117 protein-coding genes and 1 pseudogene (2 of these 118 cut by a window edge) are annotated in these 110,721 nt (G+C 57.0%); 52 read left to right on the plus strand and 66 right to left on the minus strand.

The genetic code is table 11. The annotated features are described in order from the left end of the window. The 3 genes in view from bhcB to bhcD are tightly spaced (at most 11 nt apart) and all read left to right on the plus strand, a layout consistent with a single transcriptional unit that may run on beyond the window. A protein-coding gene (gene bhcB, locus AC2FFP_RS01960; protein WP_496769008.1) for a beta-hydroxyaspartate dehydratase BhcB crosses the window boundary here: on the plus strand, positions 1-642 show its 3' portion. It extends 330 nt beyond the left edge of the window; the window shows 642 of its 972 coding nt (coding positions 331-972); its start codon lies off the left edge, out of view; it ends in the stop codon at positions 640-642. Between the two features lie 11 nt (positions 643-653). Continuing rightward, the gene (bhcC, locus tag AC2FFP_RS01965) at positions 654-1,817 is read left to right on the plus strand and encodes a 3-hydroxy-D-aspartate aldolase BhcC (protein WP_496880657.1); all 1,164 of its coding nucleotides are present in this window, start codon (positions 654-656) and stop codon (positions 1,815-1,817) included. A gap of 11 nt (positions 1,818-1,828) precedes the next feature. After that, entirely contained in the window at positions 1,829-2,812 is a 984-nt protein-coding gene (gene bhcD, locus AC2FFP_RS01970) for an iminosuccinate reductase BhcD (RefSeq protein WP_109313351.1), read from the plus strand. A 56-nt stretch (positions 2,813-2,868) separates the two neighbouring features. On the opposite strand, the gene AC2FFP_RS01975 is transcribed toward bhcD, so the two are convergent. Both AC2FFP_RS01975 and AC2FFP_RS01980 read right to left on the minus strand, forming a co-directional pair. Further along, entirely contained in the window at positions 2,869-3,654 is a 786-nt protein-coding gene (locus tag AC2FFP_RS01975) for an inositol monophosphatase family protein (RefSeq protein WP_058275936.1), read from the minus strand. Positions 3,655-3,750: 96 nt separating this feature from the next. After that, positions 3,751-4,656, minus strand: a complete 906-nt coding sequence (locus tag AC2FFP_RS01980) for a LysR family transcriptional regulator (RefSeq protein WP_496880730.1) — start codon at positions 4,654-4,656, stop codon at positions 3,751-3,753. Positions 4,657-4,750: 94 nt separating this feature from the next. On the opposite strand from AC2FFP_RS01980, the gene metF reads away from it, so the two are divergent. Together metF and AC2FFP_RS01990 are read left to right on the plus strand one after the other, a co-directional pair. Continuing rightward, positions 4,751-5,617, plus strand: coding sequence for a methylenetetrahydrofolate reductase [NAD(P)H] (gene metF / locus AC2FFP_RS01985; RefSeq protein WP_496724099.1), 867 nt, complete (start codon positions 4,751-4,753; stop codon positions 5,615-5,617). Positions 5,618-5,787: 170 nt separating this feature from the next. Beyond that, complete coding sequence (locus AC2FFP_RS01990) at positions 5,788-6,438, plus strand: J domain-containing protein (protein WP_496769013.1); 651 nt, start codon at positions 5,788-5,790, stop codon at positions 6,436-6,438. 50 nt (positions 6,439-6,488) lie between these two features. Here AC2FFP_RS01990 and AC2FFP_RS01995 read toward each other — a convergent pair whose 3' ends face one another. Then, positions 6,489-7,007 carry a YHS domain-containing (seleno)protein gene (locus tag AC2FFP_RS01995; protein WP_058275938.1) on the minus strand — a complete coding sequence of 173 codons (519 nt, stop codon included), beginning with the start codon at positions 7,005-7,007 and terminating at the stop codon, positions 6,489-6,491. Positions 7,008-7,257: 250 nt separating this feature from the next. Here AC2FFP_RS01995 and yghU point away from each other — a divergent pair, with 250 nt between their 5' ends. Then, the gene (gene yghU / locus AC2FFP_RS02000; RefSeq protein ID WP_496738167.1) at positions 7,258-8,136 is read left to right on the plus strand and encodes a glutathione-dependent disulfide-bond oxidoreductase; all 879 of its coding nucleotides are present in this window, start codon (positions 7,258-7,260) and stop codon (positions 8,134-8,136) included. A 42-nt stretch (positions 8,137-8,178) separates the two neighbouring features. On the opposite strand, the gene AC2FFP_RS02005 is transcribed toward yghU, so the two are convergent. After that, entirely contained in the window at positions 8,179-8,967 is a 789-nt protein-coding gene (locus AC2FFP_RS02005) for an SseB family protein (RefSeq protein ID WP_496769017.1), read from the minus strand. Then, positions 8,960-9,547 carry a uracil-DNA glycosylase family protein gene (locus tag AC2FFP_RS02010; RefSeq protein WP_496781606.1) on the minus strand — a complete coding sequence of 196 codons (588 nt, stop codon included), beginning with the start codon at positions 9,545-9,547 and terminating at the stop codon, positions 8,960-8,962. Before AC2FFP_RS02010 ends, AC2FFP_RS02005 begins: the two co-directional genes overlap by 8 nt. Positions 9,548-9,777: 230 nt before the next feature. Here AC2FFP_RS02010 and AC2FFP_RS02015 point away from each other — a divergent pair, with 230 nt between their 5' ends. From AC2FFP_RS02015 to AC2FFP_RS02030, 4 genes are read left to right on the plus strand one after another with little or no spacing between them, the layout of a single operon-like run. Next, positions 9,778-10,437, plus strand: a complete 660-nt coding sequence (locus tag AC2FFP_RS02015; RefSeq protein WP_282151737.1) for an ABC transporter ATP-binding protein — start codon at positions 9,778-9,780, stop codon at positions 10,435-10,437. Next, complete coding sequence (locus tag AC2FFP_RS02020; protein ID WP_496769020.1) at positions 10,415-11,989, plus strand: KpsE/RkpR family capsule polysaccharide export protein; 1,575 nt, start codon at positions 10,415-10,417, stop codon at positions 11,987-11,989. Before AC2FFP_RS02015 ends, AC2FFP_RS02020 begins: the two co-directional genes overlap by 23 nt. 5 nt (positions 11,990-11,994) lie before the next feature. Next, positions 11,995-12,828, plus strand: a complete 834-nt coding sequence (gene kdsA, locus AC2FFP_RS02025) for a 3-deoxy-8-phosphooctulonate synthase (RefSeq protein WP_496843621.1) — start codon at positions 11,995-11,997, stop codon at positions 12,826-12,828. A 14-nt stretch (positions 12,829-12,842) separates the two neighbouring features. Beyond that, positions 12,843-14,339 (plus strand): phosphomannomutase/phosphoglucomutase, encoded by a 1,497-nt coding sequence (locus AC2FFP_RS02030; RefSeq protein ID WP_496843622.1) that lies wholly within the window; start codon positions 12,843-12,845, stop codon positions 14,337-14,339. 56 nt (positions 14,340-14,395) lie between these two features. Here AC2FFP_RS02030 and AC2FFP_RS02035 read toward each other — a convergent pair whose 3' ends face one another. After that, positions 14,396-16,345 (minus strand): AsmA family protein, encoded by a 1,950-nt coding sequence (locus AC2FFP_RS02035; protein ID WP_496843623.1) that lies wholly within the window; start codon positions 16,343-16,345, stop codon positions 14,396-14,398. 94 nt (positions 16,346-16,439) lie between these two features. Here AC2FFP_RS02035 and rimO point away from each other — a divergent pair, with 94 nt between their 5' ends. Continuing rightward, positions 16,440-17,828, plus strand: a complete 1,389-nt coding sequence (rimO, locus tag AC2FFP_RS02040) for a 30S ribosomal protein S12 methylthiotransferase RimO (protein ID WP_496769027.1) — start codon at positions 16,440-16,442, stop codon at positions 17,826-17,828. A gap of 609 nt (positions 17,829-18,437) precedes the next feature. On the opposite strand, the gene AC2FFP_RS02045 is transcribed toward rimO, so the two are convergent. Next, positions 18,438-18,626, minus strand: a complete 189-nt coding sequence (locus AC2FFP_RS02045) for a hypothetical protein (protein WP_058275732.1) — start codon at positions 18,624-18,626, stop codon at positions 18,438-18,440. A gap of 214 nt (positions 18,627-18,840) precedes the next feature. Between AC2FFP_RS02045 and AC2FFP_RS02050 the strand changes: the two genes are divergently transcribed. Next, on the plus strand, positions 18,841-19,083 hold the full coding sequence (locus tag AC2FFP_RS02050; protein ID WP_496724077.1) for a CDGSH iron-sulfur domain-containing protein: 243 nt from the start codon (positions 18,841-18,843) through the stop codon (positions 19,081-19,083). Here the strand turns inward: AC2FFP_RS02050 and AC2FFP_RS02055 are convergent, their stop codons facing one another. From AC2FFP_RS02055 to AC2FFP_RS02070, 4 genes are all read right to left on the minus strand, one after another. Further along, positions 19,084-19,344: a DUF6455 family protein gene (locus AC2FFP_RS02055; RefSeq protein WP_496843624.1), complete on the minus strand. Its 261-nt coding sequence runs from the start codon at positions 19,342-19,344 to the stop codon at positions 19,084-19,086. Positions 19,345-19,410: 66 nt separating this feature from the next. Next, positions 19,411-19,686 carry a DUF6455 family protein gene (locus AC2FFP_RS02060; protein ID WP_496843625.1) on the minus strand — a complete coding sequence of 92 codons (276 nt, stop codon included), beginning with the start codon at positions 19,684-19,686 and terminating at the stop codon, positions 19,411-19,413. A gap of 68 nt (positions 19,687-19,754) precedes the next feature. Continuing rightward, positions 19,755-20,123: a YigZ family protein gene (locus tag AC2FFP_RS02065; RefSeq protein ID WP_496843626.1), complete on the minus strand. Its 369-nt coding sequence runs from the start codon at positions 20,121-20,123 to the stop codon at positions 19,755-19,757. After that, a complete protein-coding gene (locus AC2FFP_RS02070; protein WP_496843627.1) occupies positions 20,120-20,827 on the minus strand; it encodes a M48 family metallopeptidase in 708 nt (235 codons plus the stop codon). The genes AC2FFP_RS02065 and AC2FFP_RS02070 overlap by 4 nt, the downstream gene beginning before the upstream one ends. Before the next feature lie 122 nt (positions 20,828-20,949). Here AC2FFP_RS02070 and AC2FFP_RS02075 point away from each other — a divergent pair, with 122 nt between their 5' ends. Beyond that, a complete protein-coding gene (locus AC2FFP_RS02075; RefSeq protein WP_496738177.1) occupies positions 20,950-21,198 on the plus strand; it encodes a DUF8831 family protein in 249 nt (82 codons plus the stop codon). Here AC2FFP_RS02075 and AC2FFP_RS02080 read toward each other — a convergent pair. After that, positions 21,186-21,460, minus strand: a pseudogene (locus tag AC2FFP_RS02080) (DUF167 domain-containing protein). The gene AC2FFP_RS02075 and the pseudogene AC2FFP_RS02080 overlap by 13 nt on opposite strands. A gap of 138 nt (positions 21,461-21,598) precedes the next feature. On the opposite strand from AC2FFP_RS02080, the gene AC2FFP_RS02085 reads away from it, so the two are divergent. After that, positions 21,599-22,177 (plus strand): nitroreductase family protein, encoded by a 579-nt coding sequence (locus AC2FFP_RS02085; RefSeq protein ID WP_496769034.1) that lies wholly within the window; start codon positions 21,599-21,601, stop codon positions 22,175-22,177. Then, entirely contained in the window at positions 22,174-22,872 is a 699-nt protein-coding gene (locus AC2FFP_RS02090) for an EI24 domain-containing protein (protein ID WP_496769036.1), read from the plus strand. The genes AC2FFP_RS02085 and AC2FFP_RS02090 overlap by 4 nt, the downstream gene beginning before the upstream one ends. A gap of 3 nt (positions 22,873-22,875) precedes the next feature. Here AC2FFP_RS02090 and AC2FFP_RS02095 read toward each other — a convergent pair whose 3' ends face one another. Then, positions 22,876-23,151 (minus strand): DUF1467 family protein, encoded by a 276-nt coding sequence (locus AC2FFP_RS02095; protein WP_496769039.1) that lies wholly within the window; start codon positions 23,149-23,151, stop codon positions 22,876-22,878. A 21-nt stretch (positions 23,152-23,172) separates the two neighbouring features. Further along, a complete protein-coding gene (gene mce, locus AC2FFP_RS02100; protein WP_058275955.1) occupies positions 23,173-23,577 on the minus strand; it encodes a methylmalonyl-CoA epimerase in 405 nt (134 codons plus the stop codon). Between the two features lie 134 nt (positions 23,578-23,711). Here mce and AC2FFP_RS02105 point away from each other — a divergent pair, with 134 nt between their 5' ends. Continuing rightward, complete coding sequence (locus AC2FFP_RS02105; protein WP_496724060.1) at positions 23,712-24,428, plus strand: response regulator; 717 nt, start codon at positions 23,712-23,714, stop codon at positions 24,426-24,428. Positions 24,429-24,675: 247 nt separating this feature from the next. Here AC2FFP_RS02105 and aspS read toward each other — a convergent pair whose 3' ends face one another. The 4 genes from aspS to AC2FFP_RS02125 form a co-directional block, all read right to left on the minus strand. Beyond that, the gene (gene aspS, locus AC2FFP_RS02110; protein ID WP_496769043.1) at positions 24,676-26,451 is read right to left on the minus strand and encodes an aspartate--tRNA ligase; all 1,776 of its coding nucleotides are present in this window, start codon (positions 26,449-26,451) and stop codon (positions 24,676-24,678) included. 78 nt (positions 26,452-26,529) lie between these two features. Then, entirely contained in the window at positions 26,530-27,201 is a 672-nt protein-coding gene (locus tag AC2FFP_RS02115) for a CPBP family intramembrane glutamic endopeptidase (RefSeq protein WP_496769044.1), read from the minus strand. Next, positions 27,198-27,845: an aminotransferase class IV family protein gene (locus tag AC2FFP_RS02120; protein ID WP_496769046.1), complete on the minus strand. Its 648-nt coding sequence runs from the start codon at positions 27,843-27,845 to the stop codon at positions 27,198-27,200. Before AC2FFP_RS02120 ends, AC2FFP_RS02115 begins: the two co-directional genes overlap by 4 nt. Then, on the minus strand, positions 27,800-28,927 hold the full coding sequence (locus AC2FFP_RS02125) for an aminodeoxychorismate synthase component I (RefSeq protein ID WP_496769154.1): 1,128 nt from the start codon (positions 28,925-28,927) through the stop codon (positions 27,800-27,802). Before AC2FFP_RS02125 ends, AC2FFP_RS02120 begins: the two co-directional genes overlap by 46 nt. 176 nt (positions 28,928-29,103) lie before the next feature. Here AC2FFP_RS02125 and carB point away from each other — a divergent pair, with 176 nt between their 5' ends. The 3 genes from carB (at position 29,104) to AC2FFP_RS02140 (ending at position 34,338) form a co-directional block, all read left to right on the plus strand. Further along, positions 29,104-32,448 (plus strand): carbamoyl-phosphate synthase large subunit, encoded by a 3,345-nt coding sequence (gene carB, locus AC2FFP_RS02130; protein ID WP_496843631.1) that lies wholly within the window; start codon positions 29,104-29,106, stop codon positions 32,446-32,448. A gap of 254 nt (positions 32,449-32,702) precedes the next feature. After that, positions 32,703-33,113 (plus strand): VOC family protein, encoded by a 411-nt coding sequence (locus tag AC2FFP_RS02135; RefSeq protein ID WP_496843632.1) that lies wholly within the window; start codon positions 32,703-32,705, stop codon positions 33,111-33,113. 94 nt (positions 33,114-33,207) lie between these two features. Next, the gene (locus AC2FFP_RS02140) at positions 33,208-34,338 is read left to right on the plus strand and encodes a hypothetical protein (protein WP_496843633.1); all 1,131 of its coding nucleotides are present in this window, start codon (positions 33,208-33,210) and stop codon (positions 34,336-34,338) included. Positions 34,339-34,380: 42 nt separating this feature from the next. Here AC2FFP_RS02140 and AC2FFP_RS02145 read toward each other — a convergent pair whose 3' ends face one another. The 3 genes from AC2FFP_RS02145 to AC2FFP_RS02155 are packed head-to-tail and all read right to left on the minus strand — an operon-like array spanning position 34,381 to position 38,941. After that, positions 34,381-37,428, minus strand: coding sequence for an efflux RND transporter permease subunit (locus AC2FFP_RS02145; RefSeq protein WP_496880658.1), 3,048 nt, complete (start codon positions 37,426-37,428; stop codon positions 34,381-34,383). A gap of 11 nt (positions 37,429-37,439) precedes the next feature. Next, the gene (locus tag AC2FFP_RS02150) at positions 37,440-38,477 is read right to left on the minus strand and encodes an efflux RND transporter periplasmic adaptor subunit (RefSeq protein ID WP_496880659.1); all 1,038 of its coding nucleotides are present in this window, start codon (positions 38,475-38,477) and stop codon (positions 37,440-37,442) included. Next, positions 38,474-38,941, minus strand: a complete 468-nt coding sequence (locus AC2FFP_RS02155) for a MarR family winged helix-turn-helix transcriptional regulator (protein ID WP_282151756.1) — start codon at positions 38,939-38,941, stop codon at positions 38,474-38,476. Before AC2FFP_RS02155 ends, AC2FFP_RS02150 begins: the two co-directional genes overlap by 4 nt. Before the next feature lie 168 nt (positions 38,942-39,109). Between AC2FFP_RS02155 and AC2FFP_RS02160 the strand changes: the two genes are divergently transcribed. Further along, the gene (locus AC2FFP_RS02160; RefSeq protein ID WP_496880660.1) at positions 39,110-40,234 is read left to right on the plus strand and encodes a beta-ketoacyl-ACP synthase III; all 1,125 of its coding nucleotides are present in this window, start codon (positions 39,110-39,112) and stop codon (positions 40,232-40,234) included. Between the two features lie 107 nt (positions 40,235-40,341). Here AC2FFP_RS02160 and AC2FFP_RS02165 read toward each other — a convergent pair whose 3' ends face one another. Both AC2FFP_RS02165 and AC2FFP_RS02170 read right to left on the minus strand, forming a co-directional pair. Beyond that, on the minus strand, positions 40,342-40,935 hold the full coding sequence (locus AC2FFP_RS02165; RefSeq protein ID WP_496755234.1) for an HAD-IA family hydrolase: 594 nt from the start codon (positions 40,933-40,935) through the stop codon (positions 40,342-40,344). Positions 40,936-41,116: 181 nt separating this feature from the next. After that, positions 41,117-41,578: a hypothetical protein gene (locus AC2FFP_RS02170; RefSeq protein WP_058275729.1), complete on the minus strand. Its 462-nt coding sequence runs from the start codon at positions 41,576-41,578 to the stop codon at positions 41,117-41,119. 354 nt (positions 41,579-41,932) lie between these two features. Here AC2FFP_RS02170 and AC2FFP_RS02175 point away from each other — a divergent pair, with 354 nt between their 5' ends. Then, positions 41,933-42,511, plus strand: coding sequence for a thymidine kinase (locus tag AC2FFP_RS02175; RefSeq protein WP_496769063.1), 579 nt, complete (start codon positions 41,933-41,935; stop codon positions 42,509-42,511). Here the strand turns inward: AC2FFP_RS02175 and AC2FFP_RS02180 are convergent. The 5 genes from AC2FFP_RS02180 to AC2FFP_RS02200 all read right to left on the minus strand — a co-directional run bounded on the left by AC2FFP_RS02180 (position 42,508) and on the right by AC2FFP_RS02200 (position 45,704). Beyond that, positions 42,508-43,458, minus strand: a complete 951-nt coding sequence (locus AC2FFP_RS02180; RefSeq protein WP_496769065.1) for a 2-hydroxyacid dehydrogenase — start codon at positions 43,456-43,458, stop codon at positions 42,508-42,510. The two genes, AC2FFP_RS02175 and AC2FFP_RS02180, sit on opposite strands and share 4 nt — an antisense overlap. Further along, positions 43,458-43,796 (minus strand): tRNA-binding protein, encoded by a 339-nt coding sequence (locus AC2FFP_RS02185; protein ID WP_058275547.1) that lies wholly within the window; start codon positions 43,794-43,796, stop codon positions 43,458-43,460. Before AC2FFP_RS02185 ends, AC2FFP_RS02180 begins: the two co-directional genes overlap by 1 nt. Beyond that, entirely contained in the window at positions 43,789-44,604 is an 816-nt protein-coding gene (gene proC / locus AC2FFP_RS02190) for a pyrroline-5-carboxylate reductase (RefSeq protein WP_496769067.1), read from the minus strand. The genes AC2FFP_RS02185 and proC overlap by 8 nt, the downstream gene beginning before the upstream one ends. Before the next feature lie 36 nt (positions 44,605-44,640). After that, complete coding sequence (locus AC2FFP_RS02195; protein ID WP_496724030.1) at positions 44,641-45,141, minus strand: type III secretion system chaperone family protein; 501 nt, start codon at positions 45,139-45,141, stop codon at positions 44,641-44,643. Between the two features lie 314 nt (positions 45,142-45,455). After that, the gene (locus AC2FFP_RS02200; protein WP_496880661.1) at positions 45,456-45,704 is read right to left on the minus strand and encodes an accessory factor UbiK family protein; all 249 of its coding nucleotides are present in this window, start codon (positions 45,702-45,704) and stop codon (positions 45,456-45,458) included. A 97-nt stretch (positions 45,705-45,801) separates the two neighbouring features. Here AC2FFP_RS02200 and lgt point away from each other — a divergent pair, with 97 nt between their 5' ends. From lgt to AC2FFP_RS02225, 5 genes are all read left to right on the plus strand, one after another. Then, positions 45,802-46,689: a prolipoprotein diacylglyceryl transferase gene (gene lgt / locus AC2FFP_RS02205; RefSeq protein ID WP_496880662.1), complete on the plus strand. Its 888-nt coding sequence runs from the start codon at positions 45,802-45,804 to the stop codon at positions 46,687-46,689. Next, positions 46,686-47,753 (plus strand): class I SAM-dependent methyltransferase, encoded by a 1,068-nt coding sequence (locus tag AC2FFP_RS02210; protein WP_496880663.1) that lies wholly within the window; start codon positions 46,686-46,688, stop codon positions 47,751-47,753. The genes lgt and AC2FFP_RS02210 overlap by 4 nt, the downstream gene beginning before the upstream one ends. After that, complete coding sequence (pgeF, locus tag AC2FFP_RS02215; protein ID WP_496724024.1) at positions 47,750-48,508, plus strand: peptidoglycan editing factor PgeF; 759 nt, start codon at positions 47,750-47,752, stop codon at positions 48,506-48,508. The genes AC2FFP_RS02210 and pgeF overlap by 4 nt, the downstream gene beginning before the upstream one ends. 269 nt (positions 48,509-48,777) lie before the next feature. Then, positions 48,778-48,906 carry a hypothetical protein gene (locus tag AC2FFP_RS02220; protein ID WP_496738197.1) on the plus strand — a complete coding sequence of 43 codons (129 nt, stop codon included), beginning with the start codon at positions 48,778-48,780 and terminating at the stop codon, positions 48,904-48,906. Positions 48,907-49,238: 332 nt separating this feature from the next. Then, positions 49,239-50,021, plus strand: a complete 783-nt coding sequence (locus tag AC2FFP_RS02225) for a Hint domain-containing protein (RefSeq protein ID WP_496769076.1) — start codon at positions 49,239-49,241, stop codon at positions 50,019-50,021. A 116-nt stretch (positions 50,022-50,137) separates the two neighbouring features. Here the strand turns inward: AC2FFP_RS02225 and AC2FFP_RS02230 are convergent, their stop codons facing one another. After that, positions 50,138-50,638 carry an Lrp/AsnC family transcriptional regulator gene (locus AC2FFP_RS02230; RefSeq protein WP_108859290.1) on the minus strand — a complete coding sequence of 167 codons (501 nt, stop codon included), beginning with the start codon at positions 50,636-50,638 and terminating at the stop codon, positions 50,138-50,140. 226 nt (positions 50,639-50,864) lie between these two features. On the opposite strand from AC2FFP_RS02230, the gene trxB reads away from it, so the two are divergent. The 5 genes from trxB to AC2FFP_RS02255 all read left to right on the plus strand — a co-directional run bounded on the left by trxB (position 50,865) and on the right by AC2FFP_RS02255 (position 56,903). After that, positions 50,865-51,806: a thioredoxin-disulfide reductase gene (trxB, locus tag AC2FFP_RS02235; RefSeq protein ID WP_496738199.1), complete on the plus strand. Its 942-nt coding sequence runs from the start codon at positions 50,865-50,867 to the stop codon at positions 51,804-51,806. Positions 51,807-51,810: 4 nt separating this feature from the next. Next, positions 51,811-52,287 (plus strand): RES family NAD+ phosphorylase, encoded by a 477-nt coding sequence (locus AC2FFP_RS02240; RefSeq protein WP_496696152.1) that lies wholly within the window; start codon positions 51,811-51,813, stop codon positions 52,285-52,287. Positions 52,288-52,338: 51 nt separating this feature from the next. After that, positions 52,339-54,009, plus strand: coding sequence for an adenylate/guanylate cyclase domain-containing protein (locus AC2FFP_RS02245; protein ID WP_496880664.1), 1,671 nt, complete (start codon positions 52,339-52,341; stop codon positions 54,007-54,009). Positions 54,010-54,215: 206 nt separating this feature from the next. Further along, positions 54,216-55,934 (plus strand): bifunctional sulfate adenylyltransferase/adenylylsulfate kinase, encoded by a 1,719-nt coding sequence (locus AC2FFP_RS02250; protein ID WP_496724013.1) that lies wholly within the window; start codon positions 54,216-54,218, stop codon positions 55,932-55,934. Between the two features lie 111 nt (positions 55,935-56,045). Then, complete coding sequence (locus AC2FFP_RS02255; protein ID WP_496880665.1) at positions 56,046-56,903, plus strand: hypothetical protein; 858 nt, start codon at positions 56,046-56,048, stop codon at positions 56,901-56,903. Here AC2FFP_RS02255 and AC2FFP_RS02260 read toward each other — a convergent pair. The 4 genes from AC2FFP_RS02260 to AC2FFP_RS02275 all read right to left on the minus strand — a co-directional run bounded on the left by AC2FFP_RS02260 (position 56,900) and on the right by AC2FFP_RS02275 (position 59,393). Continuing rightward, positions 56,900-57,769 (minus strand): hypothetical protein, encoded by an 870-nt coding sequence (locus AC2FFP_RS02260; protein WP_496880666.1) that lies wholly within the window; start codon positions 57,767-57,769, stop codon positions 56,900-56,902. The two genes, AC2FFP_RS02255 and AC2FFP_RS02260, sit on opposite strands and share 4 nt — an antisense overlap. Beyond that, positions 57,769-58,653 carry a PhzF family phenazine biosynthesis protein gene (locus tag AC2FFP_RS02265; RefSeq protein ID WP_496769085.1) on the minus strand — a complete coding sequence of 295 codons (885 nt, stop codon included), beginning with the start codon at positions 58,651-58,653 and terminating at the stop codon, positions 57,769-57,771. Before AC2FFP_RS02265 ends, AC2FFP_RS02260 begins: the two co-directional genes overlap by 1 nt. 96 nt (positions 58,654-58,749) lie before the next feature. After that, positions 58,750-58,974 (minus strand): DUF1150 family protein, encoded by a 225-nt coding sequence (locus AC2FFP_RS02270; RefSeq protein WP_496880667.1) that lies wholly within the window; start codon positions 58,972-58,974, stop codon positions 58,750-58,752. Between the two features lie 5 nt (positions 58,975-58,979). Further along, a complete protein-coding gene (locus tag AC2FFP_RS02275) occupies positions 58,980-59,393 on the minus strand; it encodes an Hsp20 family protein (RefSeq protein ID WP_058280036.1) in 414 nt (137 codons plus the stop codon). A gap of 164 nt (positions 59,394-59,557) precedes the next feature. Here AC2FFP_RS02275 and AC2FFP_RS02280 point away from each other — a divergent pair, with 164 nt between their 5' ends. The 4 genes from AC2FFP_RS02280 to AC2FFP_RS02295 all read left to right on the plus strand — a co-directional run bounded on the left by AC2FFP_RS02280 (position 59,558) and on the right by AC2FFP_RS02295 (position 62,167). Next, the gene (locus tag AC2FFP_RS02280) at positions 59,558-59,782 is read left to right on the plus strand and encodes a YdcH family protein (RefSeq protein ID WP_058275529.1); all 225 of its coding nucleotides are present in this window, start codon (positions 59,558-59,560) and stop codon (positions 59,780-59,782) included. A gap of 77 nt (positions 59,783-59,859) precedes the next feature. After that, a complete protein-coding gene (purE, locus tag AC2FFP_RS02285; RefSeq protein WP_496769086.1) occupies positions 59,860-60,345 on the plus strand; it encodes a 5-(carboxyamino)imidazole ribonucleotide mutase in 486 nt (161 codons plus the stop codon). After that, positions 60,342-61,100, plus strand: coding sequence for an NAD(P)-binding domain-containing protein (locus AC2FFP_RS02290; protein ID WP_496769088.1), 759 nt, complete (start codon positions 60,342-60,344; stop codon positions 61,098-61,100). The genes purE and AC2FFP_RS02290 overlap by 4 nt, the downstream gene beginning before the upstream one ends. Next, the gene (locus AC2FFP_RS02295; RefSeq protein ID WP_496769090.1) at positions 61,100-62,167 is read left to right on the plus strand and encodes a 5-(carboxyamino)imidazole ribonucleotide synthase; all 1,068 of its coding nucleotides are present in this window, start codon (positions 61,100-61,102) and stop codon (positions 62,165-62,167) included. The genes AC2FFP_RS02290 and AC2FFP_RS02295 overlap by 1 nt, the downstream gene beginning before the upstream one ends. A 1-nt stretch (position 62,168) precedes the next feature. On the opposite strand, the gene AC2FFP_RS02300 is transcribed toward AC2FFP_RS02295, so the two are convergent. The 6 genes from AC2FFP_RS02300 to AC2FFP_RS02325 form a co-directional block, all read right to left on the minus strand. After that, positions 62,169-63,320 carry an alpha-D-ribose 1-methylphosphonate 5-triphosphate diphosphatase gene (locus AC2FFP_RS02300; RefSeq protein WP_496724000.1) on the minus strand — a complete coding sequence of 384 codons (1,152 nt, stop codon included), beginning with the start codon at positions 63,318-63,320 and terminating at the stop codon, positions 62,169-62,171. Continuing rightward, entirely contained in the window at positions 63,317-64,090 is a 774-nt protein-coding gene (locus AC2FFP_RS02305; protein WP_496880668.1) for an alpha/beta fold hydrolase, read from the minus strand. The genes AC2FFP_RS02300 and AC2FFP_RS02305 overlap by 4 nt, the downstream gene beginning before the upstream one ends. Before the next feature lie 38 nt (positions 64,091-64,128). After that, positions 64,129-64,971, minus strand: a complete 843-nt coding sequence (locus tag AC2FFP_RS02310; RefSeq protein WP_496738208.1) for a DMT family transporter — start codon at positions 64,969-64,971, stop codon at positions 64,129-64,131. A gap of 187 nt (positions 64,972-65,158) precedes the next feature. Then, positions 65,159-66,802, minus strand: coding sequence for a chaperonin GroEL (gene groL, locus AC2FFP_RS02315; protein ID WP_496723994.1), 1,644 nt, complete (start codon positions 66,800-66,802; stop codon positions 65,159-65,161). 54 nt (positions 66,803-66,856) lie between these two features. Beyond that, entirely contained in the window at positions 66,857-67,144 is a 288-nt protein-coding gene (locus AC2FFP_RS02320) for a co-chaperone GroES (RefSeq protein ID WP_496723992.1), read from the minus strand. A gap of 151 nt (positions 67,145-67,295) precedes the next feature. Continuing rightward, positions 67,296-67,970 (minus strand): DUF2161 domain-containing phosphodiesterase, encoded by a 675-nt coding sequence (locus AC2FFP_RS02325; protein WP_496880669.1) that lies wholly within the window; start codon positions 67,968-67,970, stop codon positions 67,296-67,298. Between the two features lie 106 nt (positions 67,971-68,076). Here AC2FFP_RS02325 and AC2FFP_RS02330 point away from each other — a divergent pair, with 106 nt between their 5' ends. The 8 genes from AC2FFP_RS02330 to AC2FFP_RS02365 all read left to right on the plus strand — a co-directional run bounded on the left by AC2FFP_RS02330 (position 68,077) and on the right by AC2FFP_RS02365 (position 75,380). Next, the gene (locus AC2FFP_RS02330) at positions 68,077-69,066 is read left to right on the plus strand and encodes a TraB/GumN family protein (RefSeq protein WP_496769095.1); all 990 of its coding nucleotides are present in this window, start codon (positions 68,077-68,079) and stop codon (positions 69,064-69,066) included. 106 nt (positions 69,067-69,172) lie between these two features. Then, on the plus strand, positions 69,173-70,093 hold the full coding sequence (locus AC2FFP_RS02335; RefSeq protein ID WP_496769097.1) for a manganese-dependent inorganic pyrophosphatase: 921 nt from the start codon (positions 69,173-69,175) through the stop codon (positions 70,091-70,093). A 134-nt stretch (positions 70,094-70,227) separates the two neighbouring features. Next, the gene (locus AC2FFP_RS02340) at positions 70,228-71,298 is read left to right on the plus strand and encodes a DUF389 domain-containing protein (protein WP_108859273.1); all 1,071 of its coding nucleotides are present in this window, start codon (positions 70,228-70,230) and stop codon (positions 71,296-71,298) included. Between the two features lie 109 nt (positions 71,299-71,407). Further along, positions 71,408-72,283, plus strand: coding sequence for a TIGR01459 family HAD-type hydrolase (locus tag AC2FFP_RS02345; protein WP_496880670.1), 876 nt, complete (start codon positions 71,408-71,410; stop codon positions 72,281-72,283). A gap of 100 nt (positions 72,284-72,383) precedes the next feature. Next, on the plus strand, positions 72,384-72,827 hold the full coding sequence (locus AC2FFP_RS02350; protein WP_058275996.1) for a MaoC family dehydratase: 444 nt from the start codon (positions 72,384-72,386) through the stop codon (positions 72,825-72,827). Between the two features lie 116 nt (positions 72,828-72,943). Further along, on the plus strand, positions 72,944-73,876 hold the full coding sequence (locus AC2FFP_RS02355) for a bifunctional riboflavin kinase/FAD synthetase (protein WP_496880671.1): 933 nt from the start codon (positions 72,944-72,946) through the stop codon (positions 73,874-73,876). Beyond that, a complete protein-coding gene (locus tag AC2FFP_RS02360) occupies positions 73,873-74,346 on the plus strand; it encodes a YcgN family cysteine cluster protein (RefSeq protein WP_282118967.1) in 474 nt (157 codons plus the stop codon). The genes AC2FFP_RS02355 and AC2FFP_RS02360 overlap by 4 nt, the downstream gene beginning before the upstream one ends. Continuing rightward, positions 74,346-75,380, plus strand: coding sequence for a threonine aldolase family protein (locus tag AC2FFP_RS02365; protein ID WP_496843648.1), 1,035 nt, complete (start codon positions 74,346-74,348; stop codon positions 75,378-75,380). The genes AC2FFP_RS02360 and AC2FFP_RS02365 overlap by 1 nt, the downstream gene beginning before the upstream one ends. 39 nt (positions 75,381-75,419) lie before the next feature. On the opposite strand, the gene AC2FFP_RS02370 is transcribed toward AC2FFP_RS02365, so the two are convergent. Together AC2FFP_RS02370 and AC2FFP_RS02375 are read right to left on the minus strand one after the other, a co-directional pair. Beyond that, complete coding sequence (locus AC2FFP_RS02370) at positions 75,420-76,232, minus strand: alpha/beta fold hydrolase (protein WP_496769103.1); 813 nt, start codon at positions 76,230-76,232, stop codon at positions 75,420-75,422. After that, complete coding sequence (locus AC2FFP_RS02375) at positions 76,229-76,831, minus strand: 2-hydroxychromene-2-carboxylate isomerase (RefSeq protein WP_496769105.1); 603 nt, start codon at positions 76,829-76,831, stop codon at positions 76,229-76,231. Before AC2FFP_RS02375 ends, AC2FFP_RS02370 begins: the two co-directional genes overlap by 4 nt. A gap of 107 nt (positions 76,832-76,938) precedes the next feature. Here AC2FFP_RS02375 and AC2FFP_RS02380 point away from each other — a divergent pair, with 107 nt between their 5' ends. The 3 genes from AC2FFP_RS02380 to AC2FFP_RS02390 all read left to right on the plus strand — a co-directional run bounded on the left by AC2FFP_RS02380 (position 76,939) and on the right by AC2FFP_RS02390 (position 79,427). Beyond that, on the plus strand, positions 76,939-77,958 hold the full coding sequence (locus AC2FFP_RS02380; protein ID WP_058275513.1) for a ribose-phosphate pyrophosphokinase: 1,020 nt from the start codon (positions 76,939-76,941) through the stop codon (positions 77,956-77,958). Between the two features lie 60 nt (positions 77,959-78,018). After that, a complete protein-coding gene (gene rpiB, locus AC2FFP_RS02385) occupies positions 78,019-78,465 on the plus strand; it encodes a ribose 5-phosphate isomerase B (protein ID WP_496769107.1) in 447 nt (148 codons plus the stop codon). Positions 78,466-78,734: 269 nt separating this feature from the next. Then, positions 78,735-79,427 (plus strand): hypothetical protein, encoded by a 693-nt coding sequence (locus AC2FFP_RS02390; RefSeq protein WP_496769108.1) that lies wholly within the window; start codon positions 78,735-78,737, stop codon positions 79,425-79,427. 49 nt (positions 79,428-79,476) lie between these two features. Here the strand turns inward: AC2FFP_RS02390 and AC2FFP_RS02395 are convergent, their stop codons facing one another. The 7 genes from AC2FFP_RS02395 to AC2FFP_RS02425 form a co-directional block, all read right to left on the minus strand. Then, a complete protein-coding gene (locus tag AC2FFP_RS02395; protein ID WP_282151793.1) occupies positions 79,477-79,827 on the minus strand; it encodes an H-type lectin domain-containing protein in 351 nt (116 codons plus the stop codon). Between the two features lie 116 nt (positions 79,828-79,943). Beyond that, positions 79,944-80,354: a F0F1 ATP synthase subunit epsilon gene (locus tag AC2FFP_RS02400; protein WP_058276005.1), complete on the minus strand. Its 411-nt coding sequence runs from the start codon at positions 80,352-80,354 to the stop codon at positions 79,944-79,946. A gap of 12 nt (positions 80,355-80,366) precedes the next feature. Beyond that, entirely contained in the window at positions 80,367-81,791 is a 1,425-nt protein-coding gene (gene atpD, locus AC2FFP_RS02405) for a F0F1 ATP synthase subunit beta (RefSeq protein ID WP_108859264.1), read from the minus strand. A 20-nt stretch (positions 81,792-81,811) separates the two neighbouring features. Beyond that, complete coding sequence (locus tag AC2FFP_RS02410) at positions 81,812-82,687, minus strand: F0F1 ATP synthase subunit gamma (RefSeq protein ID WP_496723962.1); 876 nt, start codon at positions 82,685-82,687, stop codon at positions 81,812-81,814. A gap of 15 nt (positions 82,688-82,702) precedes the next feature. Continuing rightward, positions 82,703-84,241, minus strand: a complete 1,539-nt coding sequence (atpA, locus tag AC2FFP_RS02415) for a F0F1 ATP synthase subunit alpha (protein WP_058275507.1) — start codon at positions 84,239-84,241, stop codon at positions 82,703-82,705. Next, entirely contained in the window at positions 84,242-84,802 is a 561-nt protein-coding gene (locus AC2FFP_RS02420) for a F0F1 ATP synthase subunit delta (RefSeq protein WP_108859262.1), read from the minus strand. Between the two features lie 311 nt (positions 84,803-85,113). Next, positions 85,114-85,848: a class I SAM-dependent methyltransferase gene (locus AC2FFP_RS02425; protein ID WP_058275506.1), complete on the minus strand. Its 735-nt coding sequence runs from the start codon at positions 85,846-85,848 to the stop codon at positions 85,114-85,116. A 61-nt stretch (positions 85,849-85,909) separates the two neighbouring features. Here AC2FFP_RS02425 and gloB point away from each other — a divergent pair, with 61 nt between their 5' ends. The 3 genes from gloB (at position 85,910) to AC2FFP_RS02440 (ending at position 90,200) form a co-directional block, all read left to right on the plus strand. After that, positions 85,910-86,677 carry a hydroxyacylglutathione hydrolase gene (gene gloB, locus AC2FFP_RS02430; RefSeq protein WP_496769110.1) on the plus strand — a complete coding sequence of 256 codons (768 nt, stop codon included), beginning with the start codon at positions 85,910-85,912 and terminating at the stop codon, positions 86,675-86,677. Between the two features lie 172 nt (positions 86,678-86,849). Continuing rightward, on the plus strand, positions 86,850-89,174 hold the full coding sequence (clpA, locus tag AC2FFP_RS02435; RefSeq protein WP_496880672.1) for an ATP-dependent Clp protease ATP-binding subunit ClpA: 2,325 nt from the start codon (positions 86,850-86,852) through the stop codon (positions 89,172-89,174). Positions 89,175-89,312: 138 nt separating this feature from the next. Continuing rightward, positions 89,313-90,200, plus strand: coding sequence for a YHYH protein (locus AC2FFP_RS02440; protein ID WP_496769112.1), 888 nt, complete (start codon positions 89,313-89,315; stop codon positions 90,198-90,200). 26 nt (positions 90,201-90,226) lie between these two features. Here the strand turns inward: AC2FFP_RS02440 and AC2FFP_RS02445 are convergent, their stop codons facing one another. From AC2FFP_RS02445 to AC2FFP_RS02455, 3 genes are all read right to left on the minus strand, one after another. Beyond that, positions 90,227-91,927, minus strand: coding sequence for a peptidoglycan -binding protein (locus AC2FFP_RS02445; protein WP_496769114.1), 1,701 nt, complete (start codon positions 91,925-91,927; stop codon positions 90,227-90,229). Between the two features lie 3 nt (positions 91,928-91,930). Beyond that, positions 91,931-93,109: a biopolymer transporter ExbB gene (locus AC2FFP_RS02450; RefSeq protein ID WP_496880673.1), complete on the minus strand. Its 1,179-nt coding sequence runs from the start codon at positions 93,107-93,109 to the stop codon at positions 91,931-91,933. Between the two features lie 69 nt (positions 93,110-93,178). After that, the gene (locus AC2FFP_RS02455; RefSeq protein WP_496769118.1) at positions 93,179-93,709 is read right to left on the minus strand and encodes a gamma-glutamylcyclotransferase; all 531 of its coding nucleotides are present in this window, start codon (positions 93,707-93,709) and stop codon (positions 93,179-93,181) included. A 67-nt stretch (positions 93,710-93,776) separates the two neighbouring features. Between AC2FFP_RS02455 and AC2FFP_RS02460 the strand changes: the two genes are divergently transcribed. Then, a complete protein-coding gene (locus AC2FFP_RS02460) occupies positions 93,777-94,778 on the plus strand; it encodes a DUF2125 domain-containing protein (protein ID WP_496769120.1) in 1,002 nt (333 codons plus the stop codon). Here the strand turns inward: AC2FFP_RS02460 and AC2FFP_RS02465 are convergent. The 4 genes from AC2FFP_RS02465 to AC2FFP_RS02480 all read right to left on the minus strand — a co-directional run bounded on the left by AC2FFP_RS02465 (position 94,775) and on the right by AC2FFP_RS02480 (position 99,105). Then, positions 94,775-95,626, minus strand: a complete 852-nt coding sequence (locus AC2FFP_RS02465; RefSeq protein ID WP_496769122.1) for an extensin-like domain-containing protein — start codon at positions 95,624-95,626, stop codon at positions 94,775-94,777. The genes AC2FFP_RS02460 and AC2FFP_RS02465 overlap by 4 nt on opposite strands. Beyond that, positions 95,623-96,543, minus strand: a complete 921-nt coding sequence (locus AC2FFP_RS02470) for a prephenate/arogenate dehydrogenase family protein (RefSeq protein WP_496769124.1) — start codon at positions 96,541-96,543, stop codon at positions 95,623-95,625. The genes AC2FFP_RS02465 and AC2FFP_RS02470 overlap by 4 nt, the downstream gene beginning before the upstream one ends. Beyond that, positions 96,540-97,625 carry a histidinol-phosphate transaminase gene (gene hisC, locus AC2FFP_RS02475; protein WP_496769126.1) on the minus strand — a complete coding sequence of 362 codons (1,086 nt, stop codon included), beginning with the start codon at positions 97,623-97,625 and terminating at the stop codon, positions 96,540-96,542. Before hisC ends, AC2FFP_RS02470 begins: the two co-directional genes overlap by 4 nt. Before the next feature lie 64 nt (positions 97,626-97,689). Further along, positions 97,690-99,105: an aminotransferase class V-fold PLP-dependent enzyme gene (locus AC2FFP_RS02480; RefSeq protein WP_496769128.1), complete on the minus strand. Its 1,416-nt coding sequence runs from the start codon at positions 99,103-99,105 to the stop codon at positions 97,690-97,692. Between the two features lie 103 nt (positions 99,106-99,208). On the opposite strand from AC2FFP_RS02480, the gene AC2FFP_RS02485 reads away from it, so the two are divergent. After that, on the plus strand, positions 99,209-99,670 hold the full coding sequence (locus AC2FFP_RS02485) for an Lrp/AsnC family transcriptional regulator (RefSeq protein WP_108859492.1): 462 nt from the start codon (positions 99,209-99,211) through the stop codon (positions 99,668-99,670). Positions 99,671-99,947: 277 nt separating this feature from the next. On the opposite strand, the gene rpsD is transcribed toward AC2FFP_RS02485, so the two are convergent. The 11 genes from rpsD to AC2FFP_RS02540 form a co-directional block, all read right to left on the minus strand. After that, on the minus strand, positions 99,948-100,568 hold the full coding sequence (gene rpsD / locus AC2FFP_RS02490) for a 30S ribosomal protein S4 (protein WP_058275494.1): 621 nt from the start codon (positions 100,566-100,568) through the stop codon (positions 99,948-99,950). Between the two features lie 200 nt (positions 100,569-100,768). Continuing rightward, complete coding sequence (locus AC2FFP_RS02495) at positions 100,769-101,269, minus strand: hypothetical protein (RefSeq protein WP_496769130.1); 501 nt, start codon at positions 101,267-101,269, stop codon at positions 100,769-100,771. 196 nt (positions 101,270-101,465) lie between these two features. Further along, entirely contained in the window at positions 101,466-101,699 is a 234-nt protein-coding gene (locus tag AC2FFP_RS02500) for a hypothetical protein (RefSeq protein WP_496880674.1), read from the minus strand. Next, the gene (locus AC2FFP_RS02505; RefSeq protein WP_496769132.1) at positions 101,683-102,426 is read right to left on the minus strand and encodes a hypothetical protein; all 744 of its coding nucleotides are present in this window, start codon (positions 102,424-102,426) and stop codon (positions 101,683-101,685) included. Before AC2FFP_RS02505 ends, AC2FFP_RS02500 begins: the two co-directional genes overlap by 17 nt. A 371-nt stretch (positions 102,427-102,797) precedes the next feature. Beyond that, positions 102,798-103,415 (minus strand): 3'-5' exonuclease, encoded by a 618-nt coding sequence (locus tag AC2FFP_RS02510; protein WP_496769156.1) that lies wholly within the window; start codon positions 103,413-103,415, stop codon positions 102,798-102,800. Between the two features lie 509 nt (positions 103,416-103,924). Further along, positions 103,925-104,578 carry a DUF3299 domain-containing protein gene (locus AC2FFP_RS02515; RefSeq protein WP_496778712.1) on the minus strand — a complete coding sequence of 218 codons (654 nt, stop codon included), beginning with the start codon at positions 104,576-104,578 and terminating at the stop codon, positions 103,925-103,927. A gap of 18 nt (positions 104,579-104,596) precedes the next feature. Beyond that, a complete protein-coding gene (locus tag AC2FFP_RS02520) occupies positions 104,597-106,000 on the minus strand; it encodes an ABC transporter permease (protein ID WP_496880675.1) in 1,404 nt (467 codons plus the stop codon). Further along, complete coding sequence (locus AC2FFP_RS02525) at positions 106,000-106,686, minus strand: ATP-binding cassette domain-containing protein (RefSeq protein WP_496880676.1); 687 nt, start codon at positions 106,684-106,686, stop codon at positions 106,000-106,002. The genes AC2FFP_RS02520 and AC2FFP_RS02525 overlap by 1 nt, the downstream gene beginning before the upstream one ends. A gap of 29 nt (positions 106,687-106,715) precedes the next feature. After that, positions 106,716-107,825 carry an HlyD family secretion protein gene (locus AC2FFP_RS02530; RefSeq protein WP_496724564.1) on the minus strand — a complete coding sequence of 370 codons (1,110 nt, stop codon included), beginning with the start codon at positions 107,823-107,825 and terminating at the stop codon, positions 106,716-106,718. Positions 107,826-107,907: 82 nt separating this feature from the next. After that, entirely contained in the window at positions 107,908-109,362 is a 1,455-nt protein-coding gene (gntH, locus tag AC2FFP_RS02535; RefSeq protein WP_496724566.1) for a guanitoxin biosynthesis MBL fold metallo-hydrolase GntH, read from the minus strand. Between the two features lie 4 nt (positions 109,363-109,366). Continuing rightward, positions 109,367-109,675, minus strand: coding sequence for a hypothetical protein (locus AC2FFP_RS02540; protein WP_496769140.1), 309 nt, complete (start codon positions 109,673-109,675; stop codon positions 109,367-109,369). An 81-nt stretch (positions 109,676-109,756) separates the two neighbouring features. On the opposite strand from AC2FFP_RS02540, the gene AC2FFP_RS02545 reads away from it, so the two are divergent. Next, positions 109,757-110,721, plus strand: the 5' portion of a protein-coding gene (locus tag AC2FFP_RS02545; protein ID WP_496769142.1) for a tetratricopeptide repeat protein. The gene runs 424 nt beyond the window's last position; the window shows 965 of its 1,389 coding nt (coding positions 1-965); the start codon lies at positions 109,757-109,759; its stop codon lies beyond the right edge, outside the window.

Raw genomic sequence — 110,721 nt, forward strand, 5'->3', positions numbered from 1 at the left:
CCGCAAGCCAAGAAGGACGCCGTGCGCCGTTATGGCGGGACGATCACAGAGTGCGAGCCGTCAACCTCATCCCGCGAGGCGACCTTTGCCGAAGTTCAGGCCAGAACGGGCGGAGAGTTCGTGCACCCTTATAATGATCCGCGCGTCATTGCGGGTCAGGCCACTTGCTCGGCCGAAATGTTGGAACAGACAGACGGAATGGATGCAGTCGTCGCCCCGATCGGAGGCGGGGGCATGGTCTCGGGCACGTGCCTGACGGTTTCGAACCTGGCACCCGACACCGCAATCTATGCCGCCGAGCCAGAACAGGCGGACGACGCATACCGGTCCTTCAAAGCAGGTCACATCATCGCCGATGATGCGCCAAAAACCATCGCCGACGGGCTACTCGTGCCGCTGAAAGAGAACACGTGGCACTTCGTGTCCCGAAATGTGACCGACATTTTCACCGCCTCTGACGACGAGATCATTGAAGCGATGAAGCTGACGTGGAAATACCTGCGCGTCGTGATGGAGCCGTCATCGGCCGTGCCTCTGGCAACCATACTCAAGAACCCGGACGTATTCCGCGGCAAGCGCGTCGGTGTGATCATCACCGGCGGCAACGTGGATCTGGACAAACTGCCCTGGCTGAAAGGGTAAGGAGGAACGACATGAACAAACCTGTGAACATCAAAGAACTGGAAGTCGGGTTCGACATCCCCGCTGCAATCGGCATGGATGAAAGCGAAATCCAGACCCCTTGCCTGATCCTGGACCTTGATGCGCTGGAGCGGAACATCAAGAAGATGGGCGATTATGCCAAGGCTCATGGTATGCGCCACCGCGTGCACGGCAAGATGCACAAGTCCGTCGACGTCGCCAAGCTACAGGAACAGCTCGGCGGTGCGGTTGGCGTCTGCTGTCAAAAGGTATCTGAGGCTGAGGTTTTCGCGCGGGGCGGCATCAAGGACGTTCTCGTGTCGAACCAAGTCCGTGATCCGGCCAAGATCGACCGGTTGGCGCAACTGCCCAAATTGGGCGCGCGCATTATTGTGTGCGTAGACGACATCGACAATGTCGCCGACCTGTCCAAAGCCGCTGTCGATCACGGCACGGAACTTGAAGTCTTTGTCGAAATTGACTGCGGTGCAGGTCGGTGCGGCGTGACCACGACCCAAGCTGTTGTCGATATCGCAAAGGCAGTCAACGCAGCACCCAACCTGAGATTTACCGGCATTCAGGCCTATCAGGGCGCGATGCAGCACCTCGACACCTATGAGGCGCGCAAAGAGAAGCTGGATACAGCCATCGCCATGGTCAAAGACGCGGTTGACGGTTTGAAAGCCGAAGGCATCGACTGCGAGCTGGTTTCGGGCGGTGGAACAGGATCATACTACTTCGAGAGCAATTCAGGCGTTTACAACGAGTTGCAGTGCGGATCCTACGCTTTCATGGATGCGGATTATGGGCGCATTCTGGACGAGAACGGCAAACGGATCGATCAGGGCGAATGGGAAAACGCGCTGTTCATTCTGACCAGCGTTATGAGCCATGCCAAGACTGACAAGGCCATCTGCGACGCCGGCCTCAAGGCGCAATCGGTCGATAGCGGCCTGCCTTTCATCTTTGGGCGCGACGATGTGCAATACCTCAAATGTTCGGACGAGCACGGTGTCATCGGCGACCCCGACGGCGTTTTGAAGGTGAACGACAAGCTGCGGCTTGTGCCCGGACATTGTGATCCCACCTGCAACGTCCACGATTGGTATGTCGGCGTGCGCGACGGCAAGGTCGAGGCTCTGTGGCCCGTGTCGGCCCGCGGAAAGGCTTATTGATGAGGGATGCTATGACCACGCAAGATGGCCTGCTGATTGTGGGCGAAGACTTGTGCGAACAGCTGGTGGGCCGCCAACAGGCCTTTGACGCGGTCCAATCCGTGTTTGGTGCGATGGCCAACGGCGGGGCACGGAACTTTCCTGTCGTTCGCGAGGCACTTGGCTATGCTGATGCGCTGTATGGTTTCAAATCCGGTTTTGATCGGGATGGACAGGTGTTGGGCGTTAAGTCCGGCGGCTATTGGCCGGGCAATGCCGAACAAGGATTGACCAATCACCAATCCACGGTGTTTCTGTTCGATCCCGACACGGGGAGGCTTTCGGCATTGGTGGGTGGCAACTACCTAACGGCCGTGCGAACAGCAGCTTCATCAGCGGTTTCCATCGCACAACTTGCCCGAAAAGACGCCAAAGTGCTGGGCATGGTTGGCGCCGGACATCAGTCGGCCTTCCAGCTACGCGCCGCCGCTGAACAGCGGGACTTTGAAAAAGTTGTCGCCTGGAACCCGCACCCCGACATGCTGCCCCGTTTGGCGGCTGTCGCCGAGGAAATCGGACTGGAATTCGAAGCCGTCAGTCAACAAGAGCTGGGTGCCCAATCGGATGTCATCATCACCATCACCTCGGCGTTCGAGCCGCTATTGATGAAAGACTGGATCAAACCCGGCACGCATCTGGCCTGTATGGGCACAGACACGAAAGGCAAGATGGAGGTCGATCCGGCGCTGGTCGCCTCGGCCACCGTTTTCACCGACGAGGTCGCGCAATCCGCGACGATTGGCGAGGCACAGCACGCCATGGGAAGCGGCACTTTGACCGAAACACAGATCACCCCAATTGGTGCGGTCATCAACGGCGATCACCCCGGGCGGAGCAGTGCTGACGAGATCACCCTGTTCGACGGAACTGGCGTGGGTCTGCAGGACCTCGCTGTTGCATCCGTCGCCGCGCGGCTGGCGGACGAAGCAGGTCTGGCACAACGCGCGACCCTTTGAAAACAAAAAAAGCGCGCCTCAATCGGGGCGCGCTTACGGAATTGCTATATGGCCGGTCAGCCTCGGATCACCTTGGAAAACTGATCGAAAATCGGCTCGTTCGAACAGATCACTTCACCGTCTTCCAAAACGTTGCCTTCAGGGTTTAGCGCCTGAACAAATCCGCCCGCTTCTTGGACGATGATGATCCCTGCGGCCACATCCCAGGAATTCAGGCGACGCTCCCAAAAGCCTTCGTAACGCCCCGCTGCCACATAAGCCATGTCCAGCGCGGCGGCACCCCAGCGGCGCACACCGGCACAAGCAGGCATTAGACGCGCCAGATCCTGCAGGGTCGCAGGCAGGTCCGAACGGCCACCAAAAGGCAGGCCCGTCGAGAAAATCGACTCGATCATCCGATGACGGCCCGACACGCGGATACGCATGTCGTTCATCCAAGCGCCTTCGCCTTTTTCGGCAAAGAACATCTCATCCTTGGCGGCGTCATAGATAACACCGGCGACGATCTTGCCCTTATGTTCCAGCGCGATTGAGATCGCCCAGTGCGGCAGGCCGTGCAAGAAGTTCGTGGTGCCGTCCAGCGGGTCGACGATCCAGCGGCGGGTCGGGTCTTCGCCCTCAATCACGCCACCCTCTTCGGCCAGCCACCCGTAGGTCGGGCGCGCGCCCAGCAGTTCCTCTTTCAGGATCGCCTCGGCAGCAATGTCAGCTTTGGACACAAAGTCGCCTGCGCCTTTCATCGAAACCTGAAGGTTCTCGACTTCACGGAAATCCTTGACCAAAGAACGCCCCGCCTTACGCGCGGCTTTGATCATGATGTTGAGGTTTGCACTGCCAACCATTGTCCAAAGGCTCCTGTCCGGTCAAACCGCGCGTATACTGATGCAAAGCGCCCTTGCCAAGAGGAATGATGCGCATAACAGACCCGCGTTTTATGCCTATTGCTCTTGCAGCTTGCGCGCCTCGGTTTCGGCCAGCTTGATCAGCTCTTGTACGAAAGGTTTTTCTAGGTCCTCGCTGCGCACTGCCGCGTAAAGCCTGCGGGTGATGCCGCCCTTGGTCAGGGGGCGAGTGACGTAGTCGGAATTGTACTTCACTTCGCGCACAACCCAGTCAGGCAGCACCGAAATACCGCGGTTCGACGCGACGAGCAAAAGGATCACTGCAGTCAATTCGACCTGCCGGATTGCGGCCGGCTCGACCCGCGCGGGTATCAGCAACTGGCTGAACACATCCAGCCGGGTGCGCTCGACCGGATAGGTAATCAGGGTTTGCCCACGGAAATCCTCGGCTTCGATGAACTCTTTCTGCGCCAGCGGGTGGGATGAGGCAGCAACAAAAACAGCGTCATAGTCAAACAGTTCAATGAACTCGATGCCGGGCAGGTCTTCTGGATCGGACGAAACGACCAAATCGACTTCTTCTTTTTGCAGCGCAGGCAGGGCGTCAAATGCCAAACCCGGGCGGATATCGACGTCCACGTCACCCCAGGATTTCCGGAAAGATTCAAGCACCGGGAATAGCCATTCGAAACACGCGTGGCATTCGATCGCGATATGCATCCGGCCCGTACGCCCATCCCGAAGTGACGTGAATTCCTGTTGTGTGGCCTGGACTTGCGGCAATATTTGTTCGGCCAACCGCAGCAGCCGCAGCCCTGCCGCCGACAGTTTCATCGGCTTGGACCGGCGCAGGAACAGTTCAACCCCCGCCTGATCCTCTAGCCCCTTGATCTGATGGCTTAGCGCGGATTGGGTGATGTTCAGTTGATCCGCCGCACGGGCAAGCCCACCGCATTCGTGGATCGCCTTGATCGTACGCAGGTGGCGGAATTCAATGTGCATTACAGTGATACTCATGTTGTTCTTGAATAATATGAGTTTGTCTCACATTGCCCAAACTGGCACAAGGTCCTTGTACCAATCAAATGAGGCCGTGATGACCAAGCCAGAAATTTCATTCGAGTTCTTTCCGCCCAAGACGCTCGAAGCCTCGTTTCGTCTTTGGGACACGGTTCAGACTCTGGCCCCGTTAGAGCCGCGATTTGTCTCGGTCACCTATGGTGCGGGTGGCACAACGCGGGAACTGACCCGCGATGCGGTGGCGACCCTGCACAAATCCTCGGGGCTGCCTGTTGCTGCGCATTTGACATGTGTTGATGCCTCGCGGCAGGAAACGCTGGAAATCGCGGATACTTTCGCGCGGGCGGGCGTACAGGATATCGTAGCCCTGCGCGGTGATCCGCCAAGCGGTCAGGATCGTTTTGAGCCACACCCCGAAGGTTTTGCAAATTCGGTTGAACTGATTTCGGCCCTGGCTGAGACCGAGATGTTCAACATTCGAGTCGGCGCCTACCCCGACATTCACCCCGAGGCACAAAATGCCCGCACCGATATTGAGTGGCTCAAGGCCAAACTCGATGCAGGCGCAGATGAGGCCCTGACCCAGTTCTTTTTTGAGGCCGAGACGTTTTTCCGGTTCCGGGACGCCTGCGAAAAAGCCGGCATCGACAAGCCTATCGTGCCCGGCATCCTGCCGATCGAGAACTGGAAAGGTGCACGCAATTTCGCCAAACGATGCGGCACGCGCATTCCCCAATGGGTCGAACAGGCGTTTGAAAAGGCCGTGCGCGACGATCGTGAGGATTTGCTGGCTACAGCATTGTGCACCGAGCTGTGCTCGGACCTGATCGACGGGGGCGTGGACAAACTGCATTTCTACACGCTGAACCGGCCGGAATTGACGCGTGATGTGTGTTTTGCCCTTGGCATAACGCCGAAAACTGATCTGCAAAACGTGGCCTGAATGGGGCTCGGGAAAAGGGCGCCTTCACCGGCAGGAATAAAACTGAGAACAATTGCTGCGCACTGCCGCAATTGTTCCTGCAGGCACTTCAATTTTATGTGAAATTTGACAAGTTCGCAGTCCTGTTCAAACTGGGACAGTAACATTTTTTGTAATGAGTATTTTGGGTTATGGAACCTGCTGACAAGATCAATGCCCGCACAGAGGCACTGTATGCGCTAGGGTTAAATCAAAGCGCTACCTCTGATGAAATCAGAAACGCCTGGCGAAACATTGCGTTTCATGGGCACCCTGACCAAGCCGAAGGCGATAGTTCTGGATTTACACGCGCCAAAGAAGCCTATGACCTTCTGCGCAAGGAAGGGCTGGCCGGGAAAGGCACCGGGCTGAGGAAACCGCTGCGTCCAAAGCTGCGGCGACGCGTTGTTACGTTGGAAGCAGCTGATATTAACGCATGCCGCGCTTTATTGAATACTGCATTGCCAGACCGATCAGAAGAGATCGAAACACCCGAATCCGAGCTTGCGTGCAAATCAGACCATGTTCCGGATGCGGTCGGGTTTTTCGGACGCCATTTGACGTTCTTTGTCTCGACGCCAGTCTACGAAGGGGCAAATCGTGTTGCTCTGCCAACGTCAGTTCTGGCCGGGTCGCGCCGAACGGAAACAGAGGTTTTGAATTTCCAGTCGAACGATTCCGGCGGCGGCGAGGTTGTTGTCCCCGACGCGATCATTGCCCGGACGTTCCCCGGTGCCAAAAGCGTTCGCATTCGGTTCGATGCCGATCAGCAGATGCGGGACGAATTCTCGTTTGCGCATTGACGAAAAAGCCCGGCTGGAATGAGCCGGGCTTTGGTTTGGCGAGTGGCCACCTAGTTTGAAATCGGGCCTTCCGAAGTGAATTTCGGGATCACGCTGGAGGATGCGCCATCGGGTTCGATCCCCGGCCAGTTGCCTTCGGCGAGGTTGATATTGCCGGGCACGTCTTCTTCCCAGAAACCGACGACGACATCGGTGATGTTCAGATAAAGCTTGTCATCGACGATCCGCCACAGGTTCGGGTTCGCAGGGACTTTGCCGCCCTTCGAAACACCGTATGCGCAATGTCCGTCATATTGCGGTGCGTAGAAGGCTGGATTCTCCTGAAATTTGTCGCGGTTCTCTTCAGACGAAAATGCCCAGGTGGCACCATTGTATTCCGCAGTGATGTCTGCACGGCCGCGTACAGGTGCTGGCTGAGATTGGCCAACCGCAACCTGATCTAGGCCACGGTAGGCGACGACATCGTAGCCGGACACGGCGAACCCGGTGCCGTCAATATACTGGTCACCAGCAAAGGCCGGAGCGGCAAGGGTCAGTGCCGCGGCTACAGTCAGGGCAAAACGTTTCATGGTGGTAAGTCCTTTTGTCCTCGGGGTTGTTGATTTGCCCGAACTTGCGGGTCTGAATATACAATAGGCAATTCAGATCGCTTGCGAAGTCCCCCTCGCGTCGCTGTGACGTTGAATGAGAATTCGTGAGATGTCGGGTGAGGATTGTTACAAAAACGCTGCGCTCTGGGGGGTTGGACTCGGTGCTTTGCAACATTAGCTGTTGTGATGGACGGACAATTCACGTGCACTTTGCGAAGAAAGGCAAGAAATGAGCGAGCAACCGACCTATACGCCCCCAAAGGTCTGGACATGGGACAGCCAGAATGGCGGCCAATTTGCCAACATCAATCGCCCAATCGCTGGCGCCACTCACGACAAGGATCTGCCGGTTGGACGGCACCCGCTGCAACTATATTCGCTGGCCACCCCCAATGGCGTCAAAGTGACCGTGATGCTGGAGGAACTGCTGGCGCTGGGTCACGAAGGTGCCGAATACAACGCATGGCTGGTCAATATCGGCGAAGGCGATCAGTTCAGCTCGGGCTTTGTCGGGGCCAACCCTAATTCGAAAATCCCCGCTCTTTGGGATCGCTCAGGCGACAAGCCGACACGCGTGTTCGAAAGCGCGTCGATCCTGTTTCATCTGGCCGAAAAGTTTGGTGCGTTTTTGCCAGAGTCCGGACCGGAACGTGCGGAAGTCATGAACTGGGTCTTCTGGCAAATGGGCAGTGCACCCTATTTGGGCGGCGGATTTGGCCATTTCTACGCCTACGCGCCGGAAAAGTTCGAATACCCGATTAACCGCTTCACGATGGAAACCAAGCGTCAGTTGGACGTTCTGGATCGTGAACTGGCCGACAAGACGTATATCGCAGGCGAGGATTACACCATCGCGGACATGGCGATCTGGCCCTGGTATGGTCAACTGGTTCTGGGCCGCCTGTACAGCGCCGCAGAATTCCTGGATGTCGACTCGTACAAAAACGTCATGCGGTGGGCCAAGGCCATCGACGCACGCCCCGCGGTTCAGCGTGGCCGGATGGTCAACCGCCCATTCGGCGAGCCGAACACCCAGCTGCACGAACGCCACGAGGCCAGCGATTTCGAAACCCGCACCCAGGACAAACTGGAAGCTGCTGCGGAATAATCCCAAAAGCCCCGCAGATCCTTCGTGCGCGGGGCTTTTTTCCTATTTTAGAATGGGTGGCTTATCCGGGTTGCTGCCGGGTATCGTCTGCGCGACAACACGCGCCTCCGGCTGCGGCAGATCGAACCGCAAACCAACCCGTGCCAATGAGGCAGCTGCCTGATCGTGCGCACCGAAGAACCCGACATCCATTGCCCCTGCCTCAATCCCGGAAAACGTCAACGCCTCGGACGTGGCTTTAGCGAGTGCGGGCTCGGCGCCTTCGACAGCACCTATGAACCCAAGCAGGTGCCCGGAACCGCCGCCTTCGGACTTCGTTCCCACCAGATATGCGGCTTCAGCCAATCCAACGGCCGTGGCAAGTTTCGCATCCAGTGCGGTCAACAAATCGTCGGGCAGACCCGCAGGGGGCAAGAACTCTGCCAACCGTTGCTGAACCTCCTCTGGTCCATGCTGCAGAGTTTCCGCCAGCCAACCCAGCGCCTCGGACGGGATCAGCATAGAGGACGGCGCAACTTCGAGGTTGAGGCCCAGCCCGATCCCCTGCCCCGCCAGCATGGAGGACAACACCCGGCCCGACAACGCCACATAAGGAACAGGACGTTCGGCAAACCGCGCTAACCGGTCCTCTCGGTCAAAGGCCAGCACGAAGCGTCCATCAGCGACGTCAAACAACTCGGGCGAGATATTTTCGCCCTTCGCCTCTTCCGTCAGCATCAGAAACAGCTCGCTGTCGGCAAGCCGTTCGAAGAAACGCAATCGCGCTGAATCATCGTTTGGGGCGGCAGCCATTGCGGTGTGGGCAGTGTCCAAAGCGGTGGTTTCAGTCATTCAGAACCTCTTGCACCCGCGCACGCAGAACCGGCAGAAGGTCGGTCTGGAACCACGGGTTTTTCTTCATCCATGCCGTATTCCGCCACGAGGGATGAGGCAAGGCAAAGACGCGCGGCGCATGGTCCCGCCAGTTGCGAACCGTTTCCGTCACCGAGCTGCGCACATTCAGGTGGTATTTATGAGCATGCCCACCCACCAAAATAGTCAGGGGCATCTCCCCCAGCGTTTGCATGACTTTGTTGTGCCAGGTTTTGCCGCACACAGGGGGGGGCGGCAAATCCGCCTTGCGCGCATCATAACCCGGAAAACAAAAAGCCATCGGCACGATTGAAACCCGTGACCGGTCGTAGAACACGGCTTCATCCACCCCAAGCCAATCCCGCAAGCGATCTCCGGACGGATCGGTAAACGGCCGACCCGATTCATGCACCCGTGCACCCGGAGCCTGACCGGCGACCAAAATCGGCGTTCCCGGCTGAAACCAGACCACCGGGCGGGGCTGATGGGCGGTCTCTGTCGCGGCAAATCTATCCGCGCAGATTCGGCAGGCCGAGATTTCTTTCTGTAGCGAATTCATCAGATGGCAAGGTTTCCTGCATCAAATTGGTTGACGGTCATCTTGAAAGATAGTCAACGCAATGCGTGGGTCCAACCGATGGAAAAGTCACAATACTAACAGCACACGTGCCAGTGGATTGATCATTGCCACCAAAACTCGACATAATATGGCCCACATAAAACGTAGGATAACAACCCGATTACCGACACATCCGGTAAGCTTAACAAGGTGCAAGCAGCAGGCCCTCAATGCTTGAGTTTGAGAATGTTAGTAAGTCCTTCTGGACCGGGACACGCCGCAAGGTGATCCTGGACAGTGTCTCGTTTCGGGTCCAACTGGGCCGTTCGATTGGCATTCTTGCACCTAACGGAACCGGCAAGACCACCTTGATCAACATGATGGCAGGTCTGGAAAAGCCCGATGAAGGCGTGATTCGAAAGTCCTGCCGGGTATCTTTTCCTATGGGTTTCACCGGAGGTGTCGCAAACAAACTGTCCGCCCTGGAAAACGCGCGCTACGTCGCCAACATCTACGGGATGGACCCCGATTATGTCGAAGCCTACTGCAAATGGCTATGCGGATTGGGGGAGTATTTCGACCAACCCCTGGCCACTTATTCCAGCGGTATGAAGGGGCGCTTTACGTTTGCTTTGATGTTAGCTCTGGATTTCGACATGTACCTGATTGACGAAGGCATGCCGGCGTCGACTGATGTCGAATTCAACAGGAAGGCCGGCGACATCCTTCGGGAAAAACTACGCACGACAACATTGGTGATCGTGTCACACAGTCCCGCCGTGCTGGAGAAATTTGCGCAAGAGGCTGCCGTTTTGATGGATGGCCAGCTTTATATGTTCGACACCTTGGAAGAGGCAAAGCAGCTATATGACTACCAAACCCAAGGCTAGCATCTACAACTGGCGCCGCAAACGCCGCAATGCGGGAACGGAAGAAGACCGCGCTGACGCCATTTCGCGCATTCGCAACGCGACGCGGCCACCCGCTGCGGCCAATGACTCAGAGTCCAATACCGAGATTGACGCCATCAAAAACGAAGGGCTGACCGGGCGTCAATTGCGGATGGCACGCAGACTGGCGCAGAAGAACGGGCTGGAGGCGACTTCGGACTATGATGCGGTGCGTTTGCTGCGCCAAAAGGGCATCGATCCGTTTCATCGCGCCAATTTGCTGGGGATGGCGGGTGAAACGGCACAGACCGAGGATCAGACCAAGGACAAGGTCACGATTCATTTGCCGCAAACGGTCAGCGAAGGTGGAAGGACCCTGCCCGGACCGGAGATGTCCCCTACGCAACGGCGCGAGTTTGAAATTGGCGAGATACAGAAAGACATCGCCCGCCGCCGCCGTCGCAAACTGCTTGCCCTGTTTGCCCGCCTTGCGGTTTTCGTCTTCCTGCCCACCTTTATTGTCGGGTTCTATTTCTACCGAGTGGCGACGCCCATGTATGCCAGCGACTCGGCCTTCTCGATCCTTCAGGCGGACGGCGGCGGGGCATCGTTTGGCGGGTTTTTGGCGGGCACACAATATGCCACCGCGCAGGATTCTGTCGCCACACAGGAATTTCTGGAGTCCAAGGATGCCTTGCTGAGGCTTGAACGTGACATGGGCTTTGAAGAAATTTTCAAGCAGGAGTGGATCGATCCTATTCAACGGCTTTCGCCGGACGCCACGCTGGAAGAGGCCTACAAGCTCTTCCGACGCATGATCACCATCGGGTACGACCCGAGCGACGGCATTATCCGGATGGAAGTCGCGGCCCCTGATCCGCAGATTTCGGTGGCCATCTCTGACCGTCTTCTGTCCTACGCCGAAGAAACCATAAACGGGCTTACAGAACTTAAGCGCGAAGACCAGATGCGCGATGCGCTGGATGGTTTTGAAATGGCCCAGCAGGAACGCAGAAAAGCGCAGGAAGATCTGATCGAACTTCAGATTCAAGGCGCGTTGCTGGACCCTCAGAACGTCATCGCCAGCTTGCGTGGCCGCATAGACGCCATGGAAACGCAGATTCAGGACAAAGAACTACAATTGGCCGCATTGCTGGACAATCGTCGTCCGAACCAGGCCAAGGTGGATGGTGCCCGTGCGGACATCGCGCGATTTGAGGCTGTGTTGGCAGAACTCAACGCGGAAATGCTGGATGTGTCTGCAGGCGAAAATTCGCTTGCCCGGCTCAGTGTACGAATTCAAATGGCGCAGGCCGATCTTGTTGCCAGGGACATGATACTGCAGACAGCTATGCAGCAAATGGAAACCACACGGACTGAAGCAAACCGCAAAGTGCGCTATCTGACGGTGTCCGTAAGGCCGGTGCCAAGTCAGGAACCCACCTATCCGCGCAAGTTCGAAAATACGATTTTGGCTTTTCTGTTGTTTGCTGGTATCTACCTGTTGATCTCGCTTACCGCGTCGGTCCTTCGTGAACAGGTATCCTCGTAAGACACATGAAACATGTAAAAATCTCCGACCTCACGGTCGGCAATGATCTGCCTCTGACGGTCATTGCCGGCCCCTGTCAGCTTGAAAGCGCGGATCATGCGCAGATGATCGCAGGCAAAATGAAAGAAGCCTGTGATGCCGCCGGTGCGCAGTACGTTTTTAAGGCCTCGTATGACAAGGCGAACCGCACCTCAATTTCAGGTGTCCGTGGACCCGGAATTGCCAAAGGTCTGTACATTCTGGATGATGTGAAAAAACAAACTGGGGTGCCTGTCCTGACTGACGTACATACGCCAGAGCAATGCGCGGACGCTGCCAATGTTTGTGATGTTTTGCAGATTCCCGCGTTATTGTGCCGTCAAACCGACTTGGTGTTGGCCGCAGCCCAAACAGGCGCGGCGATCAATGTTAAAAAAGGGCAATTTCTGGCACCATGGGATATGGCGAACATTGTCACCAAGATAGAGAGTGTTGGTAACTCGAATATTCTGCTGACAGAACGTGGCACCTCGTTTGGGTACAACACCTTGGTGACAGATATGCGCTCGCTCCCGCAGATGGCGGCGACAGGCTATCCGGTTGTGATGGACGCAACCCACTCGGTTCAGCAGCCTGCAGGGCTTGGAGGTTCGACCGGTGGTCAGCGTGAATTTGCTCCGGTGATGGCGCGCGCAGCTGCCGCCATAGGCGTCGGTGCTGTGTTTATTGAAACACACGAAGACCCGGACAAGTCTCCGTCAGACGGTCCGAACATGATCTATCTGGACCAAATGCCTCAATTGATTGACACTTTGATGCGCTTTGATGCATTGGCCAAAGCCAATCCTATACAGATTTGAGTAAGAGCAATAGCATGACCAAACCCATCCCCGAGGTGACCCCGAACACCTGGAGTTTTCTGCGCGATCCGATGATCAAGCCAACCGGCTTTCGCGAATATGACGCGCGCTGGAAATACCCGGAAGAGATCAACCTGCCCGGCATGACCGCGCTTGGCTTGGGTCTGGGCACACAGATGCGCAAGCGTGGGATCGAACCGGTGATCGCGGTGGGCAACGACTATCGCGACTACTCGCTGGCGATCAAGAATGCGCTGATCCTGGGGCTGATGCAGGCTGGCATTCAGGTCAAAGATATTGGCCCTGCGCTTAGCCCGATGGCCTATTTCGCGCAATTCCATCTGGATGTGCCCGCCGTAGCCATGGTCACAGCCAGCCACAATCCGAACGGCTGGACCGGGGTGAAGATGGGCTTTGACCGCCCGCTGACCCACGGCCCCGATGAGATGTCAGAATTGCGTGACATTGTCCTGAACGGCGAAGGCGTCACCCACGACGGTGGGTCCTACGAATTCGTCGAGGGCGTAAAAGAAGCCTATATCGACGATCTGGTCGGTGATTTCAAAATGTCCCGTCCCCTGAAAGTCGTATGCGCAACCGGAAACGGAACAGCTGCGGCCTTTGCGCCTGAGATTTTCGAGCGCATTGGCGTCGAAATGGTGCCCAGCCACACCCAATTGGATTACACTTTCCCCCACTATAACCCCAACCCCGAGGCTATGGAGATGTTGCACGACATGTCCGCCTCTGTGAAAGCCAGCGGTGCTGATCTGGCTCTGGGCTTTGACGGCGACGGCGACCGCTGCGGTGTTGTGGATGATGAGGGGGAAGAGATCTTCGCCGACAAGGTCGGTGTGATCATGGCCCGTGATCTGGCCAAATTGTATCCGAACTCGACCTTTGTGGCAGATGTGAAATCCACTGGTCTGTTTGCCAGTGACCCCGAATTGCAGGCCCTTGGTGTCAAAGCGGATTACTGGAAAACCGGCCACAGCCACATGAAGCGTCGGGTCAAAGAGATCAACGCGCTCGCCGGTTTTGAAAAGTCTGGTCACTACTTTCTGGCTGAACCGATCGGGCGCGGCTACGACTGCGGGATGCGGGTTGCCGTTGAAATCTGCAAGCTGATGGATCGCAATCCTGACCAAAGCATGTCGGACCTGCGTAAAGCGCTGCCGAAAACCTGGTCGACGCCGACCATGTCGCCCTATGCCGCCGATACCGAGAAGTATGACATTCTTCAGCGGTTGGTCGACAAGCTGGTTGCCAAGGCAGATGCCGGAGATACCTTTGCCGGTCGCGCGATCAAAGAGGTCGTCACTGTCAATGGCGCTCGTGTCATTCTGGACAATGGCAGCTGGGGTCTGGTGCGCGCATCCTCGAACACTCCGAACCTTGTTGTGGTCTGCGAAAGCAGCCAGAGCGAGGACGAAATGCGCGCAATCTTTGCCGATATCGACGCGGTCATTCGCACCGAACCCGGCGTGGGCGACTACGATCAGACCATCTAAGCACTACTGCGTTTCGGGGCATCTTCTGCCCCGAAACCTTTGCGTATTGGCGCTGATTAGTTACCGCCAAATAGCTTCAGCAGCCCCTTGTTCACTTCGTCTTCCAGTTTGTTCTTGATCGCATCTTCGATCTGATCACTGTCCGTAATCGTCGTGTTCAGCTCGTCCCCGACTTTGTCTAAGACTTTCTGCTTGGCCTCATCTTCAAGCTCTTTGGCTTTTCCTTCAGCAACAGCTTCAATGACTTTGGTCAGATCCGGCTTGATCGACGGGTTGCTCCACGGCCCGACGATTTTCACTGGTACCGCGATGCCGTTTCCCGAATTCGCGCGCAGCGCAACAGGTGTGAAAAGATAGTCGATATCGCGGTTGCCGATTCCGACCCGACCGGAACCGTCGGCTCGGAAGTTATCCAGCGCCATCAATAGGTCGTTGTTCCACAATACCCCTTGATCCATGGTGAAGCTGGCGGACAGGCTGTTGAATACGGTTGTGCCGCCCTCACCCCCGCTGCGGCCCATCAGGCGGTCCAGATCAAACCCCGAGATCACGCCCTTGCCCACGTCCACACGACCCTTGCCGCTGAGTGAGCGCATGATCTGATCCTCGGTCTGTCCAACTCCCAGAAACTCAAACGATCCTGATCCGGTGCCGGACAACCGCTCGATCCCGCCAAGGGCGGACAGAGCTTGCTGTACGTCCATACCATCCGCGGTCAGATTGCCGCCGACCGATAAACCGTTCCGGTTGTTGGCAACCACTTGCCCGTTCAGATGCCCTGAAAACAATGTGGCAGGATTCATCTGAAGAACCGCCCTGGATCGATCAAGGTTAAGCGTCAGATCGCTGGGTCCCAGCGTCAGGCCCGGTACGGCAATGGAATTGGCTTTGAGGCGGATTTTGCCATTCGCCAAGGCCAGCGCAGACGCATCAATCGGGGTGGTCGACCACCCTTGGTCAGGCGACGGCGCCGACCCTCCGCCAGCGCCACCAGGCGTATAATTGAATTGAGTAAGATCCAGGTCACCGCCTTCCAGCCGCGCGGTAATCTGCGGCGGGTCCGAGATAACGATATCTGCCTCGCCGGTCAGGCGATTATTATCCAGCAACGCCACCAAATTGCGCAGTGAAATCCGACCATCGCTGGTATAGGTCATTTGCCCGGCCACGTCAGCCTCGCGCCCAAGACCCAATGGCTCCCCAACACCGGCCTGACCAAAAGCAGCCAGCATACGTTCCGTGTTCGTCGTTTTGGCCAGCAATCTGCCATCCATTTCACCAGCCAGATTGACCCGGCCTGCAAAACCGAACTCTCCTCCGGGCGCGGTCATGGTCAAATCCAGCGGCGTTACCGCGCCGGACGCGTAAGCTGGCAGATCTTGAATCTTGAGGTCGACATCGACCGCCCCCCCGGGCACTGCCATCTGAGCCTGAACCTGCAGAGGCGCCGAAACGTCCGGCCAACTGGCCGCCAGATTGACATTGGCAAAATCGAATTTAGTTGCGCCGTTTTCGATATAGACCAAACGTGCATTCGTCAGCTTCAGATGATCCAGCGTCACCTCGCCCTGCTGCCCTTGCGGTGCCGCGCCGCTTGCAGCCCCCGCCGAGGTTGTGTTTGCGGGTGCCGAAAGTTCCCAATTCCCACGCCCATCCGAAAGTTCCAACCGCAGAACCGGATTGTCGGCAATCACCCGTTTGATGCGTAGGTCTCCGGAGATCAGCGCTGCAGCATCAACCCCCACGGCCAGGCTTTCGGCGCTCAGCATTGGTTCAGGACCGGCCCATTGTGCATTTCCAAAAGTCACCGGACCGGTTTCCAGCCCCAGCACGGGCCAGAAAGACAGGTTCACATCACCCGTAAGCTTCAGGTCACGCCCGGTTTGGGTGCGGACCTGCTCGGCCAATATGGTGGCCAGCTTGTCGCCGGGCATCAGCAGCAAGGCCCCGATGACCAATCCAAAAACCGCCACCAACAGGAAAACTATGCGCAACAGCCACTTCATATTCTGCTCTCCGCCTTTTTTCATGCGTTAAAAAGATCATCCAAAGCCTGCGCCGCATTTGCAAGGGGAAGCGTTCCCCACTATATGCCGCGCAATGACAACGAACCCGCCAAACCTCCGCCCCGACCTGGCGCCTACCGCCCGGATGCCCGAGACGCCACGTTCGAACCAGCCGACCATCGGTATGGTATCCTTGGGCTGCCCCAAGGCCCTGGTCGATAGTGAGCGCATTCTGACGCGCCTGCGTGCCGAAGGATACGGCATCTCGCCCGACTATTCAGGCGCGGATGCCGTGATCGTGAATACCTGCGGGTTTCTCGACAGTGCCAAGGCCGAGTCGCTGGACGCGATCGGCGAGGCGCTGGTCGAGAATGGCAAGGTCATCGTGACCGGCTGTCTGGGCGCGGAACCGGATTACATCCGCGAACATCACCCGCGCATCATGGCTGTTACCGGCCCGCATCAATACGAGCAGGTACTGGATGCGGTGCATTCGGCAGTGCCGCCCGATCCTGATCCGTTTGTGGACCTGCTGCCTGCTGCAAGCGTACAGTTGACCCCCCGACATTACAGCTATCTCAAGATTTCCGAGGGCTGTAACCACAAATGCAAGTTCTGCATCATCCCTGACATGCGCGGCAAGCTCGCCAGCCGCCCGGCCCACGCGGTGCTGCGCGAAGCCGAAAAGCTGGTCGACAATGGCGTGCGTGAATTGCTGGTGATCTCGCAGGACACATCCGCCTATGGGTTGGACCGGAAGTATGACTTAAACCCGTGGAAGGACCGCGAGGTGCGCAGCCACATCACCGATCTGGCGCGTGAGCTGGGGCAGTTGGATGCATGGGTTCGGCTCCACTATGTCTACCCCTACCCGCATGTGCGCGAGTTGATCCCCCTGATGGCCGACGCCGGATGCAACATCCTGCCCTATCTGGACATCCCGTTCCAGCATGCCCATCCGGACGTTCTGAAACGCATGGCACGCCCGGCAGCGGGAGCCAAGACTTTGGATGAGATCGCCGCATGGCGCGCAACCTGCCCGGACATCACGCTGCGGTCGACCTTTATCGTCGGTTATCCGGGCGAGACCGAGGCCGAGTTCCAGACCCTTCTGGATTGGATGGACGAGGCGCAACTGGATCGTGTTGGCTGCTTCCAATACGAAAACGTCGATGGCGCGCGATCAAACGACCTGCCAGATCACGTTCCAGCCGAGGTCAAACAAGAGCGTTGGGAACGCTTCATGGAAAAAGCGCAGGCCATCTCCGAGGCTAAGCTGGCCGCCAAGGTCGGCCAGACCATCGACGTGATCGTGGACGAGGTTGATGACGAAGCCGCCACGTGCCGCACCAAGGCGGACGCGCCCGAGATCGACGGGAACCTGTTCATCGATGAGGGTTTCGATGATCTGAAGCCTGGTGACATCGTATCGGTCGAGATCGATGAGGCCGGCGAATACGATTTATGGGGCAAACGCACCTGACCCTAATATGCCCGTTCACCCCAGATGGGCAGAGCGTGATTTAAGTTTATTGGCTTGAGCCGGGATTTTCCCGGACCATGAATGAAAACCTCAACTTGCTGGAAGGAGGGTTTTCATGGCGTACTTTCGTGCAATCTCATTCAATTGCTTGGCCGCGATACTTGCGTCCCAACTTTTTTCTGGCCCGGCAACTGCAGGCAGCATCACCGTTGGAACGAGCGGCCAAGTTGTTGTTGGGTCAAAATCGCAACATGTTCATAACAGCAATAAAATCCGCATTCACCGGCACTATTACTCTCCGAAAGTCTACACACCAAAAGTCTACCACGCAAAACCGGCCCCTAAGAACGCGCCCTACGTTCAGCAAAAGCAAAAAAAGAAATCCTATCGCTACCTTTATGCACCACGGTACGAGTCAAGGCGTCAACACTATCACCGCAAGTCGTTTGGGCACGGATATTGACGGCTGGCGAGGCGATGATTGCCCATTTTCGACGCATTCTGATCTGACCCGCGCCGGCCTAAAGCGGGCACAAAAAAACCGCCCAACAAGGGCGGTCGGATGCGTTGAGTAAGCGGGCGGCCAAAACAAGACCGCCCGCAGAATTCTTACTGAGCGACCGGGTTACAGATGGTCTGTCCCGCTTCAGTCGTGGCCAGCTCGGTTCCAGCCGGGCAGCTCGGTGTGCCGAACTTGTCGTATTCAGGCGTGATGTAAACCGGCGTCGGCTCTTCCTGCTGCGAGCATGCAGCCAGAACCAGGGCAATTGCACTAACGGCAGCAAATTTAAGTTTCATGTCCGTCATTCCTCTAAAAATTTTCTCATATTGCCCTATTATCTGGGGCCAGTCTCAAAATACGACCTCGTTGATATTATTGCAACAAAATCAATCACAGTTTTGTGAGAACGGCAAAACCATGCTGCTTGCATAAAGAAACATAAGCGCTCTACACGCCCCCGCGATGGCCTTATAGTTGTTTCACGACATTAGCCAAAAGCGGAGCAGCCACATGTCAGATGAGCCGAAACCTGCCCAAAAAGCCCCCTACCCGGTCGAAGTGACCGAAGGGAAAACCTATTTCTGGTGTGCCTGTGGCAAGTCAGAGCGTCAGCCCTTCTGCGATGGTTCACACAAGGGAACCCAGTTTGAACCAGTGAAGTTTACTGCCGAAACCAGCAAGAAAGTATTCTTTTGCGGGTGCAAACAAACGGCCAATCCGCCGCTGTGCGACGGTTCGCATTCCAAGCTCTGACTAAGTCTTCAAAGCGTTCAGCGTTTCTGCATTCACGCAGAATTCAGGGGCCGAATCGGCTTTGACCTGTTGTTTCGACAACCACAATTCGCATTGGTCGCTGCATTCAGAGGCACGACAGCGTGTCACGATCTCCGCATAACCATTGGTGGTCAACCGCCCCTCGGCCATCGCTTCGGTCAACGAAACATCCATACATCTGGCTACCGACCGGGTTAGCCAAAAGTGTTTCTCCACGTCGCCCAGAGTATCTCGGGTCATTGGCAGATCTGCCTTTTGTTTACACAAAGCGCCGTCAAACACAGCAATGGCGCGGCATGATTTTTCTTATCCGTCGCGCTTGCTTTCCGACAGCGAAGTGAGGCGGTCAAACAGGGACGTATTCCTGCAGTATTCCGGGGTTTTCTGGCCTTGGGTAGATTGTGCCAGAAATTGCGCACAATGATCTGGGTTCGAACAATTACTGCAACGCAGGACCGCATCAGAGATCTGGTCAATCGAGACGTCACCGCCTATGGCCGCATCTTCCAGATCGACCCCGACGTGGGTTGCCATCTGGTCGACCAGTTCCGCATGTCGTTTCAGAGTATTTTTGCCAAGCATTGCGCTGTCTCCCTGTCGCACGGTTCTGACAGGATAGCGCAGCGGCCCGAACAGGCATTTGACTCAGGTCAAGACCCGGCACCGATATGGTCCAGATAGGCGCGGGTCGCATCCTGCACCCTGCGAAACCGGTCACCGCCCAGTTTTTTGCCCCCGTACCAGCGGGTGACAATGATGACGTGGCCCTCCAGTCCGGCCCTTTCGAGCATGCGCAGGATGACCATTCCGGCACCGCTTTCTCCATCGTCCGCCTTGAGAGCCCCTGTCGGCAAGATCGCCGCCCAGGTATTGTGCGTTGCCTTGGCATAGGCTTTGTCGGACTTGAGGTCTTGCAGAACGGCATCCACGCCCTCGCGCGTTTGCACCGCAGCTCCCGACACCGCGTATTTTGACCCACGATCCGTCAGGATTACACCCAGCCTTGTTATTTGGGTCATTGCGTCAGCCCAAGTTTTCGGGCCGTGTTCTGAACCATCTGCACACGCTGCGCATTCGGCGGGTGTGACGCCAGAAAACTGTCCTCCGGGTCCGGGATGCGGTCGAAGTACTTTGCACCGATCAACGGGTTATATCCGGCATTGTGGGTAATAATTGTGCCCAACTGGTCAGCCTCAAGCTCGAAGGCCTTGACGTTCAATTGAACACCCACTTCCGCCCCAATTTTTTGTGTGCGCTCCAGGTCTTCGCCCTCTTCTCCAAAGAGCTTGCCCAGATTGTTGAATATTGCAGCGCTTTCTTGCGCGTTTTCCGACTGACGAGGGATATGGCGCAGAAGGTGATGGGCCGCTTCATGCCCAAGGACAAAAGCCAGTTCATTTGGGTTTTGTGCTGACTGAATCATGGAACGGGTCATAATGATCACCGGCTGACCCCGGTTATCCAAGGTCTGAAACGCATTCGCTTCCGCTTGTGGATTGAGATCAACAAGAACCGTGAAATCGCAATTTTTGACTTTGGCCCGCTTCAGACACTCAGCCCGGGCTTCTTTGCCGATAGAGCGGCTGACATCTCGAACTGCGGCCGCCTCTACCTGATACTCGCCCAAGGTCCCCGACCATTGGGTCGCGGGTTGCAATCGCATCTCGCCAGCACTACAGGCCGCCAGAAAAAGAGGAAGAAACAAACAGATCAGACGATACATTCATAATCCTTTGAAACGGTCGGCCCGTTTTCACGACCATAGCGCGGAGCTGCGCCAATCACCACAGCCCGATTGGTAAGGTACGGGTTGCATTGCACTCGGCTGACCTGCACTCTGCTTTCATGTTTTCGATTGAGCATGAATTCGACTCGACAGTCATTACTCTGGTGGACGAAGGCCCAAAGCCTTTGCAAGAGGATGTCGTCATCAACAGCTTCGCCGAATGTGTGACGCTTGAACAATTGGACCCGCGCACGGATCAGATTCAGAGGATCACGTTGTCCCCTGAACAGGTGCGCGATCTGGCGGCGGCTTTGGACTTGCCGGAAGGCGTGTACCAAGTCCGGGAAACACCGGATCAGGGTGAATAGACAAACACCTCGTCGCGCGACGTCTGCCCCGCTTTAGGATCAGAGTGGACGGTGCCACCCCCATGGCCACGGCCAAAATGTTGCGCACCGCCTCGTTTGCCTTGCCATTTTCGGGCGGCGCGGTGACGGTGATGCGAATGTTTCCCTGATCGGTTAAAATCCCATCCTTCGCAGCTTTCGGCGTGACCCGGACCTCGATCCCTTCATCGGGTACGGCGTGCGCGCTCAGATCCGGTACATTTCGCAGCTTTGGTTTGGCCATCTTCCCTCTCTTCTTCTTGAACATCCTTGCACGAACGCTCAGGGAGTGAAATTGATCTCCTGCATCCAGCCACTTGCCCTTGAAACCCGCCAGATGTTCAACCACATACACAACCGCCTATGTAAAGAAAGTTAACATATGTCCTTGAAGAATCCGGCCGCCCTGGAGTTTCTGCAATCGCGCCGGTCGCGCCCTGCAAAAACGCTGGTTGAACCCGCACCGACGCGGGAACAGCTGTTGCCCCTGCTGACAGCCGCCGCACGCAGCCCGGATCATGGCAAGCTGGAACCCTGGCGTTTCATCGTGCTTGAGAAAGGTGCCATGCCGCGTCTGGCGCAGCTGACCGAAGATTGTGGCGCGGCCCTGGGCAAGTCTGCTGAGGATATCGCCAAAGCCCGCAGTCAGTTCGACATGGGCCATCTGGCGGTCGCCGTGATCGAGGTTCAAAAACCCTCCGCGAAAATCCCTGCAATCGAACAGACCTATTCCGCTGGCGCAGTGTGCCTGGCTTTGCTGAACGCGGCGCTTGCTGCGGGTTGGGGCGCGAACTGGCTGTCCGGTTGGCAGACCCACAACCGGGACTTTTGCAAAAAGGCGTTCGGGCTACAAGATAATGAACGCGTCGCGGGTCTGGTCCATATCGCGACCGAGGGCAAAGCACCGCCCGAAAGACCCCGCCCTGACGTGGATGGGTTGACGCAGTGGGTTTCGGAATGACCATTCTCAACGCCTTTTTTGCAGCGCTGGGACAGATCGGCGACCCAAAGTTCCGGGCTGTCCTGTTGCGCGGCGTTGGTCTGACGATTGTTTTGCTGATCGCCGCATGTGCTTTGGCGATCTGGCTGATAAACAGGCTGTCGGGGAACGAGATCTCTCTGCCCTTTATCGGTGCCGTGCCGTGGTTGAACGACGTGCTGAATTATTCCGGCATCTTTGTCGTCCTGATCCTGCCCGTATTTCTGATGGTCCCGGTGGCCTCGGCGATTACGTCGATGTTTCTGGAAGACGTCGCGCAAGCGGTCGAAGACAAGCATTACCCGTCTTTGCCTGCTGTACCAGCCATTCCATTCAGCGAAAGCCTGCGCGACGGGCTGAGCTTCATGGGAGTTCTGATCGTTGCCAACCTGCTGGCCCTGATTCTCTATGCAATCTTTACCCCACTCGCTCCCTTCATCTTCTGGGGCATGAACGGTTTCTTGTTGGGGCGGGAATACTTTACGCTGGCGGCCATGCGCAGGTTGGGTCGCGAAGGTGCACGTAAGCTGCGCGCCAAACACGCAACGACCATCTGGATGGCAGGCATTTTGATGGCGATCCCGCTATCCGTGCCCCTGGTGAACCTTGTGATCCCAATCCTTGGGGTCGCAACGTTCACCCATATCTACCACAAGCTATCAGGGTCTATGGCTTAAAGATCAGCGCTGCGGCTCCAGCTGGTTCAGCCAGTCGAAGTCTCGCACGGAAATCATGCCGGACAGGATGATGCCTGCGATAATGGCCCAGATCACCACCGTGATACCGGTGGTGATCCACATCTTTTTCTTCAGGTGATGCTCTTCAGGTGCGCCCGCGTGGGTGCCCGGAACGATATCACCCAGATCGCCCTGTGTCTTGATGCGAATTGGCAGCACCACCAGCAAGGTCATGAACCAGATCACAGCGAACAGAACGGCCGCACCAGTAATCGACATCTTATCCCCTCCGCGGTTAGGTTACACCTGTTCCAGCTCGACCAGGCAGCCGTTAAAATCTTTGGGGTGCAGGAACAGCACCGGTTTACCATGCGCACCGATCTTGGGCTCACCCGAACCCAGCACGCGCGCGCCGGTTTCTTTCAGGTGATCGCGGGCAGCGATGATATCCTCGACCTCATAGCAGACATGGTGGATGCCGCCAGCGGGGTTCTTTTCCAGAAACCCGTTGATCGGGCTGTCATCGCCCATCGGATAAAGCAGTTCGATCTTGGTATTGGGCAGTTCGATGAACACAACTGTGACGCCGTGATCCGGCTCATCCTGCGGCGCGCCGACTTTCGCGCCCAGCGCGTTGCGATACTGCTCCGAGGCGGCCTCAAGATCGGGTACGGCAATGGCTACGTGGTTCAGGCGACCAATCATGGAACTCTCCTCTGTTCTGCGTTGCAGCGGTTATGGGGGCTGATTGAACAAAGAACAAGTGCGCCAAATTGCCGTTAACGCCCTGTTAGCCAGAAGTTCCTAGCGTGAGGTATCTGCTGATTAGGAGTTCCGCCATGGACGATTCGAGCCCCTTCGCCTCTCCCGCGCAGCCGACGGCCACGCGGCCCCTGCTGGGACAAACTATTTTGGTTGTGGAAGACAGCCGCTATGCCTGCGACGCCATTCGGCTGATGTGCCTGCACAGCGGCGCACGCATCAGGCGGGCGGATTGCCTGCAATCGGCACGGCGTCACCTGCAGATCTACCGCCCGTCTGTCATCATCGTAGACATGGGTCTGCCGGACGGGTCCGGCGCGGATCTAATCGCTGATCTGTCTGAGGCTGCGCCCCGCATTGGGGCCATTCTTGGCATGTCCGGGGATGACCATATGAAACGCACCGCAATGCGGGCCGGTGCCGACGGGTTCTTAGCGAAACCCCTAAAGTCGCTGGCCTATTTTCAGACGTCCATCCTAGAACGTTTGCCCGAAGATCGCCGACCCAGCAGCCTGCATGCCGTCCGGGATGAGATCATTAACGCCGATCCGTTGGCCTATCAGGATGACATGGCGCATATCGCCGACATTCTGGCCGGTCCGAATGATCAGCGCACGCTGGATTACGCGGCACAGTTTCTGCGCGGGGTTGCCCGCGATGCCGAGGATACGGTTTTGGCCGAAGCGGCCCAGCGGCTTGCCGAGTCGCGGGCAGACGGAACCCCAGTAACGGCCGTGGCTGCTCAGGTCGCCGGGATTGTGCAGACCCGTTTGGAACAGCGTGAGGCGATTTGAGATGATGACCGCTTACTTCATAACCGCAACGATCTTGTGCCTTTGGGTCTACTGGCAAACCCGCGCCACCGCCCGCGATATTCGCTCTAGCCGGAAGTCATTTAGGGACCCATGGGAATAGGTCGCCAACAAACGAGCTATGCAAACCTGCGACCAAGCGATGAATACCGGTCCATAGCCATGACCTTTGTACAAGCACAAGCTATGAAAAAACCCGCTGCAGGGTCAGCAGCGGGTTTTGCTATTCTCAGTCCTGAGGGATGATCCGCAGGCCCAGCTCCATCATCTGATCCGAGGTCGGATCGGATGGTGCGTCCATCATTAGATCCTCGGCACGCTGGTTCATCGGAAACATCATGACCTCGCGGATGTTGGCTTCATCGGCCAGCAGCATCACGATACGGTCGATACCAGCGGCGCAGCCACCGTGCGGCGGCGCACCATAATGGAAGGCGTTGAACAGCGCACCAAAGCGGCTTTTTACTTCTTCTTCGCCGTATCCAGCCAGTTCAAAGGCTTTCAACATGATTTCCGGCTTGTGGTTCCGGATCGCGCCCGACACCAGCTCATACCCGTTACAGGCCAGGTCGTACTGATAGCCACGCACGTCCAGAGGATTGCCTTCCAGAGCCTCCATTCCGCCCTGCGGCATCGAGAACGGGTTGTGTTCAAAGTCGATCGCGCCGGTTTCTTCGTCCTGCTCGTAGATCGGGAAGTCCACGATCCAAGCAAAAGCAAAGCGGTTTTTCTCGGTCAGGTTCAGTTCCTCACCGATCACGTCGCGAGCCTTACCTGCGACTTTTTCAAAGGTTTTTGGCTTACCACCCAGGAAGAACGCCGCATCACCAACGCCCAACCCCAGTTGCTGACGGATCGCCTCGGTGCGCTCGGGGCCGATGTTTTTGGCCAGCGGTCCTGCGGCCTCCATCCCTTCGCCCTGATCGCGCCAGAAGATGTAGCCCATGCCGGGCAGACCCTCTTTCTGGGCAAAAGCGTTCATACGGTCACAGAACTTGCGGCTGCCGCCGGTCGGCGCCGGGATGGCGCGGATTTCGGTGCCTTCCTGCTCCAGCAGCTTCGCGAAAATCGCGAAGCCAGACCCGCGGAAGTGGTCAGAGACCACTTGCATTTTGATAGGGTTCCGCAGGTCGGGCTTGTCGGAACCGTACCACAATGCAGCATCCTTGTAGGAGATCTGCGGCCACTCCTGATCGACCTTGCGGCCACCGCCGAACTCTTCGAACACACCGGTTAGAACCGGCTGGATCGTGTCGAACACGTCCTGCTGTTCGACAAATGACATCTCAAGGTCAAGCTGGTAGAAATCAGTGGGCGAGCGGTCGGCACGTGGGTCTTCGTCACGGAAGCAGGGGGCGATCTGAAAATACTTGTCAAAGCCCGACACCATGATCAGCTGTTTGAACTGCTGCGGGGCCTGCGGCAGCGCGTAGAACTTGCCCGGGTGCAAACGCGACGGCACAAGGAAGTCACGCGCGCCTTCAGGCGACGATGCGGTGATGATCGGCGTCTGATACTCGCGGAAGCCCTGATCCCACATACGTTTGCGCATGGAAGAAACAACATCCGAGCGCAGGGTCATGTTGTTCTGCATCGCCTCGCGGCGCAGGTCCAGGTAACGGTAGCGCAGACGCGTTTCTTCGGGGTATTCCTGATCTCCGAACACCATCAGCGGCAGTTCGTCAGCCGCGCCCAGAACCTCAAGCTCCCGCACGTAAACTTCAATCTCACCGGTCGGCAGTTTCGAGTTCACCAGCTCCGGGTCACGTGCTTTGACGGTGCCGTCGATGCGGATACACCATTCCGAACGTACTTTCTCAAGCTCGGCAAAAGCTGCACTGTCGCCATCACACAGAACCTGTGTCACACCGAAATGATCGCGCAGATCGATGAACAGCACGCCGCCGTGATCTCGTACCCGATGCACCCAACCGGACAGGCGGACGGTTTCACCGACATTGGCGGCGGTCAGTGCGGCGCAGGTGTGGCTGCGGTAGGCGTGCATGGATTTATCCCTTCGGGCGTAGAATTCGTCGCGCCGGTACACCCTGTCAGGCTTGGAAAGTCAAGGCAGGTCGCGCCGTCAAAACGGCCTTTGCACGTTGCCGGAATAGAAATAGATGCCCAGACCCGCCGCAAAGATAACATTACCCGCAATAGCATGCAGCAGGACCGCGTAGAAAAACGACCCGCGTTGGCGGTAGGCCCAAGTGAACAACAGCCCTCCGCCAAAGGTCATGATGGCGACAATCCAGCTCCAGTACATCAGGTGGGCCAGCGAAAACAAGGACGCGTTCAGTAGGTAAGCCGCCTTCCCGTTTGGCAGGATCGCCTGGTAGCGGCGGAAGAACAGCGACCGGAACAAAAGCTCTTGCGGAAGGGCCGAAGCAATCGGGTAAGCCAGCCAGATCACTGCCAGGAATTCGGGCCGGTAGAGAAGCATGCGAAATGCAACATCCGGTCGCATCGCCATGACGACCGCCGAGCAAAACGCCGCCATGGCAACAGTGAAGAGAGCGAGCTCGCGCCACGTCCAATTGCGCCAGTTGTACCGAAGTTCGGCCCAGGCAAAACCCGGCGTGTAATGGAGCAGGATGATACCGATGGCCGTGAAGGTGAACAGCGACGGAAACATCCAATTCGGAGGAAAAAAGACTGCAATCAGAACTGGCACTGCGATAAAGAACAGGCCGAACTCCAGCCGTAGCCGCAGGTGATGCGTCCCGTCATGCGCCCAATCGCTTTGTTTGCTCACAATACCGCCAATTCCGCCCGGATCAGGCCACGTAAGGAATTCCCTACGAAAACTTTTTCCGCGTTTTTCAGATCGGTCAAGGACAAGACGCTTTCGGTAACCTGTTTATTATCAATCAGTTCTTCTCGCAGAATCCCCGGAAGCAAACCACAGGTCAGCTTTGGCGTCAGACGACGGCCGTCCGGCATATGCAGGAACAGGTTGGTGATGGTCCCTTCGCACAGTTCTTCACGTTCATTCAGAAAAAGAAATTCGTCTATTCCGTCCGGCAGCGATGCGCGAGCCGTATCATAAACAGAGCGTTGTGTCGTCTTGTGCTGCAACCAAACATCCGACGCGGAAAGCCGCATTTTGGTGACCGCGACCCGCCATAATGGTGGGTTGTCGGCCAAAGCTCCGGTTGTCACATCGTATGTTCCATCAACTGCCAGTGTAAGCCGGCACCGCAGAGGAGATTGCCCTCCGACAGTGTCCAGTGCCTGGATGGCTGCGCCCACATCGATAGGCATGCCCATGGCCGCAGCTGACCGGGCCATACGGGATAGATGTCGATCCCGGCGAACGAACCCTTGGCCGGGTCGAAAGGCCAGTGTTTCGATCAGGCGGAAGTCAGGGTCAGCTGGTGGGCAAAGCGAGCTTTCCATAGCGCTTCCTCATATTCCGATGGGGCCGTGCTGTCCCAGATCACTCCACCGCCGACATTGAGGGTGGCCGCGCCATCCTCGACCATCAGGGTTCGGATGGCCACGTTGAATTCGGAACGCCCGTCCGGCGCAGCCCACCCGATTGCACCGCAATAAACATCGCGAGGCCAGGGTTCGAGATCGGACAGAATCTCCATGGCTCGAATTTTGGGGGCACCGGTGATGGAACCGCAGGGAAACAGAGCAGTCAGGATATCGGACAGCTCGGCGCCCATATGCAGCTGCGCCTGCACCAGCGAGATCATCTGATGCACGGTCGCATAAGTTTCGACTTTGAACAGTTCGGGCACCTTGACGGATCCGGGCATCGCGACGCGGCTGATATCGTTGCGCAACAGATCGACGATCATCAGGTTTTCAGCCCGGTTCTTTTCGTCGACCGCCAGGAACGCGCGACGCCGGGCGTCTTCAGCCATATCCTCGCTGCGGGGTTGGGTCCCCTTCATTGGGCGGGTTTCGATCCCGCGGTCCGCGTTCGTGCGAAAGAACAGTTCGGGAGACCGGCTGAGCAGATCGGGCAACCCATCCTGCTGGATCAGCGCGCCGTGACCTACGGGCTGTCCGGCCGTGAGCGCGGCATAAAGCGCGGCGCTATCGCCCTCTACAGTCATATCAATCGGGAATGTCAGGTTGGCCTGATAAATATCCCCTGCCCCAATGGCGTCGTGCACGTGTTGAAACGCCTGCGTGTACCGCGCCTCGTCCCAGCGCGGCTCAAACTGGGTCACGCCACCGGATGCAACCGGCAATTCCCGCTGAATGGGGCGATCATAAACGCCGAAGCATAGTAAAGGCAGCCGGCGGCCTTCTGGCAAACGCTCAGACAGGCGCGGTTCCAGCACGTACCCTAGCTCATAGCTGGCATAGCCGGCCAACCAAGCCCCTTGCGCGCGCGCCGCGTCCAGCGCCTCCAACGCTTGGGGCACGTCCTCCGCATTGTCCGCGCGGATCATATCGGCTGGCCGGTCAAAACTGGTTCCTGACCCGGCTGGCCCCTGATCAAAACGAATACGCAATTGCATCCTCATTTGTCGTGCTGCGCGGTATAGAGAATACGCCGCCAAGGGAAAGGGGGGAAAGCGGCAATTTCGCCCCTGTTTCCGATCCCCCTTGCACCTTTTCGCGCGGTCCCTATAACGCAGGACAATTTGGGCGCTTGGGGGTGCCCTGAATCGCGGACAATCGAAGGAACGTGGCCATGCCGAGAAGAACCGACATTCAGTCGATCATGATCATCGGGGCGGGCCCCATTGTTATTGGTCAGGCTTGCGAGTTCGACTATTCCGGCGCTCAGGCCTGCAAGGCACTACGGGAAGAAGGGTACCGGGTCATCCTGGTGAACTCAAACCCCGCCACGATCATGACCGACCCCGAATTGGCCGACGCGACTTATATCGAACCGATCACGCCAGAAGTTGTCGCCAAGATCATTGAAAAAGAACGCCCCGACGCGCTGCTGCCCACCATGGGCGGGCAGACCGGCCTGAACACCTCGCTCGCGCTGGAAGAGATGGGCGTGCTGGACAAGTTTGGCGTCGAGATGATCGGTGCCAAGCGCGACGCCATTGAAATGGCCGAAGACCGCGCCTTGTTCCGCGAGGCGATGGACCGGCTGGGCATCGAAAACCCCAAGGCCGAGATCGTGACTGCCCCCAAGAACGAAAGCGGCAAGAAAGACCTGGACGCCGGTGTGGCGCTGGCCCTCGAAACCCTTGAAAATGTAGGCTTACCCGCCATCATCCGCCCCGCCTTTACGCTGGGCGGCACAGGCGGCGGCGTGGCGTATAACCGCGAAGACTATATCCATATTTGTCGCACCGGCATGGATGCCTCGCCAGTGGGCCAGATCCTAATCGACGAAAGCCTTTTGGGATGGAAAGAATACGAGATGGAGGTGGTGCGCGACACCGCCGACAACGCCATCATCGTCTGCTCCATCGAAAACATCGACCCGATGGGCGTGCACACGGGTGACTCGATCACCGTCGCCCCGGCCCTGACGCTGACTGACAAAGAATACCAGGTCATGCGCAATCACTCGATTGCCGTGCTGCGCGAGATCGGCGTCGAGACCGGCGGATCGAACGTACAATGGGCGATCAACCCGGTCGACGGACGGATGGTCGTGATCGAGATGAACCCGCGCGTATCGCGTTCTTCGGCGCTGGCGTCAAAGGCAACCGGTTTCCCGATTGCCAAGATCGCCGCCAAGCTGGCCGTCGGTTATACGCTGGATGAGCTGGACAACGACATCACCAAAGTCACCCCGGCCAGCTTTGAGCCGACCATCGACTATGTTGTCACCAAGATTCCGAAATTCGCGTTCGAGAAATTCCCCGGCTCCGAGCCCTACCTGACCACCGCCATGAAATCGGTGGGTGAGGCCATGTCTATCGGCCGTACTATCCACGAATCGATGCAAAAGGCGCTGGCTTCGATGGAATCGGGTCTGACCGGGTTTGATGAGGTGGAAATCCCCGGCCTGAATGTCGGTGTCTGGGACGAAGCCGACGACAAGGCCGCCGTCATCAAAGCAATCAGCCAGCAGACGCCCGACCGTCTGCGCACCATCGCGCAAGCAATGCGCCACGGGCTGACCGACGATGAGATCTTTGGCGTCACCAAGTTCGACCCTTGGTTCCTTGCCCGTATCCGCGAGATAATCGAAGCCGAACGCCAAGTGCGCAAAGACGGCCTGCCCGTGACCGAGGAAGGCATCCGTAAGCTCAAGATGCTGGGCTTTACTGACGCGCGTTTGGGAAATCTGACTGGTCGTGACGAAGACAACGTCCGCCGGGCGCGCCGCAATCTGGGCGTTACAGCCGTGTTCAAACGCATCGACACCTGCGCCGCCGAGTTCGAGGCGCAGACGCCCTATATGTATTCGACCTACGAAGCCCCCATGATGGGTGACGTAGAATGCGAGGCGCGTCCGTCTGACCGCAAGAAAGTCGTCATCCTTGGCGGTGGCCCGAACCGGATTGGTCAAGGCATCGAGTTCGACTATTGCTGCTGCCACGCCTGTTTCGCGCTGACCGACGCTGGTTATGAAACCATCATGATCAACTGCAACCCCGAGACCGTGTCGACCGACTACGACACCTCGGATCGTCTTTATTTTGAACCTCTGACTTTCGAACACGTCATGGAAATCCTGACGAAGGAACAGGAAAACGGCACGCTGCACGGTGTGATTGTTCAATACGGCGGTCAGACCCCGCTAAAACTGGCCAACGCGCTGGAATCAGAAGGCATTCCGATCCTCGGCACCACGCCGGACGCCATCGACCTGGCCGAAGACCGTGAACGGTTCCAGGCACTGGTCAATGATCTGGGCTTGAAACAGCCTAAGAATGGCATCGCATCTACCGACGAACAAGCGCTGGAAATTGCTGAAGATATCGGTTTCCCGCTGGTGATCCGCCCCTCATACGTTCTGGGTGGTCGCGCTATGGAAATCGTGCGCGATATGGATCAGCTGAAACGCTACATCAACGAGGCGGTGGTCGTCTCGGGTGACAGCCCTGTACTGCTGGATAGCTATCTGGCTGGTGCGGTTGAGCTGGACGTCGACGCCCTTTGTGATGGCACAGACGTTCACGTTGCAGGCATCATGCAGCACATCGAAGAAGCCGGCGTCCACTCGGGTGACTCGGCCTGTTCGCTGCCGCCCTATTCGCTGTCAAAAGAAATCATCGTGCAAATCAAGGACCAGGCATACAAATTGGCCAAGGCACTGAACGTTGTCGGCCTGATGAATGTGCAGTTCGCGATCAAGGACGATGAAATCTACCTGATCGAAGTAAACCCACGCGCCTCGCGGACCGTACCGTTTGTGGCCAAGGCGACCGACAGTGCGATTGCTTCGATTGCAGCACGCGTCATGGCCGGTGAGAAACTTTCGAACTTCCCTATGCGCCCCGCATACAAGGATGGTCAGGATACCAAGATTGCCGACCAGATGACGCTGGCCGATCCGGACATGCCGTGGTTCTCGGTGAAAGAGGCTGTTTTGCCTTTTGCCCGCTTCCCCGGCGTTGACACCATTCTGGGCCCGGAAATGCGTTCCACTGGCGAGGTCATGGGCTGGGACCGCGACTTCCCGCGCGCCTTCCTCAAGGCGCAGATGGGCGCAGGCATGGTTCTGCCCTCTTCGGGTCGTGCGTTTATCTCGATCAAGGACGCCGATAAAGGTGCCGCTATGCTTGAAGCCGCTCAAGTTCTGACGGAACAGGGCTTTTCGCTTGTCGCGACCCGTGGCACACAAAGCTGGTTGGCCGAGCAAGGCGTTGCCTGTGAGATCGTCAACAAGGTCTATGAGGGCCGCCCGGACGTGGTCGATATGTTGAAAGACGGCCAGGTTCAGCTGTTGATGAACACCACCGAAGGCGCGCAAGCGGTTGAGGACAGCAAAGCCATCCGATCCATCGCACTGTATGACAAGATCCCATACTACACGACAGCTGCCGCAAGCCACGCCGCCGCGCTGGCGATTAAGGCGCAGACCGAAGGCGATGTCGAGGTTAGATCGCTGCAGGGCTGATCGGCCTTAACCTGCTTACACGACCGAACGTTTCGCGCGCCCGTTGACCTTGTGTCCCCGGGCGCGCATCTTTTCTATGATTGAGCAGAAGGAAAAAAACAAATGCGCAGGTTTATTGTTTTCGCCGCAATGATGACGCTTGCAGCGTGTGATGTGCCCTTTGTCCCGCTGATCTAAAACAGCTTTCAGTGCCGTTTTTCTGTAACCCTCCGATATAAAGGCCGTGTGATACCGTCCCTAAATCGGGGGAAGCCGTGCGCCTTTACGTCACTTATGGAACAAATGACCTGTCGCGGGCCATTAAGTTCTATGACGCGATCTTTTCTGTCTTGGAACTGCCACGCCTTCCGGGATGGACCAAAGATCGTGCGGGTTGGGGAACCGAACCAGACGATGGGACCGGGTTCTGGATAAACACACCCTTTGACGGGAACCCTGCCGATGTGGGCAACGGGACGATGATCGCGTTTCCCACCCAAAGCGCCGCAACGGTCCGACAGTTTCACACTGCAGGGCTGGAGCATGGTGGCACAGACGCTGGTGCCCCGGGTACAAGAGACTATTACGCACCTGATTTCTATGTCACTTATCTGCGCGACCCTGACGGGAACAAACTGTCCTGTTTTTATTATCACTATGACCCGGCGAGGGATCCGGGCGACTGAACCCGGCGCTAGAAATACCGATGAGCTGGCTATCTAAGCGCATGTAAGTTGGCGGCAACAATTCGAAATTGCCAGCAAGTTTAAGGCAACGACATTGACACAAGAGCACTATCCGATTTTTGCCTCCAGCAGCCTTACGGAACTCGGGCTACGCCGCGAAATGAAACCGGGCCATGTTGGCCCAGACTATACCGAGCACGTGTACGACTATGACACGTTCTGGTACGATGCATTTTGGGACCGGGGCAGCCTGGTGGTTTTCTGCCCAAAACTGTTCGGCCTGTACCACGTGATCCGAGAAGGCCAGTTTTATCTGGATGAAGACAAAGTCGGGAAACCCCGCCTGAAGTCCCATGAGTTCTATGATCTATTGATCATCCGGACGTCAAAGAAGCCACAAACCCTAAGGTTTGAATGGCGCGGTTCTGGTGTCGAGTCGCCCGTGAATTCGGTCCAGCAGGATTCGGCCCCTCACACTGGGAAAAACGTGGCCGTAACCTTGTCGCGTGACAACGACCTGACCTGGATTGAAGATTTTGCCCGTTACCATTGTCAGATGCATGGGCTGGAGCAGATGCTGTTCTTCGACAATGCCTCAACCCGGTATGGGCTGGACGACATCCGCGAAGCGCTGAGGCGGGGTGGGATCCATAACCCAACGGTGCTGTCCGCGCCTTTCAGGTACGGCGTTGTTTCGCAAGACAGAAAGGGCAAAAACCGTCACAATACGATGTTTCTGCAGACTTCGCTGCTGAACATCGCGCGCTTGCGTTTTCTTTCCGGCGCTCGCGCGGTTCTTCAATGTGATATTGATGAACTGGTCTGGTGCAAAAGCGGTACAATTTTTGACCTCACCCAAAAACGGCCAACCGGGTTTGTCCGCCTGGGTGTGGAATGGCGGTATCCGGATGCAGGCTGCACCGAAAATTTTCGACATTCCGATCACATCCGCAAAAAGGCGGACGACAAACTGTGCAGAGCCAAATACTGCATCGCGCCCTCTGGTCCTCTTTGGTTTACGTCATGGCACGTCCACACAATCGGGCTGTTGAAGTCACGAGGCAGTCTGATCACCCCAAAATCCAATGGCGTCTGGCATTGCAAGGCAATCACGTCGAGCGCTTGGCGAAGTTATGACACTAATGCCCGATCCAACTATGACATTGCCCCTGAAACGCAGGCGGCCTTAGACCGAGTCAATTGGTCGAAAAACCCGGCTGGATAGGACACCAGCCGGGTTTGAGAAATTCGACAAAAATCTGAGCTGTTACGCAGCGGCTTCTTTAATCTCACGCTTTTCATCTCGCGCGAAGAAGATCATGTAGAAGACGGGCGCTGCGACCATCGTCAGGATTGTCGCGAAGGCCAGGCCGCCCATAATCGTCACCGCCATGGACTTGAAGAACGCATCTGTCAGCAACGGCGCCATGCCCAGAATAGTGGTGATCGCGGCCAGCATCACTGGGCGCAGACGTGAGACCGAGGCCTCGATGATCGACTCGCGCAAGCCTTTGCCGGTTTCGCGGACCAGATCGATTTCCTCGACCAAAACAATGCCGTTCTTGATTAGCATCCCCGACAGGCTGAGCAGACCCAGCAGCGCCGTGAAGGTGAACGGAAGACCAGTACCCAACAACCCGATAACCACGCCATTTACGGACATCGGCACCAGCAACCAGATGATAATCGGCTGACGGATGGCGTTAAAAATCAACACCGAAATCAGCACCATGATCAACAGGCTGACCGGCAACTGACGGCCCAGGCTTTCGTTGGCGTCACCGGCGTTTTCGAACTCGCCACCCCACTCCATGCGATACCCTGCGGGCAGTTCCATCTCTTCGATGGCAGCGCGAACTTCCGAGTGGACCTGAGCCGCCGTCAGACCCGCCGGAATTTCGGCGCCGACGGTAATGGTCAGCACCCGGTCACGACGATGAACCAGCGTGTTGAGCGATTTGTACTCGAACCCGTCGACCATCTGTTCGATTGGCACAAACTTTTCGGACTGATCCGAGTACACGACCTGATCGACGATCGAGTAATCTCCGTCCGCAGGGCGGCGGATGATGATCGGGATCAAACGGTCGCGTTCCCGGAATACACCCGCCCTGATACCATCGGTCGAAAATTGCAGCGTTCCGGCGATATCTTCACGGGTGACACCGGCAGTCTGCGCTCGTTCTGTCGCATAGATAGGCTGAACCGCCAGTTCCTTCTCACGCCAGTCCTGATAGACATGCAAAGCGTTCTCGGACGCACCGCGCATCCGCTGAATCGCTTCGTCCGCAAGCTGCCGCAGAACAGCCGGATCACTACCCGAGAACCGGGCCTGGATCGGATCACCGCCGCCAGGGCCAAAGATCAGACGCTTGGTGCGGAACTCACCTTCGGGGAATTGAGCGGAGCCAAACGCCTCTAGATCAGCCTGCAATGCGGGAATGTCATCCAGAGTTTCTGTACGGATGATCATGTGGCCATAGCTGGGGTTCGGTTTCTCTGCCGAATAGGTCAGCAGAAACCGGGTTGCCCCCTGCCCAACAAATGTGGTGACGGCAACGACATCGTCGCGTTTGTCCAGCCATTCTTCGAATACAGCCATATCCTCGGCCGTTCGCGCGATGGGCGTACCTTGCGGCAGTTTGTAGTGCACGAAGAACAGCGGCGTGTTCGAATCGGGGAAGAACTGCTGTTTGACCAGTCCAAACCCGGCGAAACAGGCAACAGTGACGCTTATCAAACCGGCAACAACCAGCCAGCGGAACCGGAGCGCCCAGCGCAGGATGCTGCCGTAGACACGGAACATGATCCCGCCATAGGCATCCACAGCGCCTGCCTCACCCTGCTTGAAGAAATAGTGGCCCAGCATTGGTGTCACCGTCAGAGCCAGCACCCAGCTCAGCAGCAGTGAAATACCGATCACCGCAAACAGAGAGAACAGGAACTCGCCCGTCGCATCCGGGCTAAGACCGATCCCTGCAAAGGCCATGATCCCGATGACGGTCGCGCCCAACAACGGGATTTGCGTCTTGGAAGCAGCTTCATCCGCAGCATCGCGCGAGTTTTTCCCGCGCAGCATCGCGATCTGCATGCCCTCAGCCACAACGATGGCGTTATCCACCAACATACCCATCGCGATAATCAGCGCACCCAACGAGATCCTCTCCATCTCGATTGAGAACATCGACATGAACAGCAGCGTTCCCACCACGGTCAGCAACAGGGTTGAGCCGACAACAACCGCCGCGCGCCATCCCATGAACACCGCGAGTACGATAACCACAATGGTCACGGACATGGCCAGATTTACCAGAAAGTCATTCGAGGCCTGTTCCACCACCACGTGCTGTTGGTAGATCGGCAGGATTTCGACGCCAAAGGGGATCTGAGGGTCAAGTTCCGCAAACTTCGCATCGGCGCGCTTGCCGACCTCAACAATGTTTTCGGAGGATAGGCCAGCGATCCCCAGAGTAAAAGCCTCGGTCCCGTTAAAGCGGATCATAATGTCCGGGTCGGTCTGGCGACCTCGGAAAACGTCAGACATGTCAAACAGGTTGATCACCTGCCCCTGCGAACCGACAGACAGACCGGCGATGGCGGAAACTGAGTCCGACCCTTCGGCGGTCAGGATCGTTGTACGGTCATTCTCTGAACGCAGCGAACCCGACGCGTTCACAGAGTCTGCGTTGGCAATAGCTTCATTGATGGACTGCAGCGGCACATTCTGGTTCACCGAGATGGCCAGATCGGGTTCTACAAAGATAGCCTCTTGCGGCAGGCCCATCACTTCTACGTCTGCGACGCCTTCGACGGTCAGCAATTCGCGCCGCAAGAAGGTGGACAGCTCGTGTTTTTCAGCGTCCGAAAACCCATCAGCCGTTACCGCATAGAACAGCCCGAACACGTCGCCGAACCTGTCATTGACCAGCGGCGCCTGCACTCCGGACGGCAGGCTGCGGGCCGTATCACGCACCTTGGCGCGCAGCTTAGTCCAGATTTCGGGCAATTCGGTTCCGTCATATGTCGATTGGATCTCAACTTCGATCAGCGAAAGCCCGGGCTGATTCACGGATGTGATCGTATCAACCTCACCCAGTTGCTGGATGGCGGATTCCAGTGGCTCGGACACCTCCAGCGCCACCTGTTCAGCCGTTGCACCGGGATATTGGGTCACGATGACCGCGTTTTTGATGGTGAAGGCCGGATCTTCCAGACGTCCCAACGACAGGAAACCCCAGACGCCACCAAACAGGGCGATCAGGATTATCAGCCACGTATAGATCGGGCGATCAATGGATGCGCGCGCAATGTTCATCGATCCGCCCTTCAGTTCGCAAAGCCAGCAAAGCGGCGAACGGCTTGGCCATCTGTCAACGTGCTGCCACCCGCGACGACGATCTCGTCACCATCGTTCAACCCTGTCAGAACACGGACTTCGCCGGTCTGCGTGGGTTCGATGGTAACCGGCACAAGCTGGACGGCGCCTTCATCGGCCCCAACCGGTGAAAACACCATGACGCCCAGACCGCCCTCAGCGTCCGAAATGATGGCCGTTGCAGGCACAACGATACCTGTCCGGGCGTCCTGGACCTTCACATTCACGGTCACCGACGAACCCGGCAAAATCTGCAACCCTTCGGGAGGGGTAAGACCAAACTGGATACGGAACGTCTGACCGACGCTTGAAGTTTCCGCGTCAAATTCTCGGATCTGCAGAGGGAAGACCTCGTCGCTGGTTGGAAACTTCGCCGTAATCGTAATGTCATCTTCTTGACCCGAGCGTTGGAACAGGATTTCAGGAACATCCACTTCGATCCGCAATTCGGACATATCGTGGATACGCACGATGGGTGCCCCTGCGTTTACAGTGGTAAAAGACTCGACCGTTCGACGAGATACCAACGCGTCAAACGGCGCGGTCAGTGTTGCGTGTTCCAGATCGTATTCTGCATCGCGGACCGCGATATCCGCCAGTTGCGCTTCGGTTTCCGCGTCGTCCACCGCCACCTGGCTGGCTGTGGTTCCGCGCAAACGAGAAAGACGGGCCACGGTACGATCCGCCTGATCCTTTTGCAGGACAGCGCGGTCATAGCGGCGCTGGAATGGTTCCTGATCCAGTTGCGCGATCAGCTCGCCCTTGGGTATCACGAACCCCTCGGTCACCGGCATTTCGACGATTTGCCCGGAAACCTGAAAGGCCAGATCGACGGTTTGCCGCGCAGCGACGCGACCAAAAAACTGGCGCGAGAAGCCGGGCGATGTCTCTTGGACCATCATTAGTTTTACGGGCTTGGCGCTATCCTGCGCCAAAACGGAGGCGGCGAACACGGTCAGAGCGACGCTCAGTACAGTGAAGAGTTTCATTTCTTCAATCCCTCAGGAATTCCTGTTTTCATTATGTTTTCCCGGATCTTCCGGGCCAGTCGTGCAAACTCGGCAGTTTCGTCAGCATCCAGCCCAGAAGCTCGGCGGAACAGGTCTCCCGCCTCGGACATCAGAACCTGTCGCATCTCAAGCCCCTTGTCGGTCAGAACCAACAACCAAGCCCGACGGTCTTCCGGATCGCGCTGGCGGGTCAGGTACCCTGCCTCTTCCAGCGCGTCAGCGGTTGACGTGATTGTGGATGGCACCGTCAGCATGTCTGCAGCCAAAACGCCCATGCGTTTGGGTCGCTCAAGCTTGACCATCATATGGCATTCCTGATGACTCAACCCGACCTCTAATGCGTCCAGGCTTTCTTCTAGTTTCCAGTAGAGCGCATAGACCCCCATCATCGCTTGCACTTCAGGACTGAGGCAGCGGACCAGCGCGCTATCGTCATGGGTCATCGGTGAATCCGTTTGTAACTTTGGCCTCGCATATACTTCGAAATATGAACTATTCAAGATGTGAAGTGGATTTCAGCCCAAACTTTGACATTCCCTTGGGTCAACGTCTCTTGATCTAACCCTTGTATGCCTGCATTTTGGGCGAATCCGAAACATTCAGGTCTTATCATGTACACGCCCGCGATTACCGGCTCAGGTGTTTTCACCCCCGAAAACGTCATCACCAACGCCGAACTTGTCACGGCCTTCAACGCCTATGCCGACAAGATGAACGCCCAAAACGCAGACGCAATCGCGGCGGGTGAGATTGAGCCGATGCAGCATTCGTCGGAAGAGTTCATCTTCAAGGCCTCGGGTATCGAGAAACGCTACGTGATGGACAAGGACGGTGTTCTGGACCCTGACGTGATGCATCCCTTGTTGCGTCAACGTGGCGATGACGAACCGGGCATCATGACCGAGATGGCCGTGGACGCCTGCAAAAAAGCACTGAAACAAGCCGGGCGCAGCGCCGAGGACGTTGATCTGGTAATCTGTGCCGCGTCTAACCACGAACGCGCCTACCCCGCCGTCGCGATCGAAATCCAGCAAGCGCTTGGGATCAACGGGTTCGGGTTTGATATGAATGTCGCCTGTTCTTCGGCCACTTTCGGGATTCAGGCCGCCGCGGACATGGTCCGCTCCGGCTCGGTCCGCGCCGCATTGGTGGTAAACCCCGAGATTTGTTCAGGGCATCTGGAATGGCGCGACCGCGATTGTCATTTCATCTTTGGCGACGTGGCCACCGCCACTTTGATCGAGCGGGTCGAAGACGCGAAGGGTCCGCATTTCGAAATTCTGTCGACACGCTGCGCGACCGAATTCTCGAACAATATCCGCAACAACAACGGCTTCCTGCGTCGTTCACGCCCTGACGGGGTGGTCGACCGCCGTGACATGCAGTTCATGCAGAACGGACGCAAAGTCTTCAAAGAAGTGCTGCCAATGGTCAGCAAGCACATCTCGGATCACATGGACGCGGAAGGCGTGAACAGCGATGACCTGAAACGCCTGTGGCTGCATCAGGCCAACAAGACCATGAATGACTTCATCGGCAAGAAGGTTCTGGGACGCGAACCCGAGGTAGGCGAACAGCCCAACATCCTGCAAGATTATGCCAACACCTCCTCGGCCGGGTCCATCATCGCGTTTTCCAAGTATTCGGATGATCTGTCAGATGGAGATGTCGGCCTGATCTGTTCGTTCGGTGCGGGGTATTCGGTTGGATCGGTGATCGTCAAACGGCACAGTTGACTTCTTGGCATCGCGACACACCGATCACAATCCAGGATACGCCGCACCACAGCGCGCAAGACGACATTAGGAACGCTTGATTGGGACGCAAAAGGTATAATACCCGCTTAACTTACACTGCGGTGTAGAATCGTGGAAAGGCGTTCGGTTCCATCCCAATGGACAGCCTTCCATCCTGCGGATCGGGCTGCCTCAATATTCGGCAGGGTATCATCGACCAGCAAAAGTTCACCCGGTTGGCGCCCGACCTCCCGCGCTGCGAAAGCGAAGAACTCAGGTTTTGGCTTTCTGCACCCTGCTTTTGCTGAGTACACGATGCCGTCAACTTCATCGCCGAGCGCCATTGTCTGCATGAGATAGATTGCTCTCATGTGATCCTGGTTGGTTGCAAGATAAACAGGTATGCCTTTGCGTCTCGCCTCTTGCACATCCGCAACAGTGGTTTCGACTATACTTGAATCCCCTCTAAACCAATAGTCTATCAAATCAGGAGCTTTGATGGTCGGTGCAACACGCTTCAGAACAGCCTCTAGTATCGGTAAGAGTTCAGCCCGTCCCTCGACAATGGCAGTCCATTCAGTTTTGAAAAACTCTTCCGCAAGCAGATTAGGATCTAGTCCCAGATCCTTCGATAAATCAGTGTCCCATCGCAGACCATCGCCGGGACGACCGTCGACGAGGACACCATCAACATCAAGCATCAGGCATTTTGCCATTACCGAACCATTTAGTGACGCAACTGTAGTGGTGCACTTGTCGCTTGTAGGACAATTGAAACGAAACACACCTGTTCAAATCCAATTCAATATAAGGACTGCTAAAAAGGTTGCGGGTTGTTCACAGGAACATCGTCCTAATCCCTGAGCGGCGCACACCGAAACTTCAGCTTACGCTTTCCTCTTCCAGATGCAGCTTCATATCCAGCAGAACTTGTTGCAGCTGGCTGGTTTCCCTCAGAAGACGCTTGGCTTCGTTTACCGTGATGATGCCATCCTCGATTGCTGACTGGTATTCGGTCATCAGCATTGCAAACCGCTGGCTCAGCGCGATGACGTCGGAATTCACTCCGCCAGTACGGGGGCTGTCGTCATTGCGCCCGTCATAGGACAGGGTGATATTTTTCAGATCGGCCAGCGCCGAGGTGACGTGGGGGAAGTTTGCCACTGCTTCAAGCCGCGCCACCGCATCGACCGGCATGAACCGATCAGTATGTTCGACATTGTCAGAATAATAACGGCCCAACGTGGCTTTGGATTTGCCTGTAATCTCACACGCGGATTCGATTCCCACGTCTTTAACCAGCGCTTCAGTGTGTTTTTTCAGGTAGGCCCCGATATCTGCCATGTTTTTACCTTTACTGCCTGCACGCCCCACTAAATCTGCCATTGCGGGGGAAAGGGAAAAGAAAATTCCCATACTCGATTCATAATTGAAATGTCATATGTTGGCTATCCCTCAGATATGCGGGGGTTTTGTGAGTGAGTGGAGGCATTTAATGCCAGTAATGAGTGATTGCGGGTCGGTATTCTTGTCCTGCTACGGTTAGGCCGCATGTTGGCCGACGGCGTCGCTGTTGTTGAGGCGGGGGAATCCATCCCCAATGGGCTTACGCTCGACCTCTGCAACAATAACGGCGACGTCGCTTATTAAAGCTCTTGATGGCTTGCCCGATCAAAGCAGGCGTTTTAGACCCGACCCATGGCAAAACTATACTTTAATTATTCGACGATGAACGCGGGAAAATCGACCGTGTTACTGCAAGCCTCGCACAATTACCGTGAGAGGGGGATGGACACCTATTTGATGACCGCGGCCCTTGATGGCCGGGCCGGTGTTGGCAGGATTGCGTCGCGGATCGGCATATCGGCTGATGCGGACACGTTCGCCGCTGGAACCGACGTGTTCGCGATGATTGAACAGCGCCTGAAAAAAGGGAACGTCACCTGCGTTTTTGTCGATGAGGCGCAATTTCTGACCGAAGAGCAAGTCTGGCAATTGGCCCGGGCGGTCGATGATTTGCGGGTGCCTGTCCTTGCCTATGGCTTGCGCGTGGACTTTCAGGGCCGCCTGTTTCCCGGTTCAGCTGCCCTGCTGGCGCTGGCCGACGAGATGCGCGAAGTGCGGACTATTTGCGAATGCGGACGAAAGGCGACGATGGTCATCCGTCAGGACGAAAACGGCAACGCCATTACCGAAGGCGCGCAGGTGCAGATCGGCGGCAATGAAACCTATGTTTCGCTCTGCCGCAAACACTGGCGCGAGGCCGTCGGGCGCTAGACCGGGTTCGGCAAAGATCGCCCCGCGACGAAAGCTGCAACGTTGTCCAGCGCTATATGCCCCATATCGGTGCGCACCTCTTCGGTCGCTGTGCCAAGATGGGGCAGTATCGTCACATTCTCCATATCGCGCAGGGCCTGCGGAACGGTGGGTTCGAACTCATAAACATCAAGGCCCGCGCCTGCGATCTGACCTGATTGCAGGGCGTTGACCAGTGCGGATTCGTCCACAACTTCTCCGCGCGCGATGTTGATCAAGATGCCCGAAGGTTTCATCGCCTCCAGCACCGGCGCATTGATCAGGTGGCGCGTTTGCGCACCGCCTGGAACGGCGAGCACCAGGAAATCGACCGCAGCCGCCAGTTCTTTCAGGTCCGGTATGTTTTCTGCGGGAAACTCCACCTCTTTCGGGCTGCGCGACTGGTACGCCACGTCCATCCCAAAACCGAAATGACAACGCCACGAAATGGCCTGACCAATTCTGCCCATCCCGACGATCCCAACGCGTTTTCCGGTCACATGATGCCCCAGCATTTGCGTCGGATGCCAGCCTTGCCATTTGCCCGAACGAACCAGCCGTTCCCCCTCGCCCGCGCGGCGCGCGGTCGACAACAGCAACGTCATCGCGATGTCTGCCGTGGCATCGGTAACCGCACCGGGGGTGTTTGAGACCTGAATCCCTGCAGCCCGCGCGGCTACGACGTCGATATGATTGTACCCTACGCCGAAATTTGCCAGCAGTTTGCAGCGCGGCTGCGGCACTTCCGCGAAAATTGTGGCCGAAAACTGATCGCCCAGGGTGGGCACGACCACATCAAATTCGGCCAATGCGTGCCGCATTTCGTCGGGCGACATTGGCAACGTGCTGCTGCGGATCTCGACGTCGAACTCGGCGCGAGCGCGCGCCTCGACGGCGGCCGTCATGGGGCGTGCGATCAAAAGTTTCATCAGTGCATCCGCCCGCCGGTTGGAACCTCGCCATCCGGACCGATCAGAACGATCTCGCCCTTGTCGTCGGGCAGGCCCAGCACCAGAACCTCGGACATGAACTTGCCGATCTGGCGCGGTGGGAAATTGACAACGGCCATCACCTGCTTGCCAACCAACGTCGTCGGATCGTAATGCGCCGTTATCTGGGCTGAGGTTCGGCGCTCGCCAATTTCGTCTCCAAAGTCGATCCACATCTTGATCGCGGGCTTGCGGGCCTCTGGGTAAGGCTCGGCGCGGACAACCTTACCGACCCGAATGTCGACCTTCAGAAAATCATCGAATGAAATCTCACTCACGGGACAGCTCCTTGGATCGGTCAGTTGCAGCCTTGACGGCGCGGTGCAACAGATCGGGGAAACCTTCTTCCTCATGCATCAGCACTTCAAGCGCAGCTTGCGTCGTACCGTTGGGCGACGTCACGTTGACACGCAGCTGCGATGGGTCTTCCTCTGCCGCCATGGCCAAAGCCCCTGCCCCGGCAACGGTCGATTTGGCCAGTTTCATCGCCAGATCAGGCGGCAAGCCTTGCGCCTGTCCGGCTGCTGCCAGCGTTTCGATCAGGTGGAAGACATAAGCAGGCCCCGAACCGCTCAGCCCGGTCACCGCGTCCATCTGCGCCTCGTCCTCAAGGCGAACTGTGTCACCAATTGCGGACAGCAGGTTTTCCGTTAGGGCTACATCGGTGTCTGAGGCGTTTGCATTGCCGATCAATGCTGTGATCCCCTGCCGGATCGCCGCCGGTGTATTTGGCATCGCCCGCACAATTGGGGTGCCTTCACCCAACAAAGCTTCAAAGGTGGCGATTGATGTGCCCGCTGCGACTGACACAAACAGGCTGCCGCCTCCGCCCAGCGCTTTGATCGCTGGCAGTGCCTCGCCCATCATTTGTGGCTTGACGGCCACCAATACGACTGCCGGGGCCTCGGGTAATGGAGTGTTGATATTGACGCCCTGCGCCTTCAGCCAATCCGAAGGATACGGGTCGATCACCCAGACGGCTGACGTAGGAAGGCCATGCTCCAACCAACCGGCGAGCATGGCCGAACCCATCTTACCGCATCCCAGAAGAACCAGCCCCTGCTCGGCGACGCGTGACATGTCCATGATTGCCCCTCTCCATATCCGGTTTGGGGCAAATCTTTACGCGCGGCCGTAGGCCTCTGCAATGGCGACCTGCATGGCATCCTCGGGATCGCGGTTGCCCCAGGTGACCAGTTGGATCGCGGGGTAATAGCGCTCGGCGCTCAGAACCGCGGCGGTGATCATTGTGTCGATCTGTTCCGGGCTGGCCATCTGGCCACCCGCCAGAACCAAACCGTACCGGTAGACCATCAGCTTTTGATTGGCCCAATACGTAAATGCACCGGCCCAGCACTGATCATTCATCTTGTTGAGCAGCTCATAAAGCTCGTTCTCGCGCTCGGAAGGCGGTTCCATTTCGAAAGAACACACCATGCGGAGCGTTTCGTCATAGTTGGACCAGGCCAACGTGATCGAATAGGTGCGCCACTGTCCTTCGACAGCCATGGCAATCTGATCATCCCCGATCCGGTCGAAATCCCAGTCGTGGTGTTCGGCAAGATGTTCAACAATGTCGATTGGATGAAGGTCTTCTTCGAGAAACTGTTCGGAAAGGGCCATAATGCCACCTCACTAATCTCTAGCCTTTTTGGGGGCTGGCAGCGCCCCAGCGCTAGTTGCTTGCTCTACAAGCCGGGCTTCCCCAGTCTGCCTGTACTAGATATGGTGCGCCGCTGGTAGGGTTCTGGCAACCCTATTTGTTGGGGATAACATCAATAAGTTGTGGACAGTCGGCAACGGCGATCAAAATATTGGCGCCACCGCCAGCTTTGTCTTGATTAAATTTGGTAAGGCGTCAGAATACACAACACCGCACAATCCCAGCGTGGATTGCGCGGCGGTTTTCTTTTTTTAAAATCTCGAGTATGCGGAACTTATTTGTCCAGCTTGGTTTCAAGCGCCTCAAGGCGTGCCTCAAGCGCTGCGTTCTCTTCGCGCGCCTTCTGGGCCATGGCGCGCACAGCATCAAATTCTTCGCGCGTGACGAAATCACGATCGGCCAGCCAGCGGTCGATCATCGACTTCATGGCGTTCTCGGCCTCTTCCCGCGCGCCTTGCGCGACGCCCATGGCGTTGGTCATCAGTTGGGAAACGTCATCAAGAATCTTATTACGGGTTTGCATGGCTTTACTCCGGTATCGCGGTTGGTCTCTATATGGGTAAAGAATGGCCCGGGCTCAAGGTTGACTTGCCCCGCTAACCCCGGGCAATGAGACGCACATGCAGGCTGTTCTGAATTTCCCCGACCTTTCGCCCGAAGTTTTCTCGATCTCGCTGTTCGGGATGGAGTTCGCACTTAGATGGTACGCGCTGGCCTATATCGTCGGCATTCTGATCGCATGGCGATTGGGTACTGCGGCACTGAAGCGCCCGGCACTTTGGCCTGCAGATACTCCACCGATGAAACCGCAGCAATTGGAGGATCTGATCACCTGGATCATCCTCGGCGTGATTCTCGGCGGGCGTCTGGGGTTCGTTCTGTTTTACCAACCGGCTTACTACCTATCGCACCCGTTGGAGATATTGATGGTCTGGCAGGGCGGTATGGCCTTCCATGGTGGTTTGCTGGGGGTCGTCGTTGCGTCCTATCTGTATGCGCGGCGTTACCAGGTCCCGGTCTTGTCTTTGGCCGATCTGATCGCACATGCTGTGCCGCCCGGGCTGTTGTTAGGGCGGTTGGCGAACTTCACTAATGCCGAGCTTTGGGGGCGACCCAGCGACGTTCCATGGGCAGTGATCTTTCCAGGTGGCGCCGCGCAGGACTGCCCGGGTGTTGTGGCCGGGATGTGTGCCCGGCACCCTTCACAACTCTATGAAGCCGCACTGGAAGGTTTGTTGCTGGGCGCACTTCTACTGTGGATGGCCTATCGGCGTGGGGCGTTTAACAAGCCGGGTCTGGTGATGGGTGTATTTTTGGCAGGTTATGGTGCCTCGCGTTTCATTGTTGAGTTCTTTCGTCAGCCTGACGCACAATTCGTCTCGGCCGGGAATCCGCTGGGGCTGGCGTGGCACGTGGGCGGCTATGGCCTGACCATGGGGCAAATGCTGTCGCTGCCAATGATCGCACTTGGCCTGTGGTTTGCGCTTCGTGCGCAGCGCGCTCAATGAACCTTAAGGATCACCTACTGGCGCAAATTGCGCTGAATGGCCCGATGAGCGTGGCCGATTTCATGACTGAATGCCTGCTGAACCCTAAGTTCGGATACTACACCACCCGCGATCCGCTGGGCGCTCAGGGGGATTTCATTACCGCCCCGGAAGTCAGCCAGATGTTCGGAGAGTTGATCGGGCTTGCTCTGGCGCAAAGCTGGATGGATCAAGGCAAGCCGGACAGGTTCATTCTAGCAGAGCTGGGACCGGGTCGCGGTACACTGATGGCAGATATTCTGCGCGCAACCAGCAGCATATCTGGATTTCACGAGGCCGCAGAAATTGTTTTGTTCGAGGCCTCCCCTGCTATGCGGGACAGGCAGGCGCAATTGCTGAGCGGTCACAACCCGCGCTGGATCGATACGCTCATCGACCTGCCCGAAGCCCCCCTGTTTCTGGTGGCGAACGAGTTTTTTGATGCCCTGCCAGTCCGCCAATTCATACGTGAAGGTGATGGCTGGCGCGAACGTCTAATCGGTGCGCAGGGCGAATCGCTTACGTATGGGCTGGGGCCGAACATGGCTCAGATCGGTCTGGCGGATCGCATGATAGACACCCAAGATGGCGATCTGGTTGAACTTTGCGCGGCCGCAATTCCGATCCTGACCGTGATCGCTGGGCGGATCGCCACTTATGGCGGGGCGGGTCTGATCGTGGATTACGGTGACTGGCATTCGCTGGGCGACACGTTTCAAGCTTTGCAATCACATGAACGTGTTGATCCCCTGCAAGCTCCGGGTCGGGCGGATCTGACCGCGCATGTAGATTTTGAGCCCCTTGCTATTGCCGCACGCGCCGCCGGTTGCGCCCATACAAAGCTGACACCTCAGGGCATGTTTCTGGAACGGCTGGGCATCACGGCCCGCGCACAGGCGCTGGCTGCGCCACTCGGCAGGTCTGAGCTTGAGGCGCTCATTGCTGCACATCGCCGGTTGACGCATCCCGAGGAAATGGGAAATCTGTTCAAAGTACTGGGCCTCTACCCTTCTTATGCTGCACCTCCACCGGGACTGGAACCATGACATTGGAAATTCTGACCTCGGACGTCCTATCGCCTGTCCGCCACGGGTTTTTCAGCCGTCGGGGCGGAGCGTCTTCCGGAATATTCGCGGGTTTAAACTGCGGCTATGGCTCGTCTGACCAAACCGAAGCGGTGGCAGTGAACCGTCAGCGCGTGGCCGCGGCGATGGAGGTCAACCCGGACGCATTGGTCGGGGTGCATCAAGTGCATTCCCCAACCGTTCTGACAGTGGACGCTCCGATAAATGGCGACAAACCCAAAGCGGATGCGGTTGTCACCGCAACCCCGGGATTGGCGCTGACGATTCTGACAGCGGATTGCCAACCGGTCCTGTTTGCCGATTCTGACGCGAATGTGATCGGGGCTGCGCATGCCGGGTGGCGCGGTGCTTTGGACGGTGTATTGGAGGCAACCCTGGACGCGATGGAGGCATTGGGCGCGCAGCGGGAAAACACCGTCGCTGTCATTGGTCCTACGATTTCTCAAAACGCGTATGAGGTCGGTCCAGATTTCCTGGATGAATTCGCAGCGGATTCGCCCGAAAACCTTAGGTTCTTCGCGAATGGCAATGGGGATCGACTGCAGTTCGACCTGCCCGCCTTTGGTCTGCACAGATTGCGGCAAGCCGGGGTGGGTCAGGCGGAATGGACGCGGCACTGCACCTATTCAGACCCGGACAGATTTTATTCCTTCCGCCGCTCGACCCACGCGAAAGAAGCCGATTATGGCCGTTTGATCTCCGCCATTAAATTGTAGAGCGCGCCCAAAATGTGGCGAAATCGCCGCTTTTTCGCCACATTTGTTGTGTCTGTTTGAGTCGAGACATTTTGACTTTTATTGTCCGCACTCAGGTGTTTATCAAACGATTATCCCGCGGTGCGAGGCATTCCAAAGAAGAGGATCTGCCGACCTTCGACTTTACTGTTTAAATCCTGAGTCAGCCTTATCGGTGCCGCATTGACGCGCCACACTGATCCTACACAGGAACCCGGGGTAGCTGCCCCGGTACGACTAGGAATAATAACATGAAGGTTAAATCTCGTTTTCTCAGTGCCGTTGTTGCGGCCACGCGAGAACAGGCACCGGAAATGCCGTGGAAACGGGTTTCCAGTTCTTCGATCAGGGTCGCGCGCCGCTTGGCACGCCAACGCTGATCAAAAGCCCAAGGAACCATGCTGCCGGTTCCAAGGGTCAAGACGCACATCGGAGGGGTGCTCCGGGCCGGTGTGTGACCAACCGCTGAAATTTCCAGCGGCCTGGTTCAGGGGTGTGTGTGCGCAGGTAATTTCCGCCTGTGTTTTAGTGAGTTTGTCTGGGGGGTCAGTGTGTTGACCAAAGGAAAGCGAAAGTTCATCGCGTTGCGACGCCGCAAAGGCGTGCGCCCTGAGGTCGCTATCTCATTAAAGACAAAGAATACGCCGGTCAGGTTGCCCTGTACGGAGGGCTTTACCCGTCTGAACGGTATTTTAGGAGGGACGGAATAAAAATGACAATTCCACATTCCTTGACGCGCGCAGCCAGAAACGCGGTCGAAACTTCGGCCATGCTGCGCGAAATTCCGAAGACAAACGCAAGACCAAAGGCGCAGTTGCGGCGCTATGAGGTCAGTACCTTGATGCCGAACGGAGATGTTTCGCAAACGCGCCACATCGCCCCGGCATTGCCCATGTTCGAAGACGCCTTTTGTGCCTTTACACGCGGATCCCTGGTGGAAACCGAAAACGGCCCATTGGCGATCGAAGATCTGCTTCCGGGCGACATGGTTCTGACGCAGGATGGCGCACTGCAGACCGTGTTGTGGAAGGGGTCGGTGACCCTGATTCCCGGGCGCGCGGATTCGCGTGGGCGTACACGCCCGCTAACTCGGATCATGGCCGATACATTTGGAATGCAAAAGCCGCTGTCCGGCGTAATCGCGGGACCTGCAGCACGTCTGCTGGGCGCACCTGCGCATCTGCGCCATTTACACGACGGGGGCGAAATTCTGACCCCTGTCCATGAATTCCAGGACGGTATGAGCGTGATCGAAACATTGCCGCCGACCCCGATTGAGCTGTTTCACATCTGCCTGAAACGTCATTCGGTCATCAAGGTCGATGGCCTGCAATTCGAATCATACCATCCGGGAGTCAATGCCGCACGCCAGGTTAGCCAATCGCTCAGATCGATCTACTTGAACTTGTTTGCGCATATCGAATCGCTGAGCGATTTTGGTCCACTGGTTCTACCACGCGCAGGAGACGGTGAGATAAATGCGCTTTCTGCGTGACAACGAAAACTAACTGCAATGTGGGGGCATTATGCAGCTGATAATTAGTTGGGTTCTATCATTAACGGTCGCTGCTTTTCTGCCGCCGTCAAAACCGCATCAAAAGCGAATGATGTTCACGCCGTCCGGTTCATTCGTTCTTCCAGAACGTCGAAGGGAACGCCGGGTTCGTCCTTGGCGCCGCGAATAACCAGCGATGTTTTTACGCTGGCTACATTGGGCGTGGTCAGCAGCTCACCCGTCAGAAACTGCTGAAAACTGCTCAGGTCGGGGGCGACGCATTTCAGGATAAAGTCCACCTCGCCGTTCAACATGTGGCATTCCCGGACCAGCGGCCATTCACGGCAGCGTTCCTCGAACGCGTTCAGTTCGGATTCGGCCTGGCTTTCCAGCCCCACCATGGCAAAGACCTGAACCTCGAACCCCAACTCGCGTGAGTTCACATCGGCATGGTAGCCGCGGATAAGCCCGGAATCCTCAAGCGTACGCACGCGCCGCAGGCAAGGCGGCGCAGAAATACCTACGCGTTTTGCCAGCTCTACATTGGTCATGCGACCGTCTGCCTGCAATTCTGCCAAAATCTTGCGGTCAATCTCATCCAGCCGTATCGCGACCATGAAATGCTCCTAATTTTTCGGTTGTTATATCAGCACCCGACCAATGCGCAATTATCTTTCGTACCTGCGCAATATTCTATATTTTCAATGTTCTTTTTTTGGGCGCCTTGCCGCAAATGCATTGCTGCCTGTCAAAAGGTTGGGGGTTTAAGCCCTGCGCGACGCTCGCTATATCCATCCGTCAGGGGCCACGCGCCCCAATCAGGCAGATCGAGTTGGGGGTACTATGGCCGAAACACGACACACCAGGGTTCTGATCATCGGATCGGGACCGGCCGGTTACACGGCCGGCGTTTATGCAAGCCGCGCGATGCTAGAGCCGATTCTGGTTCAGGGCATTGAGCCGGGTGGCCAGCTGACCACAACGACCGAGGTTGAAAACTGGCCCGGAGACACCGAGGTTCAAGGCCCTGACCTGATGGTGCGTATGCAGGACCATGCCAAGGCGATGGGTTGTGAGATCATTGGCGACATCATCACCGATCTGGACGTCAGCAAACGCCCGTTCACCGCAACAGGCGACAGCGGCACAGTCTATACGGCTGATGCTGTCATTTTGGCCACCGGCGCGCGCGCCAAATGGCTGGGGCTGCCGTCGGAAGAGAAATATAAGGGCTTTGGCGTTTCGGCTTGCGCGACCTGCGACGGCTTCTTTTATCGCGGACAAGAAATCGTGGTCATCGGTGGCGGCAACACCGCCGTCGAAGAGGCGCTGTTTCTGACCAATTTTGCCAGCAAGGTCACTTTGATCCATCGTCGTGATGAGCTGCGCGCGGAAAAGATCCTGCAGGACCGGCTGCTGAAGCATGAAAAAATCGAACCCCTGTGGTTCCACGAGTTGGAAGAAGTGACCGGCACCGATGCCCCGCTGGGCGTCGAAGGTGTGCGGGTCAAAAACGTGAAGACCGGCGAGATTACCGAGATCCCCTGCAAAGGCGTTTTTGTCGCGATCGGACACGCACCTGCCAATGAACTGGTCAAGGACTCACTGGAAAGCCATATGGGCGGCTATGTCGTGACCAAGCCAGGTTCGACCGAGACCTCGGTGCCGGGTGTTTTTGCCGCCGGGGATCTGACGGACCACATCTACCGGCAGGCTGTGACCAGCGCCGGCATGGGATGCATGGCCGCACTGGACGCCGAGCGTTTCCTGGCCGAACAGGATTGATCTGATGCTGGAATTCTCTGGCCCGGCCTGGAGAATTCTCTTTCTGACGCAATTGAACGCCCCTTTGGCCCCTGCAAGGGCGCCGGAGGGGCGTTTTCATTACTCGGGGCAGACGGCGCTTTACGCATCGCTCAGCGCAGAAGGTGCCGGAGTTGCCATTCGGCGATATGTCTCGGCGGGCGATCCGCCACGGGTCTTACAACGGGCAACCGTGACAGGCGCAAAACTGGTCGACTTACGTGGACAGCGCGAGGCATCGGTCGTTTGGCAGGACATTCACGCCAAGCAGGGCACCTCGCCGACATGGAGGTTCTCGGACCGCGCGCGTGACGCAGGCGCTGACGGGTTGCTATACAGCTCACGCTCGCGCCCCGAACTCAGCCACATTGTCCTGTTCGACCCATCGCTTTCGCTGATCCGTGTGAATACGCCGCCAACGGATTGGACACCGCCCTACCCGCAACCTGCGCTTGACCGCTAAGCTGCAGCGTATCAGACTCGGCCTTAGGCGAGACCAATGCAGGTGATCTGATTGAAAACTGTTCTGTGGCAAGGCGGGTGGGCAACCCGGCTGAGGATCGGCAGCGGCCTGGTTCTGTTCGCCTTTGCGTTCTTTCACTTCATCAACATCGGCCTTGGTCTGTTTCACACGGACTACCTGCATGACATGCAGGATGCCCGGCATGTAATCACACGTCACGATGTCGGCAGCATAATACTCTATGCTGCTCTTTTGATTCACTCGGGGTTAGCCCTGTACTCGATCAGCCAGCGCCGGACTTTGCGCATGCCGTTCAGCACAGGGTTGCAGATGGTTCTGGGGTTGTTGATCCCATTGCAGCTGATCTCGCATATCGTGCAAACGCGCTATGCGAACACGGTTTACGATGTGAACGATGAAATGGGCTATATCATCGTTCTGATGTGGCCGAGCTACGCGGTCTGGATGCAAAGCCTGTTGTTGCTGGTGGTGTGGGTACATGGCTGTATCGGACTGCACATGTGGCTGCGGCTGACCCGCTGGTGGCCCAAATTGGTGCCATATCTGATTGGCCTGGCTGTGTTTGTTCCGACATTTGCCCTTGCCGGAGTGTTGACGGAGGGGCGCCGTATCTGGGCTGATTTTGCAGACCCGTTTTTGCGCGAACAATATATCGAGCATTACAACTGGCCCTCTCCCGAAGACTTCCAGCACCTGTTCAGCGTAAAAGACAATGCGCTCATGGCGTTCTGGGTGGCCCTTGGCGCATCCCTGGCGGTATTTGCGATCCGCAAGCTGTGGCGCCGCCGACATTCCGTGCGCGTCAAGTACGCTCAAGGCCCTGAGGTCGTTGCCGAAAAAGGGATGACCCTGCTTGAAATTTCCCAAGCCAACGGCATTCCACACACGGCGCTATGCGGTGGCAAAGGGCGCTGCACCACCTGCCGCGTGATTGTCGAGGCGGGCGGGGATCAACTGCCCGAACCTGGTGAGGTCGAAGCCCGAAGCCTAGCTGCGGTCAGCGCCCCGGCGGGTGCCCGGCTGGCATGTCAAATCCGACCGATGGCTCCGATCACAGCGTTTCGCATGTTCCGCCCAGATGGCGCCCGACACCGGGCACATGCAAGCCAGGGTCAGGAACGGCAATTGGCGGTCCTGTTTCTGGACATGCGCGGCTTTACCTCGCGCACCGCTGGCCAACTGCCCTACGACATCGTTTTCCTGCTAAACCGCTTTTTCGACGCCATCGTCCCCGCGATCACGGCCGAGGGCGGAGTGGTCGACAAATACATGGGCGACGGCCTGTTGGCCGTGTTCGAAACCAACGACGCCCAAAGCTCTGCTCGGGCAGGGATGAAAGCGGCCATTGATATCAGCCTTGCCTTGCAGCGTTTCAACCAGCAGCTGGAAACAGAGGGCAGCCCTCGGATCCGCATCGGAATGGGCCTGCATCTGGGGGACCTTGTTCTGGGTGAAATCGGTGCCGCAGGCCACGCCGCCCGTACAATCATCGGCGACACCGTAAATGTGGCCAGCCGGTTAGAAGCCGAAACCAAATCCCTGGGCTGCGAACTTCTGGTCTCGGAAGAGTTGTTGCTGGCGTCAGGATATGACGGCGATATGCGGCAGGTTCGCCCATTCGAGCTGCGTGGCGTGACGCGACCGATTCCCGCCCTGCCCGTCCCCAAAGCCGCGGATCTGAACGCCAATGTCACTGCATAAGAACACTCGCCCTGAATTGGGTGGAATTGTTGCCCACATCGGGAACCAGCTTCGCAGATTGCCACGCAAACCGGAATTTCCTTCCATTGCGTGGAAAAACCGCGCATATCGTCCTTTGTTTCACCAAGGTATATGGACTTCACCCAAAAGCCGGGGCAAACGCCCCGTAATCAACGGCAAAGCAGCACTTTTACAAGAGTATTCCCATGACGATGTTAAGTAACCTGGCCCCAATCCCCGAATTGTTCGTGTCCTACGATTCAGCACAGAAACTGAAGGTGGAAGCCGCCGATCTGACCAGCTGGGACCTGAGCCCGCGCCAAATCTGCGACCTGGAATTGCTGATGAACGGCGGGTTCAACCCTCTCAAAGGCTTCCTGAGCCAGGCGGACTACGACAATGTCGTTGAGAACATGCGGCTGGCCGATGGTACCCTTTGGCCGATGCCCATTACTCTGGACGTAGACGAGGCGTTTGCCGACAAAGTCGAATTGGGCCAGGACATCGCGCTGCGCGATCAGGAAGGCGTCATTCTCGGCACCATGACCGTCACCGACCGTTGGACACCGGACAAAGCCCGCGAGGCCGAGAAAGTCTTTGGTGCCGATGACGAGGCGCACCCGGCGGTGAATTACCTGCACAACGTGGCGGGTAAAGTGTATCTGGGCGGACCCGTGGTCGGCATTCAGCAGCCCGTCCACTATGACTTTCGCGCGCGCCGCGACACTCCGAACGAGTTGCGCGCCTATTTCCGCAAAGTCGGCTGGCGGCGTATCGTGGCGTTCCAGACCCGCAACCCTCTGCACCGCGCGCACCAGGAACTGACCTTTCGCGCCGCGAAAGAGGCGCAGGCCAACCTGCTGATCCATCCGGTCGTGGGCATGACCAAACCTGGCGACGTCGATCACTTCACCCGCGTGCGCTGCTATGAGGCAGTGCTGGACAAATACCCGGCCTCGACCACATCGATGTCGTTGTTGAACCTGGCAATGCGCATGGCTGGCCCGCGCGAAGCTGTCTGGCACGGGCTAATCCGTGCAAACCACGGCTGCACGCATTTCATCGTGGGTCGCGACCATGCGGGCCCGGGCAAGAACAGTCAGGGCGAAGATTTCTATGGCCCCTACGATGCGCAGGATCTGTTCCGCAAGTACCAGGATGAGATCGGCGTCGAAATGGTCGACTTCAAGCACATGGTTTTTGTGCAGGAACGCGCGCAATACGAGCCGAACGATGAGATTTTGGATAAGGACAATGTCACTATCCTGAATATATCGGGCACCGAGTTACGCCGTCGTCTGGCCGAAGGTCTGGAGATCCCGGAATGGTTCAGCTTTCCCGAGGTTGTCGCCGAATTGCGCAAGACCCGCCCACCGCGCAGCCAGCAGGGCTTTACTGTGTTCTTCACCGGCTTTTCGGGCTCGGGCAAATCCACCATCGCCAACGCGCTTATGGTCAAACTGATGGAGATGGGCGGCCGCCCGGTTACTTTGCTGGATGGTGACATCGTTCGGAAAAACCTGTCGTCCGAACTGGGCTTTTCGAAGGAACACCGCGACCTGAACATCCGTCGCATCGGCTATGTGGCCAGCGAGATCACCAAGAACGGCGGCATCGCAATCTGCGCGCCGATCGCGCCCTATGCCACGACCCGCCGAGCAGTCCGGGAAGAGATCGAACAATTCGGTGCCTTCTGCGAAGTTCACGTGGCCACCACCATTGAGGAATGCGAACGCCGCGACCGCAAGGGACTGTACAAGCTGGCCCGCGAAGGCAAGATCAAAGAGTTCACCGGCATCTCGGACCCGTATGACGTTCCTGCAGACCCAGAACTGAGCGTCGAGACCGAAAATGTCGAGGTCGACAACTGCGCCCATCAGGTTCTCCTGAAACTGGAAAGTATGGGGCTGATTGCAGCATCCTAATTGCTACAACGAACAAGCAAAGCGGCCAGCAGTGGCCGCTTTTTGTGTTGGATTGACAAGCGCACGCTGCCTTGGTGCAAATGCAGACCCTAACCAAAACGCAAAGTGCCCATGACCCGCGACCTGCCTGCAATTGCCAGTTTCTGGTTCGGATCAGACCTGAGCTGGCTCGAGGCGCTGTGCATTCAATCCTATCTGGATAACGGTCACCGGTTTATCCTGTATACCGTGCATGACATCCAAGGCGTGCCCAGGGGCGCCGAAGTACGGCCCGCTTCTGATATCCTTTGGCCCGCGCCGTTTGATTTCCGACCGGAAGACCGGTTAGGGGTCGCAGTGTTTTCCGACATTTTCCGGCTGCGGTTGATGCAGAAAACCCCGTTCATTTGGGTCGATCTGGATGCCTACTGCGTCAAGCCATTCGACTTTTCTTCGACTTACGTTTTCGGGTCGACGCAATCAGGCACTTTTCCCAATGGTGTTCTGCGTCTGCCACCAGACTCAGAGACGCTGGCGCTATGGATTGATTTCGTGATCTCTGCCAACCCGACCCAGCCCTGGCGTGGCGGTCGGCTGTTTCGACACAATCGCAGGCGCATCCGAAACGGAGAGACCTGGGGCATCGAAGCACTTCCCTGGGGCAGCTCCGGCCCCAAGGCGTTGGAGTATTTTCTGCGCCAGACCGGCGAGGACAGCCACGCGATGCAGCCGGATGTGTTCTATCCTTTGGACAAGGAACAGCTATGGAAACTGCACGATCCGCGCATTTCCACGGCCGAGATCGAACGGGATAAGGTGCATTCAGTTCACATCTACGGACATCAGAAAAAATTCATGGCAGCCAAAACCGCCGGGCTGCCGGTCAGCGGATCATATCTGCAGCGCCTTTGCCTTCGACATGGGATCAACGCGCTGGCGAATCCGATCTTGCCGGTGGGATGGCTGGCCCCGCGGCCATTGGACGACTAGGCCGCGTTTATCTGTTCCCGCAGGGTTCGCACCGCTCGGCCTTCAAAGTCACCGAACTCTGCCGCCTTGCTTTGTGCAGCTTTCAGATGCGGCAGGCGTTCGGCATAGTCGTCAGCGGACAGGCTGTTGATTGCGCGCTGAATGTCGGCCTCGGACTCACAGAGGATCATACCGGCTGTGTCCATGAAGTCCCCGATATTCGGGCACCCCCAATAGATCGGGACCGTTGAACACAGGATCGCATCCGTCAGCTTTTCCGAAAAATAGTTCTTCTCGCGCACATTCTCGATCACAACGGAATAGCGATACGGAGCCAGCCCGTCTGATTTACGATCAAACGGCGTGTATCCCCGCCCCATGATATCAACGTCAGCGCCCGTTTCCCGCACCCAGTCAATCACCGAATGGCGAAGTTGGTGCCCTTCCAGATCGCGTTTGGCTGAGGCGATGAGCGAGCAGGATTTCGTTTTCTCTACGTTGAGGTCTCGCCAATCCGGCACCATCGTCACGCCGTAGGGCAGAAACACAGCGTTCGGAAGGTTCTGCAGCAACACGTCGTGGAACGTCATCACGCGAAAGAAACGCCGCCACGTGTAGCGCAGCATCTTGTCGTGCTTGGCGTGAATTGCCGACGGCTCACCCATCATCAGGGAAATCCGGGCGCGGGTCCCTCGGCGCAGGCGCAGATGGACGGTTGAATTAGGGTACATGATCAGGTGATCGGTACGCTCAAGATCGCCAACCGTTTTGCCCATCAGGCGCTCGGGGCACCCTTCGGGCCAGATCAGATCGGACAATGGAACCGAAGCCAGTTTCGGACCCAACCGATGCCCATAAGGAAGGATGGCGATCGCGGGTTCAGTCATTACAGTTGCCCGGGCAAATTGACCTGACCACGCATCAGAATATAGCCACGGCCCGCCACCTTGATACCGGTCATCGCATCGGCAGGTCCAACGCGTGTAACGGTCGCTTGGCCGGGGCGGCCCAAGTCGTGGCCCTGTTCTGCCGTAAACGTGTCCTTGGGCATCAGACCATATTTCCAGAGATAAGCTGCCATCGCCCCGGTTGCGGAGCCGGTGAACGGATCCTCGGGCGGGCTGGGCGGCAACATCAAAAGGCGTGAGAACGTGTCGCCCGCCTCGCTCGCGCCCTCCAGCGTCACAATAAATGGCTCGGCCATGTCCGATCCGGAATACCCTCCGGCCTCTATCACCTTGCACAGTGGTTCTTGTGCCAGCTTTGCGGCACGTAGCGCTTCGACGTCGCGCAGCACAGTGACGCAAAACGGCAACCCTGTGGATACCATCTGAGGTGGCGAGATGATCGCGTTTTCCGGCAGGCTGATGGCGGCGGCAACCAGATTGGCAGGAACCGTCGCACCGAATTGCGGGGCAACCTGCGTCATCTCAATTTCATCACCATTGAGTTGGATGGAAACGATCCCTGCCCCGGTTTCCAGTGTCAGTGCATCCCCCTGAAACAGACCCCGCGACCGCATCGCCGCGACAGTGGCAATGGTAGGATGCCCCGCAAAAGGAATTTCACGGCTGGCCAGAAAATAGCGCACCTTGATATCAGCCACATCCGACGGCCCGGTAAAGGTACATTCGACCAAGGACGTTTCGCGCACGTAAGCGGTACAGACATCTTCGGGCAGGACGGCCCCACCATGCACCACGGCGCATCCATTGCCGCCAAATGCGCGGTCGCTAAATGCGTCCACCCAGTCAAAATCAAACCAGCTCATGTTTGGTGCCTCCGCCCTGCGAACCCGTATTGGTTCGCATATCTCACCCGTGGGGCGGCGGATGTCACGGGAAAATCACACGCCGCGGGGGCCGTATTAGTGCACGGCCACCGGGGAAAAGTCATGTTCGCGCGCCAGAATAAAGGCCAGCTTGCGATCTTCGACCAGGGCCAGTTGCTGACCATCCGAGTCATGCACAGCGTAGAGCTGATCCAGATCACCGGCCTGTTCGCGCACTTCACGCGGCAGGTCAGCCACATCGACAGCTTTTACATAGACGATCCGGTCGCCTTCGGTGTTGATTTCAATCGGTGTATTCATAGCTCTTACCCCTTCCGTATATTGATTGTCTGAACCACGGTTTCGGGCACGGCGCGGGTCAGATCCACATGCAGCAGACCGTTTTCCATGATCGCCTCGCCCACCTCGACACCGTCCGCCAGCACAAACATGCGCTGAAATTGACGTGCCGCGATGCCGCGATGCAGAAAGATGCGCCCCTCGCTGTCGTCGCGTTGACGGCCCCGGATCACCAGTTGGCGATCCTCGATGGTAATCGACAGGTCCTGTTCCGCAAAACCGGCCACGGCCAGGGTGATGCGATAGGAAAAATCCGAGGTCTGTTCGATGTTATAGGGCGGGTATCCTTCGTTTCCGGCCTTTGCAGACCGTTCCAGAAGGCGTTCCAATTGCTCGAACCCCAAAAGATGCGGGTATGAGCCAAGAGTAAGTTTCGACACGTATTTTCGTCCTTTATTGCCAAAGCGACGTGTGGTGCGGTCCCGTTCTGGCAACCGCGTATGATAGAATATGGGAATATGCAGGGATGTCCACAAGGTCTGGCCGGATAAACCCTGACACACTATCTTGTGTGGAAAGCACCACAACAACAACCGAGTCGTCCATGAACGCGCCCACTGACATTTCAATGAAAACAGATGAAGTTCTTCGGGTCGAGCTGGAGGTCTTTCGCCGCCAGCACCGCGATCTGGACGAAGCGATCGAGGCGCTGCAGGCCACGGGGACTTCGGATCAGTTGACGATCAAGCGGTTAAAAAAACAGAAACTGCGCCTCAAGGACATCATTCGCCTGATCGAAGACCGCCTGACCCCGGATATCATTGCCTAAAATCCCTGTACCGCATTGCCAGATAGGCCGATTTGGCTATAGTGCGCGCTCTTTCGACGGGCAGAGGCGACAAGCGGATGAGCGATGTAAAAGTGGGGATCATCATGGGCAGCCAGTCGGACTGGCCCACGATGAAAGAGGCCGCGGATATTCTGGATGAACTGGGCATTGCGTATGAAAAGCGCATCGTTTCGGCGCACCGCACCCCCGATCGCCTGTGGGACTATGGTAAAACCGCCGTTCAGCGCGGCCTGGATGTAATTATTGCCGGTGCGGGCGGTGCTGCGCACCTTCCGGGGATGATGGCCTCAAAGACGCGCGTACCGGTGATCGGCGTGCCTGTGCAGACCCGTGTGCTGTCCGGCGTCGATTCGCTATACTCCATCGTACAGATGCCCAAAGGCTTTCCGGTGGCGACGATGGCTATCGGCTCTGCCGGTGGGGCCAATGCCGGGTTGATGGCGGCTGGCATCCTCGCCTTGCAGGACGCAGCACTGGCTGATCGGCTGGATGCCTGGCGCGAAGCTTTGTCTGCTTCTATCCCCGAGGAACCCCAAGGATGAGCCGTATCGGCTTTATCGGAACCGGACATATCGCAGCCCCCATTGCGCGTTTTCTTACGGACAAGGGGCATAGCATCGCCGTTACAGAGCGAAACGCCAAAGTCTCAGCTGAGTTGAAGGTTGAACTGGGCGTAACGGTCACAAACCCACAAGCGGTTATCGACGCATCGGATATCGTTTTTCTTTGCCTGCGCCCTCAGATCGCCCCGGAAGTTTTGGACAAGCTGAGTTTTCGCTCGGATCAGCAAATCGTATCGGTGATGGCAGCTGTATCGGTGGACCAGCTTGCATCCCTGTGCGCTCCGGCGACTGACTTCGTTCAAACAATCCCTTTGGGTTTTTTGCGGCAAGGCGGATGCCCGCTTGCGGCGTTTGGCAACGATGCCTTGCTGGCCGAATTGTTTGAACCCGAAAACCCAGTTGTAAAAGTCGAAACCGAGGTAGCGTTGAACGCACATTTTGCGATCTGCGCGATGGTGCCGGGGATTCTGGACGTTATGGCGACAGGTGCCGAGTGGTTGACCGAGCAAACAGGCGACGCGGATGCCTCGGAGTTCTACACAACACAGCTGCTGTCCGGATTTCTGCAGACGATGCAAACCGGGCAAGCCGGGCGTCTCGCCGAGGAACGGGACGCGCTGGCGACGGATGGAACACTCAGCCTGCAGATGACGCAGGCATTGCATGCGGGCAAAGCACATGATGCGCTGCGCTCGGCCCTGCAAGCGATTGGAAAAAGGTTGGAGACTGATTGATGACGGACATGCTTTCTCCGGGCGCGCGGATTGGAATTCTTGGCGGTGGTCAATTGGGCCGGATGTTGTCCGTCGCGGCAGCTCGGTTGGGCTTTGTAACCCACATCTTTGAGCCGGGTGCCAACCCACCCGCCGGTCAGGTGGCGGATCGTGTGACCACTGCAGCCTATGATGACGCAGCAGCGCTGAAGGCCTTTGCCGAGTCCGTCGATGTCATCACCTATGAATTCGAAAATATCCCGACCGAAGCGCTAGACCTGTTGGAAGCACATTGCCCAATTCATCCGGGGCGCGAAGCACTGCGCGTCAGTCAGGACCGCCTGACCGAAAAGACGTTCCTTGCCGGGTTGGGCTTGAAAACAGCGCCGTTCGCCGACATCACCGATCTGGACTGCCTAAAGGCAGCAATTGACCAGATTGGCACGCCAGCCATCCTGAAAACACGTCGTTTCGGCTATGACGGCAAAGGACAGGCGCGGTTGCGCGGCCCTGAGGATGCCGAGGCCGCACTGGCCGATATGGCAGGCGCGCCCGCAATCCTCGAAGGGTTCGTCAATTTCAGCCACGAGGTATCGGTCATCGCCGCCCGCGGTATCGACGGGCAAGTCGCCTGTTTCGACCCAGGTGAAAACGTGCACCGCGATGGCATCCTGCACACCACCACGGTACCCGCCCGCCTCGCCCCGGCGCAGCGAACCGATGCCGTGCTGTTGGCCGCGAATATCCTGAACGCGCTGGATTACGTCGGTGTCATGGGTGTCGAACTGTTCGTGACACCGCAGGGTTTGATCGTGAATGAAGTTGCGCCAAGGGTGCATAACTCGGGCCACTGGACGCAGAACGGCTGCGCGGTGGATCAGTTTGAGCAGCATATTCGCGCCGTAGCCGGTTGGCCGTTGGGCGACGGTCAACGCCATTCAGACGTGGTTATGGAGAACCTGATAGGCGACGATATGGACCGCGTGCCGGAATTGGCGCGGGAACGCGACGTTGCGCTTCATCTCTATGGCAAGGCTGAAGTCAAACCGGGCCGCAAGATGGCGCATTTCAACCGCATCACGCGGTAACTCAGCCCACGAACCGTGCGGCGATATCACCGGACATGAAACTAACCCGCCCGCCAGCCAGCGTAGCAGCGACGTGGTGGGACCGAGCGTCAAGTATCACTAGGTCTGCGCGTTGACCCGGGGCAAGAGTGCCCCGGTCCTGCAACCCAAGAACCCGTGCCGGACCGGACGAGACCAACGCCCAGGCTCCGGCCAGATCCAACAGACCGGATTTGGCCAGCATCAAAGCCGCTCGCCTGGGACTGGGATAATGGTAATCCGAGGCCAGCGCATCACACAGCCCCATGGTGATCAGATCCAGCGCACTAACGTTGCCCTTGTGCGATCCGCCGCGCACCACGTTGGGTGATCCGAGAATAACGTGGTCCCCAGCAGCCCGAGCGGCCTCAGCCGCCTCTAGCGTTTCGGGAAACTCGGCAATCTGAGCACCTCGCTCCCGCCAATCGGCGCGAGTTTCAGCCGTTGCGTCGTCATGGCTGCCCATACGGACACCCTGCTCGGACAATGCCGCACAGAGCGCGTCCAAGGCTGCGGAAACCTCATCGCCTCGGGCATGCATGGACAGCAACATCTCAAAATGTGCTTCAGGATTACGCCCGGCCTTAAGCGCCTGCCCCGTCAGGCGCGGCGGCTTGCGCCCCTCGGCCAGCCTGTCATGTGGCAGGTGATCGTTGAACACCACGTATGGCACACGCCACGCGGCAATACGTTCAGGCAGGCTCGGATATTCCTCGAGCATGTGGGTTTCGAACCGTAGCTGAGGCAGCAAATCGGTGACGACGCGATCTTTGACCGACGCAATAGCATCGAACACTTGGCCAGCGAATTCAGGGCCGCGTACGCCGCCCTCCCAACTTAGAAACTGGGCCAGGACCGCCGTCGTGATCCCGTTGGCGGCCAGTTCGGCCTCGACCGACAGGATGCCCTCGTCCATCTGCTTCATCGCCCCTCGTCGCGGTGCGATGTGACGCTCGAACCCGTCGCCGTGCAGGTCGATGATGCCGGGCATCACCAGATATCCAGACAGGTCGATTGTCCGTCCCGCCCGGTCCCGTTGCACGGCCCCGTCAGAAATGGACAGATCGGCACGAGTCATGCCCTGATCCGGCAACAGAACCTCTGCGCCGGACAAAGTCAGAGAAAGTGCGGTCATTCAGAGCGCTCCGAGTCCGGTTCCGAGCAATCCTGCCCAATGCAGATTTCATCGATGATTTCCATCACCCCATCCAGCCATGTGATCTGCGGATCAAACTGACCGAACTCGATGAAATGCAGCGCTTGCGCCATCACGCGTGGATTGTTCATCATGAACGTGTGAGTCACCGGTAGGACGATATGATCCGCCATCCCTTCGACCTTGGTCGTTTCAACCGAAACTTTCCCGTCATCCGAGCCATCGATCATCGAAGAAAACAGTGGGTTCAACGAATTCTCCCCGGCGATCACACCAAGTTCGAAATCCACGGGGGACAGTCGTCGTGGGATACCTTCGGGGCCCGTGCCCAGCGCCAGACCGGCCGGGCCATTCAACATCCCGAACACCTCATACGCGCTAAGTTCGTCCACCAGCTGGCTGCCCTGATTGGGCGGGCCGAGCATGACTACGCGACCCAGGTTTTCCGGATGATTGTCCTGCAGCCAATAGCGCAACAGAATACCGCCCATCGAATGCGCGACAACATTGACTTTGTCGTCGCTGCATTCCGCAAATGCACCCGGCAGCGTCTGTGCAGCCAGATCGGGAATTGGCAGGTCGGTAGAGGAATACCCCGGGCGCACGACGGTATAATCATGCGTTTTGAACAACTGTTCCATGACGGTAAAAGACGCTTCGGTCCGTGCCAACCCATGCAGCAGGACCACGCATTTTGCCTGCACAATGGCAGGCACAAAGAACAGAAAGAGGGCAAGCAAATAACGCATAGCCGCCAGATAAGGCCTAACGTCCAGCGAATAAACCCCTACCGCGGCGTCCTGCGCAGAACGGCCAGTGCAATTCCGCCCAATACCAGCCCGGCCCCCATGATCAGGCGCAGGCTGGCGGCCTCGCCCAGCAGGAGGACACCGCCAATAATGGCTATAATCGGAACGCTGAGTTGCACGACGGCCGCCGTTGTGGGCGTCAATTCCCGCAGAACCTGATACCACAGCGCATACCCCATCCCTGATGTGACCGCACCGGCCAACGCGGCCAGCAAGTATCCGTTAGCAGTCATGTGCCACGCCCCTCCTGTCGCCAATAAAGCCAGCGTTGTCACTGGCAATGCCACGACGAAATTTGCAGCAGTGCCGGATAAGGCATCCGGTTCGGACTTGCCAACCAGCGAATAGATCGCCCAGCCGATCCCGGCAGCAATCATCAGAGCTGCTCCGACCGGGTTGACCTGTATCGATCCGGACGGCCAAAGCACGTAGCCCAACCCCAGCAACGCGATTGCGGCGCCCGCGATCTGCCGACCAGTGGGCAGAGTGCCTTTCACTGATGTCACAGTGAACATCGTCACCTGCACCACCCCGAACAGGATCAGCGCGCCAAGACCCGCGTCCAGCGTCAGATAGGCGACAGAGAATCCGATCATGTACAGGGACAACGACCCTGCCCCGGCAATCCTGCGCCGGTCAAACAGGGGCAAATGGCCAGCCCTCAGAAGAACCAACCCGGCCAGCACCACTGCACCGGCTAAAACCCGCACCACGGCAAAGGCAGCGGGATCGCTGGCGCCACTATCAATCGCTAGCCGATTAAGTATCGAGTTGGACGCAAAGGCGCACATCGTCAGGCACGTGAGTAGGAACAGTTTCATATCAACCGCATAGCCGGTTTCGGCGCGTTTTGCACACTCACATTCCTGCGGGATGGTCCGCAAAACGAAACGGGGCCGCCCGAAGGCGACCCCGTCCCTAGATACTAAGGCTTCCCTCTCGGCAGCTTGGCCTTACAGCCAAGCGCCTGTCGGGACCGTCAGAATTCGCCGAGGCGAATTCGACGTCTTACATCATGCCGCCCATGCCGCCCATGTCGGGCATGCCGCCGCCAGCAGGCGCGCCGTCTTTGGCAGGCTTGTCAGCAACCATTGCTTCGGTGGTGACCAGCAGGCCAGCAACCGATGCTGCATCTTCCAGCGCAGTGCGGACAACTTTGGCCGGATCGATAACGCCGAACGAGAACATGTCGCCATACTCTTCGGTCTGAGCGTTGAAACCAAAGGCCGCTTCCGAAGATTCGCGAACTTTGCCTGCAACAACTGCGCCGTCGACGCCCGCGTTCTCAGCAATCTGGCGCAGCGGCGCTTCGATGGCTTTACGCACGATATTGATGCCTGCGTCCTGATCAGCGTTTGCGCCTTTCAGAGTGTCCAGTGCTTTACCTGCCTGAACCAGCGAAACGCCACCGCCCACAACAACGCCTTCCTGAACGGCTGCGCGCGTTGCGTTCAGAGCATCGTCAACACGATCCTTACGCTCTTTCACTTCAACTTCGGTCATGCCACCTACGCGGATAACAGCAACACCGCCTGCCAGTTTGGCAACGCGCTCTTGCAGCTTCTCACGGTCGTAGTCCGACGAAGTTTCTTCGATCTGAGTGCGGATCTGAGCAACACGTGCTTCGATCTCGGCTTTCTCGCCAGCACCGTCAACGATGGTGGTTTCGTCTTTGGTGATTTCGATTTTCTTGGCGGTGCCCAGCATATCCATGGTGACGGACTCGAGCTTCATGCCCAGATCTTCACTGATGACCTGACCGCCGGTCAGGATTGCGATGTCCTGCAGCATGGCTTTGCGGCGATCGCCGAAGCCAGGTGCTTTGACAGCAGCAATTTTCAGGCCGCCGCGCAGTTTGTTGACAACCAGAGTTGCCAGCGCTTCGCCTTCAACGTCTTCAGCAATGATCAACAGCGGCTTTTGCGACTGGATCACCTGCTCGAGCAGCGGAACCATCGGCTGCAGCGAGGACAGTTTCTTTTCGTGCAGCAGGATCATGCAGTCGTCGAGATCTGCGATCATCTTGTCAGCATTGGTGACGAAGTAAGGCGACAGGTAGCCACGGTCGAACTGCATACCTTCGACAACATCGGTCTCGGTTTCCAGACCTTTGTTTTCTTCGACGGTGATAACGCCTTCGTTGCCAACCTTCTGCATCGCGTCTGCGATTTGCTGACCGATTTCGGCTTCGCCGTTGGCCGAGATGGTGCCAACCTGAGCGACTTCTGCCGAGTCTTTGACTTCACGCGCCATCTCTTTGATGCCTTCAACGACTTTGGCAGTTGCCAGGTCGATGCCGCGCTTCAGGTCCATCGGGTTCAGGCCCGCTGCAACCTGCTTAAGACCTTCGCGAACGATTGCCTGTGCCAGAACGGTTGCGGTGGTGGTGCCGTCGCCGGCTTCGTCATTGGTGCGGCTGGCGACTTCTTTCACCATCTGCGCGCCCATGTTTTCGAACTTGTCTTCCAGTTCGATTTCCTTGGCAACCGATACACCGTCTTTGGTGATGCGCGGTGCGCCGAAGGATTTGTCCAGAACCACGTTGCGGCCTTTGGGGCCCAGGGTCACTTTGACAGCATCGGCCAGGATGTTCACACCTGACAGCATGCGGTTGCGGGCATCGGTGTCGAACTTGACGTCCTTAGCAGCCATGTTGTTTCTCCTTGAGAAAAATGTTGGAAATGAAGATCAGAGAAGCGTGGGCGCTTACTCGATGATCCCCATGATGTCGCTTTCTTTCATCATCAGCAGCTCTTCGCCGCCGACGTTGACCTCGGTGCCCGACCACTTGCCGAACAGGATCTTGTCGCCAGCTTTTACAGCCATTGCGATCAGTTCGCCGCTGTCCTTGCGCGCGCCTTCACCGGTCGAAACGACTTCGCCTTCGCTGGGCTTTTCTTTTGCGCTTTCGGGAATGATCAACCCGCCTGCGGTTTTTTCATCGCTTTCGGTACGACGAACCAGCACGCGGTCATGAAGCGGTTTCAATGCCATCTTTGCAGCTCCTTGGGCTCAAAGTTTATTATCCTCCCCTCGCCGGCTGGCGAGGCGTTAGCACTCAAGGGTAGAGAGTGATAACGACGCATAGCTAGGGGGTCGGAAACCCCGAGTCAACAAGCTGTGATGGATTTTTTAGTTGCGAGGCTCAGCCGGTCTCTTCCCAGCTATAGGCCCAGTGTTTCAACCCTTCGGCTCCTGTGGTCGACAGCGCATAGACCCCCTTATCGACCTTTTCGAACCACCCGTAGTGATTATCCCGCATCAGGCGCGTGGCATCGGCGACGCCGGTGGATTGGGCAACTTCCGCCCCCTTTGTCGCTCCGCATTCGGCCAGATGGGCTGCACATTTCAGCGCGTCCTGACGATAGGCCGTCACGATCCCGTGCCGGGTGGCCCCTCCTGCATTGGGATCACCTTCAAGCCGGTCAAATTCACGCAAAAGACGAGCCGCTTTTGCTTTGTTTTTTCGCGGTGCATACGGGCCAGGGTCACATTGCACCTCGACCGCACCGTCAGCACGTACGGTGATCAGACCCAGACCAAGCCTGCGGCACAGCGCCAAATTGTCCTTTAACGCACGCCGCGCGGTTCGCCCCTTGGGTTTGCACACACCGATATAGACCTGGTCAGTCACCCTTAACCGCGTGATTGCCTGATGAAACAGCGCCAATGAGAACCGCAGCTTCAGCTCAACAATCACCGGCTCATCGCCATCCCGAACAGCGACGATATCGGCAGCGCCGACTTCGCCTTTGACGGTATAGCCCTGACGCTCGAACAGCGCCTTGATCGGCGGGTATAGATCCTGCTCACGGTCCATTCCGCCATGCTATGCAAATTTGCCGCGAACGCCAGCCATCACCTGCATCTGGCTTGAATACATTGCTGCGCAAAGGCAATGTCGCGGTCACACTGAAGATTCCGAGATGATCCTTATGCGCTTGTTTGCACCTCTGCTGTTCCTATTCCTGCCCGCCGCCGTACAGGCCGCATGCGAAGGGAATGATCTGAGGCCGGGACTTAGCCCCGCGGTAAAGTCCGAACTGCAACAGACAGTGGCCGATATCCCGTTTGCCGAGGGCAATCACTGGATCGCGTCCAAGGGTGACACGATCCTGCACCTTGTTGGTACGTTGCATGCCAATGACGCACGTATGGACGCAGTGGTCGAACGGCTAACGCCGACCCTCGGCGATGCGGACGCGTTTTATTTCGAGGTCACGCGGGAAGAAATGGACGCGTTCGAAAAAGACCTGGCCAAGGACATGAGCCCGGTGATGATCACCTCGGGACCCAGTCTGATTGATCTGATGTCCGAGGAAGACTGGTCCGCCCTGTCGATCGGGCTGTCCGAACGCGGTATCCCCGGCTGGATGGCAGCCAAAATGCGGCCCTGGTTTCTGAGCATGATGCTGGGCGTCCCTCCATGTATGATGCAGGACCCCAGTGCGAACCACGGGATGGACGCCCGTCTGGACCAGTTGGCTGACGAGTTGGGTATCCCCAAACGCTCGCTAGAACAGATTGCCGATCTTATGAGTATGTTCGACAGCCACCCCATCGAAAAGCAGGTTCAGTCCCTTGTGCGGATGGCCGGTGCCATGGGCGGTAGCGAGGATCAACTGGCGACGATGGCCAACGCCTACCTGGAAGAGAAACATGTCGAAATCATCCAGCTCGCCCGTCTTCAGGGATTGGAAGACTCGGGCCTGTCGCCCGAAGTATTCGACGAGGAATGGAATGATTTCGAGCAAAAACTCCTGGTCGAGCGCAACAGCAACTGGATGCAGAAAATTCTGAACATTCAGGACCAAAACGTCGTGATCGCGGTCGGTGCCGGGCATCTTGGGGGCGACTACGGGCTGCTGAACCAATTACAACAGGCCGGGTACACCCTGACCCGCGCCCCGTTCTGACCAACCTCGATTTCAGACCAACCGTCGCAGCGTAAACACTGTCGGGTGACAACCCCGGCGGACCGCCCTATAAGGCGCGCAAAATGATCACCCTCAGGACGCTGACATGACAACGCTCGTATTTGGACATAAATCCCCCGACACCGACTCCACAGGCTCACCTATCCTGTGGTCATGGTACCTGAACGAAATCAAAGGCGAACAGGCCGAGCCAGTTCTGCTGGGCGAACCCAACACCGAAGCGGCATTCCTGCTGCAGCGCTGGGACCTGCCCAAGCCGCGCATCATCGAAGACGTGGCCGAGGGCACGCCGGTTGTCATCGTGGACACCAACAACCCGGCCGAGCTGCCAGCCAGCGTAAACAGCGCGGACATCCGGGCAATCATCGACCACCACAAGCTGGTTGGTGGCCTGGAAACCAAAGGCCCGATCGACATCACCGTGCGCCCGCTGGCTTGCACCGCGACCATCATGATGGACCTGATCGGTGATGACGCCGCTACGATGCCCGACGCCATCAAAGCCGCCGCACTGACCTGCATCCTGTCGGATACGCTGGAATTCCGCTCTCCCACCACCACCGCACATGACCGCGCAGTGGCCGAGAATCTGGCCGCTGATCTGGGTCTGGACGTCGCGACCTATGCCGCGGAAATGTTCGCGGCCAAATCGGATGTCTCGTCCTTCTCGGACGCCGAACTGATCCGCATGGACAGCAAGGAATATGAGGTCGACGGCACCAAGTTCCGCGTTTCGGTTCTGGAAACCACCGCACCGGGCGTTGTACTGGACCGCAAGGCCAGCCTGGCGGGTTCGATGGCTGACGTAGCCAAGGAAGACGGCGTTGATCAGGTTCTGCTGTTCGTGGTCGATATCCTGAACGAAGAGGCCACTCTGTTGGTACCCAACGATCTGGTCAAGGGCGTCGCAGAAAAGAGCTTTGGCGCAAGCGTGGATGGCGATGCCGTAGTCCTGCCCGGCATCATGAGCCGCAAAAAACAGATCATCCCGAACCTCAAGGTTTGACGCGGACAAACATCCCAACCGAAAGGCGCCCCACCCGGGCGCCTTTTTTCTTTGCTACTAATGTTTTGCGCGAATGGCATCCGTTGGTAGTCTGCCATCAATAGCCAGACAGAGAATTGGGTCAGACGACGTTCATGAGTTCCCGCAAGTTCAGCACTACACGCGACATCCTGAGATTCGAGGGCAAGGACAAATCTGCCTATTGGCGGCGGTTTGCCATGCTTCTAACCTTATCCGTGGTGATCGCCACGATGGGCATGCTGCGAGATTCCAGTGCGGTCGTCATTGCCGCAATGCTTGTTGCGCCATTGATGACCCCGATCCTTGGGGTTGCGGCGGCGATGGTGATGGGATGGCTGGGTCGCGCGTTCAAACTGGCTTTGATTGTCTGCGGTGCCGCGGTAATCAGCGTCTTGCTGGCGTGGCTTCTTGTCTATGTCGCAGACGTCCCGCGCGGCATTCTGATCCCCGATCAGGTTCTGGCCAGAACGGATCCGGGAACCGAGGATCTGATCGTTGCGCTGGCCGCCGGAGTGGCTGCCGCCTACGTTCAGATCAACCGGTCCGAAGCCAGCCTGCTTCCCGGTGCAGCCATCGGCGTGTCCTTGGTGCCACCTCTGTCTGCATCGGGTGTGTTGCTGTATTTCGACGAGCCCGCTGAAGCCTATGAGGCCGGCCTGCTGTTTGCCACCAATCTTGGTGCGATCATTCTGTCCGCTTGCGCGGTTTACATCGTGTATGCAGCGCGGGCGGTGGTGTTTAGCAAGGGTCGGCGCAAGCTGAACTTCACCGCAAGCGTGGTGGTGACACTGGCATTTCTAGCCTTCGTTGTCCTTCAACTGGGAAAGTCGACCTACAACCGTTACCTCGAAACCCGGACCGAGGCGCAGTTGGCGCAAACGATCCGGGACTGGGCCGATCCGGTGTCAGTTGAGATCATCCGCGTGGACGTGAATGCCAAACGTAAACACGCCGATATTTGGCTGATCGTGGACCTTCCGATTGAAGCCGCTTACAAAGTATCCTCGATCGCCGGTTTGCTGCCCGAGACCCTGCGTGAGACGCCTTTGGTCGACGTACTTCAGAAAGAGCTGGGGCCGGGTTATCTGGTCGTAGTGCGTTTCCAGAACAGGATCGGCGCACAGATCATATTGGGCACCGAAAACGTCCAACAAGCACCCGATGTCGAGGAAATCGTCGAATGACACGATCAGACACACCGTGTTCAACCCGCAATTGGTATTGCGGGATGGCCAAGAGGTGAAAGCTTTGCCATAGCTGTCACAACTCAGAATTTCAGGTCCCGAGGCTCCCATGACCCAGATCATCCACACGCTTTCCGAGATTTCAGGCCGCTACAAGGCACTGTTTGTTGACCTGTGGGGATGCGTTCACAACGGCATCACTGCCTATCCCGATGCGGTCGCGGCTTTGCAAAACTACCGGGCGCAAGGCGGGATCGTTGTGCTGGTCACCAACTCACCCAAACCGCGTGCTGGCGTGGCTGAGCAGCTTGGGCAGTTCAATGTCCCCGCAGATGCCTATGACACCATCGCCACCAGCGGGGACTCGGCCCGGTCCGCCATGTTCCGTGGGGCGGTTGGTGAAAAAGTCTATTTCATGGGGGAATGGGAACGCGACGCGGGTTTCTTTGAGCCGCTGAAAATACTACACCATCCGATCCACATCGAACGTGTCCCGCTGGATGAGGCCGAAGGGATCGTCTGCTGCGGGCCGTTCGACCCAATGGCGGATCCGGCGGTCAATCGCGCCGATTTCCTCTATGCCAAGCAGAAAGGCATGAAGCTGCTCTGCGCCAACCCCGACATCGTTGTTGACCGGGGCGAGATACGCGAATGGTGCGCTGGAGCGCTGGCAAAGCTGTATACCAAAATGGGCGGTGAAAGCCTGTATTTCGGAAAACCCCACCCCCCGATCTATGATCTTGCGCGGCGCAGGCTGCAGGAATTGGGTCATGACATCCTTGATGGCGACATTCTTGTGATCGGCGACGGCCCGCATACGGACATTCTGGGCGGTATGGGCGAAGGGATTGATTCTCTGTTCATCTCGGGTGGTTTGGCCGCAGCGGAAACAAAAACTGAGCATCATCCGCACCATGAATCTCTAAGTGATTATATTGCAAAGGAAAACATCAATCCGACCTACACAATCGGTCGATTGAGGTAGTCAGAAAAGACTTGATTTTCTGCAGTTGCGAAGTAATAAAGTTGCCAAACCGGGGCAACTTTAGTTGTTTTGTTGCCCATTGAACTCGAGTGAGGGCGACATGTTGGATAATCTTCCACGCGGCACGATCTGTATTGAAGACATCGAGATGGGCATGACCCGCCACCTGCGCAAAGTGGTGACGGACGAAGATATCGAGATGTTCGCGCAGGTTTCGACGGACCGGAATCCGGTACACTTGGACGACGACTATGCCCGCGACACAATCTTCGAAGGCCGTATCGCCCACGGCATGCTGACGGCGGGCCTGATCTCAGCCGTGATCGGCGAGCAGCTGCCGGGCCACGGCACGGTCTATATGGGGCAGTCGCTCAAATTCCTGGCGCCCGTGCGCCCTGGCGACATGGTCTATGCAGAGGTCAAGGTTATCGATATTGATTTTGCCAAGCGCCGCGTGAAACTGGATTGTCACTGTGCGGTCGATGGCAAGAAGGTGTTGGTGGGCGAAGCCATGGTTCTGGCCCCGTCGCGCAAATTCGACTGAAGCCTCGATACCTTTATCCATTTGAAGGGCACTGGGAACGGTGCCCTTTTTTGTTGCGCGGCATTTGTACCAATCAGGTGCTTGAACCCGCTCTCCAGTCCCGCTAGGCAAGCTTCATGCAGATCATCCGGGATTTCCAGTTTGTCGAGCCAGAAGACCGCGGTGCCAGTGTGGCAATCGGGAACTTCGATGGCGTGCATGTTGGCCATCAGTCAGTGATCGAACTGGCACAACGCGTGGCCCCGGATGCTCCGCTTGGTGTTCTGACGTTCGAGCCTCACCCTCGCGAGTATTTTGCACCCGATGCCCCGCCATTTCGTCTGATGCGCGGAAACGCACGTGCGCACCGGTTGGAGAAACTGGGTGTGCAAAAGCTGTACGAATTGCCGTTCAATGCGGCGCTTGCCGGTCTGACGCCCGAAGAATTTGCCCGCAATGTCATCTGCGAGGGACTTGGTCTATCGCACGTCGTGGTCGGCGCGGATTTCTGTTTCGGCAAAGGGCGCAGTGGGACCGCCAAAGATATGGCCCGGTTCGGGCAAGAAATGGGGTTTGGCGTCACCATTGCACCGCTGATGGAACGGTCTGACGATGTGGTATCCTCGACTGGTATCCGCACCGCGCTGACCGATGGCCGCCCCCGCGACGCCGCGGCAATGCTAGGCCATTGGCACCGCGTCGAGGGCGAAGTAATCGGCGGTGAACAACGCGGGCGCGAGCTTGGGTTCCCTACCGCGAATATGTCCATCGAAGGGTTGCACCCACCAAAGTTTGGCGTCTATGCGGTGCTGGTCGATGTGCTCGACGGACCTCATCAGGGCAGCTATCACGGCGCATCCTCTGTCGGCGTACGGCCTATGTTCAACGGAGAGGTTCCGAATATCGAGACCTTCCTGTTCGATTTCTCAGGCGATCTGTACGGTTCGACTCTGTCCGTCGGCCTGGTCGAATACCTGCGCCCCGAGATGACGTTTGACGGGCTGGATGCCCTGATCGCGCAGATGGATGCCGATTGTGACAAGGCGCGCATCCTGCTGGCCGCGCTATGACCACCGATCCGATCAATCGCAAAGGCCTTGGCCCGCGGTTCTGGGAACGCAAACCCCTAACCAAGATGAACCAGCGCGAATGGGAAGCCTTGTGCGACGGCTGCGGCAAATGCTGCCTGAACAAGCTTGAGGATGAGGACACCGGCGAGGTCGCCCTGACCTGCGTCGCCTGCCGTCTGCTGGACGATGAGACCTGCCGCTGCACGCAATACGACATCCGCCACCAATTCGTCCCGGAATGCATCGTGATGAAGCCCAACAACATCGACGATCACGCCTATTGGCTGCCCCAAACCTGCGCCTATCGGCTGCTGTGGGAAGGGAAACCACTTTACGAATGGCATCCCCTGATATCAGGTACACCGGACAGCGTGCACGCAGCTGGCATGTCAGTTCAGGGGCGCACGGTATCCGAATTCGAAACCCCCTTGGAAGAGTGGGAAGACTATATCATTGAGGAACCCAGCTGATGTATTTCGCCTCTGACAATTCCGGTCCGGTTCACCCGCGGGTTATGGCCGCATTGAACGAAGCCAATCAGGGCTATCAAATGGCCTATGGCGCGGACACCCTGATGAACGAAGTGCGCGATCGTATTCGCGGAATCTTCGAAGCGCCAGGGGCCGCAGTTTATCTGGTAGCCACCGGGACAGCCGCGAATTCGCTGGCTCTGGCGACACTCTCAAACCCATGGGAAACCGTGTTCTGTTCACCCGTCGCGCATATCCACGAGGATGAATGCAACGCGCCCGAGTTCTATAGCGGCGCAAAGCTGACACTGGTGCCGGGCGGCGACAAGATGGAGCCCGCAGCGCTGCGTCGCTCGATTTTGGCCGAAGAAACACGTGGCGTGCACGGTCCCCAGCGTGGGCCCGTGTCGATCACTCAGGTGACAGAGCGTGGCTCGGTATACTCACTGGCCGAATTGCAGGCGCTTTGCAGTATCGCCAAGGAATACGACCTGCCAGTTCATCTGGATGGTGCCCGGTTCACCAACGCGTTGGTCGCGCTCAATTGCTCGCCTGCTGAGATGACGTGGAAAGCGGGCGTCGATGCGGTCAGCTTTGGCGGCACCAAGAACGGGTTGATGGGTGTCGAAGCGGTAGTTTTCTTTGACGAATCCAAGGCCTGGGAATTCGAACTGCGGCGCAAGCGTGGTGCGCATCTGTTCTCCAAGCATCGTTACTTGTCCGCCCAGATGGCCGCATATCTGAACGATGATCTGTGGCTGCAGATGGCGCGACAAGCCAACGCCAACTGCGCGCATCTGGCCGACGGTCTACGCGGCAAAGGCGCAACCTTTCTACATGAGCCGCAAGCCAATATGATCTTTGCGCAGTTTTCGCGCGCGCGTCACAAGCAGTTGCACAAAGCGGGTGCGGTCTATCATCTGTGGGGCGCAGAGCTGGACGGTGCGGATGACGACGAGATCCTGGCCTGTCGACTGGTCTGCGACTGGTCGATCAACTCGGACGAAATCGACCGGTTCATCGGCTTGTTGTGATTTCAGGGATTAGGGGCGTCATCCTGTCCACAACATGGTTCAGGATAGACCACCCCAAAACTTTCGAATGACGGCAGCCGTCTGATCCGGGTGAGTGATTGGGACCATGTGGTCAGCACCCGAAACAACGCCCGTTCCGGCATTGGGAAGCCGCCGGGCAAGACCTTCTCCGATCGCGGGCATAACGGGGTGCGTCTCAGACCCGCTCAGGATCAGAACCGGCATAGATGCGCGGTCGAGAACGCCAGGGTTCAGCATCCCCTTCTGATCAAGGAACAAAGCGTCATCAACGGCGGGCACAACGTGAATACCACGGATCATTCCCGCGCGTGTCCGCTCTGGCAATTCGGGCCATCGTGGGCCGTCCTGTGCGCCCCACATCCGGTTGAACAAACGGGCGGCCTGCTCAAAATTTCCGGCCGCGAGCGCATCAGAGACAGGTTTCGCCTCTTCATCATGTTGCCGCACCAAATCGGGCGTGTCCTGAATCGCAACCGCAAAGAACACAGGCTCGATCAGGACCGCACTGCGGACCAGGTCCGGAAATTCGACAGCCAACCGAAGGGCAAGCATTCCACCGAAGGAATGCCCAATCACGTCCATCGGTTCGGTCAGATGCGCGGCCGACAGTTGGATCACTTGGTCAAAGAAATCCCCTCTCCCGTCCCAATCGGAACTGCGGCCATGGGACGGCATGTCGGGGGCCGTAAATGTCGCCTCGCCCTCTAGAGCCGTCGCCAGCCCCGACCACGCCCCGGAATGCGCGATTGTGCAGTGCAGGGCGAGCACCTCGCGCGCGCCCTGCCCCAACGTTCTGACAAAAGTGTTGTCTGCCAGGGGGGTGTCCCTCACCCCTTCAGTTCCGACAAATGACGATCCAGATCATCCAGCCGGTCCTGCCCCCAGAACCGCTGATCATCTTCGGTAATATAAAACGGCGCGCCAAATACACCGCGGTCCACGGCCTCTTCTAGATTGGCGGCATAAGTTTCCGCGCCCACCAGAAGGCCGCTGTCCGCCAGCCCTGGATCAAAACCGGCCTGCGTTAGGCAATCGCGGATCACATCATCCTGCGCGATGTCTTTCTCCTCGGCCCAACAGGCCCGCACGAAGGAATGCGCAAGTTTGCCAACATCCCCTGACCCGTCCTTGATCGCAGCGATGATCGCATAGGATGACGGCGCCGCATTGGTCGGCCAATGCGCGGGCTGTAGATTGAATTCCATACCAAGTTGCTTGGACTGTCGCTGTAGTTCCTGCGTCCGATATTCGATGCGAGAGATGTGGCGGTCTTTGGGAGGAGTGCCCCCCGTACGCCCAAACAGAGCGACAATATCCAGCGGTTTGTAGTTGATCGTCGCGCCATGTTTCGCCGCCACCTCTTCCAACCGCATACCTGCAAGGTAGGTATAGGGCGAGAGTGTCGCAAAATAGTAGTCAATCTGGGTCATCTGCACTTTCTCCGCTGCGTTATCTTTGCTGGACGTTAGACCCGTGCTAAGCGGTGTCAACATCACGAATCTGTCACATTGCCATTGCTGCCCGGGGACCTCAGCCGATGCCGACACTCAACGAACCCAAGCTTATCGCTGGGAACGCCAACCTTCCTCTTGCCGAATCCATCTCGCGACGCATGAGCCTGTATCGCGGCGTCGATCAGAATCTTGTCGATGCGCGGGTCGAGCGCTTCAATGACGGCGAGATTTTCGTCGAAGTTTTCGAAAACGTGCGCGGCGAGGATATGTTCATTGTCCAACCGACGTCGAATCCGGCGAATGACAACCTGATGGAGCTGCTGATCATCGCTGACGCGCTGCGTCGGTCTTCCGCACAGCGTATCACCGCCGTGATCCCTTATTTTGGTTACGCCCGTCAGGACCGCCGCACCAAGGCGCGGACGCCAATCAGCGCCAAGTTGGTGGCCAACATGCTGACCGGTGCAGGGATCGAGCGGATCCTGACCATGGACCTGCACGCAGCACAGATTCAGGGGTTCTTCGACATGCCTGTCGACAACCTTTATGCGTCGCCGATTTTTGCGCTGGATGTGAAACACCAGTTCCAGGACAATCTGGACGAGCTTATGGTCGTATCACCTGACGTTGGCGGCGTTGCCCGCGCGCGGGAATTGGCCAAGCGCATCAACGCCCCCCTGTCGATCGTGGACAAGCGCCGCGAAAAGGCGGGCGAAGTGGCCGAGATGACAGTGATTGGTGACGTCAAAGACAAGATCTGCCTGATCGTCGACGACATGTGCGACACCGCCGGTACGCTATGCAAGGCCGCTCAGGTCCTGCTGGATAACGGCGCGAAAGAGGTTCATTCGTACATCACCCACGGTGTCATGAGCGGCCCGGCGGTCGAACGTGTGACGAATTCGGTGATGAAATCTCTGGTGCTGACCGACACGATCCAGCCTACCAAAGAGATCACCAACGCCAAGAACATCCGCATCGTGCCGACCGCGCCTATTTTCACTCAGGCGATCCTGAACATCTGGAACGGAACAAGCGTGTCTTCATTGTTCGAGGACAAGACACTGACACCGATCTACGAGTCGATGTATCACATGGACTGACCGAGTTGGGCGGCGTTACAGCCGCCCTTTTTTGTCAACACAACAAGGCAGGACGTACCCGTGACAGCCTCAAAACGCATTGTTCTTTCCAGCGACCACGCGGCCATCGAGTTGCGCCAGGCGGTTGCCGACCACATCGCAGCGCAAGGGTGGGAGGTCGTCGATATCGGTCCCAAGACTCCTGAAAGCACACACTACCCTATCCACGGAAAAGCGGCGGCTCAGGCTGTTGCTGCTGGTGATTGCCACCTTGGGATCGTCCTATGTGGTACTGGTCAGGGGATCATGATGGCGGCCAACAAGGTTCCGGGCATTCGCTGTGGCGTATGTTCTGACGCCTTCTCGGCCCGCATGATCCGCGCGCACAACAACGCCAACATGCTGTCGATCGGCGCGCGTGTCGTGGGCGAAGGTCAGGCCCTTGATATCGTGGATGCGTTTCTGGAGGCCAAGTTCGAAGGCGGGCGTCACGCAACCCGTGTGGACATGATCGAAGAAAACGATTGATAGGGTTCAAGTCCATAGACCTTTCGAAGCGAAACTAAGTGCAAAAAAACGCTTGTTCACGGCACTGATGAAAACACATTACGCCCACCACCTTAGGGATCGGGCAGGTGGTTGAGGGGACCCGCCTGTCCTCGTCACACCCCCATTTTCGATGTATTTCAACGCTTGCTCCCGCTGGAAAACCTTTCACAAGAGAGGCCACCCGACCAATTGTCACCACATTCTCGCGGCAAGTTGCAGTTTATTGCGAAACCAAAAGAAATCACCTTATGTCAAACGCCAATTTTCACGATCGCATACAACGCATCAACGCCAAATCCCAACAACCTCGGGCAACGTTGTATGGCGGGTCACAAACCGCCCCGTCACAGTTAAAAAAGAAACCGAACCTAGCTGTTGTGTTTGCCGGTTCTCTCTTAATGTGCATGGGACTATATATTATCAAGGACCTAAACGAAGAATACGAAGTGCTTCGCGATAGCAATGGCCTAGGGTTCATAACTGCGTTTGCTCTGAGTGGCTTGGTTTTTCTTCTAGCGGGTTGCTTCATCCTCTTTCGCGCTTTTTTGAGCAAACGAAGTTCCCGCAATGGCACTGCGCTTCAAAGTTCAGAGAACGGTGAACCCCAAATCCTAAGAGCATCAGGCAAGGCGCAAACACTAAGCTCGGTTTTCGGCCTCATACTCGGTGTTGGTGCATGCGTTTGCTTTTTATCAGGGGTGATGGCTACAAGAGTTGCAACTGAGACCGCGTTTGAGGTCTTTCAGAGTACTTTAGTGGTTTCGATTTCTTTGCTTGTTTCTTCGATACTCATCGGACTCGTTGGCGTATTTCTGCGTGGATATGCGCTTGGCCGAGTTCCGGTGTATTTTGCAATCGGCGCATTGGCGACCTTTTCGATAGTCCTTTTTACAGGATTGCCCGAGCAGTTAATGGAGTACTTCTATTCCGCTTTGCAGTAACTACGAGCGAATGGAAACAGAGGTGGTGCCAAATGATTGACCCTCAGTATTAAGAGATATTCCAATCGTCGTCATGGGCCACCTCTCCGATTGCGGTCCATGTGACCCGTATCCGGGCGATCCGTGTATCGGACCATGTGCGGAAAACGGCGCTAAAGCCCTCTGGTGTGATGTCTTCAGCCGTGACTTCGGCGCGCAGAGCGGAAGATGTATCCACATCCCACAAAGAGACACCGATCTGAACCACCGGATTGGATCGGAACGGTTGGTTGAAAACAACACTCGACCGCCTCTGGCGCGGTCCTTCGCCCGTCCACATTTCGCCACCATCGGCGAATTCGGAAAAAATAACTGCCTCGCCTTGGTCAATACCAATTGGATGGGTTCGAAACGTCTTCATTGATTTTTCTTTATCTATGTAATTCCGGACCTTAACCCGTCGCATTGATAAAATCACGATAAAAAAACGGCCCCGTGTTTACGGGGCCGTTTCTAACTGTCGGAATGCGATGAGCCTTATAGGCTCATATGCGTTCCAAGGGCTTCCATGTCGGCCAGCAGTTTGGCAGCGTCATCGACAATTGTCTGATCATCGCCTGCCTTGGCTGCTTCGTGCGAAGCACGCGCCTCGGCGACCAGATCGTCCAGATGCGACCGTGTCACTTCGGCGACCGGAATGGCTTTTTCGGCCAGTACCGACAGGCCATCGCCATTGATCTGAGCAAACCCGCCGGTGACCAGGTATTCACTGGACCCTTCGGGTGCCTCGACCTTCAGGATGCCCGGGCGCAGCGTCGTGATGGTGGGGGCATGATCAGGCATTGCCGTCATGTCCCCGTCCGCGCCGGGAAGCTGGACCGCGGTCGCGCTGAGCGAAGCAAGGCTCCGCTCGGGGCTGACGAGGTCAAATTGCATCGTGTTTGCCATCAGGTGTGCTCCTTAGGCGGCTTCTGCGGCCATCTTCTCCGCTTTGGCGATCACGTCGTCGATGCCGCCAACCATCAGGAAGGCTGCCTCGGGCAGGTGATCGTATTCGCCAGCCACAACGGCCTTGAACGACGCGATGGTGACATCCAGAGGAACCTGAACGCCAGGCGAGCCGGTGAAGACCTGTGCCACGTCGAACGGCTGCGACATGAAGCGTTCGATCTTACGGGCACGGGCCACGGTCAGTTTGTCCTCTTCCGACAGTTCGTCCATGCCGAGAATGGCGATGATGTCCTGCAGCGACTTGTAACGCTGGAGGATCTGCTGAACGTCAGTCGCAACCTTGTAGTGCTCTTCACCAACGATGGCCGGGTCGAGCAGACGCGAAGTCGAGTCGAGCGGGTCAACCGCCGGGTAGATACCCTTTTCCGAGATCGCACGGTTAAGAACGGTGGTCGCGTCCAAGTGAGCAAACGAAGTTGCCGGTGCAGGGTCGGTAAGGTCATCCGCAGGCACGTAGATCGCCTGAACGGATGTGATCGAACCCGACTTGGTCGAGGTGATGCGTTCCTGCAGGGCGCCCATGTCGGTGGCCAGTGTCGGCTGGTAGCCCACCGCCGAAGGAATACGACCCAGCAGAGCCGAAACCTCGGAACCCGCCTGCGTGAAGCGGAAGATGTTGTCGACGAAGAACAGAACGTCGGTACCGGACTGGTCGCGGAACTGCTCGGCCAGGGTCAGGCCGGTCAGAGCAACACGCGCACGTGCTCCCGGAGGTTCGTTCATCTGGCCGTAAACCAGGGCAACCTGCGATTCCGACAGGTTGTCAGGCTTGATGACGTTCGATTCGATCATCTCGTGGTACAGGTCGTTTCCTTCACGGGTCCGTTCACCAACACCCGCGAACACCGAGAAGCCCGAGTGCACTTTTGCGATGTTGTTGATCAGTTCCATGATCAAAACGGTTTTACCAACGCCGGCACCGCCGAACAGGCCGATCTTACCGCCTTTGGCGTAAGGGGCCAAAAGGTCAACAACCTTGATGCCTGTGACCAGAACTTCCGACTCGGTCGACTGTTCTGCGAAGGTCGGCGCAGGCTGGTGAATTGCGCGGGATTCGGTTGCCTCAACCGGGCCCTTTTCGTCGATGGGGTCGCCAACAACGTTCAGGATGCGGCCCAGAGTGGCGTTACCAACGGGAACCGAGATCGGTGCGCCCATGTCGGTTACAGCCTCGCCGCGGACCAGACCTTCGGTTGCGTCCATCGCGATGGTGCGGACAGTGTTTTCACCCAAGTGCTGAGCAACTTCCAACACGAGGCGCTTGCCGTTGTTGGTGGTTTCCAGCGCGTTCAGAATTTCAGGCAGCTGATCTTCGAAGTGCACGTCGACGACGGCCCCGATGATCTGTGTGACTTTGCCTTTTGCATTCGCCATGTTTCGTCTCCGGTTTGTCTCTACAGCGCTTCGGCGCCGGAAATAATTTCAATCAGCTCGTTGGTGATCACGGCCTGACGCGAACGGTTGAACTGGATCGTCAGCTTGTCGATCATCTCACCCGCGTTGCGTGTTGCGTTGTCCATCGCGGACATACGTGCACCCTGTTCCGAGGCTCCGTTTTCGAGCAGAGCCGAGAAGATTGCAGTCGCAACCCCCTTGGGCAGCAGGTCGGCCAGAATAGCCTCTTCGCTGGGCTCGTAGTCGAACACGGCACCACTGTCGTCGCCCTCGGTGTCCTCGAACGAGGCAGGGATAACCTGTTGTGCCGTCGGGATCTGGGTCACAACGTTGACGAACTTCGAATAGAAGATCGTGGCAACGTCGAACTGACCCCCGTCGAAGCGGGACAGAACATCCTTCGCGATGTCTTGCGCGTTGGTGTAACCCAGACGCTTGACCTCGCTCAGGTCGATATGTCCAACGAACAGATCGCCAAGATCACGCTTGAGCGCGTCGCGGCCCTTCTTGCCGACAGTCAAAACCTTGACCGTCTTGCCTTTCAGGCGCAGCTCTTCCGCTTTGACACGGGCCAGCTTGGCGATGCTCGAGTTGAAGCCGCCACACAGGCCGCGTTCAGCTGTCATGACAACCAGCAGATGGACATCATCACTGCCCGTACCACGGAGCAGCTTGGGGGCGCTGTCGCTGCCCCCGACCGATGCCGCCAGCCCCGCCATCACGGCATTGAACCGTTCGGCATAGGGACGAGAGGCTTCGGCAGATTCCTGGGCGCGGCGCAGTTTTGCAGCCGCGACCATCTGCATGGCCTTGGTGATCTTGCGGGTCGATTTGACCGACTCGATCCTGTTTTTAAGATCCTTAAGATTTGGCATGTGCCCGCCTCTCCCTTAAGCGAAGGTTGCGGCGTATTCGTCCAGCGCAGCCTTGATCTTGTCGGAAGCGTCGCCCTTGATCTTGGGATCTTCGTCGGTGATCCACTGAAGCAGGTCGGCGTGCTTGCCGCGCAGGTGCGCCAGCAGGCCAGCTTCGTAACGGCCAACATCGGACACGTCGATCTTGTCGAGGTAACCGTTGGTGCCGGCGAAGATGACGCAGACGATTTCAGCGTTGGTCAGTGGCGAGTATTGCGGCTGTTTCATCAGCTCGGTCAGACGCGCACCACGGTTCAGCAACTGCTGGGTCGCGGCGTCAAGGTCGGAACCAAACTGCGCAAACGCAGCCATTTCGCGGTACTGAGCCAGTTCCAGCTTAACCGGACCGGCAACCGACTTCATCGAGTTGGTCTGAGCCGAAGAGCCCACACGCGAAACCGACAGACCGGTGTTCACAGCAGGACGGATGCCCTGATAGAACAGTTCGGTTTCCAGGAAGATCTGGCCGTCGGTGATCGAGATCACGTTGGTCGGAATAAACGCCGAAACGTCACCACCTTGCGTTTCGATAACCGGCAGAGCGGTCAGCGAGCCAGCACCAAAGTCTTCGTTCAGCTTCGCCGAACGCTCCAGTAGGCGGGAGTGGAGATAGAAAACGTCGCCAGGATAGGCTTCACGTCCGGGCGGACGACGCAGCAGCAGCGACATCTGACGATAAGACACAGCCTGTTTCGACAGGTCATCATAGATGATCAGAGCGTGGCGGCCATTGTCGCGGAAGAACTCGGCCATTGCGGTTGCGGCATAGGGTGCCAGGAACTGCATCGGCGCCGGGTCGGACGCGGTTGCGGCCACAACGATCGAGTAGTCAATCGCGCCGGACTCTTCCAGTTTCTTAACCAGCTGCGCAACGGTCGAACGCTTTTGGCCGATCGCGACGTAAACGCAGTACAGCTTCTTCGACTCGTCGTCGCCTGCCGCATCGTTGTAGGTTTTCTGGTTCAGGATCGCGTCCAGAGCAACGGCAGTTTTACCGGTCTGACGGTCACCAATGATCAGTTCCCGCTGGCCACGGCCAATCGGGATCATGGCGTCAACCGACTTCAGGCCGGTTGCCATCGGCTCGTGAACCGATTTACGCGGGATGATGCCCGGTGCTTTGACGTCAGCAACGCCACGCTCGGTGGATTCGATGGGGCCTTTGCCGTCCAGCGGGTTACCCAGGCCGTCAACAACACGACCCAGCAGACCGTTACCAATCGGAACGTCCACGATCGAGTTGGTGCGCTTGACGATGTCACCTTCTTTGATGTCACGGTCGGAACCGAAGATAACGACACCAACGTTGTCGCTTTCCAGGTTCAGCGCCATGCCCATGATGCCGCCGGGGAATTCGACCATCTCACCCGCTTGCACATTGTCCAGACCGTATACGCGGGCAATCCCGTCACCGACGCTCAGCACGCGACCGATTTCGGCCACTTCGGCTTCCTGACCAAAATTCTTGATCTGGTCCTTCAGGATTGCAGAAATCTCTGCAGCTTGGATTCCCATTTATCCGACCTCTTTCATTGCATTCTGTAGGGAGTTGAGCTTCGAACGGATCGAGCTATCGATCATCTTCGAGCCCACTTTAACGACAAGACCGCCAATGAGGCTTTCATCAACGGTCGCATTTATTGTCACGGTCTTGCCCACACGCTCGGACAGCGTCTTGGACAGTTTTTCCAGTTGTGTCTTGGTCAGCGCCTTGGCCGACGCGACATCGGCGGTCACTTCGCCACGTTCGTCCGCCAGCATGTCGCGCAGAACCTGCACCAACTCGGGAACGACGAACAGACGGCGCTTCTGTGCCATCAGAGCCAGCGTGTTACGCATGATGGCGTGCAGACCCATTTTGTCAGCGATTGCGATAATGGCGCCTTCTTGTTCGGCGCGAGACACCAGAGGCGATGCGATCAGGTCGCGCAGCTCGGCGCTTTCGCCCAATGCTGCTGCCAGATCGTTGATTCCGGTTTCCAGACCTGCGAGGTCATTATTCTCTTTGGCGATCTCAAAGATCGCGGTGGCATAGCGCTTGGCGATGCCTGTGGAAATCGAAGCTGGTTCGGACACGTCCACCCTTCCGATATTTTGGGCCCCGAATTCGCGTTGCGGCAGCTACCCCGGGGGCGTGAAGAAACCCCGGCCAGACGGTCGGGGATCAAAATCACCGGGGATGTAGCAGAGCCGAACCCAGCTAGCAATATATTATCACGGCAACAGGTTTATCCACAAAATGTTCAATTTCAATAACTTAAGAAGGGTGCGACCCTTTTATCCGGCTTACGCGAGCGAAAAATGTTACGAAAGTGTCGGTTTTTGCGATTCCTGTGTCCTTTTTCCCTCAATATTTACGAATTGAAGAGGGAATATGACCCAGCTGCTCAGGCTGGTTTCAGAAGGCCATCAAGCGCCTTTATCGGACGACGTTCGGCATCCTTTGCAACACTGCCACTGGGCGGTCGGATGTGTTTTGTCACCTCAACCATCAGCACTCCGCCAGCCATGACTGTTGGCAGCCTTTGGCCAGTCTTTTCGATCAGGCTCGCCGACTTTAGCCAGAAACGGCGGAATGACGGCGGCAGATATAGAGCCGAGCAATGGCTTTCCGGGATGAAGTGATGCGCCTTGAGCTGACTTTCCAGCTGCGAAGCTGTGTACGGCCGACCAAAGCCAAACGGGGTCTTGTCCGTCCGCGACCACAAACCCGCCCGGTTTGGCACAACAAAGAATGCGCGCCCCCCTGGCCCCAGCACACGCCAGCACTCGCTCAGCAATTGGCTGGGCCGCTGCGAGGTTTCAAGCCCGTGCATCACAATCAGCTTGTCGACATGACCCGTTTCAATGGGCCACAGGGTTTCTTCGGTCAGAACCGACACATTGGGCATTCCGGCGGGCCAGGGCATGACGCCTTGCGGGCCTGGCATCAAACCGATAACGCGGCGGGCGTCCGCAAGATAAGGGCGCAGCAATGGGACCGCGAAGCCGAATCCTGCAACCGTTTGCCCCTTGGCCTCGGGCCATTGCTCGATCAATCGCCCACGGATCGCCGCTTGCGCGGCACGACCCAGAGTGCTGCGATAGTAGAAGTTCCTCAAATCCTGCACATCAAGATGCATTGCAGACACCCGGTCAATCGGCTTAGCTGGGCGCAGTCTAGCAACGAAAGGGCAAAAGGCCATGCCTCTTGAGGTCGTTACCATCCCATGTCTCAGCGACAATTACGCATTTCTGGCGCATGACGCCGCAAGCGGCAATACCGCACTGGTCGACGCGCCCGAAGCCGGACCCATTCTGGCCGAGTTGGACAAGCGCGGCTGGACATTATCCCATGTTCTTCTAACCCATCACCATTGGGACCATGTGGATGGCCTGTCTGCCATTTTGGAAAAACACCCGGCCAAAGTTGTTGGCGCGGCCGCCGATGCGCACCGCCTGCCCCCGCTGGATCAGCAGGTCAGCGACGGCAATATGTTTGAATTCGGAGGCGAGCAGATTCGGGTGCTGGATGTGTCCGGCCATACTGTTGGCCATGTCGCCTTTTACATGCCGGACAGCGCAGTTGTTTTCACCGCAGACAGCCTCATGGCTTTGGGATGTGGACGCTTGTTTGAAGGCACGGCGCCACAGATGTGGGCTTCTCTCAGCAAATTGGCCGCCCTTCCCGATGAGACAATCGTATGCTCGGGCCACGAATACACGCAATCAAACGCAAAATTCGCTTTGACCGTCGATCCCACCAATGCCGCACTGCAAAAACGCGCCGATGATATCAACCGCGCTCGCGCTGCCGGAGAACCCACAGTCCCTTCGACGATGGCGCTGGAAAAGGCCACAAACCCGTTCTTGCGGGCCGCTGACCCGGCGATTCAGGCGCATTTGGGAATGCAAAATTCGGACCCCGCAGAAGTTTTTGCTGAAATTCGGACTAGAAAAGACAGCTTCTAGTACCCAAATTGCCTTCCTCACGGCCACGGTCACGTGAAATGTGACTGTCAAGAGCAAGAAAACCCTTGAAGCCGGGCCACGATCAACCAAACTCTAATAGTATGAGGACATGGTTGGGATGGGGTTCCGGCCGAAGCCTGCCCCTTTCGACCCAAGACAGAGGAGCACCCGCGTGCCTTCATTCTCGAGCACATTAGAACAAGCCATCCACGCGGCCTTGGCAGCTGCGAATGAACGGCGTCACGAATTTGCCACGCTAGAGCATCTGCTTCTGGCGTTACTGGAAGAACCTGACGCCATCCGCGTCATGAAAGCCTGCAGCGTCGATCTGGAAGAACTGCGCAGCACTCTGGTTGAATTCATTGACGAAGACCTGTCCAATCTGGTCACGGATATCGACGGTTCTGAGGCCGTGCCAACGGCCGCTTTCCAACGCGTCATACAACGCGCGGCGATCCACGTCCAAAGCTCGGGCCGAACCGAAGTGACCGGTGCAAACGTTCTGGTCGCCATCTTCGCCGAACGTGAAAGCAATGCGGCCTATTTCCTGCAAGAGCAGGACATGACGCGCTATGACGCGGTTAACTTCATCGCGCATGGCGTGGCCAAAGACCCTGCCTACGGCGAAAACCGCTCAGTTTCGGGTGCGGACCAAGTCGAGGAAGAGGCTCAACCTGGCGTCACCGAAGGCGAACAAAAGGAAAGCGCGCTTGGGAAGTACTGCATTGACCTGAACGCTAAATCGCGCGCAGGCGATGTCGACCCGCTGATCGGCCGTGCTGATGAGGTTGAGCGTTGTATTCAGGTCCTGTGCCGCCGCCGCAAGAACAACCCGCTGCTGGTAGGTGATCCCGGCGTGGGCAAGACCGCCATCGCTGAAGGCCTGGCACGCAAGATTGTTGGCGGCGAAGCGCCAGATGTGTTGTCTGAGACCACAATTTATTCTCTCGACATGGGTTCTCTGCTGGCAGGTACCCGCTATCGCGGAGACTTCGAGGAACGCCTGAAGGCGGTTGTGACCGAGTTGGAAGACCACCCGGACGCGGTGCTGTTCATTGACGAGATCCACACCGTGATCGGTGCCGGTGCCACCTCGGGTGGCGCGATGGATGCGTCGAACCTGCTGAAACCTGCCCTGCAGGGCGGCAAATTGCGCACCATGGGCTCGACCACATACAAGGAATTCCGTCAGCATTTTGAAAAAGACCGCGCGCTGAGCCGCCGGTTCCAGAAGATCGACGTGAGCGAGCCTTCGGTCGAAGATAGCGTGAAAATTCTGCGCGGTCTGAAACCCTATTTCGAAGAGCATCATGAGATCAAATATACCGCCGATGCGATCAAGACCGCGGTGGAACTGTCGGCCCGCTACATCAACGACCGCAAACTGCCCGACAAGGCCATCGATGTAATCGATGAGGCCGGTGCGGCGCAGCATCTGGTGGCCGAAAGCAAACGGCGCAAAACCATCGGGGTCAAGGAAATCGAGGCGGTCGTCGCCAAGATCGCCCGCATTCCGCCCAAGAACGTCACCAAAGACGATGCCGAGGTGCTGAAAGATCTCGAGGCTTCGCTGAAACGTGTGGTGTTTGGCCAGGATCTGGCAATCGAAGCGCTTTCCAGTGCGATCAAGCTGGCACGTGCCGGTCTGCGTGAGCCAGAAAAGCCTATCGGCAACTACCTGTTTGCTGGTCCTACCGGCGTGGGTAAAACCGAAGTCGCGAAACAACTGGCAGATACGCTGGGCGTGGAACTGCTTCGGTTCGACATGTCGGAATATATGGAGAAACACGCCGTCAGCCGTCTGATCGGTGCGCCTCCGGGCTATGTAGGCTTTGATCAGGGTGGTCTGCTGACCGACGGCGTCGACCAGCATCCGCATTGCGTGCTGCTGCTGGATGAGATCGAAAAGGCCCATCCGGACGTGTTCAACATCCTGTTGCAGGTGATGGACCACGGTGAGTTGACCGATCACAACGGACGTACGGTGAACTTCCGCAACGTTGTGCTGATCATGACCTCGAACGCGGGTGCGCAGGAACAGGCCAAGGCTGCCATCGGCTTTGCCCGTGACCGTCGCGAGGGTGAGGATACGGCCGCAATCGAACGTATGTTCACGCCGGAATTCCGCAACCGACTGGACGCCGTGATCTCATTCGCGCCACTGCCGAAAGAGGTCATCCTGCAGGTGGTCGAGAAGTTCGTGCTGCAGCTCGAAGCGCAATTGCTGGATCGCAATGTGACCATCGATCTGACCCCCAAAGCTGCCGCGTGGCTGGCGGACAAAGGGTATGATGACAAGATGGGTGCTCGTCCTCTGGGTCGTGTCATTCAGGAACACATCAAAAAACCACTGGCCGAGGAGTTGCTGTTCGGAAAGCTGGCCAAGGGTGGTGTGGTCCGCGTGTCTGTCAAAAAGGGCGATTTGAACCTGGAAATTCTTGGCCCCGATCAACCGCGTATTCCGGGCGACAAACCTCCGCTTTTGACCGCAGACTAAGACCCAATTTACTCAATGAAATTGATCGCCCGGTTGCCCAGCAACCGGGCGATTTCGTTTCCGTCACAATCGAATGCGACGGAATAACCAACCCCGCGCGTTTCAATGTCACAGTTGAATCGCAAAAAGGGGATTTTGATGACCAAAACCGTCGCCGTTTGGAGCATTGCTTTCACTCTCTCCGCCGTTGCCGCCATTGCAACCGCCCAGCATCGATTTCGGTATCATGATGAGACGGAAACACGACCGTTGCGCTTGCAGGCCGCAACGGTTGATCCGGGGCACAGCCACTCCGAAATCTCTGAGACCCGCAAAAGTATACGCGTCTCGGCAAACGGGATCCCCGATCACCTTGTCGGGCGCTTTCCGAACCAAGGCAACCCGCACAGCATTTCCGAGCAACGTGTCAATGTGAAAGTACCGACGAACCCGAAATCCAATCGATCCACCACCCCGCTTGAAATGGGTTGGAATTTTGGTGTGTCTCTGAACGGCGTCGTGTTCGACCCGCTGGCCGCTGAGTTCTGGCAGGGCAATCCCCGCTCAGGCTGGTCATACAATGCGCTTGGGGGCGCGGTTACTTTGGGGTTCGACGAAAACTATGCGCACGTTCAACCCAATGGAAAATACCATTATCACGGCATTCCCACCGGTTTTGTTGAGCTGCTGAACTATTCACCCAACCGACATTCACCGCTGATCGGATATGCGGCAGACGGCTTCCCAATCTATGCGATGACCGGCGTTGTGGATGGGAAAGTGACACAAATTAAGTCGTCCTACCGTCTGAAGAACGGCAACCGCCCCGGAGGAAACGCGCCCGACGGAAAACATGATGGCACGTTCAATGAGGACTACGCCTATGTAGCAGGCGCCGGAAATCTGGATGAATGTAACGGAGCCTTTACGGTTTCGCCTGAATATCCATCTGGAACGTATGCCTATTTCCTGACTGAAAGTTACCCGGTCATCCCGCGCTGCTTTGCGGGCAAGCCCGATAGCAGCTTTCGGTTCGGTCGTCGCTAACCCGGGTTTCTTAACGAGTGTCTCGGTTACCTTTCGGTGAGTTTCAGCTCGATTCGGCGGTTTTGCGCCCGGGCCTCCGGGGTGTCTGCCGGGTTTACGGGCTGGAACTCACCAAAACCGTTTGCGGCCAATCGGCTCGGCGGGATACCCAGCGCATCGACCATGTACCGCACTACGGACAAGGCACGACCCTGACTAAGTTCCCAATTGTCGCGATAGCGCCCGGAACCGGCCAGCGGCACGTTATCAGTGTGACCATCAACGCGGATCACCCAGTTCAGGCCTTCGGGAATTTCAGCCGCCACGCTGCGCAGGATATTTGCCACCTTGGCGATGTCCTGCTGCCCGGCCGGTGACAAAACGGCCGAACCCGTGTCAAACAGGACCTCGGACGAGAACACAAAACGGTCGCCTTCGATCCGAACGCCTTCTTCATCCCCTAGGACGTCGCGCAATCTTCCAAAGAACTCTGACCGATAGCGCTGCAGGTCCTCGGCCTGCGCCGCCAATTCCTGATTTTGTCCAGACAGAGCTTCGGCCTCGGCCTCCAGCCGGGCACGCTCAGCCTCTTCCAACAGACGCCGACGGCGTTCTTCCGAGGCCGCGCGGGCCAAAGCTGCGTTCAGGTCCTGACCCAGGGTCTGAATTCGAATGTCCGAAGCGGCGTTGCGTTCTTCATAGTCGTCCAACAACGCCTGCAACCCGCCAAGTTGTTGGCGCAGTGCCGCCATCTGTTGGTTCAACAACGCCGTCTCTCGCTGCGCTTTTGCGGAAATCGTTTTCTCATCTGAAATCGCATCACGGGCCACAGCCAACAGGTTTGCACGCTCTTCGGCCAATGAGCGCTGCGTTTGTGCCTCGGCCTGCGCCTCGGTCTGCGCAGCCAAAGCGGCTTGTAGTTGCGCCTGCAACTCCTCCGCATCCAGCGCACCAAACTGGCGCTCAAGCTCGGCCCTGGCGGCTTGTGCTGCGGCAAGCAGGGTCAATGTATCCTCAGCTTCTTTGCGCTGTGCTTCCAAGGCCAGTGTCATTGCTGTCAACTCGGCATCTGCATCCTGCAGACGGTTGCGCAGGTTCTCGGCAGCTGCAGCTTCGGCTAGCTTGGCGGCCTCTTCCGCACTGATCTGTTCTTCCAGTTCACTGATCCGGGTGGATTGCGCCGCGTCGCTTTGTTCAAGATCCGCAACCAACGCCTCCAGCGCCTCGCGTTGGGCGGCAGCCAGCCGGGCGGCTTCGGCCTGTTCGTCGATCTCAGATCGGCTTTGCGCCAGTGCGAGGTTCAGCGCCTCTTGGTCCTCCAGCAACTTGGCGCGCTGGGATTCCAGTGTTGCAATGGCACCGCGCGCCCGCTCCTGATCCGTCAGAAGTGCGGCGACCTGCGCCTCGAAATCCGTGATACGTGCCTGCGACAAGGCCAGGTCCACTTCGGCCCGCGCCAGCGTATCTTCAGTTTGCGACAGGGTCGTGTTCAACGCGCCAAGACGGGCCTCCAGGCGGCTATTCTCACGCTCCTCCAATCCCAATGCCCCGGCCAGCGCTGCGACTTCGTCCGACAGGGCGGTCAATTCGTCCTCTTGCCCGGAAATGGTTTCGCGCAACACGAACTGCACCACCATAAAGATGGTCAGAACGAAGGTCAGCACCATCAGCAAACCGGTGATCGCGTCAACAAAACCCGGCCAAACCGAGCCCTGAAAACGCTGACCTGTGCGACGGGACAGAGCCATGGATTACTCTCCTTCCGGAGCGGTGCGCACGGCGCCTCGGGGCAATGTCAGAGCTTTGACCAGCAATTCGATATCCTTGCGCAGTTCGCTCATGCTTTCCTGACGACCGGCCGAAATTTCTTCGAGGATACGCAAAAGTTGAACGTCCATCGACCGCAGGCGCATCCGGCTTTCGGCGTCAATTCCTTCACCCGTGCCCTGATCACGCATGTGATCCAACAGGGCGTCCTGCCCAAGGGCCACACGCTCCAATGCGGCTGTCACCCCTTCGGATTCAGACTGTCGCACATTCATCTCACCAATCGCGTCGACCAACTGGCCCAGTTTGACCGAAACGGCAGCGCGATCAGCCTCATGCCCTGAAAACAGGTGCTGCAGCGCATCCATCTGTTCGGACATCGCGTCCAGAACTGGGGTCAGAACCGCAATTTCCGCCCCACCTTCCTCAGCCGCGGCAAAGCCAACACGGGTGATTGAGGACAACCATTCCTCAAGCTCGCGGTAGAACCGGTTCTGGCCGTGACCAGCGAATAATTCCAGCAAACCGACGATCAGAGATCCGGCAAGGCCCAAAAGGGACGACCCGAATGCCACGCCCATTCCTTGTAGCTGGGCCTCAAGCCCCACCATCAGGCGGTTGAACACGGCCAGCCCTTCTTCGCCCTCTTGCGGGTTCAGGCTGCGGATCGTGTCGACAATGGCTGGGACGGTGGTCGCCAGTCCAAAAAACGTGCCCAAGAGACCCAGGTAAATCAGAACATTGGTAATATAGCGCGTGATCTCACGCTCTTCTTCGACGCGTTCCGCGACCGAATCCAGGATCGACCGGGTCGAACTTGAGCTGATCTGCGATCGTGCACCGCGTTCGCGCAGCAATGAGGCTAAAGGTGCCAGCAATTGCGGCGTGCGCGCGTCTTCGCGGACAACGCCGCCAACAAAAGCTTCAATCCAGCGCACCGACCCAATCAGCTGTGTCACCTGAAAGAAACAGGCAAAAACGCCGATTATGAAAACCAGGATGATAAAGCCGTTCAGGTACGGGTTGGCCTGAAATACCGGCAACACATAAGGCAGCGCCATAAAGACGCCCAAGCCTGCCAGACCAATTGCGACCAACATCATCACAATTTGACGGATGGGATGCGAGAATTGGGGTCTCGCGCCCTGATGTGCCTGCGCCATGCGCGTACTTCCCGGTTCTTGCCTGCTCTGGCGTGAATCTAGCCAAAATCCGCCGGGTACGCCAAGGATTTATGCGGTAATGCTGCGCACCCGTTGCGCTAACCACTCAAGATCGGGATCGCGCAGGTCGATCTCGGCCAGATGTTCAGCAGTATTATACAGGTATTCTGTGTTCGGACCGCGCCCACCAATTGCGTGTGCTATGATCTGCGCCTGCTCTTCCAATGGCATACCGCCACAATATTGGACGTGATCCGCGTCGATCACATAGGTCACCGCGGTGACGACTTCGCCATTGTTCAAATGCACATCAAGGTTTTTCTCGACATAGGCTGACGAAATCAGCTCACGCTCGCGCAACTCATGCAAGGTGCGCTCTTCATGGCCGGCCTCGACCGAAAGTGCCAAGCCAGTGCAATTGGCATCGGCCTGTTCATCCAGTGCCAGCACAAGGCCGGGGTGTTCTTCGGTGCCGCGATGGTGGATCGAGCTCATGCAGAACGACCGGGCGTATCCATGCAATGTGGCGTGTTCGCTGCGGGCGACCGGAAAGCCCGGATTCCACAGCAGTGATCCATATCCAAAAACCCACATCGTCATAGCTCTGGTCCTTGCCCGTTTCGGCCTATAAACATCAAATTCAACGCGGGAAAAAGGGCCAACTGCCATGCGCGGTCTAATACGAGTAGTCATTTTCTTAACGGTTATCTGGAGCGCCTATTGGTTCGTTGCCGGATTCGGTTTGCGCAACGCAATCACCGCCTGGTTCGACAATCAGCAGGAACAAGGCTGGCAGGCGGACTTTTCCGATGTTTCAACAGCCGGGTATCCGTTTCGTCACGTTACGCGCCTGAACAGTCCTGCTCTGGCAGACCCGGTCAACGGCACCGCGTGGAGCGCGGATTGGATTGAGTTCCAAAGTCCTGCGATCTGGCCCGGGCGCCAGGTGCTGCGCTTTGCCGACACGCCCCAGCGCCTGTCCTATTTTGATCAGACTGCGACCATTGAAGCCAGCGATCTGCAAGCCGAGCTACAGCTGCAACCCGGTGTGGCGCTGGAGCTGGAAAAAATGGCTTTGACCGCGGGTTCATGGTTGATCACCGATGATGCCGAAGCGCTGGCTGGCGGCGATACGCTGACATTGGTTATGGAACAGACCTCTATTCCGGTAACCTATGCCATCGGCGCTCGAATAGACGGGTTTACCCCGGGAGATGGTCTGCGCGATTTGATGCGGTCTGCGACCACGTTGCCGCAGGCGTTTGAGACGCTCGAACTGGACATGACGGCCACGTTCAACAAACCGTGGGATCGTACGGCTCTTGAACAGGGCAGACCGCAGCCGGTGAAGATTGACCTGAACCTGGCCGAGATGAAATGGGGCGCTTTGCGTTTGTTTGCGGCGGGTGAGCTCGACATTGACTACCAGGGCATCCCAACGGGCGAGATTGCGGTCAAAGCTGAAAACTGGCGCGACATGATTGCCATGGCCAATGCCGCAGGCGCCCTGCCCGATCAGGCCGTTGATCCTGTGACACGGGCACTAAACTTTATGGCCGGACTAGGTGGAAACCCAAACGCGCTGGACTTGCAATTGAACTTCCGCGACGGCTTCGTGGCACTTGGACCGTTGCCGCTGGGGCCTGCGCCCCGCCTGATCTTGCGTTAACGGCAATATGGCCCGCGACGATGGCGGGCGGTATCCAGATGGAAATGATCCCGGTGATATCGGTCGGCGTTTGGCCCTAGTACAGTGCCAAACGGCCCGCACGCTTCGCGCCAGATCTTGACCAGTTGTTTTTGGGACGGGTTCTTGCGCCACCCGTTCAGGACCGACACAACCTCTCCATCGGCCATCTTGAAAGCCGAGATATCAATTGCACGGCCTTTGCCGTGCTCGGAAATACGGGCGCCTTTACGGTTGTTTCGCGTCCGACACGCATAATGCGCGGCGACCTGCAACTGGACCACCGGCCCGCGTCTCTTGAAGGTCGGCTTGACTGCCTTTTCAACCCACTTGTTCAGCGCAACAGCCGTTCCACAATCCATCGTGGAAGGACGACTAAGCGTCACCCCCGAGATCGAGGTGATCTGCACTGCGTCCTTGATCCCACACGCCTTGATCTTACCCGGTACAGTGCCGACTGGCTTGCCCTGTATATTGATGTCGCCGCATACCGACCCCTTACGCAACTTACGCTTTTTGAACAGCGCCTCCTGCTCAAGGGCTTTGGGCCGCAGGTACGGCTTCAGCGATGTGTCTGGTCCAAGCAGGGGCAGGTCTGCGGGACGGGCCGCGACCGCCAAAACCTGCGGCGACGCTGGCCGCAACTCCGGGCGTATCGTCGCCGGAGGCAGCTGAGGCAACACCGCGCTGCTGAGGACGATCTGTTGCGGGACCAGTACAGTGCCGGGCCGCGACAACGGTACTAACGAGCGTTCCAGTGAACCAGCCTGAGTCGACGCTGCGCAAAGCGCTGCAAATGCAATCAGAGTGGTTCTCCAGCCCCGTGTCATGGGTTCGTTTTCCCCCGTCCGAAATCTGGCGCATCCGTGTCTTGCCCGGCGTCAATGATGCCGCGGCGGATCGCGCGTGTACGGGTGAAATAGTCGAATAGTTGCTCGCCGTCACCTGTTCTGATTGCGCGCTGCAAGGCAAACAGCTCTTCGGTAAACCGGCCAAGGATCTCCAGCGTCGCTTCCTTGTTGGTCAGGAACACGTCACGCCACATCGTCGGATCCGAGGCTGCAATGCGGGTGAAGTCCCGGAACCCCGCAGCGGAATACTTGATAACTTCGGTATCGGTGACCCGACGCAGATCATCCGCCACGCCAACCATTGTGTAGGCGATCAAGTGCGGCGCATGCGATGTCACGGCCAGAACCAGATCATGGTGATCCGCGTCCATTTCATCAACGTTTGAGCCCATGCCTTCCCACATCGCTCGCAGGCGGGCAATCGCGTCCGGATCAGAGCCTTCGACCGGAACCAACAGGCACCAGCGGTTATCAAATAGCTCGGCAAATCCCGATTCCGGGCCAGAATGCTCGGTCCCCGCCAACGGGTGCGCGGGTATGAAATGAACGCCATCAGGGATTTCAGGCCCAACGGCCTGAATAACGTGGTGCTTGACCGAGCCGACATCTGTCACTGTCGCCCCAGGTTTCAATGCGGGCGCAATTTCCTTTGCAACAGCCCCCATCGCGCCGACAGGGACGCAGAGCACGACAAGATCCGCTCCCTCGACCGCCTCTTGCGCGCTGTCGCAAACGCGGTCGCACAGACCGATACGGCGGGCCGTTTCGCGGGTGGCCTCGGACCTCGCATAGCCAGTCACCTCGCCCGCAAGCCCGGCGCGTTTGATCGCCCAGAACATTGACGAGGCGATCAGGCCCAGCCCGATCAAGGCCACACGGTCGTAAACTTGGCTCATGCGGCGCCCCCTTTGAACGCAGTGATGGCCGCAACAACGCGGCGGCAGGCTTCTTCGTCGCCCACGGTGATCCGCAGGGCATTTGGCAGGTTGTAGCCCGCCACGCGGCGCACGATCAAACCCTGGGTCTTGAGATAGTCGTCACACGCTTCGGCCTCGGCCTGGTTGGCAAAGCGGGCGAGGATGAAATTGGTGCAGGACGCATCCGACGGAATCCCGATCTTGTCCAGTTCTTCCGACAGCCACACCCGCAGGCGCGCGTTTTCAGCCTGGCAGAAGGACAGGAATTCCAAGTCATTCACCGCTGCCTCTGCAGCAGCCAACGCGGTCAAGGACAGGTTGAACGGCTGGCGCACCCGATTCAGAACGTCGATAATCGACTGTGCGGCATAGCCCCAGCCGACACGCATCCCACCCAGACCGTACACCTTGGAAAAGGTGCGCGTCATAATCACGTTGTTAAATCGGTCTACCAGCGATGCACCGCCGTCGAACCCTTCGACAAACTCGGCATAGGCCCCGTCGATCACGATCAGGCAGGTCTTGGGTAATGCCTCGGCCAAACGCAGCAATTCAGCCTCGGGGATCATAGTCGAGGTCGGGTTGCCCGGGTTCGTCACGAACACGATCCGGGTCTGGTCGGTCACGGCGGCCAAAATGTTGTCGACATCCACGTGGCGGTTGCGCTCGGCCACCATCACCGGTGTCGCGCCGGCCATACGGGCGATGATCGGGTACATTGAAAACCCGTGCTCGGTATAGATGACGTCATCGCCCGGCCCGGCATAGGCCTGGGCGATGAATTGCAGCACCTCGTCACTGCCTACGCCGCAGATTAACCGCGCAGGGTCCAACCCGTGCCTTGCGCCTACCGCTGCGCGCAAACTGGCGTGGTCGGTGCTGGGATACCGATGAAGCGTCGCCGCACTACCGCGCACGGCCTCGATCGCCTTGGGGCTGGGACCAAACGGATTTTCGTTGGAGCTGAGCTTGATCACATGCTCTACCCCCGCCACATGCGACTGGCCGCCCTGATAGAGCGCGATGTCCATAATGCCGGGTTGCGGGGTGATCTTGTTCATAAGAGGCTCCGTTGTTGGAGCCTCTCATACCCGTCTCAACGCGTTGAGAAAAGCGGCAATTCCGTCACGCCGCTTTGAAGCGGGCGGTCGCCGGGTCGGCGTTGTAATAAGGGGCGAATTCTTCTGTCCTGTGGGACAGGTCATTGACGCTGTCGATGATGAACTGAACCGTCTCTTCGCTCATAAGATACGAGAAATTCAGGCGGACCCATCCGGGTTTCTTCATCTCTTCCCCTGCGGACAAAGCAGCATGCAGTTCAGCGGACGTCTCACGGTCGATATCCAGCAAGCGATGCGCATATGGCCCGGCACACGCGCAACCACCGCGCGCCTGAATGCCGTAGATGTCGCTGAGCATCCGGGTAAACAGCTGCTGATGCACCGGCTGGCCAGAGTTGTCCCGCACAAGGAAAGAATAGATCGGCAAACGATGCGGGTTTTCAGTACCTAGCAAAGTCAGGTTCGGATTGTCGCCCCACCCTTTCAATGCCATTTCATTGTACCGGGCTTCGCGTTCAGCAATTTCATCCGTGCCGACGACATCCTTAACGATGAAGGCCAGCGCGGCGCGAATATCTCCGATCACATTGGGTGTTCCGGCTTCTTCTCGCGTGGCCAAATCCTCGCTGTAGTCATGGCGCCAGGGCGACACAAAGCTGACAGTGCCGCCACCAGGCCAACTTGGGCAAGTGCGGCGAACTGCGTTCTGATTGACGATCAGCACACCGGACGCGCCCGGGCCGCCCGGGAATTTGTGCGGGGATACTACGATGGCGTCCTTGCGCGCATCTTCTGGCCCCATGTCCATCGGCAAATATGGTCCACCACCAGCGTAATCCCAGATCGAAACAGCGCCATGAGACTTGAGCAGCCGCGTGATCGGGTCCGGGTCTGTAATGATACCGGTTACGTTAGAGGCGGCGGAAAAAGACCCGACAATCAGATCGGAATCTGCATTGTCCACCAATGTCCGTTCAAGTGCACCGAGATCAACGCCGCCTTCGGGCGCTTCGGGAATTTCGATGACCTGCGCTTTGCTTTCCCGCCAAGGGAGGATGTTCGAATGATGCTCATACGGCCCGATCAGAACAACCGGCCGGTCAGCCCCCTCAATTCCCGTCAAACTGACCAGCCGGTTAAGACCCGCAGTGGCGCCGGACCCGGTAAAGATCACCGCGTCGTCTTCCTTTGCTCCAACAATGCGGGCTATTTCCGCGCGCGCTTCGCGGCGCAGACGGGTCATGTAAGACCCGCAATAGGAGGCCTCGGTATGGCTGTTGGCATAAAAAGGCAGCACCTCATGGGCGACAAAATCCTCTACCTGCTGCAGCGCACGACCGGAAGCGACGTAGTCCGCGTAAACCAGCGGAACGTCCCCATTCAGACCGGGGATCAGAACATTCTCTCCGATCAGCCCTTCGCGCAGGGTTGAATTGCGAGTGGTGGATTGGAGGTCTGCGCGAAATTTGGACAAGGTCATGATTGGTTCTCCGTATTGCACTACCAAATATGATTGAATGAGGATACAGAAACTTCACCTTTCTTTTGGTAGATTTCTAAAATTTCGTGTCATATGCTTCGATATGGCCGAAAAACTAGATCAAATTGACAAGCGTATCCTTCGCGAACTTCAAACAGACGCAACACTGTCGCAGCGTGAGTTGGCAGACCGAGTCGGGTTGTCGCAAAATGCCTGTTGGCGGCGGCTGAAGGCGTTGAACGAAAATGGCGTCATTACCGGTTCGACCGCTCGGATCGCCCGCGAGAAATTGGGACTGAGCCTTGTGGTCTTTGTTATGCTGCGCACCCGGCACCATTCGGCGGAATGGCTGCAAGCCTTTCGAAGCCATGTCCTGACCATCCCCGAGGTGGTGGATTTTCACCGCATTGGTGGCGACTATGACTATCAGTTGAAAGTCGTCACACAAGATATGACGTCATATGACAAGGTGTATCAGCGATTGATCGACAAGGTCGAACTGGACAGTGTGACCTCGTACTTTGCGATGGAGGCCATCGCCGAAAGCAGGCCGCTGCCAATTTGACTCAGCGCCTTCGGCGGGCTTGATCAGTGATTTGGCTGCAAGGCTGTTCGTAGGTTGTTACGCGTTCAATTCGAAATGCAGCTTGTGCAAGCCGAGCGTGAATTCCAGCATCCCACCCAATGCGGGCGTTCTGCTGAGGCACTTCGGTTGATACTTTTTGAAAACCCGAGACGCAAATTTTGGACATGCCGTCAAACCCAATACGCGTCGTCACATGACCAAACAAAAAAGGGCCGCGCAAACTGCGCGGCCCTGGAATTCTGGGTGTCGGCGAAAATTAGTTCTTCGCGTAGAATTCGACGACCAGGTTCGGCTCCATGACGACCGGGTACGGCACATCGCCCAGGCCCGGCGCGCGAACGAAGGTCGCTGTCATTTTCGAGTGGTCGGCGTCGATGTAGTCAGGCACGTCACGCTCGGCCAGAGCGGCAGCTTCCAGAACAACGGCCAGTTGCTTGGATTTGTCGCGTACTTCGATTACGTCGCCTTCTTTGACACGGTAGCTAGGGATGTTGACCCGCTTGCCGTTCACTTTGACGTGGCCGTGGTTCACGAACTGACGTGCAGCAAAGACAGTTGCAACAAATTTGGCGCGGTAAACAACAGCGTCCAGACGACGCTCCAGCAGGCCGATCAGGTTTTCACCGGTGTCGCCGTTCACACGTACGGCTTCGGCATAGATGCGGCGGAATTGCTTCTCGGTCAGGTCGCCATAGTAGCCTTTCAGCTTCTGCTTGGCGCGCAGCTGCAGACCGAAGTCCGACAGCTTGCCCTTGCGGCGCTGGCCGTGCTGGCCGGGGCCGTACTCACGACGGTTGACTGGGGATTTCGGACGACCCCAGATGTTTTCCCCCATCCGGCGGTCAATTTTGTACTTGGCAGACGTGCGTTTGGTCACGGCTGATCTCCTTCTTTAGGTCGAGGCCCACACAGGCCACTATGAAGGGCGTTGTCCTCTTGAGGTTTCCCCCATGACAGGAATCCCCTTACGGGGCCCACCAACACCAATGAAGCCGCGCTTATATCCGCAGAACTGGCGGAGTCAACACGACTATGGTTTTTTTGCTATGTGCGAATGCAGGCAGCCTGATTGGAACCTTAGTCTGCTACGCGTCGGACGCCCGCAACTGCGTTTTCCCACCCATTATCCATCGGCGACCGCGTCGGGAAAGCGACAACGGTTTGGTCCGGGAGGCTGGAATTGCTTTCGCTTTCAAACTCGGTATACGCGCTGACCCAGAATTCCTGATCGCGCGCAGGATACCCGTTTTCGAAAACCAGCGTCGGGTGTGTGTCTCCGGCAACCGAAAACAATAGCGCCGTGTACTTTTGTGCGCCATTGGTCAAAACGATACGACCCAGTGCTCCGTCTGCCAGATTCGGCGGCGGCGCTATGCTGCTTAGCACTTTTGATGCGTATGCTTCGGCCTGACCCGACAACACAAGGCCCTGTTCGGCCGGACTGGCCAATGAAAGAGCCTGCCCACGCCACGACCATGCGGCTCCTACTTTCAAAAAAGACTGAGGCGCCGCCTCAAGTCCGTTTAACTCTGTCTGCGTCCACGAAATGGATATGCGACCGCTGTCCCCGGCTGTCATTGTATCCGCCTGTACCTTTCAACAAATCACTGCTTACTGCACCTTCTTATCAGGACAGAATCTGGCGGAAAAGAGACCGAAGTGCAGCAATCACGTAAATGTTTCCGGTGTGTCAAGTCAAACTGATACTAAAAGCGAAATTAATTCAACCTTAGATTGTTTCTGACAAATAACGACGCACTAGCCTCAAGAAATCTCAAAGCGATTCTCTACTCAAATATTTGTTTTTAAATTGCAAAATAAGCCTAGGGTATTCGCTCTTCGTGTACCACCAATTCCAAGCGGTATTTTGGAAACCATGATATTCCGGTTCATCCAATCCTATCTGGGCCTCCGATTTGAGACGTCCGATCGTTGCATTGCAGCAACTAAATTGGGCAGCGGTACCAATCTGGGCCTGCCCTTGCTTCAACTCAACAATGGGTGCCATCCGACCGCTTCAGCTTTTCCAAGTACGCGCGTTTCGCGGCCGCCACCTCTTCATCGCTCAAATTCGACCGGTTCAGGTCCACAAAATAGTCTGCGCCTCCGGCTGGCTGGACGTTCCGATTTTCACTTGTGATGAGCCTGTCGGATCTCACGTTCAGAATGGAAAGTGCCTTGATCAACGGGAAATCGTGATCGCCCAGACCAGAAACGTTGACAGATTCGACCTCGGCACGCGGTGAAACCACTTCATTCACCCGGCGCACCACCGCCTCAAGATCTGCACCCTGTTGCAACGCCCTCCCGTATTGTGACAGATCCTCGCGGATTCTGTGGCTGCGAAGGTTTTGCCAATACGTACTTCTGATCCAATCGGCCGCGTATCTGGTCGTAAACAGAAAGATAATGCGATCCCCGGCATCAGTCAGGCGCGAAACCTCATCCAACAGGGCTTTGGAAAGAACGTGCGTTTGCTCATATGACCAAACCCCTTTGCGACCGGGGATCAAACCAGCGAATTCTTCATTGCTGATCAGCAGAGGTTTGCCACTTTGGTCTGCAAACGGCTTAAGCGCCTCGCGAACGGTTGCTCCGAAATTGCGAAGGGTGCGATCCTTGGGGGCGACCGCATACCGCCGCGCAGCCAGGCTGGCTTCTTGCAAGTCATCAGGCAAAAGAACATTCACGCGATCTTTCAGGTATCCCCGATTTTTCGAGAGCGTCTTTTGCAAGGTCGTTGTGCCCGTTTTATGAAAACCTTGATGAATTACGACCTTCAAAACATAACGTCCCGTTCGTCCTTGGCCTGCGTGGTGTTGGGCTTTCAAAAAAATGCCAAACCTGCTCAACACAGGTTTGGCGCTTCTTTGGTCAGACCAATTTGAATGTAAAATGACCCATAGTTTGCCCATTTGGCAAACACTTTTGGCATGCAAATCATAGCCTTAATCGAGACCCATCTTTGAATGTTACTCTTTGGCGCCCATAAAATACACATAGCATGCACATTAAATCTAAATACTATTTCTCATGAAATTTGAGCCCTCAGTTTGAGCTGATGGTTGTTTTAATGCCTTAAGGCCCACGAAGTCGCCCTCTCGCACTACTGAAAATCAAAGACCAACTGCTGTGAGGCATTCAGCAGCCCGATTTTTCGCCCCATTGAAGCTTCTGCTTTCAAAGTAACTTCAGCAGCAGCACGTGCATCTTCTCCGGCATCATGGTGTTTGAATTGAAGCCCTAACACCTTCTTGAGATTGGCCAGACCATGCCCACCATTGCCCCTCAACTCCGGCCAGGCTTGGCGAGCGATGGTAACGCTGTCTGACCATACCGACTTCAACACTTGAAGTCCTGCAAGTCGGCACGCTGCATCAAAGGCTTTCTCATCGTAACGGCTATGTTGAATAAGCGGATTTGCTTCAAGAACCGGACGCAGGTCTGGCAGTACTTCTGCAAATTTGGGGGCGTTTTTGACAGTCGCAGCATCAATGCCATGCAATCGGGTGTTGCCTGCAGCGAATGGCGTGCAGGGATCGATGTATGCACTATAAGTTACAATTGAGCTGTCAAACCCAACAAAAGCGAGGCCAATTTGACAGATGCTCGCGATATCGTACCCGGCAGTCTCGACGTCCACAGCTATGAACCTAAGGTTGTCGCTCAGCGGTTCGACCTGATTGAAACAGGTTGGTAAAGACAAAGATGCAGCAATGGCCATGATAACGACTTTCACACGCTCACTGACTGATGCAAAGCCCGACCAGTAGCTGAGCAAAGCAGCCAGGCTTCTTTTCCTGACCACGCAGCACATGATAGCAGTCATTGGTACAGATTGTAGCGAACAGCGTAAGAGAGCCCAAACTAACGGATGCTGCGACACGCACGAAAGGCGGCTTACAAGCGCGGTATGCGATGCGATTAAGAACTCTGATCAATAGGTCAAAGAGACAACATGATCGATCAAGAGCAATGAAAAAGAGTTCTTGCTACTTATGATAAGCTGATTAACCAGCGAGGGTTGCCGGGTGTACTTGTGAACCCCGTACGCGCGGAATGGTGTGGTCACGAAATGGCGGATCGTGACAAAAAAATCGCCCTATTGATCATCAAGGAGCTTCAGAAGAGATTTGCAGCGTCACATCTGCACGAACCAAAGATCCTGATACAGGGGTGCGGTGCAAAGATTTATCCCGGTGAAGCCATAGAACGGACCTCTAGTCTGACTGATCAGTCATAGATTTCTACCGACAGCGCATCCATCGCATATGAGGTTTCGATATTTGCCTGGCCGTCCACGAAATTGAGTGACTGGGACCTGCTCAGTGCCCGCATTTCTCCGCTTATCCAGACTGGCTTATATAACTCATCGAGTTCGAAGCCTTGTTCGTATCGCACATAAACCATCTGATTGGCTGGAGGTGGTGGTGTGTGAATGCAGGCTCCAACTGTCGGAACCAGAAGGAATTCGACCGCCTTCTGGTCGACAATATCCAGGGGAAGGAGATAGCCGGGAAGGCGCACGTTCTCTCCCAAAAGGTCAAGGTTCGGTTCGCGCGCGGCAATCAACCGTTGGTTCATCACAATTTCGCGTTGTTCAAACAACCAATCTGGGTCAAGGCCTTGAGATACGAGGTCTTCGCGTATCTGAAACGCTTCGGCGCGCTTCTCGTCATCCGCAGTGTCCGCATGCAGAACCTCAATCCGATAAAGCATGGCCAACGCATTGACCTGAGAATATTCTAGGGTGGTAAAAGGATCGTGGTAGGGCCGCTCTTCAGGAAGGAGATCCTGCCAACTTATGTTGCGCGGATCCGCCGCTAGAAGAGGCCCCGCAATCGCAAGGGCGAATAAGATATTCAGAAAATGCGCAATGGTCTTCATTTCAGCGGATCCTTTTATTCAAAGCCGCACCGACAGTCCGTCTGATAGCGTCATACGGTACACCCTTAACGCAGGTATAATACTGGCAAGAAGACCAGAGCAGAAAACGAGGGCTATGAGAAGAACCTCGCGAAAACTCGGCAGGCCAACACCGATGCGAAGCCCAAAATTTGCGGCAAGAATCGGATCTATCACGAGCGTGAGAACGCTGAGCGCGATTACTCCAAGCACGATGCCGGCCAACAACAGTAAAACGGCTTCAAGCAAGATCAGGGAAAATACGCCGGCTGGTGTTGCGCCCACGGATCGAAGGATCGCAAATTCACGCCGCCGGTTGTCGAGCGAAGCAGACAACATGACCACCATGCCGATCATTCCAGCCACTGCCACAGCGCCTGCCATCAGACGCAGCGCAGTCTCGGCCGTACTGGTAATCGACCAAAGCTGCAACAGCGCAACATTAGGAAGAACAGCGGTCAGTGCCTCGTCGCGATGGTCTGCCAGTTGCCGTTGGATTGAAAGCACCGCCGTTTTCTCCTCCAGCCCGGCAAAAATCGCGTTGATGGTCCCCGGTTCATGATCATGGCCATCGTGATCGTGCCCGTCAGAGGTCGTGACAGTTTGCCCCTCGTCTTCATGGCCGCTACCGTGAGCATGGCGGTCGTCATGTTCCTGATGCCCTTCTTCGTGCTCGTCAGGCTCGTCTAACTCCACATGGTCATGGTCTTCGTGTTCTCTGGCGACTTCTGGTGCTTCGATCAAAACGAATGGGTCCGCAACCTCTGACGCAGGTTCTTCGTGCAAGGCGTTAAAACCCTCGAGTGAGACAAAAACCATTCTGTCGACGGCCGTCCCGGTATGCCCCAGCACGCCGGTCACTGTGAATGGCGCTTCGTAGTGCACATCAAAGGCGACTTCCCCTGAGCCATGGGCATTCACGATTTCAGTACCTGACGTGTACCCGAAAGCCTGAGCAACTTTTGCTCCAATCACTGCGCCATCTGGAGATTTAAACGGAACACCTTCAGCAAAAATCAGTTGCTGGCCGCCACTATGACGAAAGTGGTCAAAATATTGCTCGGACGTTCCGATCACGGGATATCCACGATGGTTGTCACCCATCATGATTGGCACTGTCCAGCTTATCTGGGGCAGATCTTCGATCATCTCGTAGCTGTCCCAGCTGATACCAGCGCCAGTTGTGCCGACACCAAAAACCGTTGCCATCAGGATCTGCACATCGTTTCCGCGTGCCGCAATGATCAGGTCGATCCCTGATGCAGAATTGGCAAAACCCGCTCGTGCCTCTGTTCGCAGTCGTTCAACCCCAACAATCAAAGCCACGCTCAAGGCAATGCTAAGAACAGTTAACGCAGCGATAAAGCGGCGATTGAGAAGGCTTTTATAACAAAGAATAAACATCACGTTTTGCCTGCGTTCAGCATCGGCAAGTCAACGCTCCGATCGAAGTGTTTTTCTAGGCTGCGATCATGGCTGACAAATAACAAACTCGCCCCTGATGCTTTGCATTCCTTCAACAACAACTGGACAAACGTGTCTTTCGCTTCCTCATCCAAAGCCGAGGTGGGTTCATCCGCCAAAACTACTTCAGGCGCCCCTATCAGAGCACGCGCCGCCGCAGCGCGTTGTTGCTGCCCAACACTCAGTGCGCTGGCAGGTCGATTGATCAGCTCAGCATCCTCGAGACCCAGCTCACTTAGCAACCGTATTGCGGTAGCTTTGGGGTCTGGCCCCGACCGATTGCGCCGTTGCGCTGAAAACCGGCAGGGCAGCAACGTGTTTTCAAGCGCACTGAGCCAAGGCAAGAGATTAAAGACCTGGAAAACAATCCCCAAATGATCCACGCGAAAACGGTCACGATCACCTCCGGCCAAAGCCCCGACATCCGTGCCTGCAACGCGAACCGCGCTTTGCGGTACATCGATCACGCCAGCAATTGCCGAAAGCAATGTGGTCTTTCCGCTGCCACTGGGGCCTTTCATAAACACACTTTCCCCGGCCTTAAGATCGAAGCTATCGACTGAGAGAACCGGGTCAGGTTGACCGGGCCACCGAAACACCAAGGATTTGAGTTCAACAGTTTTCATTGATGACACAGATGCTTTGGCTTGGTTTTTCAAAGATAATTGAGCTTTTTAGTGATCCAGAAAAGGATCTCTGCCAAAACACCAATGGCTCCGGCTTTGTCTGTCTTGACCAAAGCTGTTCCTGACGTTCCAAATTGCAAGTAATTATTGTCTGCGTCTGCAGGTAGTTCAACCAATACGATGTAGCTGGATATCCCGGCTAGTTCGCGCAATGAGGGAAGGCCTGATCTAAGATCAACAGTACCTTCGACAGTTCCGACCGGAAAATCGGAAATACGGCCGGTAATTTCTCCACCGGGTTCCGTTCTAAATGCCAGCCGGATTTCATCACCGACCGAAACATTAGCGCGACTGGATTGGGGCAGAGTTGCAATTACTGCATAGTCCCCAGGTTTGACAAAAGTTATTGCCCCTTGTAGCGGAGTGGCGCGGTTGCCTGGTCGGAGTGATACAGCCGTGACAACGCCGTTTCCCGGCGCTTTTACAACTGTTTGCTCTAAATCCCAAAGAGCTTGCGCAAGTGTCTGCTCGGCCTCCACAACACCTGCGTCACGCCCGTCGATCTTCGCGGCGATACGCCGTTCAAGGCTTGTCTTCCGGGCTTCTGCTGCGCGGATATTCGCGGTCAACTGGTCGATGGTTGAGACAGCCTCTTGCAGTTGGAACGTGGTTGAAGCCCCGCGTTCTTCCAAACGGATGATGTCATCACGACGCTGAATTCCGAAAGTCAGCTGAGCAGTCAAGGATTCAATCTCGGCCTCGGCAGCTGATAAATCTGATACCAGTTGGTCGGCAGATGACTTTGCAGTTTCCAGGACAGCTTCGAGCCGGGAAACCTCGGCTTTGAAAACCTCATTATCTATCCGGAATAGGGTCTCGCCCTTTGCGACTTCCTGGTTTGGCTCCACAACGACTTCTGTAACCGTGCCCGCCACGTTCGGAGCAATATTCGTTGAAACACCCTGAATGGATACCGGGCCAGTCGGAGTTGAGTGGTTCAGCGCACCGATGACCACCAGAGCGATAACAGCGGCTACACCGTAAACCAGAGTTTTCCAGAATCCATTCCAGGGGAGAAGGTGAAACTTGGAAAAGACCAGCCAGACTATTCCAAAGTAGAGGCCGAGTACGATTAACAAGACTTCATTCCTTCGTGATGTTTCCGGAAAATTCGAACGACCACCCAAACTTACGAGTGATCGCCCTGTTTGTCATGATGACTTAGTTGTCACCTTGCTCTTCCAACACTTTGCGGTTGGCTTCACGATGGCGCCACGCCGCGCCCATACTCTCTTTCAGATTTTCGGGAAGCGCTTCCAGAGGAACAACAAGGTCGTCATCAACTGGCCACTCTGTCAGCAGCTCAGGATGATATCCCTCGGGATAGTACAGCTTAGGATCGATCTCCATATCGCGCACGTAGGGTTCTTGAATGTCTTCGCGCCGATGGGGTGGCTTCGGCACGATCAATTGACCATTGCTAAAGTCAAACTGCGGCGCACGTGAGTTTGGAAACTCGGGCAATATGCCTTCGCGAACCCATATCTGATCTTTGGTGACGTTCACAACGATCCCGTCAGGCGCTCCAAAGTGATAGGGGCCTTTCCAATGCTCTCGGATTTCCGCTACGGTTTCCTCGATCTGATAGGGGTCATAGCTCATGTGAGTGTTCATCAAAAGCCTGGGTTGCACCAGGTTGGCAATGTAGCCGGCCGCATAGCTGGGCGTGTGATGGGTATCGACGGTATACCGCCCGAGGAATGGCGGCACGCCTTGAACTCCGGATGAGATTTCGATGATTTCCTGCTGCTGTTCCGTGACGAAGACATCACAGCCTTTGGCAAAAGGAACATCGATCATGTTGGGTCGACCGTCACCCGTCCAGATGAAGCACATGCCATTCCAATCCATCCGGTATCCGGACGCACCGTCCTTGGCATGGCTTCTTTGCCAGTGTGTGACTTTGACCCCGTCTTCATCATAGATCACGCCACCATTGTCACGGAAATCAAATTCGTTGACTTCGATGTCCCAACCTTTGCCAACGGGAAAGACGCTGAACGCATCCCGGTGCCAGCCGGTCATCATTTTCATGCCTTCTACCATCGTTGCGGTGCCGTACTCCTTGGTGCGGCCGGATGGGCCGTGGACCGTCAACTGCTCGTGCCATCCACCTGCCCAGGTTCCGAACATCCACAGGTACGGCAGCCCACCAAAGTGGTCCACGTGCAGGTGCGTGATGAATACATCGGTAATTTCATTCAGTGCATATCCACTGGCAATGATGTTCGCTGGTGAGCCCTCACCAATGTCAAACATGAAAATCTTACCGTTACCCAGCTCAACAAGAATGGCTGTGTTCATTTGCCCAGGGCGAATGAACGGGGCAGATCCCATGAAGATAATTCTCATCTCGTTGGGCTGTACATCTTCTGTGCGTGGGAACCAGTTTGCCGCACTTTTCAACCACGGTTGAGGAGAGATGCCCTCAAAGGTCAGACCCTCTTTCCAACGTCCCATTGGGACGCCGCCAGTCAGTGCAGCCTCAATATCTTCTTGGGATGAGGGCTCCTGTACCGGAGGAGCCTGACCAAACGCATTTGTGGCGAACAATGTCGCTGCGACGGCGAGTGCGCTGAGTGACTTAATTGACTTCCTCTGTCTGTCTTGCAGCATATTTTCAGTCCTTTGTTCGAGCCTGGGTGAATATGGGAACCACTTCTGAAATGGCTTTCGGGACAATCTCTGAATTGGTGAATCGAGAGAGATGCTCGGCGATTTCCTCGGCTAGCCCGTCTAGGCTTTCGGTGACAGGATCGATCAGACATGGTGACGTCCGCTCATTGACCTTCCGGGCCCTCTCCAACTCGGTTGAGAGCAACTCGAAGTCACCGCAAAGTGCCTCGAATCCACGATGGTTCTTTCGCATAACGCGGATGCGGCTGATTTGGTCCGGAAAAGCGAGCTCTAGTAAGTTGATGTCCGTCATTGCCCTGGCGCCTAGTCCATCTCTGGGCACTAGGCTGAGGGCACATCGCGCAACGCGGAAGGGTTACACCGTGAATTTAGGGTGACATTCAAATATTCATTTGACAGTATGAGGTTGAAAATACAGAGAAACTTGAAGTTTCAGATGCCCGACAGAGAATTGACCCTTGATCCGGAACGTCACGCGACCCGTGTGAAGTACGCGCTGGACCAGGTATTGGCGAGTGACATATTTGGCAAGGCGGAACGCCTTCGGAATTTTCTGAGCTACGTTGTCGAAGAAGCCATTGCGGGTAGATCCGAGGCTATTCTTGGCAAAACAATCGCTCAGGATGTTTACTTCAAGAGTTTTGCCAGTGATGACGGCCACATCAACGTTGTTCGTGTGGATGCGGGGCGGTTACGGCGGAAACTTCAGCAGTACTATGAAACGGCAGGTGCTGGAGACGATCTGCGCATTCACATTGATAGCGGCGGCTACGCGCCTTGGTTCGAGGACCGCTCTGGTACAATTCAGAGCAATGTCGATCACACGCCATTCAGGCCAGGATTACCTTGGCGGATTGGTATCCCTGCTGTCACCATAGCGATCATTGCTCTTGCTTACGTCTTGGGCGGGCGCATGGAACAGGTTGTCGACCTCAACCCAAAGACATCCGCGCGCTCACTTGAGCGACAGGCTCTATCCGCTAAATCACCCGCTGCAGTACAGGCGTCAAATTACTGCGATCAAGCTCGGGGCCTGCTGTTTCCAATCGCAACTATCGATAACCAGATCCTGGCCAGCGACGTATTTAGAATGGCAATAAATGAGGCTCCCGATTTTTACTGTGGATATGCCGGATTGGCCCATAGTCTGGGAACCCAGGCTCTACTAACGCGAGGCGAGGAAGAGCGTGACGCGCTGATACTGTATTCAGGACAAATGGCACAGAAAGCTGTGGATATTGCGCCCTCAAACGGCTGGAGCCAATCGGCAATGGCATGGGTGTCTTACGTTTCTGGCGACTATGACAGCGCATTGGAATATTCAGCACTCGCCCAGTC

The sequence above is a fragment of the Ruegeria sp. YTSC004 genome (assembly GCF_059609805.1).

Bases quoted from the DNA above. Each gene is read 5' to 3' on its own strand.
- AC2FFP_RS02500 (WP_496880674.1), bottom strand. From the start codon at position 101,699: ATGGCACCCATTGTTGAGTTGAAGCAAGGGCAGGCCCAGATTGGTACC.
- AC2FFP_RS02390 (WP_496769108.1), top strand. From the start codon at position 78,735: ATGTCAAACGCCAATTTTCACGATCGCATACAACGCATCAACGCCAAA.
- AC2FFP_RS02440 (WP_496769112.1), top strand. From the start codon at position 89,313: ATGACCAAAACCGTCGCCGTTTGGAGCATTGCTTTCACTCTCTCCGCC.
- AC2FFP_RS02240 (WP_496696152.1), top strand. From the start codon at position 51,811: ATGCTGGAATTCTCTGGCCCGGCCTGGAGAATTCTCTTTCTGACGCAA.
- AC2FFP_RS02105 (WP_496724060.1), top strand. From the start codon at position 23,712: ATGGACGATTCGAGCCCCTTCGCCTCTCCCGCGCAGCCGACGGCCACG.
- metF (WP_496724099.1), top strand. From the start codon at position 4,751: ATGACCAAGCCAGAAATTTCATTCGAGTTCTTTCCGCCCAAGACGCTC.
- mce (WP_058275955.1), bottom strand. From the start codon at position 23,577: ATGATTGGTCGCCTGAACCACGTAGCCATTGCCGTACCCGATCTTGAG.
- AC2FFP_RS02460 (WP_496769120.1), top strand. From the start codon at position 93,777: ATGCGCGGTCTAATACGAGTAGTCATTTTCTTAACGGTTATCTGGAGC.
- AC2FFP_RS02400 (WP_058276005.1), bottom strand. From the start codon at position 80,354: ATGGCAAACACGATGCAATTTGACCTCGTCAGCCCCGAGCGGAGCCTT.
- AC2FFP_RS02480 (WP_496769128.1), bottom strand. From the start codon at position 99,105: ATGACCTTGTCCAAATTTCGCGCAGACCTCCAATCCACCACTCGCAAT.
- AC2FFP_RS02005 (WP_496769017.1), bottom strand. From the start codon at position 8,967: ATGACTGAAACCACCGCTTTGGACACTGCCCACACCGCAATGGCTGCC.
- AC2FFP_RS02445 (WP_496769114.1), bottom strand. From the start codon at position 91,927: ATGGCTCTGTCCCGTCGCACAGGTCAGCGTTTTCAGGGCTCGGTTTGG.
- AC2FFP_RS02210 (WP_496880663.1), top strand. From the start codon at position 46,686: ATGAACCTTAAGGATCACCTACTGGCGCAAATTGCGCTGAATGGCCCG.
- AC2FFP_RS02425 (WP_058275506.1), bottom strand. From the start codon at position 85,848: ATGCATCTTGATGTGCAGGATTTGAGGAACTTCTACTATCGCAGCACT.
- AC2FFP_RS02255 (WP_496880665.1), top strand. From the start codon at position 56,046: ATGACCCGCGACCTGCCTGCAATTGCCAGTTTCTGGTTCGGATCAGAC.
- AC2FFP_RS02120 (WP_496769046.1), bottom strand. From the start codon at position 27,845: ATGGAAAGCTCGCTTTGCCCACCAGCTGACCCTGACTTCCGCCTGATC.
- AC2FFP_RS01975 (WP_058275936.1), bottom strand. From the start codon at position 3,654: ATGGTTGGCAGTGCAAACCTCAACATCATGATCAAAGCCGCGCGTAAG.
- AC2FFP_RS02020 (WP_496769020.1), top strand. From the start codon at position 10,415: ATGACTACCAAACCCAAGGCTAGCATCTACAACTGGCGCCGCAAACGC.
- AC2FFP_RS02515 (WP_496778712.1), bottom strand. From the start codon at position 104,578: ATGAAGACCATTGCGCATTTTCTGAATATCTTATTCGCCCTTGCGATT.
- AC2FFP_RS01980 (WP_496880730.1), bottom strand. From the start codon at position 4,656: ATGCACATTGAATTCCGCCACCTGCGTACGATCAAGGCGATCCACGAA.
- purE (WP_496769086.1), top strand. From the start codon at position 59,860: ATGAGCGATGTAAAAGTGGGGATCATCATGGGCAGCCAGTCGGACTGG.
- AC2FFP_RS02290 (WP_496769088.1), top strand. From the start codon at position 60,342: ATGAGCCGTATCGGCTTTATCGGAACCGGACATATCGCAGCCCCCATT.
- AC2FFP_RS02355 (WP_496880671.1), top strand. From the start codon at position 72,944: ATGCAGATCATCCGGGATTTCCAGTTTGTCGAGCCAGAAGACCGCGGT.
- AC2FFP_RS02450 (WP_496880673.1), bottom strand. From the start codon at position 93,109: ATGGCGCAGGCACATCAGGGCGCGAGACCCCAATTCTCGCATCCCATC.
- AC2FFP_RS02195 (WP_496724030.1), bottom strand. From the start codon at position 45,141: ATGGCCCTTTCCGAACAGTTTCTCGAAGAAGACCTTCATCCAATCGAC.
- AC2FFP_RS02360 (WP_282118967.1), top strand. From the start codon at position 73,873: ATGACCACCGATCCGATCAATCGCAAAGGCCTTGGCCCGCGGTTCTGG.
- kdsA (WP_496843621.1), top strand. From the start codon at position 11,995: ATGAAACATGTAAAAATCTCCGACCTCACGGTCGGCAATGATCTGCCT.
- AC2FFP_RS02050 (WP_496724077.1), top strand. From the start codon at position 18,841: ATGTCAGATGAGCCGAAACCTGCCCAAAAAGCCCCCTACCCGGTCGAA.
- AC2FFP_RS02375 (WP_496769105.1), bottom strand. From the start codon at position 76,831: ATGACCCAGATTGACTACTATTTTGCGACACTCTCGCCCTATACCTAC.
- AC2FFP_RS02180 (WP_496769065.1), bottom strand. From the start codon at position 43,458: ATGAAACTTTTGATCGCACGCCCCATGACGGCCGCCGTCGAGGCGCGC.
- AC2FFP_RS02090 (WP_496769036.1), top strand. From the start codon at position 22,174: ATGACCATTCTCAACGCCTTTTTTGCAGCGCTGGGACAGATCGGCGAC.
- proC (WP_496769067.1), bottom strand. From the start codon at position 44,604: ATGGACATGTCACGCGTCGCCGAGCAGGGGCTGGTTCTTCTGGGATGC.
- hisC (WP_496769126.1), bottom strand. From the start codon at position 97,625: ATGAACAAGATCACCCCGCAACCCGGCATTATGGACATCGCGCTCTAT.
- AC2FFP_RS02165 (WP_496755234.1), bottom strand. From the start codon at position 40,935: ATGCTTGATGTTGATGGTGTCCTCGTCGACGGTCGTCCCGGCGATGGT.
- AC2FFP_RS01990 (WP_496769013.1), top strand. From the start codon at position 5,788: ATGGAACCTGCTGACAAGATCAATGCCCGCACAGAGGCACTGTATGCG.
- AC2FFP_RS02495 (WP_496769130.1), bottom strand. From the start codon at position 101,269: ATGACAGCCGGGGACAGCGGTCGCATATCCATTTCGTGGACGCAGACA.
- AC2FFP_RS02295 (WP_496769090.1), top strand. From the start codon at position 61,100: ATGACGGACATGCTTTCTCCGGGCGCGCGGATTGGAATTCTTGGCGGT.
- AC2FFP_RS02305 (WP_496880668.1), bottom strand. From the start codon at position 64,090: ATGCGTTATTTGCTTGCCCTCTTTCTGTTCTTTGTGCCTGCCATTGTG.
- AC2FFP_RS02395 (WP_282151793.1), bottom strand. From the start codon at position 79,827: ATGAAGACGTTTCGAACCCATCCAATTGGTATTGACCAAGGCGAGGCA.
- AC2FFP_RS02060 (WP_496843625.1), bottom strand. From the start codon at position 19,686: ATGCTTGGCAAAAATACTCTGAAACGACATGCGGAACTGGTCGACCAG.
- AC2FFP_RS02320 (WP_496723992.1), bottom strand. From the start codon at position 67,144: ATGGCATTGAAACCGCTTCATGACCGCGTGCTGGTTCGTCGTACCGAA.
- AC2FFP_RS02030 (WP_496843622.1), top strand. From the start codon at position 12,843: ATGACCAAACCCATCCCCGAGGTGACCCCGAACACCTGGAGTTTTCTG.
- AC2FFP_RS02150 (WP_496880659.1), bottom strand. From the start codon at position 38,477: ATGAAACTCTTCACTGTACTGAGCGTCGCTCTGACCGTGTTCGCCGCC.
- pgeF (WP_496724024.1), top strand. From the start codon at position 47,750: ATGACATTGGAAATTCTGACCTCGGACGTCCTATCGCCTGTCCGCCAC.
- AC2FFP_RS02525 (WP_496880676.1), bottom strand. From the start codon at position 106,686: ATGAAAACTGTTGAACTCAAATCCTTGGTGTTTCGGTGGCCCGGTCAA.
- AC2FFP_RS02035 (WP_496843623.1), bottom strand. From the start codon at position 16,345: ATGAAGTGGCTGTTGCGCATAGTTTTCCTGTTGGTGGCGGTTTTTGGA.
- AC2FFP_RS02335 (WP_496769097.1), top strand. From the start codon at position 69,173: ATGACAACGCTCGTATTTGGACATAAATCCCCCGACACCGACTCCACA.
- AC2FFP_RS02230 (WP_108859290.1), bottom strand. From the start codon at position 50,638: ATGGTCGCGATACGGCTGGATGAGATTGACCGCAAGATTTTGGCAGAA.
- AC2FFP_RS02300 (WP_496724000.1), bottom strand. From the start codon at position 63,320: ATGACCGCACTTTCTCTGACTTTGTCCGGCGCAGAGGTTCTGTTGCCG.
- gntH (WP_496724566.1), bottom strand. From the start codon at position 109,362: ATGCTGCAAGACAGACAGAGGAAGTCAATTAAGTCACTCAGCGCACTC.
- AC2FFP_RS02365 (WP_496843648.1), top strand. From the start codon at position 74,346: ATGTATTTCGCCTCTGACAATTCCGGTCCGGTTCACCCGCGGGTTATG.
- trxB (WP_496738199.1), top strand. From the start codon at position 50,865: ATGGCCGAAACACGACACACCAGGGTTCTGATCATCGGATCGGGACCG.
- AC2FFP_RS02540 (WP_496769140.1), bottom strand. From the start codon at position 109,675: ATGACGGACATCAACTTACTAGAGCTCGCTTTTCCGGACCAAATCAGC.
- AC2FFP_RS01995 (WP_058275938.1), bottom strand. From the start codon at position 7,007: ATGAAACGTTTTGCCCTGACTGTAGCCGCGGCACTGACCCTTGCCGCT.
- AC2FFP_RS02070 (WP_496843627.1), bottom strand. From the start codon at position 20,827: ATGTATCGTCTGATCTGTTTGTTTCTTCCTCTTTTTCTGGCGGCCTGT.
- AC2FFP_RS02270 (WP_496880667.1), bottom strand. From the start codon at position 58,974: ATGAATACACCGATTGAAATCAACACCGAAGGCGACCGGATCGTCTAT.
- AC2FFP_RS02155 (WP_282151756.1), bottom strand. From the start codon at position 38,941: ATGACCCATGACGATAGCGCGCTGGTCCGCTGCCTCAGTCCTGAAGTG.
- AC2FFP_RS02095 (WP_496769039.1), bottom strand. From the start codon at position 23,151: ATGTCGATTACTGGTGCGGCCGTTCTGTTCGCTGTGATCTGGTTCATG.
- AC2FFP_RS02345 (WP_496880670.1), top strand. From the start codon at position 71,408: ATGACCCAGATCATCCACACGCTTTCCGAGATTTCAGGCCGCTACAAG.
- AC2FFP_RS02145 (WP_496880658.1), bottom strand. From the start codon at position 37,428: ATGAACATTGCGCGCGCATCCATTGATCGCCCGATCTATACGTGGCTG.
- AC2FFP_RS02470 (WP_496769124.1), bottom strand. From the start codon at position 96,543: ATGAGCCAAGTTTACGACCGTGTGGCCTTGATCGGGCTGGGCCTGATC.
- AC2FFP_RS02125 (WP_496769154.1), bottom strand. From the start codon at position 28,927: ATGCAATTGCGTATTCGTTTTGATCAGGGGCCAGCCGGGTCAGGAACC.
- aspS (WP_496769043.1), bottom strand. From the start codon at position 26,451: ATGCACGCCTACCGCAGCCACACCTGCGCCGCACTGACCGCCGCCAAT.
- AC2FFP_RS02455 (WP_496769118.1), bottom strand. From the start codon at position 93,709: ATGACGATGTGGGTTTTTGGATATGGATCACTGCTGTGGAATCCGGGC.
- atpD (WP_108859264.1), bottom strand. From the start codon at position 81,791: ATGGCGAATGCAAAAGGCAAAGTCACACAGATCATCGGGGCCGTCGTC.
- AC2FFP_RS02085 (WP_496769034.1), top strand. From the start codon at position 21,599: ATGTCCTTGAAGAATCCGGCCGCCCTGGAGTTTCTGCAATCGCGCCGG.
- yghU (WP_496738167.1), top strand. From the start codon at position 7,258: ATGAGCGAGCAACCGACCTATACGCCCCCAAAGGTCTGGACATGGGAC.
- AC2FFP_RS02485 (WP_108859492.1), top strand. From the start codon at position 99,209: ATGGCCGAAAAACTAGATCAAATTGACAAGCGTATCCTTCGCGAACTT.
- AC2FFP_RS02410 (WP_496723962.1), bottom strand. From the start codon at position 82,687: ATGCCAAATCTTAAGGATCTTAAAAACAGGATCGAGTCGGTCAAATCG.
- AC2FFP_RS02340 (WP_108859273.1), top strand. From the start codon at position 70,228: ATGAGTTCCCGCAAGTTCAGCACTACACGCGACATCCTGAGATTCGAG.
- rimO (WP_496769027.1), top strand. From the start codon at position 16,440: ATGACAACGAACCCGCCAAACCTCCGCCCCGACCTGGCGCCTACCGCC.
- AC2FFP_RS02160 (WP_496880660.1), top strand. From the start codon at position 39,110: ATGTACACGCCCGCGATTACCGGCTCAGGTGTTTTCACCCCCGAAAAC.
- AC2FFP_RS02260 (WP_496880666.1), bottom strand. From the start codon at position 57,769: ATGACTGAACCCGCGATCGCCATCCTTCCTTATGGGCATCGGTTGGGT.
- carB (WP_496843631.1), top strand. From the start codon at position 29,104: ATGCCGAGAAGAACCGACATTCAGTCGATCATGATCATCGGGGCGGGC.
- AC2FFP_RS02310 (WP_496738208.1), bottom strand. From the start codon at position 64,971: ATGAAACTGTTCCTACTCACGTGCCTGACGATGTGCGCCTTTGCGTCC.
- atpA (WP_058275507.1), bottom strand. From the start codon at position 84,241: ATGGGAATCCAAGCTGCAGAGATTTCTGCAATCCTGAAGGACCAGATC.
- AC2FFP_RS02175 (WP_496769063.1), top strand. From the start codon at position 41,933: ATGGCAAAACTATACTTTAATTATTCGACGATGAACGCGGGAAAATCG.
- AC2FFP_RS02250 (WP_496724013.1), top strand. From the start codon at position 54,216: ATGACGATGTTAAGTAACCTGGCCCCAATCCCCGAATTGTTCGTGTCC.
- AC2FFP_RS02045 (WP_058275732.1), bottom strand. From the start codon at position 18,626: ATGAAACTTAAATTTGCTGCCGTTAGTGCAATTGCCCTGGTTCTGGCT.
- AC2FFP_RS02055 (WP_496843624.1), bottom strand. From the start codon at position 19,344: ATGACCCGAGATACTCTGGGCGACGTGGAGAAACACTTTTGGCTAACC.
- AC2FFP_RS02225 (WP_496769076.1), top strand. From the start codon at position 49,239: ATGACAATTCCACATTCCTTGACGCGCGCAGCCAGAAACGCGGTCGAA.
- AC2FFP_RS02330 (WP_496769095.1), top strand. From the start codon at position 68,077: ATGATCCTTATGCGCTTGTTTGCACCTCTGCTGTTCCTATTCCTGCCC.
- AC2FFP_RS02510 (WP_496769156.1), bottom strand. From the start codon at position 103,415: ATGGCCATTGCTGCATCTTTGTCTTTACCAACCTGTTTCAATCAGGTC.
- AC2FFP_RS02380 (WP_058275513.1), top strand. From the start codon at position 76,939: ATGCCGACACTCAACGAACCCAAGCTTATCGCTGGGAACGCCAACCTT.
- AC2FFP_RS02015 (WP_282151737.1), top strand. From the start codon at position 9,778: ATGCTTGAGTTTGAGAATGTTAGTAAGTCCTTCTGGACCGGGACACGC.
- gloB (WP_496769110.1), top strand. From the start codon at position 85,910: ATGCCTCTTGAGGTCGTTACCATCCCATGTCTCAGCGACAATTACGCA.
- AC2FFP_RS02075 (WP_496738177.1), top strand. From the start codon at position 20,950: ATGTTTTCGATTGAGCATGAATTCGACTCGACAGTCATTACTCTGGTG.
- AC2FFP_RS02200 (WP_496880661.1), bottom strand. From the start codon at position 45,704: ATGCAAACCCGTAATAAGATTCTTGATGACGTTTCCCAACTGATGACC.
- AC2FFP_RS02280 (WP_058275529.1), top strand. From the start codon at position 59,558: ATGAACGCGCCCACTGACATTTCAATGAAAACAGATGAAGTTCTTCGG.
- AC2FFP_RS02465 (WP_496769122.1), bottom strand. From the start codon at position 95,626: ATGACACGGGGCTGGAGAACCACTCTGATTGCATTTGCAGCGCTTTGC.
- AC2FFP_RS02520 (WP_496880675.1), bottom strand. From the start codon at position 106,000: ATGTTTATTCTTTGTTATAAAAGCCTTCTCAATCGCCGCTTTATCGCT.
- AC2FFP_RS02265 (WP_496769085.1), bottom strand. From the start codon at position 58,653: ATGAGCTGGTTTGATTTTGACTGGGTGGACGCATTTAGCGACCGCGCA.
- AC2FFP_RS02325 (WP_496880669.1), bottom strand. From the start codon at position 67,970: ATGGACCGTGAGCAGGATCTATACCCGCCGATCAAGGCGCTGTTCGAG.
- AC2FFP_RS02170 (WP_058275729.1), bottom strand. From the start codon at position 41,578: ATGGCAGATATCGGGGCCTACCTGAAAAAACACACTGAAGCGCTGGTT.
- AC2FFP_RS02065 (WP_496843626.1), bottom strand. From the start codon at position 20,123: ATGACCCAAATAACAAGGCTGGGTGTAATCCTGACGGATCGTGGGTCA.
- AC2FFP_RS02010 (WP_496781606.1), bottom strand. From the start codon at position 9,547: ATGAATTCGCTACAGAAAGAAATCTCGGCCTGCCGAATCTGCGCGGAT.
- AC2FFP_RS02220 (WP_496738197.1), top strand. From the start codon at position 48,778: ATGAAGGTTAAATCTCGTTTTCTCAGTGCCGTTGTTGCGGCCACGCGA.
- bhcC (WP_496880657.1), top strand. From the start codon at position 654: ATGAACAAACCTGTGAACATCAAAGAACTGGAAGTCGGGTTCGACATC.
- bhcD (WP_109313351.1), top strand. From the start codon at position 1,829: ATGACCACGCAAGATGGCCTGCTGATTGTGGGCGAAGACTTGTGCGAA.
- lgt (WP_496880662.1), top strand. From the start codon at position 45,802: ATGCAGGCTGTTCTGAATTTCCCCGACCTTTCGCCCGAAGTTTTCTCG.
- AC2FFP_RS02350 (WP_058275996.1), top strand. From the start codon at position 72,384: ATGTTGGATAATCTTCCACGCGGCACGATCTGTATTGAAGACATCGAG.
- groL (WP_496723994.1), bottom strand. From the start codon at position 66,802: ATGGCTGCTAAGGACGTCAAGTTCGACACCGATGCCCGCAACCGCATG.